The sequence below is a fragment of the Pseudomonas anatoliensis genome, assembly GCF_017976235.1.
Lineage (GTDB): Bacteria > Pseudomonadota > Gammaproteobacteria > Pseudomonadales > Pseudomonadaceae > Aquipseudomonas > Aquipseudomonas anatoliensis.
In genome coordinates this window covers 173,015-288,357 of the sequence record NZ_JACVHC010000001.1, presented here as the reverse complement: position 1 = coordinate 288,357, position 115,343 = coordinate 173,015, and the positions used below count along the sequence as shown (strand labels likewise).

At 59.0% G+C, this 115,343-nt stretch carries 94 protein-coding genes, 4 tRNA genes and 1 pseudogene (1 of these 99 cut by a window edge); 45 read left to right on the top strand and 54 right to left on the bottom strand.

Annotated elements, in window-relative coordinates; translation table 11 throughout:
• Positions 1-172: 172 nt before the first annotated feature.
• Together ICA16_RS01265 and ICA16_RS01260 are read left to right on the top strand one after the other, a co-directional pair.
• Positions 173-1,324, top strand: coding sequence for a M14 family metallopeptidase (locus ICA16_RS01265; RefSeq protein WP_150605350.1), 1,152 nt, complete (start codon positions 173-175; stop codon positions 1,322-1,324).
• A gap of 154 nt (positions 1,325-1,478) precedes the next feature.
• Complete coding sequence (locus ICA16_RS01260) at positions 1,479-2,678, top strand: MFS transporter (RefSeq protein ID WP_210699733.1); 1,200 nt, start codon at positions 1,479-1,481, stop codon at positions 2,676-2,678.
• On the opposite strand, the gene ICA16_RS01255 is transcribed toward ICA16_RS01260, so the two are convergent.
• The 5 genes from ICA16_RS01255 to ICA16_RS01235 form a co-directional block, all read right to left on the bottom strand.
• Positions 2,675-3,220, bottom strand: a complete 546-nt coding sequence (locus ICA16_RS01255) for a cytochrome b (protein ID WP_210699732.1) — start codon at positions 3,218-3,220, stop codon at positions 2,675-2,677. The two genes, ICA16_RS01260 and ICA16_RS01255, sit on opposite strands and share 4 nt — an antisense overlap.
• The gene (locus tag ICA16_RS01250) at positions 3,217-4,323 is read right to left on the bottom strand and encodes a catalase family peroxidase (RefSeq protein WP_210699731.1); all 1,107 of its coding nucleotides are present in this window, start codon (positions 4,321-4,323) and stop codon (positions 3,217-3,219) included. The genes ICA16_RS01255 and ICA16_RS01250 overlap by 4 nt, the downstream gene beginning before the upstream one ends.
• Before the next feature lie 120 nt (positions 4,324-4,443).
• Positions 4,444-4,629: a hypothetical protein gene (locus tag ICA16_RS01245; RefSeq protein ID WP_210699730.1), complete on the bottom strand. Its 186-nt coding sequence runs from the start codon at positions 4,627-4,629 to the stop codon at positions 4,444-4,446.
• Positions 4,630-4,681: 52 nt separating this feature from the next.
• Entirely contained in the window at positions 4,682-6,016 is a 1,335-nt protein-coding gene (locus ICA16_RS01240) for a ferredoxin reductase domain-containing protein (protein ID WP_210699729.1), read from the bottom strand.
• Positions 6,013-7,593: an amino acid adenylation domain-containing protein gene (locus tag ICA16_RS01235; protein WP_414704730.1), complete on the bottom strand. Its 1,581-nt coding sequence runs from the start codon at positions 7,591-7,593 to the stop codon at positions 6,013-6,015. Before ICA16_RS01235 ends, ICA16_RS01240 begins: the two co-directional genes overlap by 4 nt.
• A 268-nt stretch (positions 7,594-7,861) precedes the next feature.
• Between ICA16_RS01235 and ICA16_RS01230 the strand changes: the two genes are divergently transcribed.
• From ICA16_RS01230 to ICA16_RS01215, 4 genes are all read left to right on the top strand, one after another.
• Positions 7,862-8,368 carry a sigma-70 family RNA polymerase sigma factor gene (locus ICA16_RS01230; RefSeq protein ID WP_150618340.1) on the top strand — a complete coding sequence of 169 codons (507 nt, stop codon included), beginning with the start codon at positions 7,862-7,864 and terminating at the stop codon, positions 8,366-8,368.
• Complete coding sequence (locus tag ICA16_RS01225) at positions 8,365-9,120, top strand: anti-sigma factor family protein (RefSeq protein ID WP_210699727.1); 756 nt, start codon at positions 8,365-8,367, stop codon at positions 9,118-9,120. Before ICA16_RS01230 ends, ICA16_RS01225 begins: the two co-directional genes overlap by 4 nt.
• A 188-nt stretch (positions 9,121-9,308) precedes the next feature.
• Positions 9,309-10,475: a cell division protein ZapE gene (zapE, locus tag ICA16_RS01220; RefSeq protein WP_210699726.1), complete on the top strand. Its 1,167-nt coding sequence runs from the start codon at positions 9,309-9,311 to the stop codon at positions 10,473-10,475.
• A gap of 415 nt (positions 10,476-10,890) precedes the next feature.
• Entirely contained in the window at positions 10,891-12,204 is a 1,314-nt protein-coding gene (locus ICA16_RS01215) for a leucine-rich repeat-containing protein kinase family protein (protein WP_210699725.1), read from the top strand.
• Between the two features lie 126 nt (positions 12,205-12,330).
• On the opposite strand, the gene ICA16_RS01210 is transcribed toward ICA16_RS01215, so the two are convergent.
• The gene (locus tag ICA16_RS01210; protein WP_042559931.1) at positions 12,331-13,035 is read right to left on the bottom strand and encodes a YebC/PmpR family DNA-binding transcriptional regulator; all 705 of its coding nucleotides are present in this window, start codon (positions 13,033-13,035) and stop codon (positions 12,331-12,333) included.
• Positions 13,036-13,257: 222 nt separating this feature from the next.
• On the opposite strand from ICA16_RS01210, the gene ICA16_RS01205 reads away from it, so the two are divergent.
• Positions 13,258-14,661: a type VI secretion system Vgr family protein gene (locus ICA16_RS01205; protein WP_210699724.1), complete on the top strand. Its 1,404-nt coding sequence runs from the start codon at positions 13,258-13,260 to the stop codon at positions 14,659-14,661.
• A gap of 126 nt (positions 14,662-14,787) precedes the next feature.
• On the opposite strand, the gene ICA16_RS01200 is transcribed toward ICA16_RS01205, so the two are convergent.
• Both ICA16_RS01200 and ICA16_RS01195 read right to left on the bottom strand, forming a co-directional pair.
• Entirely contained in the window at positions 14,788-16,179 is a 1,392-nt protein-coding gene (locus ICA16_RS01200) for an FAD-dependent oxidoreductase (RefSeq protein WP_210699723.1), read from the bottom strand.
• A gap of 73 nt (positions 16,180-16,252) precedes the next feature.
• Positions 16,253-17,578: an MFS transporter gene (locus ICA16_RS01195; protein WP_210699722.1), complete on the bottom strand. Its 1,326-nt coding sequence runs from the start codon at positions 17,576-17,578 to the stop codon at positions 16,253-16,255.
• A 269-nt stretch (positions 17,579-17,847) separates the two neighbouring features.
• On the opposite strand from ICA16_RS01195, the gene ICA16_RS01190 reads away from it, so the two are divergent.
• On the top strand, positions 17,848-18,720 hold the full coding sequence (locus ICA16_RS01190) for a LysR family transcriptional regulator (protein WP_115147298.1): 873 nt from the start codon (positions 17,848-17,850) through the stop codon (positions 18,718-18,720).
• A gap of 122 nt (positions 18,721-18,842) precedes the next feature.
• Here the strand turns inward: ICA16_RS01190 and ICA16_RS01185 are convergent, their stop codons facing one another.
• Positions 18,843-19,703 (bottom strand): LysR substrate-binding domain-containing protein, encoded by an 861-nt coding sequence (locus ICA16_RS01185; protein WP_210699721.1) that lies wholly within the window; start codon positions 19,701-19,703, stop codon positions 18,843-18,845.
• Between the two features lie 112 nt (positions 19,704-19,815).
• On the opposite strand from ICA16_RS01185, the gene ICA16_RS01180 reads away from it, so the two are divergent.
• Positions 19,816-20,925: a 2-aminoethylphosphonate--pyruvate transaminase gene (locus tag ICA16_RS01180; RefSeq protein WP_210699720.1), complete on the top strand. Its 1,110-nt coding sequence runs from the start codon at positions 19,816-19,818 to the stop codon at positions 20,923-20,925.
• A 144-nt stretch (positions 20,926-21,069) separates the two neighbouring features.
• The gene (phnX, locus tag ICA16_RS01175; protein ID WP_210553102.1) at positions 21,070-21,897 is read left to right on the top strand and encodes a phosphonoacetaldehyde hydrolase; all 828 of its coding nucleotides are present in this window, start codon (positions 21,070-21,072) and stop codon (positions 21,895-21,897) included.
• Between the two features lie 109 nt (positions 21,898-22,006).
• On the opposite strand, the gene ICA16_RS01170 is transcribed toward phnX, so the two are convergent.
• Positions 22,007-22,678: an NHL repeat-containing protein gene (locus ICA16_RS01170; protein WP_210553103.1), complete on the bottom strand. Its 672-nt coding sequence runs from the start codon at positions 22,676-22,678 to the stop codon at positions 22,007-22,009.
• A gap of 325 nt (positions 22,679-23,003) precedes the next feature.
• Between ICA16_RS01170 and ICA16_RS01165 the strand changes: the two genes are divergently transcribed.
• A complete protein-coding gene (locus ICA16_RS01165) occupies positions 23,004-23,552 on the top strand; it encodes a cytochrome b (protein ID WP_150605476.1) in 549 nt (182 codons plus the stop codon).
• Positions 23,553-23,845: 293 nt separating this feature from the next.
• On the opposite strand, the gene ICA16_RS01160 is transcribed toward ICA16_RS01165, so the two are convergent.
• The 3 genes from ICA16_RS01160 to ICA16_RS01150 form a co-directional block, all read right to left on the bottom strand.
• Positions 23,846-24,760, bottom strand: a complete 915-nt coding sequence (locus tag ICA16_RS01160; RefSeq protein WP_210699719.1) for a 1-aminocyclopropane-1-carboxylate deaminase/D-cysteine desulfhydrase — start codon at positions 24,758-24,760, stop codon at positions 23,846-23,848.
• A 199-nt stretch (positions 24,761-24,959) separates the two neighbouring features.
• Entirely contained in the window at positions 24,960-25,328 is a 369-nt protein-coding gene (locus ICA16_RS01155; RefSeq protein ID WP_210699718.1) for a hypothetical protein, read from the bottom strand.
• Positions 25,329-25,918: 590 nt separating this feature from the next.
• Positions 25,919-27,958 (bottom strand): oxidoreductase, encoded by a 2,040-nt coding sequence (locus tag ICA16_RS01150; RefSeq protein ID WP_210553104.1) that lies wholly within the window; start codon positions 27,956-27,958, stop codon positions 25,919-25,921.
• A 208-nt stretch (positions 27,959-28,166) separates the two neighbouring features.
• On the opposite strand from ICA16_RS01150, the gene ICA16_RS01145 reads away from it, so the two are divergent.
• Together ICA16_RS01145 and ICA16_RS01140 are read left to right on the top strand one after the other, a co-directional pair.
• On the top strand, positions 28,167-29,294 hold the full coding sequence (locus ICA16_RS01145; RefSeq protein ID WP_210699717.1) for a carbon-nitrogen hydrolase family protein: 1,128 nt from the start codon (positions 28,167-28,169) through the stop codon (positions 29,292-29,294).
• 3 nt (positions 29,295-29,297) lie between these two features.
• Positions 29,298-30,338, top strand: coding sequence for an AraC family transcriptional regulator (locus ICA16_RS01140; protein ID WP_210699716.1), 1,041 nt, complete (start codon positions 29,298-29,300; stop codon positions 30,336-30,338).
• A gap of 360 nt (positions 30,339-30,698) precedes the next feature.
• On the opposite strand, the gene ICA16_RS01135 is transcribed toward ICA16_RS01140, so the two are convergent.
• The 7 genes from ICA16_RS01135 to tig form a co-directional block, all read right to left on the bottom strand.
• Positions 30,699-31,553, bottom strand: coding sequence for a DUF2242 domain-containing protein (locus ICA16_RS01135; RefSeq protein WP_210553107.1), 855 nt, complete (start codon positions 31,551-31,553; stop codon positions 30,699-30,701).
• Positions 31,554-32,244: 691 nt separating this feature from the next.
• Positions 32,245-34,116, bottom strand: a complete 1,872-nt coding sequence (locus ICA16_RS01130; protein ID WP_210699715.1) for a SurA N-terminal domain-containing protein — start codon at positions 34,114-34,116, stop codon at positions 32,245-32,247.
• A 229-nt stretch (positions 34,117-34,345) separates the two neighbouring features.
• The gene (locus ICA16_RS01125) at positions 34,346-34,618 is read right to left on the bottom strand and encodes an HU family DNA-binding protein (RefSeq protein ID WP_008077714.1); all 273 of its coding nucleotides are present in this window, start codon (positions 34,616-34,618) and stop codon (positions 34,346-34,348) included.
• A 148-nt stretch (positions 34,619-34,766) separates the two neighbouring features.
• Positions 34,767-37,163 (bottom strand): endopeptidase La, encoded by a 2,397-nt coding sequence (gene lon, locus ICA16_RS01120; RefSeq protein WP_150592364.1) that lies wholly within the window; start codon positions 37,161-37,163, stop codon positions 34,767-34,769.
• A gap of 163 nt (positions 37,164-37,326) precedes the next feature.
• Positions 37,327-38,610, bottom strand: a complete 1,284-nt coding sequence (gene clpX / locus ICA16_RS01115; protein WP_042559947.1) for an ATP-dependent Clp protease ATP-binding subunit ClpX — start codon at positions 38,608-38,610, stop codon at positions 37,327-37,329.
• Between the two features lie 113 nt (positions 38,611-38,723).
• A complete protein-coding gene (gene clpP / locus ICA16_RS01110; RefSeq protein WP_042559948.1) occupies positions 38,724-39,359 on the bottom strand; it encodes an ATP-dependent Clp endopeptidase proteolytic subunit ClpP in 636 nt (211 codons plus the stop codon).
• A 92-nt stretch (positions 39,360-39,451) separates the two neighbouring features.
• A complete protein-coding gene (tig, locus tag ICA16_RS01105; RefSeq protein ID WP_042559949.1) occupies positions 39,452-40,762 on the bottom strand; it encodes a trigger factor in 1,311 nt (436 codons plus the stop codon).
• A gap of 144 nt (positions 40,763-40,906) precedes the next feature.
• On the opposite strand from tig, the gene ICA16_RS01100 reads away from it, so the two are divergent.
• A complete protein-coding gene (locus ICA16_RS01100) occupies positions 40,907-41,119 on the top strand; it encodes a hypothetical protein (RefSeq protein WP_210699714.1) in 213 nt (70 codons plus the stop codon).
• Positions 41,120-41,164: 45 nt separating this feature from the next.
• On the opposite strand, the gene ICA16_RS01095 is transcribed toward ICA16_RS01100, so the two are convergent.
• The 4 genes from ICA16_RS01095 to ICA16_RS01080 all read right to left on the bottom strand — a co-directional run bounded on the left by ICA16_RS01095 (position 41,165) and on the right by ICA16_RS01080 (position 41,643).
• Positions 41,165-41,240: transfer RNA gene (locus ICA16_RS01095), tRNA-His, on the bottom strand.
• Between the two features lie 76 nt (positions 41,241-41,316).
• Positions 41,317-41,401, bottom strand: a tRNA-Leu gene (locus ICA16_RS01090).
• Positions 41,402-41,458: 57 nt separating this feature from the next.
• Positions 41,459-41,534 (bottom strand) — tRNA-His (locus ICA16_RS01085).
• A gap of 32 nt (positions 41,535-41,566) precedes the next feature.
• Positions 41,567-41,643, bottom strand: a tRNA-Arg gene (locus tag ICA16_RS01080).
• Positions 41,644-41,918: 275 nt separating this feature from the next.
• Between ICA16_RS01080 and folD the strand changes: the two genes are divergently transcribed.
• Together folD and pbpG are read left to right on the top strand one after the other, a co-directional pair.
• Complete coding sequence (gene folD / locus ICA16_RS01075) at positions 41,919-42,773, top strand: bifunctional methylenetetrahydrofolate dehydrogenase/methenyltetrahydrofolate cyclohydrolase FolD (protein ID WP_150605370.1); 855 nt, start codon at positions 41,919-41,921, stop codon at positions 42,771-42,773.
• 230 nt (positions 42,774-43,003) lie between these two features.
• Positions 43,004-43,942: a D-alanyl-D-alanine endopeptidase gene (gene pbpG / locus ICA16_RS01070; protein ID WP_210553109.1), complete on the top strand. Its 939-nt coding sequence runs from the start codon at positions 43,004-43,006 to the stop codon at positions 43,940-43,942.
• A gap of 54 nt (positions 43,943-43,996) precedes the next feature.
• Here pbpG and ICA16_RS01065 read toward each other — a convergent pair whose 3' ends face one another.
• The 3 genes from ICA16_RS01065 to ICA16_RS01055 all read right to left on the bottom strand — a co-directional run bounded on the left by ICA16_RS01065 (position 43,997) and on the right by ICA16_RS01055 (position 45,234).
• Complete coding sequence (locus ICA16_RS01065) at positions 43,997-44,200, bottom strand: hypothetical protein (protein WP_150605372.1); 204 nt, start codon at positions 44,198-44,200, stop codon at positions 43,997-43,999.
• A 12-nt stretch (positions 44,201-44,212) separates the two neighbouring features.
• Complete coding sequence (locus tag ICA16_RS01060) at positions 44,213-44,419, bottom strand: DUF6021 family protein (RefSeq protein WP_150605373.1); 207 nt, start codon at positions 44,417-44,419, stop codon at positions 44,213-44,215.
• A gap of 89 nt (positions 44,420-44,508) precedes the next feature.
• Entirely contained in the window at positions 44,509-45,234 is a 726-nt protein-coding gene (locus ICA16_RS01055) for a peptidase C39 family protein (RefSeq protein ID WP_150618318.1), read from the bottom strand.
• A 180-nt stretch (positions 45,235-45,414) separates the two neighbouring features.
• Between ICA16_RS01055 and ICA16_RS01050 the strand changes: the two genes are divergently transcribed.
• Positions 45,415-45,582, top strand: a complete 168-nt coding sequence (locus ICA16_RS01050; protein ID WP_210699713.1) for a hypothetical protein — start codon at positions 45,415-45,417, stop codon at positions 45,580-45,582.
• 144 nt (positions 45,583-45,726) lie between these two features.
• On the opposite strand, the gene ICA16_RS01045 is transcribed toward ICA16_RS01050, so the two are convergent.
• Positions 45,727-46,476, bottom strand: coding sequence for a TerC family protein (locus ICA16_RS01045; protein WP_150605375.1), 750 nt, complete (start codon positions 46,474-46,476; stop codon positions 45,727-45,729).
• Between the two features lie 29 nt (positions 46,477-46,505).
• Positions 46,506-46,748, bottom strand: a complete 243-nt coding sequence (locus ICA16_RS01040; RefSeq protein WP_150605376.1) for a hypothetical protein — start codon at positions 46,746-46,748, stop codon at positions 46,506-46,508.
• 235 nt (positions 46,749-46,983) lie between these two features.
• On the opposite strand from ICA16_RS01040, the gene nhaR reads away from it, so the two are divergent.
• Complete coding sequence (gene nhaR, locus ICA16_RS01035) at positions 46,984-47,883, top strand: transcriptional activator NhaR (RefSeq protein WP_150605377.1); 900 nt, start codon at positions 46,984-46,986, stop codon at positions 47,881-47,883.
• Here the strand turns inward: nhaR and ICA16_RS01030 are convergent.
• Positions 47,878-49,041, bottom strand: coding sequence for an MFS transporter (locus tag ICA16_RS01030; protein WP_150605378.1), 1,164 nt, complete (start codon positions 49,039-49,041; stop codon positions 47,878-47,880). The genes nhaR and ICA16_RS01030 overlap by 6 nt on opposite strands.
• Positions 49,042-49,376: 335 nt before the next feature.
• Between ICA16_RS01030 and sstT the strand changes: the two genes are divergently transcribed.
• Entirely contained in the window at positions 49,377-50,609 is a 1,233-nt protein-coding gene (gene sstT / locus ICA16_RS01025; protein WP_210553110.1) for a serine/threonine transporter SstT, read from the top strand.
• Positions 50,610-50,763: 154 nt separating this feature from the next.
• On the opposite strand, the gene ICA16_RS01020 is transcribed toward sstT, so the two are convergent.
• Positions 50,764-51,273 carry a DUF1993 domain-containing protein gene (locus ICA16_RS01020; RefSeq protein WP_150605380.1) on the bottom strand — a complete coding sequence of 170 codons (510 nt, stop codon included), beginning with the start codon at positions 51,271-51,273 and terminating at the stop codon, positions 50,764-50,766.
• 125 nt (positions 51,274-51,398) lie between these two features.
• On the opposite strand from ICA16_RS01020, the gene ICA16_RS01015 reads away from it, so the two are divergent.
• Complete coding sequence (locus ICA16_RS01015) at positions 51,399-52,046, top strand: YceH family protein (RefSeq protein WP_210699712.1); 648 nt, start codon at positions 51,399-51,401, stop codon at positions 52,044-52,046.
• A gap of 116 nt (positions 52,047-52,162) precedes the next feature.
• Here the strand turns inward: ICA16_RS01015 and ICA16_RS01010 are convergent, their stop codons facing one another.
• Positions 52,163-52,681: a cupin domain-containing protein gene (locus ICA16_RS01010; RefSeq protein WP_210699711.1), complete on the bottom strand. Its 519-nt coding sequence runs from the start codon at positions 52,679-52,681 to the stop codon at positions 52,163-52,165.
• A 212-nt stretch (positions 52,682-52,893) separates the two neighbouring features.
• On the bottom strand, positions 52,894-53,712 hold the full coding sequence (locus tag ICA16_RS01005; RefSeq protein ID WP_210699710.1) for a shikimate 5-dehydrogenase: 819 nt from the start codon (positions 53,710-53,712) through the stop codon (positions 52,894-52,896).
• Between the two features lie 255 nt (positions 53,713-53,967).
• Here ICA16_RS01005 and ICA16_RS01000 point away from each other — a divergent pair, with 255 nt between their 5' ends.
• From ICA16_RS01000 to ICA16_RS00990, 3 genes are all read left to right on the top strand, one after another.
• Positions 53,968-54,348 (top strand): hypothetical protein, encoded by a 381-nt coding sequence (locus ICA16_RS01000; RefSeq protein WP_150605384.1) that lies wholly within the window; start codon positions 53,968-53,970, stop codon positions 54,346-54,348.
• A gap of 230 nt (positions 54,349-54,578) precedes the next feature.
• Positions 54,579-54,773: a hypothetical protein gene (locus tag ICA16_RS00995; RefSeq protein ID WP_016984641.1), complete on the top strand. Its 195-nt coding sequence runs from the start codon at positions 54,579-54,581 to the stop codon at positions 54,771-54,773.
• 102 nt (positions 54,774-54,875) lie between these two features.
• Positions 54,876-55,058, top strand: a complete 183-nt coding sequence (locus ICA16_RS00990; RefSeq protein ID WP_150618313.1) for a hypothetical protein — start codon at positions 54,876-54,878, stop codon at positions 55,056-55,058.
• Here the strand turns inward: ICA16_RS00990 and ICA16_RS00985 are convergent.
• Positions 55,055-56,116: an AI-2E family transporter gene (locus ICA16_RS00985; RefSeq protein ID WP_150605386.1), complete on the bottom strand. Its 1,062-nt coding sequence runs from the start codon at positions 56,114-56,116 to the stop codon at positions 55,055-55,057. The genes ICA16_RS00990 and ICA16_RS00985 overlap by 4 nt on opposite strands.
• A gap of 156 nt (positions 56,117-56,272) precedes the next feature.
• Between ICA16_RS00985 and trhP the strand changes: the two genes are divergently transcribed.
• Positions 56,273-57,610: a prephenate-dependent tRNA uridine(34) hydroxylase TrhP gene (gene trhP, locus ICA16_RS00980; protein ID WP_210699709.1), complete on the top strand. Its 1,338-nt coding sequence runs from the start codon at positions 56,273-56,275 to the stop codon at positions 57,608-57,610.
• Positions 57,611-57,755: 145 nt separating this feature from the next.
• Here the strand turns inward: trhP and ICA16_RS00975 are convergent, their stop codons facing one another.
• The gene (locus ICA16_RS00975) at positions 57,756-58,619 is read right to left on the bottom strand and encodes a LysR family transcriptional regulator (protein WP_210699708.1); all 864 of its coding nucleotides are present in this window, start codon (positions 58,617-58,619) and stop codon (positions 57,756-57,758) included.
• Positions 58,620-58,719: 100 nt separating this feature from the next.
• On the opposite strand from ICA16_RS00975, the gene ICA16_RS00970 reads away from it, so the two are divergent.
• A complete protein-coding gene (locus ICA16_RS00970) occupies positions 58,720-59,616 on the top strand; it encodes a DMT family transporter (RefSeq protein ID WP_210699707.1) in 897 nt (298 codons plus the stop codon).
• Between the two features lie 158 nt (positions 59,617-59,774).
• Here ICA16_RS00970 and ICA16_RS00965 read toward each other — a convergent pair whose 3' ends face one another.
• Together ICA16_RS00965 and ICA16_RS00960 are read right to left on the bottom strand one after the other, a co-directional pair.
• Positions 59,775-60,005 (bottom strand): hypothetical protein, encoded by a 231-nt coding sequence (locus ICA16_RS00965; protein ID WP_210699706.1) that lies wholly within the window; start codon positions 60,003-60,005, stop codon positions 59,775-59,777.
• Positions 60,006-60,097: 92 nt separating this feature from the next.
• On the bottom strand, positions 60,098-60,811 hold the full coding sequence (locus tag ICA16_RS00960; RefSeq protein WP_150605391.1) for a FadR/GntR family transcriptional regulator: 714 nt from the start codon (positions 60,809-60,811) through the stop codon (positions 60,098-60,100).
• A 366-nt stretch (positions 60,812-61,177) separates the two neighbouring features.
• Between ICA16_RS00960 and ICA16_RS00955 the strand changes: the two genes are divergently transcribed.
• Together ICA16_RS00955 and gudD are read left to right on the top strand one after the other, a co-directional pair.
• Complete coding sequence (locus ICA16_RS00955) at positions 61,178-62,524, top strand: MFS transporter (RefSeq protein WP_210699705.1); 1,347 nt, start codon at positions 61,178-61,180, stop codon at positions 62,522-62,524.
• A gap of 29 nt (positions 62,525-62,553) precedes the next feature.
• Complete coding sequence (gudD, locus tag ICA16_RS00950) at positions 62,554-63,897, top strand: glucarate dehydratase (RefSeq protein ID WP_210699704.1); 1,344 nt, start codon at positions 62,554-62,556, stop codon at positions 63,895-63,897.
• 119 nt (positions 63,898-64,016) lie between these two features.
• Here the strand turns inward: gudD and ICA16_RS00945 are convergent, their stop codons facing one another.
• On the bottom strand, positions 64,017-64,883 hold the full coding sequence (locus ICA16_RS00945) for a LysR family transcriptional regulator (RefSeq protein WP_210699703.1): 867 nt from the start codon (positions 64,881-64,883) through the stop codon (positions 64,017-64,019).
• Positions 64,884-65,043: 160 nt separating this feature from the next.
• On the opposite strand from ICA16_RS00945, the gene ampC reads away from it, so the two are divergent.
• Positions 65,044-66,210 (top strand): class C beta-lactamase, encoded by a 1,167-nt coding sequence (ampC, locus tag ICA16_RS00940; protein ID WP_210699702.1) that lies wholly within the window; start codon positions 65,044-65,046, stop codon positions 66,208-66,210.
• Between the two features lie 321 nt (positions 66,211-66,531).
• Here ampC and ICA16_RS00935 read toward each other — a convergent pair whose 3' ends face one another.
• A complete protein-coding gene (locus ICA16_RS00935; RefSeq protein ID WP_210553118.1) occupies positions 66,532-67,101 on the bottom strand; it encodes a DUF4174 domain-containing protein in 570 nt (189 codons plus the stop codon).
• A gap of 206 nt (positions 67,102-67,307) precedes the next feature.
• Here ICA16_RS00935 and ICA16_RS00930 point away from each other — a divergent pair, with 206 nt between their 5' ends.
• On the top strand, positions 67,308-67,769 hold the full coding sequence (locus ICA16_RS00930; protein WP_150618304.1) for a GNAT family N-acetyltransferase: 462 nt from the start codon (positions 67,308-67,310) through the stop codon (positions 67,767-67,769).
• A 290-nt stretch (positions 67,770-68,059) separates the two neighbouring features.
• Here the strand turns inward: ICA16_RS00930 and ICA16_RS00925 are convergent, their stop codons facing one another.
• The 3 genes from ICA16_RS00925 to ICA16_RS00915 form a co-directional block, all read right to left on the bottom strand.
• Positions 68,060-68,845 carry a sulfite exporter TauE/SafE family protein gene (locus ICA16_RS00925; protein ID WP_042560052.1) on the bottom strand — a complete coding sequence of 262 codons (786 nt, stop codon included), beginning with the start codon at positions 68,843-68,845 and terminating at the stop codon, positions 68,060-68,062.
• A gap of 1,143 nt (positions 68,846-69,988) precedes the next feature.
• Complete coding sequence (locus ICA16_RS00920) at positions 69,989-71,203, bottom strand: MFS transporter (RefSeq protein ID WP_210699701.1); 1,215 nt, start codon at positions 71,201-71,203, stop codon at positions 69,989-69,991.
• Between the two features lie 205 nt (positions 71,204-71,408).
• A complete protein-coding gene (locus tag ICA16_RS00915) occupies positions 71,409-72,158 on the bottom strand; it encodes a hypothetical protein (protein WP_210699700.1) in 750 nt (249 codons plus the stop codon).
• Positions 72,159-72,494: 336 nt separating this feature from the next.
• Here ICA16_RS00915 and ICA16_RS00910 point away from each other — a divergent pair, with 336 nt between their 5' ends.
• The 3 genes from ICA16_RS00910 to ICA16_RS00900 all read left to right on the top strand — a co-directional run bounded on the left by ICA16_RS00910 (position 72,495) and on the right by ICA16_RS00900 (position 75,152).
• Complete coding sequence (locus ICA16_RS00910; RefSeq protein WP_210699699.1) at positions 72,495-73,643, top strand: aldose epimerase family protein; 1,149 nt, start codon at positions 72,495-72,497, stop codon at positions 73,641-73,643.
• 192 nt (positions 73,644-73,835) lie between these two features.
• Positions 73,836-74,657: an aldo/keto reductase gene (locus ICA16_RS00905; RefSeq protein ID WP_210699698.1), complete on the top strand. Its 822-nt coding sequence runs from the start codon at positions 73,836-73,838 to the stop codon at positions 74,655-74,657.
• Between the two features lie 24 nt (positions 74,658-74,681).
• The gene (locus ICA16_RS00900) at positions 74,682-75,152 is read left to right on the top strand and encodes a DUF1810 domain-containing protein (protein ID WP_210699697.1); all 471 of its coding nucleotides are present in this window, start codon (positions 74,682-74,684) and stop codon (positions 75,150-75,152) included.
• Here the strand turns inward: ICA16_RS00900 and ICA16_RS00895 are convergent.
• Positions 75,117-77,477, bottom strand: coding sequence for a DNA polymerase II (locus ICA16_RS00895; RefSeq protein WP_210699696.1), 2,361 nt, complete (start codon positions 77,475-77,477; stop codon positions 75,117-75,119). The two genes, ICA16_RS00900 and ICA16_RS00895, sit on opposite strands and share 36 nt — an antisense overlap.
• A gap of 182 nt (positions 77,478-77,659) precedes the next feature.
• Here ICA16_RS00895 and ICA16_RS00890 point away from each other — a divergent pair, with 182 nt between their 5' ends.
• Entirely contained in the window at positions 77,660-80,377 is a 2,718-nt protein-coding gene (locus ICA16_RS00890; RefSeq protein WP_210699695.1) for an RHS repeat-associated core domain-containing protein, read from the top strand.
• A gap of 48 nt (positions 80,378-80,425) precedes the next feature.
• On the opposite strand, the gene ICA16_RS00885 is transcribed toward ICA16_RS00890, so the two are convergent.
• On the bottom strand, positions 80,426-85,153 hold the full coding sequence (locus ICA16_RS00885) for an NEL-type E3 ubiquitin ligase domain-containing protein (protein ID WP_210699694.1): 4,728 nt from the start codon (positions 85,151-85,153) through the stop codon (positions 80,426-80,428).
• Positions 85,154-85,274: 121 nt separating this feature from the next.
• On the opposite strand from ICA16_RS00885, the gene ICA16_RS00880 reads away from it, so the two are divergent.
• On the top strand, positions 85,275-85,574 hold the full coding sequence (locus tag ICA16_RS00880; RefSeq protein ID WP_210699693.1) for a hypothetical protein: 300 nt from the start codon (positions 85,275-85,277) through the stop codon (positions 85,572-85,574).
• Positions 85,575-85,579: 5 nt separating this feature from the next.
• Entirely contained in the window at positions 85,580-86,020 is a 441-nt protein-coding gene (locus ICA16_RS00875; RefSeq protein ID WP_150605403.1) for a CBS domain-containing protein, read from the top strand.
• Between the two features lie 237 nt (positions 86,021-86,257).
• Here the strand turns inward: ICA16_RS00875 and ICA16_RS00870 are convergent, their stop codons facing one another.
• A complete protein-coding gene (locus ICA16_RS00870) occupies positions 86,258-86,881 on the bottom strand; it encodes a glutathione S-transferase (RefSeq protein WP_150618295.1) in 624 nt (207 codons plus the stop codon).
• 237 nt (positions 86,882-87,118) lie between these two features.
• Here ICA16_RS00870 and ICA16_RS00865 point away from each other — a divergent pair, with 237 nt between their 5' ends.
• The 4 genes from ICA16_RS00865 (at position 87,119) to ICA16_RS00850 (ending at position 89,954) form a co-directional block, all read left to right on the top strand.
• On the top strand, positions 87,119-87,640 hold the full coding sequence (locus ICA16_RS00865) for a DUF3455 domain-containing protein (protein ID WP_210699692.1): 522 nt from the start codon (positions 87,119-87,121) through the stop codon (positions 87,638-87,640).
• 235 nt (positions 87,641-87,875) lie between these two features.
• Positions 87,876-88,403 (top strand): sigma-70 family RNA polymerase sigma factor, encoded by a 528-nt coding sequence (locus ICA16_RS00860; protein WP_210699691.1) that lies wholly within the window; start codon positions 87,876-87,878, stop codon positions 88,401-88,403.
• The gene (locus ICA16_RS00855) at positions 88,400-89,092 is read left to right on the top strand and encodes an anti-sigma factor (RefSeq protein ID WP_210553127.1); all 693 of its coding nucleotides are present in this window, start codon (positions 88,400-88,402) and stop codon (positions 89,090-89,092) included. Before ICA16_RS00860 ends, ICA16_RS00855 begins: the two co-directional genes overlap by 4 nt.
• Positions 89,093-89,318: 226 nt before the next feature.
• Positions 89,319-89,954 (top strand): phage infection protein, encoded by a 636-nt coding sequence (locus ICA16_RS00850; RefSeq protein WP_210699690.1) that lies wholly within the window; start codon positions 89,319-89,321, stop codon positions 89,952-89,954.
• 86 nt (positions 89,955-90,040) lie between these two features.
• On the opposite strand, the gene ICA16_RS00845 is transcribed toward ICA16_RS00850, so the two are convergent.
• A complete protein-coding gene (locus ICA16_RS00845; RefSeq protein WP_150605517.1) occupies positions 90,041-91,132 on the bottom strand; it encodes a DUF1615 domain-containing protein in 1,092 nt (363 codons plus the stop codon).
• 356 nt (positions 91,133-91,488) lie between these two features.
• Here ICA16_RS00845 and ICA16_RS00840 point away from each other — a divergent pair.
• Both ICA16_RS00840 and ICA16_RS00835 read left to right on the top strand, forming a co-directional pair.
• Positions 91,489-93,693, top strand: a pseudogene (locus tag ICA16_RS00840) (TonB-dependent receptor).
• 116 nt (positions 93,694-93,809) lie between these two features.
• Complete coding sequence (locus tag ICA16_RS00835; protein WP_210699689.1) at positions 93,810-95,345, top strand: FAD-dependent oxidoreductase; 1,536 nt, start codon at positions 93,810-93,812, stop codon at positions 95,343-95,345.
• 123 nt (positions 95,346-95,468) lie between these two features.
• On the opposite strand, the gene hemB is transcribed toward ICA16_RS00835, so the two are convergent.
• Both hemB and ICA16_RS00825 read right to left on the bottom strand, forming a co-directional pair.
• On the bottom strand, positions 95,469-96,443 hold the full coding sequence (gene hemB / locus ICA16_RS00830) for a porphobilinogen synthase (RefSeq protein WP_047300672.1): 975 nt from the start codon (positions 96,441-96,443) through the stop codon (positions 95,469-95,471).
• 242 nt (positions 96,444-96,685) lie between these two features.
• On the bottom strand, positions 96,686-97,384 hold the full coding sequence (locus tag ICA16_RS00825) for a glutathione binding-like protein (RefSeq protein ID WP_210553131.1): 699 nt from the start codon (positions 97,382-97,384) through the stop codon (positions 96,686-96,688).
• A gap of 341 nt (positions 97,385-97,725) precedes the next feature.
• Between ICA16_RS00825 and ICA16_RS00820 the strand changes: the two genes are divergently transcribed.
• Entirely contained in the window at positions 97,726-98,400 is a 675-nt protein-coding gene (locus ICA16_RS00820) for a histidine phosphatase family protein (protein WP_150605307.1), read from the top strand.
• Between the two features lie 279 nt (positions 98,401-98,679).
• On the opposite strand, the gene mnmH is transcribed toward ICA16_RS00820, so the two are convergent.
• The 3 genes from mnmH to ICA16_RS00805 form a co-directional block, all read right to left on the bottom strand.
• Positions 98,680-99,783: a tRNA 2-selenouridine(34) synthase MnmH gene (gene mnmH, locus ICA16_RS00815; RefSeq protein WP_210553132.1), complete on the bottom strand. Its 1,104-nt coding sequence runs from the start codon at positions 99,781-99,783 to the stop codon at positions 98,680-98,682.
• Positions 99,783-100,817 (bottom strand): selenide, water dikinase SelD, encoded by a 1,035-nt coding sequence (gene selD / locus ICA16_RS00810; protein ID WP_150605309.1) that lies wholly within the window; start codon positions 100,815-100,817, stop codon positions 99,783-99,785. Before selD ends, mnmH begins: the two co-directional genes overlap by 1 nt.
• Positions 100,818-101,139: 322 nt before the next feature.
• Positions 101,140-111,675 (bottom strand): autotransporter-associated beta strand repeat-containing protein, encoded by a 10,536-nt coding sequence (locus tag ICA16_RS00805; RefSeq protein ID WP_210699688.1) that lies wholly within the window; start codon positions 111,673-111,675, stop codon positions 101,140-101,142.
• 428 nt (positions 111,676-112,103) lie between these two features.
• Here ICA16_RS00805 and ICA16_RS00800 point away from each other — a divergent pair, with 428 nt between their 5' ends.
• The 3 genes from ICA16_RS00800 to ICA16_RS00790 all read left to right on the top strand — a co-directional run bounded on the left by ICA16_RS00800 (position 112,104) and on the right by ICA16_RS00790 (position 113,735).
• Entirely contained in the window at positions 112,104-113,063 is a 960-nt protein-coding gene (locus ICA16_RS00800) for a nucleoside-specific channel-forming protein Tsx (protein WP_150605314.1), read from the top strand.
• Between the two features lie 132 nt (positions 113,064-113,195).
• Complete coding sequence (locus tag ICA16_RS00795; protein ID WP_034154602.1) at positions 113,196-113,423, top strand: DUF6555 family protein; 228 nt, start codon at positions 113,196-113,198, stop codon at positions 113,421-113,423.
• Positions 113,424-113,462: 39 nt separating this feature from the next.
• A complete protein-coding gene (locus ICA16_RS00790) occupies positions 113,463-113,735 on the top strand; it encodes a hypothetical protein (protein ID WP_150592415.1) in 273 nt (90 codons plus the stop codon).
• A gap of 23 nt (positions 113,736-113,758) precedes the next feature.
• Here ICA16_RS00790 and ICA16_RS00785 read toward each other — a convergent pair whose 3' ends face one another.
• From ICA16_RS00785 to ICA16_RS00775, 3 genes are all read right to left on the bottom strand, one after another.
• Positions 113,759-113,926 carry a metallothionein gene (locus ICA16_RS00785; protein ID WP_080896040.1) on the bottom strand — a complete coding sequence of 56 codons (168 nt, stop codon included), beginning with the start codon at positions 113,924-113,926 and terminating at the stop codon, positions 113,759-113,761.
• Positions 113,927-114,883: 957 nt separating this feature from the next.
• Positions 114,884-115,339 carry a DMT family transporter gene (locus tag ICA16_RS00780; RefSeq protein ID WP_150618284.1) on the bottom strand — a complete coding sequence of 152 codons (456 nt, stop codon included), beginning with the start codon at positions 115,337-115,339 and terminating at the stop codon, positions 114,884-114,886.
• A gap of 3 nt (positions 115,340-115,342) precedes the next feature.
• On the bottom strand, position 115,343 holds a 1-nt sliver of the coding sequence (locus tag ICA16_RS00775) for a DMT family transporter (protein ID WP_210699687.1). It continues 485 nt past the right edge of the window; just 1 of its 486 coding nucleotides falls inside the window; its start codon lies off the right edge, out of view — the gene reads right to left on this strand; only part of the stop codon is in view: it crosses the right edge, with 1 base visible at position 115,343.

Below are 115,343 nucleotides of genomic sequence, written 5' to 3'. Positions count from 1 at the left end.
GCTGCATTGGGGAAAACTAACAGCAGATAGCACTTGAGAATCAATCGCATACACTCTAAGCTGCATCCGCGTCATGGAGGACGCCCCCGCCTCCACCCCACAATTCCCCTCGGTTTCACGCCTGTCTTGTGTGTAAAGTAACGGCCATAAAAATCATATTCAGGAACCGATTATGACCGTGGCCAAATCTTCGTTCGACATCAGCGCCAACTTCGACAGCGGCAATATCCAAGTCATCGATATCAGTAATCCGCTCAACCCGGTTCTGGCCATCCGCCCGGACACCCGCAGCGCGCATTTCCAGTGGTTTCACTTCAAGGCCAGCGGCTTGCATGTCGGCCAGGAGCACTGGTTTCGCCTGAACAACGCCAGCCAATCCACTTACAGCAAAGGCTGGCCAGGCTATCAGGCAGTGGCCTCCTACGATCACGTCAACTGGTTCCGTGTGCCGACGATATTCGAAGGCGACTGCCTGCGCTTCTCCCTTGAAGCCACCCAGACCCACGCCTGGTTCGCCTACTTCGAACCCTACAGCCGTGGCCGTCACGACTGGCTGATCGAGCAGGCCCTGACCAAAGCCGGCACCGAACTGCTGGCTACCGGCAAGAGCGTCGAAGGCCGCGACATTCAATTGCTGCGCAAAGGCACAGGTGCCGAAGGCCAGCGCAAAGTCTGGATCATCGCCCAGCAACACCCGGGCGAACACATGGCCGAATGGTTCATGGAAGGCGTGATCGAGCGCCTGGAAAGACACGATGATCCGGTCATGAAAAAATTGCTCGCCAGCGCCGATCTTTATCTGGTTCCAAACATGAACCCGGACGGCGCTTTCCATGGTCACCTGCGCACCAATGCCATGGGCCAGGACTTGAACCGCGCCTGGCAGAACGCCACTCAGGAGGTCAGCCCTGAAGTGCTTTTCGTGCAGCAGCAAATGGAAAAATACGGTGTCGATCTGTTTCTCGACGCCCATGGCGATGAAACCATCCCGCACGTATTTACCGCCGGTTGTGAAGGCAATCCGGGCTACACACCGCGCATCGAGAAGCTCGAAGAGCATTTCCGCAACCACTTGAAGCACACCACCAAAGACTTCCAGACCAAGTACGGCTACACCCGCGACGAACCGGGCCAGGCCAACATGACCCTGGCGTGCAACAGCGTCGGCCAGAAGTACGATTGCCTGTCGCTGACCCTGGAAATGCCGTTCAAGGATCACGACGACCATCCAGATCCACACACCGGCTGGTCGGGCAAACGCTCCAGGCAATTGGGCAAAGACGTGCTGACCACTATTGCCGATATGGTCGACACCCTGCGTTGATCTCCAGCTCCCAGTAGTCCGCAAAAGATCGCAGCTTGTCTGCGATCTTTTGTTTTGTGCAATGCACAGCCCTGCTCGACAAGGTTGCAAAACGAAACCAGATTACCTACTGTGGATTCTGGTTTTAACTTGCAACCTAAAAGGGAATCCGGGCATGAAACCTCATTCACTCAACAACAGCGTGGTGCTGCTCTTTGCCGTTGCCTGTGGTCTGGCCGTGGGCAATGTGTATTACGCGCAACCGCTGCTCGACGCCATGGCCGAAGCCTTCGCCATGTCGCCGGCAACCATAGGCATCGTGATTACCCTGACTCAGGTCGGTTACGGCGTAGGTTTGATACTGCTAGTGCCGCTGGGCGATTTGCTCAACCGACGACGATTGATCGTCGCGCAGACGCTGCTGTCGGCCGCAGCGTTGCTAATGATCGCACTGGCACCCAGCAGCCTGTGGCTATTAATCGGCATGACTTTGACCGGCCTGCTCGCCGTGGTGACGCAAGTGTTAGTGGCTTATGCTGCGACGCTGGCGATCCCGGCACAGCGCGGGCGTGTGGTTGGCGTGGTCACCAGCGGCATCGTGGTCGGCATCTTGCTTGCGCGTACGGTCGCAGGCGCAATGGCCGATCTGGCTGGGTGGCGGGCAATTTATCTGCTGTCGGCGGGGCTGACGTTGTTGATGGCTTTGCTGCTGTTTCGTGTGCTGCCCAAAGATGAAAACCCACAACCGACGACAACCTATAGCGCCTTGATCGTCTCGGTATTCAATCTGTTCAGAGAAGAGCCGGTACTGCGTCAGCGCGCAATGCTGGCCATGCTGACCTTCGCCAGCGCCATGGTGCTGTGGACGCCGATGGTGCTGCCGCTAGCCGCCCCGCCGCTGTCGCTTTCCCACAGCGAAATCGGATTGTTCGGACTCGCCGGGGCCGCAGGCGCGCTGGCCGCCGCCCGTGCCGGGCATTTGGCTGATCGCGGTCTTGGCCAGTGGGTCAGCGGTTTATCGCTGTTGTTGATGCTCGGCTCGTGGCTGCCAATCGCCCTCACTCAATCCTCGCTGTGGGCGTTGCTGCTCGGTGTGATCACCCTGGATCTGGGCTTGCAAGCCGTGCACGTCACCAGCCAAAGCATGATTTACAGCGTGCGCCCGCAAGCACAAAGCCGCCTCACCGCCGGGTACATGTTGTTCTATTCGATCGGCAGCGCACTGGGCTCGATCGGCTCGACCGCCATGTATGCGTGGGCCGGATGGATCGGCGTGTGTTGGCTGGGCGCGGGCATCAATGCCATTGCGCTGGCGTACTGGTACCTGACTTTGAGAAGTGGCGCATCTTCACAATGCGCCACTCAGACCGGCTAACGACGATCACGCCCGCGCAACATGCTGTCGAGCACCTCGTCGCGGCGCACCCAGCCATGGAACAGCGCCGCCGCCAGGTGCAGCAGCACCGTCAGAAACAACAGATACGCCAGATACCCATGAGCCTTGCGCAGCAGCGAAAACAACTGCGCATCGGCCGGCACGATTGCCGGTAACTGCAGCGAACTGCTGAGCATCACCGGCTCGCCCGACGCACTGATCATCGCCCAACCCAGCAAAGGCAACACCAGCATCAGCGCATACAGCAATACATGCGAAGCCTTGGCCGCCATCACCTGCCAGTCCGGCAAGTCGGCCGGCAGCGGTGGTTGCCGGGTGGAAAATCGCACCAGCAGACGCACGATCACCAGCGCCAGAATCGCAATACCCAATGGCTTGTGTAGATGGATCAGCCATTCATGGCGCTCGGAAACCGAAGTGACCATGCCGGCGCCAATAAACAGCATGGCGATAATCATCAGCGCCATCAGCCAATGCAGCAGCCGCGCCAGCAGCGCGAAATGAGTCCGTTGAGCGCTCATGGACGAGTCTCCTGTTTGGCGGCGGGCAACTGGCTGACTTCGCTGGTGCGTCGCAGGTAGGAATCGGCGTAACCAGCGGAGCGAGCCGCGAGCAACGGATCGTCGGAACCTTGAATACCGGCCGGCAGCACCAACGGATCGTAGTTGATGTCACGGCACTCACCGCTCAGTTGCGGTTGGGTTCGCTCCAGCACCAAGGTGCCGGCGTTCAACACCTTGCGCCCCTCGGGCCAGGTTTTGCTGGCGTCGTTCACCGGGTCATCGGCATTGGCCAAGGTAATGTTCAACTGAAAACGCAAAGGCGCGGAGGCCAAACGTCGCACCAGGTCTTTCTCCAGAAAATCCCCACCCTCAGGCGCGGTGGCACCCGCAGCGTCCTGCGCCAGGGGTTTCATGCTCCAGCGCACAGCCTGTTTTTTGCCGCTGGCGTCCACCAGATAGAACGCGTTAACACTGTTATAGGTTTCAGTGGCGTAACTGGCGGACGGCTTGGCGGTCTTCACCCAAGTCAGAAACGGCACGGCTTCCGGGTGCGCTGCAAAAAATGCGGGCACCTTGGTCGGATCCGGTTTGCCGGTGGCCGGATCCGGCGACTGCGCCTGCTGCAACTGATAGAACGCCTCAGGCGTGCCAACCGGGAACACCGGCATGCTGTTCATCCCGGTGCGCCATTGCTGACCATTGGCCTGAGTGAATCGCAGCGCCAGGCTGCGGATCGGCACGCTGCTGTCCGGTGCATAAGGATTGCCCGCCGGCAGCGCGAAACGCCCGATCACTGGCGTGCGCGGGTCGTTGAACACCTGCGCGGTGGAAAACACTCGCGCTTCGCCACTGCTCTCGAAATGCCCGATCACGCACACGCCTTTGGCGTGATTACGGCGAAATCCGGGATGCACGCCGTTGTTCTTCTCCAGCACATCGACCAGCGCTTTGGGCGTCAGACGTTGTGGGTCAAAGGTGCCATGAACGTAGGCAAACGCCCCGGCCACGGCGGCGACTACCACGGCAATGGCGCCAAGGCGGAATATCAGGCTCGCGGCACTCAATGGCGGGCGCTGCGGCCCGCCGGGTGGTGCAGCGTTGGGAGAGCTGCGATCTACCATGAAAGACTCCAGGGCCATCGGCCATAGGGAAAGGTGCTATGAGACGCACGCCTCGTAGGATTATTCCCTTTGAACTGTAGTTTCTTTCAGGTCACTGCGTTTGCTGATGCGTTGAGCACGTTAAATCTGCTCAAAACGTGGTTTGCGCTTCTCCAAAAATGCCTGCATGCCTTCCGCATCATTGTCCAGGCCTCGCAGGGAATCGAGCAGTTCACCCATCATTTGGTGACTCAAGGCATTGCGGGCTCGTGAGCGATTGAGCCGGATCAGCACAAGTCGTCCGAGTCTTTCGATCGATATGTTCATGTTCGTTGCCTTCCCTGGATTAAGTAACACTAAGAAAAATATCGACGCGGTGTCAGGAATCCCAGATAGCGCCGTAGGCAGGGATACCCCTGGCCTCCATTTCCTCGACCACGCGTTCCGTCAATGTCTGATTGGATATGCAAATCACTGCCTCCGCGCCGAACGACTGCACCGCGCAATACGCCAACTTCACCAGGTCGGGTTTGCCTGAAACATCGGTGTCCCAGATCAATGCATCGGGCTGCGCCGCGAGAATTTCGTCCACCAGTGCATCGCCATAAGTGGCTCTGGGACTTCGGGTCGACCAGATCAAGCGTATGGGTATTTGTTTGGCCAACAAGTGCGGCAACACCGGGCCAATCCCGCTGCCGGTGGCGATATACACCACTGCTTTGAACAACGTTTCAATGTGCGCCACCCCTGCGGTGGTAATGCCTTTGACCCAGACGTGGGTCGGCGCCTGCTCAATGAAGTCGCCCGTCCAGTCACCCGCCCGGGAAATGATCAGTCGGAAACCTTCCTCCCCCGGAGTAGGAATATTGGCGAACGAATGCCATTCCCACAGTGGGTTGCGACTGATAGCGGTGGCTGAGCCGGCAAACGGTGTGTCGTGATCGAACTGGACTATCACCGCGTGTGAGGAAAGTGGCACCACACTGACAGGGACTTGGCGCAACCGCAGCCACGGCAAGGTAATGCTGAATGTCACCAGCAACAGCATCCAGAACGAGGCAGATTGCGAGAGGACATTCGTCAGCGCAGCCGTAGGATGTTGATCCCTGACAAACACCAGTGTCATCGCCCAGAACATCGCGAGAGCGGCCCAACCGGCGAAGCGGTGGGTGCGTTCGAACGCATTGTGAAAACGCGCGCGAATGATCGGTAGCGCCATGATCGCCACCAGTAAAAGCAGCCCGAGCAAGCCACCGCTCAGCCCGATCAGGGTCAACGAAACGCCGCCCGGCCCTTCGAATTGCAGCCAGATCATCGAGCCGAACAACAGCGCAAACCACACAATGGCTGCCATCGCGCCACCACTGTGCAGACCACCAAAATGGTAGACCTTGGCCAATGACCGGCGAATCGCCAGCGGCCAGGACGTCGGCGCCCGGGTCGCCAGCCAGAACAATCCATTGATGACGTACTGCTGACGAATCAGTATCGCCATCGACAAGTTCGCGACGACCAACCCAGACAGAGTTTGCAAAGCGACGCCTGAAGTCGTCCACCACTGCCCGGTTTTCAAACCGTAAACCAGCGCGGCAATGTTGCCGGCGAACACCAGCAACACCAGACGGTTGTAATGCGAGAACATCGGCAGCGTTCCCAAACGCCGCCACAATGCGCGCCGGGCCGGTAACACGAACGTTGAATCCGTGCCGTTCATGCCTGCACCTGCTGCTCGGCGCGAGCGTGTTGTGCCTGATGCGCCACGGCCCACTCAAGCAACAAACGCTTGTCGACCTTGCCTCGGGAGGTCAGCGGAATTTGATCCACAGCAAGAATCAACGATGGCACGCAATAATAAGCCAAGCGCTCTTCGCAACGTTTGCGCGCAACTTCAACGTCTGTGACGGCGGGATAGACGAAGGCCACCAGATGGCGACTGTCGAGCTTGAGGGTAACCGCGCGCTCACAGTTCGGCACGGACTCCAGTGCCGCTGACACCGAGTCAAGTTCCACCCGAAACCCCCTGACCTTGACCTGATCATCGACACGCCCCAGGTGTTCGAGCTCACCGTCCGCCGTCCAGCGTCCTAGGTCCCTGGTGCGGAACATCAAACGTCCCTGCCCCAGAAACGGATCGGGCCGATAGCGTTCGTTGGTCAGTTGCGGATTTCCCAGATAACCAGCGGTCACGCAGTCACCGCCCGCCCACATCTCACCCTGCTCGCCCGGAGCGCAGAGCTGTCCGGTGTCGTCGAGTACATAAACGGTGTTGTTGGGCGTTGGCTTGCCGATCGTCAACGCACCCGCGCCGCGATAGTGCTGCATGGTATTGACGATGGTGGTCTCGGTCGGCCCACAGGCATTATAAAAAGTGCAAAACGCCGCCCAGCGATCTGCCAGCGGTTGTGGGCAGGGCTCGCCAGCCAGAGCAACCACTTTTACCTGTCTGCAACGAGCAGGATCGAGCGTAGCGAGAATCGACGGCGTCGCAATCAGCACGTCACAGCGCTCGGCGGTTTGCGCGATGTCTTTGCCCCGGATCAACAGCGTCGCTCCGTTGGCCAGACAACCCAGTACTTCCCAGGCCGCCATACCAAAAGCGATGTTGAGGATCTGGCCAACCTTCAGGCCCGGTCGCATACCCAGATTGCCGGGCTCGGTCAGCAAAATATTGCACACATTACGCTGCGTCACGCGAACGCCATTGGGCAGTCCGGTGGTGCCCGAGGTGAACAGGATAAAGCACAGTGAGTCCGGCGATGACGTCGCGCCACACCTATTCAAGTCGTCGCTGGCAACGCTCGCCACCTGAATGAATTCATCCAGGTGGATGCACTGTTGATCCGTTGTCAGAGGAATCGCCCGCGCCAGTTCGGACAGTGTCAGTACGACCCGAACCTGAGCGACGGCCATGATATGACTCAGCTGCGCAGCGGGGGTGATGCCGATGTGCTGAGGAATATAGGCCGCCCCGGTTTTCAGCACGGCCAGCATGCCCACCAGCATCGGGATCGAACGCTCGACAAACAGCGCCACACGATCGCCCGGGCCCACACCCTGCTTGAGCAATGTCGAGGCGAGTCGATTGGCCTGGCGGTTCAACTCGCCGTAAGTGATGGACTGGTCCTGATATTCGGCCGCGATTGCTTCAGGCCGGCTGGCTGCTTGAAGTTCGATTGCACGATGGATCAATGTAGCGTCAGGCTTGACGCTCGGACCGCAGCCGAAGTGTTGCCATGGGTTGGGCTCAACAAACGGATTCGGCTTCGCGTTCGATGTCGACCGGTTATTCATCGCAAATGCTTGCATGGGACTTCCCTTTCCTTTTCTCAACGATTTATTTTTCACGTCCCGCTCCGCACCCGTGGGTTGCGCCGGTAGCCGACGTGATTGGCAAATGGGTTGAGCAGGGAAAGTGGAATCCATTACACGGCTTACAAATCGCAGCGAACTATCCTACGAAGAAGGGATAAAAATTTTCAAACCGGTGGATGGAATAACCATCCTTGAGGGACGTCTTTCTTCTCAACATCGCCTTTTCGGCAAAGAGCAGCCCCTCGCCATGAACGAGCTAGACGAACAACTGCGTGAACTGATCCCCCGGTTACGGCGCTTTGCCGTGTCGTTGACGCGCAACAGCAGCAGCGCCGACGATCTGGTGCAGGCTTGCCTTGAGCGGGCCCTGTCGAGTTGGGGCGGCAAGCGCGCTGACGGGGATCTGCGTGCCTGGCTGTTTTCGATCCTCTACCGGCAGTTTCTCGATGCCCATCGCCGCTCCCGCCGTTATGCGCGGATGCTCGAGTTTTTCACCGGTCGCGACGATGCCGAACCGTCGACCGAGCGCACCGTGATTGCCCAATCGACCCTGCAAGCGTTCGACCGACTGCCCAGCGAACAGCGTGCGCTGCTGCTGATGGTCTCGGTTGAGGGCCTTTCCTATAAAGAGGTCGCCGAGATTCTCGACGCCCCGATCGGCACCGTGATGTCGCGCCTGTCCCGCGCCCGCCAGGCCTTGCGCCAACTCAGCGACGGCGAAATCATCAGTCCTTCTTTGCGGATACTCAAATGATCAGCATGCCTCCCAGCGAGCGCGACCTGCACGCCTACGTCGACCACCAACTCAGCGACGCCGACCGGCGCGTGCTGGAAACCTGGCTCGGCAACCATCCAGACCAGGCCGCTCAGGTGCGCGCCTGGCAACAGGACGCCCAGCAACTACGTGCGGCACTGAGCGGCGCATTGCAGCAACCGGCCAATCCAGCGCTTGATCCGACGATGATTCGTCAGCGCCGCCAGCGTCAGTCACGCCGCCATCTGGCCAGCGCAGCGGTGTTGCTGATCGCGGTGAGCGTCGGTGGTTTCAGCGGTTGGCAGGCACGGGAAATGACCTTGGTGCGCGCCTCCGTGTTACCCATGACCGACGCGTTGCAAGCGTATCGGTTGATTGCCCAGCAAGGCATGCTGCCCGCGGATTACAAGGTCGAGGGTGCTGGCGACATGCAGCGCTGGCTCGACCGCTATTTCACTCGGGTCGGTCGCTTGCCAGATTTGGCGGCGGCGGGGTTTGAACCGGTCAGCGGACGCTTGCTGAGTACCGACGAAGGGCCGGCGGCGATGGTGATGTATGAAGATGCGAGTGGGCACAAGGTCAGTTTTTATGTGCGACCGCCTGGACCAAAAAACACCTTCTTGCCCAGGGGCAGTCGCAGTGATGGGGATTTGCAGGCGGACTACTGGTCAGGCGGTGGTTACAACTATGCGATGGTCAGTCCGGTCGATACACCGGCCGCGCCACTGCTCAAGCAATCGCTGCAATTCTGAAAATCAACGCGGATTCCAATCTGGAATCAGCCTGCCGGCGATTGGGTGCGCCGCTTATTATCAGCCTGTACACGCCGCACAATTGTTCACTGACCGCCCACTCTCGAGCGGCTGTGCTGGAAGGCTCGTTCCGCGACTGGTTACACTATGGCGCCGCGCCGGCTCGACGAAATACGGAGTGACCGCCAGTGCCCGCCCAACCACCGAAACGATCGCGACTGACCCAGCGCTGGCCGGTGCTGCGCCGTTTGTTCGGCAAAGGCAGGCCCGCCAACGCCGGGCACGACGCCAGCGCCCAGTTGATCCGCGATTACTTCCGCCACAAGGCCAACGGCCAGGGTTACACCCTCAGTCACAGTCAGCTGCGCGTGATCGACTGCATGGCGCAGCAGGCCAGTCTGCTGTTCGGCGCAACGGCGCAAACCCCACCGAGTCTGTATCTGTACGGCAGCGTGGGGCGCGGCAAGAGTTGGCTGCTGGACGGCTTCTTCCAGGCGCTGCCGATCACGCAGAAACGTCGCCTGCACTTCCATGAATTTTTTGCGCAACTGCATCAGGGCATGTTCGACCATCGCCATCAGGACGATGCCCTCGCCACCACGCTCGATGCACTGCTGCTGGACTGTCGGGTAGTGTGTTTCGACGAGTTTCATGTGCATGACATTGGCGACGCGATGCTCATCACCCGACTGTTCAAGGCGCTGTTCAAACGGCGGATTCTGCTGTTGGTGACCTCCAACTATCCGCCCGAAGGCTTGTTGCCCAATCCGCTGTACCACGCCCGGTTCAAACCAGTGATCGAGCTGATCAACTCGCGCATGCAGGTCATGGAAGTCGGCGGCCCTCACGACTACCGCAGTCAGATGCGCAACCATGCGCATCAGGTGTTCACTCAGGGCCTCTACGTGTGGCCAGCCACGCCCGCTCAGCGTGAGGCGCTGAAACTGCCGGCGGAAGATGCGCCAGCCATTTCATTAACCGTTGGCACCAGGGCGTTTCGCGCACGTTTTTGCGAGGACCGCCGCGTCGGCTTCACCTTCGCTGACCTGTGTGAACAGCCGACGGCCGTCATGGACTATCTGCAATTGTGCCGCCGCTTCGACCACTGGATCATCGATGGGCTGCCGGAACTGGACGAATGCTCGATTGCCGCGCAGCAACGGTTCATCAACTTGATCGACGTGCTCTACGACCAGGACAAACACCTGACGTTGCTCGGTCGATTGCCTCTGGGCGAAAGCCTGGCAGGTCAGGTTATCGATCTGGCCCGGACCCGCAGCCGGTTGGGGCAGTTGCAGGAAGAACACAGCACGGACAGCTCCCACGGGACTGAGTTTACTGAGCACCCCCTGTAGGCGCTGCCGCAGGCTGCGATCTCTTGATCTGTTTATTAACAACCAAAATCAAAAGATCGCAGCCTTCGGCAGCTCCTACAGTTGAAATGTGCGAACGCCCGGAGCGAAGGTACCCGAGCCACAGCGAGGGCCGAACGTCAGGGCGCAACCCCAAGAGGCCATTACCGCAGCACCGGATATGTACCCAATCAGCAAAAACACCATCAACAGAGCGGACGCCTTCGCGAGCAAGCTCGCTCCCACAATTGAACGGAGCAAACCTGCAAAACACTCGTCGGCTGAAAAATAGCTATCGCCAGCAGGCTGGCTCCCACAGGGTTTTGTAGCGTTTTCAAGATCCGAGAAAATTTCAAACAACAGCTTTGCCGCTATCATGTCGCCCATTCCCAGCGACCCCCTTATTGCGAATTCCCATATGCACACCCTTGCTCAATTGCGCGCCGGCGAATTGTCGGGCATCACGCGGCTGGACCTGTCCTGCGGCCTGACCGAGTTCCCGGCAGAAATCTTCGATCTGGCCGACACCCTGGAAGTCCTCAATCTCAGCGGCAACGCCTTGAGCTGCCTGCCGGATGACCTGCATCGCCTGACTCGATTGCGCGTGCTGTTCTGCTCCGACAACCAGTTCACCGCACTGCCCGCCTGCCTTGGCCAATGCGCGGCGCTGACGATGATCGGCTTCAAGGCCAACCGCATCGCCGACGTACCTGGCGCTGCCCTGCCACCGCTGCTGCGCTGGCTGATCCTGACGGACAACTGCATCGAAACACTGCCGAGCGAACTGGGTGAACGTCCACACCTGCAAAAACTCATGCTGGCGGGCAATCGCCTGCAATCGTTGCCGTCTTCGCTGAGTCATTGCCACCGGCTGGAACTGCTGCGCATCGCCGCCAACCAGTTGACCGAGTTGCCACACTGGCTACTGACGTTGCCGAGCCTGACGTGGCTGGCCTACGCCGGCAATCCGCTGGAAACCGAAGCCGACGCCGCGGCGCTTGAAGCCACGCCACAGATCGACTGGTCGGCGCTGCGTCTGGAGCAACAACTGGGCGAAGGCGCCTCCGGGGTGATTTCCCGGGCGATCTGGCAACGCGCCGATGGTGCGGTGACGCCGGTTGCAGTGAAGCTGTACAAAGGCGAAATGACCAGCGATGGCTCACCACTGCACGAAATGAACGCCTGCATCACGGCCGGGCTGCACCAGAATCTGATTCGAATTGAAGGTCGCATCCACGGCCATCCCGACGGCCAGCAAGGTTTGGTCATGCAACTGATCGATCCGAGCTTTGCCAACCTGGCTGGATTGCCGAGCCTGGCGTCCTGCTCGCGGGATGTCTACGCCGAGGATTGCCGCTTCAGCGCACAGGTTGCACTGCGCATTGCCATGGGCGTTGCGTCGGCGGCTGAGCATCTGCATCAGCAAGGCATCACCCATGGCGATCTCTATGGACACAACATTCTGTTGAACGATCAGGGTGACTGTTTACTCGGGGATTTCGGCGCAGCGTCGTTTCATGCCACCACTGACAGCATGGAAACGCGCGCGCTGCAGCGCATTGAAGTACGGGCGTTCGGGGTCTTGCTGGGGGAATTGCTGGCGCGGATCGACTCGGGACTGAGTGATGAGCGACGTCAGGTGCTTGAAGCGCTGGAGCGGCGGTGCTGTCAGCCCGATGTGCTGGCGCGGCCGGGGTTCAGTGAAGTGATTGAGGTATTGCAAAAGCCGTGACCGCGGCGCGATCAATCGCGGGCAAGCCCGCTCCCACAGGGTTTGCGGCGATCACGGAATTTGTGCACGACGCCATACCTGTGGGAGCGGGCTTGCCCGCGATGGCGGCTCTACTGAATAAACAGATCAGCCAGCCAGACCGACGAACATATCCTGCACGTCATCATGGTTGTCGAGGCCTTCGAGGAACGCTTCAACCTCAGCCATCTGCTCATCGCTCAAACCGCTGACCGGGTTTTTCGGCTGGTAGCCAAGCTTGGCCGACAGCACGGTGAAGCCTTGTTCCGGCAGGGCTTTCTGCACCGCGTCGAGGTCGGTCGGATCGGTGATGAACAGGGTCGCGCCCTCTTCACCCGGCTCGAAATCCTGGGCACCGGCTTCGATGGCGGCCATTTCCGGATCGGCGTCCGGAGTGTCTGCCGATGCTTCGATCATGCCGACGTGGTTGAAGTCCCAGGCCACCGAACCGGAAGCGCCCAATTGGCCCTTGCGGAATGCCACGCGGATTTCCGCCACGGTGCGGTTGATGTTGTCGGTGACGCACTCGACAATCAACGGCACCTGGTGCGGGGCGAAACCTTCGTAGGTCACGCGGTGGTATTGCACGGTTTCGCCCAGCAGGCCCGCGCCTTTCTTGATTGCGCGGTCGAGGGTTTCTTTCGGCATCGAGGCTTTCTTGGCCTGTTCGACCACCAGACGCAGGTGCGCGTTGGTCGCGGTATCGGCACCGTTGCGCGCAGCAATGGTGATTTCTTTCACCAGTTTGCCGAAGATCTTGCCCTTGGCATTGGATGCCGCTTCTTTGTGTTTAACCTTCCACTGTGCGCCCATTACTCACTCTCTTGATCTGTGGCGCCGAGACATCTATTGGCCGACGCGTGGCGCCAAGTTTATACGGCCTAAAGTCGGCAATCGACCAAAAAAAATCCAATGTGGAATCGACATCTTCACCAGAGCTTGTAGGGCGATTCTGAAAACACCCTTTGACATGACCATTCCGCGCCGCGGTTTCGTACCCTCTGAGGCCCGTATTGCCTGACAGAGCCTGTTCGAATGCTCAATGACAAGGAAAGTCCGTTTACCCTCACCCTGACCGACAGTGGGTTATGCCTGCCGGTGGTGCGTTTCAATGGCGAGGAAGCGCTCAACCAACCCTACCGTTTCGACATCGAACTGATCGGCCTGGCCCCCGCCGTGACGCCGGGCACGCTGGTGCAGCAACCGGTATTTCTGCGTCTGGACGACCATCACGGCATTCACGGCATGATCGACAGTGCCAGCTGCGAACATCGCGGGGCGCACCGCATCGGCTATCGACTGATCGTGGTGCCGGCGCTGCAACGGATGGCGCAGCAGTGTAAACGGAGGGTGTTCGTACAACTGAGCGTGCCGCAGATTCTTCAACAGTTGCTCGCTGAAAACGCCCTGCCGGCCGACAGCTACCGAATTGAAATGACCGTGGGTCAGTATCCGGCGCGGCCGTTCTGCGTGCAGTTCGAGGAAAGCGATCTGGCGCTGCTGCACAGGCTTTGCGAAGAAGAAGGCATTCACTATCACTTCGAGCACAGCACGGAGGGGCACGTCGTCGTGTTCGCCGATGACAGCCTGAGTCTGCCGCAAGAACCGGCATTGGTGCCGTTTATGGAGGATGAGCAAGCGTCCTCGCCCTGTGTCCGTTCGCTGTACCAGCACCACCACGCCGCGCCCATCCCCACTCTGCACGCCGTGCGCAATCGAGGGCTCCAGACGGCCGATGGGGATGCGGCCAATCAGCCACCGTCAAAACCGTCGCTGCCGGTGCCTTCGCCGCAGCAACGCCACAGTGAACAACGCAGTCGTCGCCATCTGGAACGACAACGTTGCCAACACCGCTCAATCAATGGCCGCAGTGACTGCGTCGGTTTGCTCAGCGGGCACTTGTTGCAAGTGACGGAACATCCCATCAGCCAGTTCAACGAACAATGGCGGATCACCACCCTGCGCCATCACGGGCAACACCCGTCGATTCTCGACCCGGCACCGACGGTGCACCGTTACTACAACGATTTCACTGCCCAACCGTGGTCAACCGACTTTCGCCCGCCACTGCAGCAACCGCGCCCGAGCATTGCGGGCTATCACCTGGCGCAAGTGCTGGGAACACCGGGGCAAGCTGCGCGGCTCGACGCGCAAGGGCGGATTGCCGTCAGGCTGTGGCCATCACAATCGCAATCGCCACCAGTCGCCGACACCGACGCCATCTGGCTACCCATCGCCATGACCCGGGCCAACGGCCGAATCGCACCTTATGATTTGCCCAGCGTCGGCAGTGAAGTGTGGGTGAGTTTTCTCGACAGCGATCCAGACCGGCCGATCCTGTGCCTGGGCACCACCCGCAACCCCACACCCCGCGAAACACCGTCCGCGACTGACAGCAGTCTGTTGCTCGACTGGTTGCTCAACGGTACCCACCTGTGACCTGAACCTCTGTAGGAGCTGCCGAAGGCTGCGATCTTTTGATCTTGCTTTTAAAAACCAAAATCAAAAGATCGCAGCCTTCGGCAGCTCCTACAGGGGTTGGAGTGTTTTGCAGTTATTCGGTTGTCAGCCCTTGTCAGCCTTGCCCGCCGCCGCGGCGAATTTCGCCAGGCGTACGTCCAGATGCCGGGGACGGTGACCATGGTCTTCGGCGCGTTCCTTGCGGCGGATGGCGTTACGCACCATCAACGATCCCAGGTAGCGGATTGGCTCCGGCGGAAAATACCCCAGCGGCCCGTTGACCAGCGGCGAGCGCGTCCATGGGTTATCCAGCCCCTGCACCAGCGACGCAAGTATCTGCCCGCCCATGTGACACGGGCCAACGCCGCTGCCGGAATAACCGAAACCGTAAAACACATTGCCGCTGCTGCTCATCTGACCGAAGAACGGCAAACCGGTGACCGAGCGATCCGACGGGCCGTTCCAGGTCGCGTCGACTTTCACATCAGCAAACGCCGGGAAAAAATCGTCAAGGCTGCGCTTGAGCAGGCCCGCGTAAGGCGACGGCTGATCGAACACCGGCAACATCCGCCCGCCAAAGGCGAAGGTGTTGCCGCCCTTGCCGAGCATGATCCGGCCGTCCGGGGTGTTGTGGTAGTAGTGCACGAAAATCCGCGAATCGAGCACGGTGACGCCGCTGGTCAAGCCGATTTCCTGCAACAGATCCGGACGCGGTTCGGTGATCAGCATGTCGCTGGAAACAATCGCCACACTGCGTTCGAATTGCGGGAAGGCGCGGGCCATCCACGCGTTCATCGCCAACACCACGCGGTCTGCCTGCACATTGCTGTTGGCCGTGCGAATGCGTGCTGGACGGCCCTCCTCCAAACCGGTCATTGCCGTGTTTTCGTGAATTTTCACGCCCAACTCCAGTGCTACACGGCGCAACCCGCGCACCAGTTTGCCGGGTTGCACACTGGCTGCTGCCGGAGAAAACCAGCCCTCCAGATGCTTGCTGGAACCGGCCATGCGCTGCACATCAGCCACCGGACGCTGAGTGAACGAGTTGATCCCGTTGCGCTCAAGCGCAGCGATTACCGCGTCAGTCGAACCGACCTGCGCACGGTTGGTCGCGGTATAGAGCGTGCCATCGAGCCGGTAGTCGGCATTGACGCCGTACTGCTCGCAGAACTCGCCGATCGCATGAATGCTGCGTTCGGATTCCTTGACCAGACGCACCGCTTCCTCGACGCCGAACAGGCGTTCCAGGGTGAAGTATTTGGCCGACCACGACAGCGCACACCCGCCGTTACGCCCACTGGCGCCAGCGCCGCAGATGTCGGCTTCGATCAGCAGCACATCGAGTTCGGGGTTTTGTTGCTTGAGCATGATCGCCGTCCACAACCCGGTGTAACCACCGCCGACGATGCACACGTCGGTGCGCACCTCGCCCTGCAGCGGCGGGCAGGTTTCGGAGGTGTCGGCCTGCAGGGCCTGCTCCAGCCAGAACGGTCTCATGGGGTTTCTCCAGTCAGTTGGCCACGGCACAGCCTGCCGCGAACACCGCAGCAGGCCGCGAGGCAAAGGGTTTTCAGTTACGTAGAGGTTTGATCGTCAAGGGGCAGTTGGGGATGGACGCGCGCGGTTCCATGAACCCGACCGGACGGCTGTTCCAGTGCGGAATCAACACCAGCGCCGAAAACAGTGCGCAACCGGCGAAGACGATGAACACTGTCACCGTGTCGAAGTAGCCCGGCAGCAAGCCGCCAAGCACGGCGCCGACCGAGCCGCAGCCGTTGACGAATCCGGCAGCGGTGGCCCCGGCCTTGGCTTTGCCGAAATCGATGGCGGCCGCGCCGCTGATCATCGAGTCGGGTCCGTACAGGGTCAGGCCCATGACAAACAGCAATGCGACCACGATCAAAACACTGCCCGTTTGCAAGGCAGCCATGAACAACGCCAGCGTCACGGTCAGCGCCAGCAGACTGATCACACAGGCTGGCATGCGCCGAGCGCCGAACAATTTGTCCGAAGCCAGCCCGATCAGGATCGGCCCGAGCAACCCGGCCAGCTCGAACGAAGTGGGGATGATCGCAGCACCGACCTTGCCGACGCTGGGCATCTGTTCAAAGACGATCACCGGGCCCCACAGCAGAATCGCGTAACGCGCCGGTTTCAACATGAAATACGCCAGGCCCAGTACCAGCACCGTGCGATTACGCAGAATTTCCTTCAACGGCTCCCAAACGCTGAGCTTGCTGTTGGCTTCGGTCTCTTCGGCGCTTAACACAGGCTCCGGTTCCACCGCCGGCAGGCCGACATCTTCCGGTTTGTCGCGCTGGAAGATAAAGAACAACACCGCCACCACCGCCACCACTGCGGCACTGGAAAAAAACGCCGCGTGCCAACTGCCGATCAGCGTGTAGGCCCACCAACCGGCGAACGGTGACGCCACCAGCCCACCAAATGCGTAGCACGAACTCCACAAACCGAGCACTCGCCCGCGCTGTTTGGACGGGAAGAAACTGCCGAGGTTTTTACACAATCCCGACCAGCCCGTGGACTGCGCCAATCCTTGAATCAACATACAAGTGGCGAAGATCGGCAGCGTGGCGAAACTGCCCATCACCAGCGCCGCCGCCGCAGAAATCAACAAGCCTCCGAACACCACAACCCTTGGGCCGAAGCGGTCAGCGAGCATGCCCCAGGTGAATTGGCCGATGGCGTAGGCCGCCAGATAGATGGCATCGAGGTTGGCCATGGTCATTTTGTCGAGCATGAAATTCGGGTCTTCGCCGATGCCCAGTTTGGCCACCGAAAACGCTTTGCGAGTGAAATAGAAAGCGGCGTACGCAAGCCAGGTAATCGCAAAAATCTGCATGCGCCAACGCGCAATGGTGCCGATGTGCTTGTTCATGTGGTTCTGACCTCAGGGTGTGAGTGTGCCGGCAGAATCGTTAAGTAAACGCCTGTGTTTTTTATTGTTGAGCACTGCGATATCACCCCATCCCTTATGGCGATACCGGTCAGATGAGTCCTGCTGTTGCACGCACAGGCTCATGGCCAGCGCCGCTGTTCGATCGAGCAGTCGGCGCTGGCGTGAGCCGATCAAAGCAATTACTGTTTAATAAATAAAATCGATTTATCGTATTTCACACATAAGCTCAGCTTTTAACTGGAGCCGCCATGTCAATTTCCCACGCCCAACTCAAAGCGTTCCACGCCGTGGCCGTGCATGGAAGCTTCACCAAAGCCGCTCAGCGCCTTTTCCTCACGCAACCGGCGATTTCCGACCAGGTGCGCAAACTCGAAGAACGCTTTGGCGTTTTGCTGTTTCATCGCAATAAACGTTCGGTCCGCCTGACCGATCTGGGCGAACGCTTGCTGGCGATCACCCAGCGCCTGTTCGTCATTGAAGCTGAGGCACAGGAGTTATTGCAGGAATCCCAGGCCTTGCAGACCGGCAGCCTGATTCTGGCGGTGGACGCGCCGGTGCATGTGCTGCCGCAGATCGCGCGGTTCTGCGAGCGCTTTCCAGGCATCAACGTGAAAATCGAGACGGGTAACACCGATGAGTCATTGTTTCGCCTGTTCAACTATCAGGCCGATCTGGCGTTGCTGGGCCGTGATGTCAGCGATGAACGCTTGCTGTGCGTGCCGCTGCGCAACGATCCGATGGTGGCGTTTGTTTCGCGCAATCACCCGTGGGCCGAGCGCGAGTCGATCTGCCTGGCGGACCTGGATGACACGCCGCTGGTATTGCGCGAACACGGTTCGGTGACCCGGCAAACGCTGGAGGAGGAAATGGCTCGGGCCGGGTTTCGCATTCGCCCGGCGATTCAGGTCGAAGGCCGGGAAGCGGCGCGCGAGGCAGTGGTGGTGGGGATTGGTGTGGGGGTGGTTTCGGCGGCTGAGTTTGGCGCCGACTCACGGGTTTGCGCCTTGCCAATCACTGACTGCACCCGACGCTTGACCGAGACCTTGGTGTGCTTGCGCGAACAGAGTTCGCGGCGGGTGGTGGCGACGTTTCTGGATATGGTTCGCGAAAGCCTGGTGTAACCAGTGCTGGCCCCATCGCTGGCAAGCCAGCTCCCACAGGGGTTTCAGCCGTTAACAAATTGTGTGTACACCAGAGAAACCTGTGGGAGCTGGCTTGCCAGCGATGAGGGCGCCACGGTTTATCAGGCCGGCGCCAATCCAAAAAACGCCTGAATCAAACGCAACTCCCGCCGCCGCTCCATGCAACCGATCATGTGCCGATTGACCAACCCCTCCCCGACAATCGGAATTGCCACCACCCGTGGGTCGTGGCTGACTTCCACCGATGACACCACGCCAACGCCCAACTGCGCGGCGACCGCCTCGGTCACCGCCTCACGACTGTCCAGCTCCAGCAACACGCGCGGATTAATCGACGCCTGCGTGCAGGCCAGATCAAATGTGCGCCGGGTAATCGAACTCGGCTCGCGCAGCACCATGATCACCTGATCAAGTTCCTTGAGTTTCACCTCGGCGGCACGCGCAGCCCACGGATGCCCCTCTGGCACCAACGCGCAAATCCGCGATTCGCTCAGTGCTTGCAGATGCAGCCCCTTGCGTGGCTCGACTTCGGTCAGCACCGCGACGTCGGCGTGTTCCGACAATAACGCCGCCAGCGTTTCCTGGGCATTGCCCAAACGCAGATTCACGGTGATCCCCGGATAGCGCGCACGCAAACTGGCCAGCATCGGCATCACCATGTGCGGGCCGTCCGCCGCCACTTCCAGCCGCCCGGTCAGCAACTGGCGGTTGGCCTCCAGCATGGTTTGCGCTTCTTCCGCCAAACCGAACATTGCGCGAGTGATCGCCGCCAGTTTGGTGCCTTCCTCAGTCAGTTCCACCCGTCGCGCAGTGCGTCGCAACAAAGTGATCTGGTAGTGCTCCTCCAGCGCTTTGATGTGCCCGGTCACTGCCGGCTGGCTGATGAATAACCGTGCGGCGGCTCGGGTAAAGCTGCCCTCGCGCGCCACGGCATCGAAAGCGCGCAGCTGAAACAGGTTCATGAATAACTCTCACTGATGGCTGGCATAACAACAAACAATTTGATTGATGCAACGGCAAATTGCAACTTAGGCCCCGTAGCTTCATCCCACAGCGCTATCCGAGGACACACGAATGAGTATCGCCGAACCCATCCTGCTCACTCCCGGCCCGTTGACCACTTCGGCCCGTACCCGCCAGGCGATGATGGTCGACTGGGGGTCATGGGATGACCGCTTCAATCAACTGACCGCCAGTCTCTGCGAGCAATTACTGGCGATTCTCAACGGCGCCGCGACCCACCACTGCGTGCCATTGCAAGGCAGCGGCACCTTCGCGGTCGAAGCGGCGATCGGCACGCTGGTGCCACGCGACGGCAAAATACTGGTGCTGATAAACGGCGCCTACGGCAAGCGACTGGCAAAAATCTGCGAAGTGCTCGGCCGCTCGTTCAGCACTTTCGAAACCGCTGAAGACGAACCGACCACCGCCGCCGACGTCGACCGTCTGTTGCGCGCCGACAGCGACATCACTCACGTCGCGCTGATCCACTGCGAAACCAGCACCGGCATTCTTAATCCGCTGGCGGAAATCGCTCACGTCGTCGAGCAACACGGCAAGCGCCTGATCATCGACGCCATGAGTTCCTTCGGCGCGCTGCCGGTGGATGCGCAGCAAGTGCCATTCGACGCGCTGATCGCCGCGTCCGGCAAGTGCCTGGAAGGCGTGCCGGGGATGGGTTTCGTCTTCGCACGCAAAGAGTCGCTGGCAGCCGCCGCCGGCAACTCGCACTCGCTGGCGATGGACCTGTTCGACCAGCACACCTACATGATGAAGACCGGGCAATGGCGCTTCACCCCGCCGACCCATGTGGTCGCGGCGCTGCACGAAGCCCTGCTGCAATACAACGAAGAAGGTGGCCTGACGGCGCGGCATGCGCGCTACGCCGCCAACTGCCAGGCGCTGATGGAAGAGATGGGCAAACTCGGTTTGCGCAGCTTTCTGCCAGCAGCGATTCAGGCACCGATCATCGCGACGTTCCACGCGCCGAATGACCCGCGTTATCAGTTCAAGGACTTCTACGAACGGGTCAAGGCCAAGGGCTACATCCTCTATCCCGGCAAACTGACTCAGGTCGAAACCTTCCGCGTCGGCTGCATCGGTCATGTCAGCCCGGACCAAATGCGCGAAGCGGTCGCAGCGGTGGGCGAAGTGCTGCGCGAGATGGAAGTCCTCGAAATCTGAACCCGCCACGAATCCCCTGTAGGAGTGAGCCTGCTCGCGATGAGGCCCTGCCAGCCAGCACAGATGCTGAATGAATAACCACCATCGCGAGCAGGCTCACTCCTACATTTTGAATTGCATTGCCAACACAGGATTTTCAACATCATGAACTACACCAACCCAACCAAGCTGCAAGCCGCCATCCTCGACTGGGCCGGCACCGTGGTCGACTTCGGTTCCTTCGCGCCGACGCAGATCTTCGTCGAAGCCTTCGCCGAATTCGACGTTCAGGTTTCCATCGAAGAAGCTCGCGGCCCGATGGGCATGGGCAAGTGGGATCACATCCGCACCCTGTGCGATCAGCCGCAGGTGGCCGAGCGTTACCGCAAAGCGTTCGGCCGCACGCCGACCGACGATGACGTTACCGCCATCTACGAGCGCTTCATGCCGCTGCAAATCGAGAAAATCGCTGAACACTCGGCGCTGATTCCCGGTGCCCTGGACACCATCGCCAACCTGCGCCAGCAAGGCATCAAGATCGGCTCCTGCTCCGGCTACCCGAAACAGGTGATGGATAAAGTCGTCGAACTGGCCGCCACCAACGGCTACATCGCCGACCACGTGGTCGCCACCGACGAAGTGCCGAACGGCCGCCCTTGGCCAGCACAGGCATTGGCCAACGTCATCGCACTGGGCATCGACGACGTCGGCGCCTGCGTGAAGATCGACGATACCGTGCCGGGCATCCTTGAAGGTCGCCGGGCCGGCATGTGGACCGTGGCGCTGATCTGCTCGGGCAACGCGCTGGGCCTGGACTACGAGGGTTTCCGTGCCTTGGGCAGCGATGAACTGGCCAGCGAACGCGAGCGCATCCACGCCCTGTTCGCAGGATCGCGCCCACACTACATGATCGACACCATCAGCGATCTACCGGAAGTTATTGCCGACATCAACAAGCGTCTGGCCAACGGTGAAATGCCGCAATCCTGCTAACTTTCAATAAAAAAACACCGCCGACTGGAAAGCCAGTCGGCGGTGTTTCTGTTTTTACTGATTGAGAGATGGACAAATATTCGCCCACACAAGTTAGACAACCGCAAACTTATCCGGCAATAAGATTACCTTGCGCATCGTAGGCGAGGCCGTCTGGATATCGGGTACTGCCGTCAGGAAGTTGCTCCGTTCCATCTTCCCAAACTATGCGCCCATCAGGGTATTGGATCGTATTATCCGACCAGATAATCCGGCCATCGGGAAACTCGACACGACCGTCCTGATGATGAATAACGCCATCCGGGCCCTTGAGAGAGTTTTTACCCGCATCGATCAGACTGCCATCCGGAAGGGACGTAGAGCCATCGGTATTGAGGATTCCACCCAGACTGATAATAAGTGTCGCCAGAGCAACCGGATCAATATTGAAGTTGATGGTCGGCCACGGCATGGGTGGCCTTTTCATTGCAACAGGTCGGCCAGTACCGTTGGGAGTTTTAGGTTTGGGTGGCGAAACGGGCCTGGCTGGTAAAACGGGCTTGACCGGTGGTTTAACTGGCAAAACAGACTTAACCGGTTTTACGATGGGTTTGACGGGAGGCTTGACTGGTAAAACAGGCTTGATGGGGGGCTTCACCGGCAATACAGGTTTGGACGACACCGGTCTGACGACTGGTTTTGGCTTGAGAACAGGTCGTTTGCCCATAGCCTTTTTAACAACATAAGCATTTTTATTTTTATTAGAGAACATAAATAATCCAATTAAAAAATTAAACAACATTAATACCCCCAAGCCACTAGTTGTGGCCGAGGACTTACCCACACACTAAACAGCACAACACAACCCGGCAACCCAAAGTCAAATACAGAATATAAACAACAAGCCGTTACACCAATATTAATTATTCAAAGCCACACTACAAAAACAATTAACACACCTTTAATACAGTCACTCCACGCAACGTCATTGAATACTTTCAGGTCGCGCCAACGCGTTAAAAAAAGTTCGACCATTCAGAGCAAAAACACGCCATCGGGTTTACAGTTAACGCATGCCGTCGTCCAAGAACGGCACGTCTTAACCCTGATCTGTGAGGAAACACCGGATGCCGTGGACAAGTTCCGAATCTCGCTACAGCACCGTGTCGGTCGTGCTGCATTGGCTGATGCTGGTGTTGTTGATATTGGTGTACGCCAGCATGGAATTGCGCGGCTTCTTCCCCAAAGGCAGCGGCGGACGCACGCTCATTCGTGAAGTGCATTACATGCTCGGTCTGACCGTGTTCGTGCTGGTGTGGTTTCGACTACTGGCCCGAAGCGTCGGCGCGGCACCGAAAATCTTCCCGGCCTCGCCCCAGTGGCAAACGCTGTTGGCGCGGCTGATGCACTGGGCCCTGTACCTGTTCATGATCAGCATGCCGATTCTCGGCTGGTTGATCACCAGTGCCGAGGGGCATCAGGTGATGTTCTATGGCTTCGATCTGCCGCTGTTGGTGGGTGAAGACAAAGCCTTCGCCAAGCAGGTGGAGTATTGGCATGTGTTGATCAGCACCGTCGGTTACTGGCTCATCGGGCTGCATGCGCTGGCGGGGCTTTATCACCACTATGTGGTGAAGGACAACACGCTGTTGCGGATGATGCCCAAGCGCGGGTGATCCCGTCTCAGGCACTGCAAGAACCCTGTGGCGAGGGGATTTATCCCCGTTGGGCTGCGAAGCAGACCCAAAACCTCAAGACGCGCTGAATCAGGTTTAACTCAGTTGCAGATATGGGGGGCTGCTTCGCAGCCCATCGGGGATAAATCCCCTCGCCACAAATAAGTCCCTTGGTCCCAGTAGATCTCCATTCCACATTAAATCCCCTGGCCACAGTAGATATCCATTCCGCACTTAATCTCCTGGCCACAGAAAAACTCCTTGGCCTCAGGTAGATCCCCTGCCACAAAAGCTCAGCTCCCTACAGAATGAGTGTTGAACCCCCGCCGCCCTTGCAATCCGCCTGTATGCACGAAAATCAAGCGCGTGCCGGCGGCGAATTTACCCGCCTCGACCTGCTGCTTGAGCGCCAGCAAGGCCTTGCCGGTGTACAGCGGCTCCAACGGTACGCCGCAGTCCAGCTCGGTCTGTGCAATGAACGCCAGCAATGCCGAATCAACCTTGGCAAAGCCGCCGCGACTGGCATCGATCAGCTCATAGTCAGCCCAGCCGGATCCCTGCAGGATCGACTCCACTTGCGCCGCCACGCCGTGATCCTCAGGCACCGCCAACGCGCCGTAAAGCGGATGTGCCCCCGCCTCGGCGAGTACCAGCCCGGCCAAGGTCGTCCCGGTCCCGCAGGCCAGCCACCAACCGTGATAATCGCGCCAACCCAAACGGCTCAATTGCGCATCGACCTGCGTTTTGATCGCGGCACAACCCAGCGCCCCGACTAATCCGCCACCGCCCTCCGGCACCGCATACAAATTTGGATACTGCGCTCGCCACGGCTCCCAGAACCCCGGTTCATGTCGCGCCCTATAACCGCCGTAACCCAGCCAATGCAGGTGCATGCCGTACGCTTGCAGATCGACGACGGTTGGCGTTTCCTGCGGATGACCGCGCAGCAGCCCGACCGTTTGAAACCCCAGACGCTTCCCCGCCGCCGCCAGCGCATGCAAATGATTGGAGTGCGCGCCGCCGAGACTGATGATGCCTTCGGCACCGTTGCGATCGGCGGCTTTCAGATGTTCAACGAGTTTGAACCACTTGTTGCCGCTGATCAGCGGGTCGATTTGATCGAGGCGTAAAATGGCGACCTCGACGCAGGCAGCGGTGAGCCAGTCGAGTTGCAGGAGTTCAAGAGGAGCTTGCGCAGGCAAAAACATAAGCACCGCATGACCTGAAAAAGATCACAGTCTACCAGCCACCGAAATCCCTGTAGGAGCTGCCGCAGGCTGCGATCTTTTGATCTTGTTCTTGAAAAACGAAGATCAAAAGATCGCAGCCTGCGGCAGCTCCTACAGGGGGTTTGTTCGTGTTCGTAACCGCAATCAGTTGATCAGAGTTCCGGTTGCGCGGCCATGATCAGGCGGAAACCAGATCACCCTGCACGTTGTAGCGCAGACCGTCCGAATACTTGATCGCCCCGTCTGCCAGTTGCTCGATACCATCAGCCCAGACAATACGTCCATCGGGATATTCGACTGTGTTATCCGGCCAGACGATGCGCCCATCCGGATGCCCCACCCTGCCGTCGACGTACTGAACAATGCCGTCCGGGCGCATCACCGCGGTCTGCTGCGCATTGACCAGACTGTTATCGATCAGCCAGACGGAGCCATCGGGATAGGTGTGGGAGGTAAAGTTTTCAAGCAGTTTCTTCAGCGCCAACGGGTCATCGTTGATGTTCAGCGGTGGCCAGTCTTTGGTTGCCCATGTACCCGGTGGACACACTATGAGTCCTGGCAATACCGGGCCATTGCCGCTCCCACCGGGAACTTTGATAAGCGGCTTGGGTGGCCGCGGTGAAATGATTCGGGCCTTGGGCTCACCCCTGACCGGAGGCTTGGTCCGTATCCCGGGAGCATTCGGGGCGGGAGGCTTGGCCCTAACCCCGGGAACATTCGGGGCGGGAACAGGTGACTTGGCCATGGCCTTGCGGACGACGTTGACGTTTTTGAGCGTATGGATAGCCATTTATAAATCCTTTTATTCAGGCATGTAATTGATTGGGCCACTGAGCATTGATAGACCTCCAGTACTCACGGCACACCCACCATAGCCATCGGCTCCATACCGCTCAATTGTTTAGCCAATACTGAATATGAACAATATCTGCTTACCATTCTGCTGATTCAGATCGCGGACAATCTGCTAGCGAATGGGACTTATCGACTTTTCATACATACCTGCCAGGCAAAAAAATCCCCTGTAGAAGCTGCCGAAGGCTGCGATCTTTTGATCTTGTTCTTGAAAAACGAAGATCAAAAGATCGCAGCCTTCGGCAGCTCCTACAGGGGTTATCCGTTACCGGTGGCCGTTGATCAGAGTTCAGCTGCCAGACGCGATCCCTGATTGATCGCACGCTTGGCATCCAGCTCCGCCGCCACATCAGCACCGCCGATCAGGTGCACGTTCTGCCCGGCCGCCACCAGGCCATCGTGCAGCTCACGCAGAGGGTCCTGCCCCGCGCAGATCACGATGTTGTCCACCGCCAGCAACTGCGGCTCGCCGGTTTCGCCGATGCGGATGTGCAGGCCTTCGTCGTCGATGCTCAGGTATTCAACACTGTTGAGCATTTGCACCTGCTTGTTCTTCAGCCCGGTACGGTGAATCCAGCCAGTGGTTTTGCCCAAGCCATCGCCAACCTTGGTTTTCTTGCGCTGCAACAGGAACACTTCGCGAGCCGGCGCGTGCGGCGCAGGTTTGATCCCGGCCACGCCGCCACGCGCTTCGAGGTGGGCGTCGATGCCCCACTCCTTCCAGAACGCCGCGCGATCCTGACTGGTGGCAATGCCTTCGTGAACGAGGAATTCCGAGACGTCGAAACCGATGCCACCCGCGCCAATCACCGCCACGCGTTTGCCGACCGGTTTGCGCTCGAGGATCACGTCGAGATAGCTCAGCACCTTGGCATTTTCAACGCCCGGAATCGCCGGAGTGCGCGGCGCAATACCCGTGGCGAGGATGATTTCGTCGTATCCGCCATCAACCAGTTTCGCGACGTCGACGCGAGTGTTCAGGCACACCTCGACGTTAGTCGTTTGCAGCTTGCGCTTGAAGTAGCGCAGGGTCTCGAAAAACTCTTCTTTGCCCGGCACACGCTTGGCGATGTTGAACTGGCCACCAATTTCGCTGGCGGAATCGAACAACGTTACCTGATGGCCACGCTCGGCAGCGACGGTTGCGGCGGACAACCCCGCAGGGCCGGCACCGACCACGGCGATTTTCTTGATCTGTTGCACCGGCAGATAGTTGAGCTCGGTTTCGTGGCAGGCACGCGGGTTGACCAGGCAACTGGTGAGTTTGCCGCCGAAGGTGTGGTCGAGGCAGGCCTGGTTGCAGCCGATGCAGGTGTTGATCTCGTCAGCACGACCTTCGGCAGCCTTGTTGACGAAGTCCGGATCGGCAAGAAACGGCCGCGCCATCGAGACCATGTCGGCATCGCCTTCGGCGAGAATCTGCTCGGCGATTTCCGGGGTGTTGATGCGGTTGGTGGTGATCAGCGGAATGCTCACCGAGCCGCGCAGCTTGGCCGTGACCTTGCTGAATGCCGCACGCGGCACCTTGGTGGCGATGGTCGGAATACGCGCTTCGTGCCAGCCGATGCCGGTGTTGATGATGGTCGCACCAGCCTGCTCGATGGCTTTAGCGAGGATGACGATCTCGTCCCAGGTGCTGCCGCCTTCGACCAGATCAAGCATCGACAGACGGAAGATGATGATGAAGTTCGGGCCGACCGCCTCACGGACGCGGCGTACGATTTCCACTGGCAGACGCATACGGTTTTCGTAGCTGCCGCCCCAACGGTCGGTGCGATGGTTAGTGTGCGCGGCGAGGAACTGGTTAATGAAATAACCTTCCGAACCCATGATTTCCACGCCGTCGTACTCGGCGGTTTGCGCCAGCACCGAACAGGTGACGAAATCGCTGATCTGCTTCTCGATGCCTTCCTCGTCCAGCTCTTTTGGCTTGAACGGGTTGATCGGCGCCTGAATCGCGCTCGGCGCGACCTGTTTAGGGCTGTAGGCATAGCGGCCGGCGTGGAGGATCTGCATGCAGATCTTGCCGCCCGCCTCGTGCACCGCGCGGGTGACGATACGGTGCTTGAGCGCTTCCTCTTCGGTGGTCAGTTTGGCTGCACCGGAATACACACCGCCCTCGTCGTTCGGGCCGATCCCGCCAGTCACCATCAGGCCGACACCGCCACGGGCGCGTTCGGCAAAGTACGCGGCCATGCGCTCAAAGCCACCCGGTTTTTCTTCAAGGCCGGTGTGCATCGAGCCCATCAGGGTGCGGTTGCGCAGCGTGGTGAATCCCAGGTCCAGCGGGGCCAACAGGTGCGGGTAATGAGCGGTGGTCATCGGTAACTCCACAACGAGCAATCACGGAAAAAGTGCGGGAGCTCTGCGTCCCCCGTCATTCATGTTCGACAGACTAAGAGTCGCATCGCTGTCACTCAATGACCGTAACTGACAAGTTAATGATCTAAATGCGCAGCGCCCCTTGGCAAGCCAGACCATGCGCCCTACCCTAGTCGCCATACCCTGTACCCGGTCGTTGTTGGTTTTCATGCGCAAACTTTTGTACCTGTTTTTTTCCATGGCCCTCGTTGCCGTCCTTACCACCTACGCCATGTGGGCGGCAGACCGGCCGGCGGGGCATTATCTGTCGGACCTGCGCATCAAACTGGCGGTCGATCAGGGCACGCCCGCCGACCGAGGCAATCTGCTGGGCATCCAGCCGGAACTGTTCCCCACCGACTACCAAAGCCCCGCGCGCCTGCGCCGCAAACTCGCGGCGTACTTGCAGCAAGCGCAGGATCAAGGCTTGTTGAATGACAAGACCGTGGTGGTGTTGCCGGAACATGTCGGCACCTGGTTGATGATCAGCGGCGAAAAAGACGAGCTGTATCAGGCGCCCACTCTCGCCGAGGCGATGAATTGGCTGGCGGCGAGCAATCCGTTGTTGTTCGCCCGCGCCTGGCTCAGCGCCAAGGGCACAGACCGTCTCGACGATGCCCACCTGCGCATGAAATCGCGCAGCATGGCCAACGATTACCAGGCACTGTTTGGCGGCTTGGCCAAGGAGTTCCACGTGACGCTGGTGGCCGGCTCAATCGTTTTGCCCGAGCCGAGCATCCGTGACGGCCAGCTCAAACCCGGCAGCGGTGCGCTGTACAACAGCAGCGTGGTCTTCGGTCGCGACGGTGCACCGCTCGGCCAGCCGCAGCGGCAGCTGCACCCGGTGTTCAGCCAGCGTGATGTCATCCAGGCCAATGAAAAAATCATCAACGTTGTCGACACACCGGCCGGGCGTCTGGGCGTACTGATCGGCAGCGACAGTTGGTATCCGGATAACTACCGCAAACTCGACGAGCAAAATGCCCAGCTGGTCGCCGTGCCGGCGCAGGTATTCGGTCATGGTGCATGGAATCAGCCGTGGCGTGGCTATAAGAGTTCGAGTACACCCGGCTCAGTCAGTCTCAAGCCGGGTGAAGTCAGCGAAGGCCAGGCCTGGCATCGCCTGACCTTGACCGCGCAACCGCCCAGCAGTCATGCAATTGCCGGAATGAGTGTGTTTCTGCGCGGGCAGTTCTGGGATAAATCAGGCGCAGGCCAAAGCTTCCTCAACAGCAACGGCCAGCAGTTTGCCGACGGTGACGCCCGTGGCGCACGTATGCTGAATATCTGGTTGTAAGCGATGAAGCCGCTGCCGATGCGCCTTGGGGATCTGTCGGTAGGTTTCGTCCATAGCCTCGCCGATGCGGTGCGCAGTCACGGCGCCGACCCACAGCCGTTGCTCGAACAATACGCACTGGATGCGGCTAGATTGGCCGAGGCCGGGGCACGACTGTCGATTCCGCGCTACATGCGCTTGGGGCATGGCGCGATTCAATTGACCGGGGACCCGGCACTCGGCCTGCGCATGGGTCAGCTCAGTCGTTTGAGCCAGGCGGGATTGGCTGGCGTCACCGCATCGCAGGCGCCTAACATACGTGAGGCCGCCCGTTGCCTGATCCGTTTCGAACCGTTGTACGGTTCCAATTACCGCGGTCAGTCGAGCTTCCACGAGGACGCCAACGGCGCATGGCTGCGCTTCTATTCGATCAGCCCGTACAACGCCTATAACCGTTTCGTGGTGGATTCGATCATCGCCGGCTGGCTGCATCAGCTATCCAGTGTCAGCCGCGAACCGCTGCGGGCTGAACGCATTGAAATCGAATTCGACGCACCCGACTATCGCGACGCTTACGCTGCATTAGGTGATTGCCCGATCCAGTTCGGCGCCGAGCGCAACCAGTTGCGCCTGAACCTGGCCAGCCTCGCCCTGCGCAACCCCGAGCATTGCCCAAGCACTTGGCGGCATCTGCTGCAACTGTGTGAAAGAGAGCTGGAGCAACTGACCCGCACACGCAGCCTGCGCGAACGCATCACGCAACTGCTTGGGCCGTTATTGAATGGTGGCCGGGAACCCGACCTGGAAGAAGTGGCGGCACGCCTGAAGCTGCCGACCTGGACTTTGCGGCGCAAACTGACTGAGGAAGGCACGCAGTTTCGCGCAATCCTCAATGACACTCGCCGTGATTTGGCAATGACCTACATCCGCGATACGGAACTGGCGTTCGGCGAAATCGCTTACCTGCTCGGCTTTGCCTCAGCCGAAGCATTCCAGCGAGCGTTCAAACGCTGGAGCGGCCAGACGCCCGGCGAATTCCGCCGCAGTCATCGCAAAACAGCCTGAGACGTTAAAGCTCGGTGGCGTCTTCTGCCGGCTCTGGCGAATCCAGTTCGTAGGCCTGGTATTCGAGCAGTTCTTCCTGATATTCATCCATCGCGTAATCCCCCTGCTGCTCTGTTGAATGGGCCTGAGCAAATGCCCAGTGCCTCGAGCATAACGTGCCCGTGTGAAGGAAAAGTGAAGCTTCGTCTTCATGAATAAAACGTAGCAGTCGGTCAGGAATTTATCGCGGAATTTTGTCTGGGGGAATGTAACGAGATGTTCCTCTGTGGGAATGCCGGAGGCTACGATCGTTGATCACTTTTAAGATCAAAAGATCGCGGCCTTCGGCAGCTCCTACAGGGGGCCGAACAGCGGCGTGGGTTATTGGCCGGATGCTGGCATTGCCGGAATCGGCTCGGACGGCGGCGGAATGTCCGTCGGATTGGCCGGTGGCGTGATGGTTTCGGTAGCCGGCGCAGGTTCTGCACTCGGCGTCGGAGCAATCGGGGTCGACTCCGCTGGCGGCGCTACCGGCTCGGAACTGACCGGTGCCGGTTCAGCGGGCGCAGGCGCGGTCACGGCCGGCTCAGGTGCTGGAACAGCCGCTGGAGCGGGCTCTGCGGCTGGTGTCAGGCTCGCGGGGGCCGCTTTCGGTTCAGGCACGCCCAGATCGGTCTTCGGCTTCTCCTCGATATGTGCAGCTTTCTTGGTTTCTGCCGGCAGAAACTGTTCGACCAGGGTAAAGAAGCGCTCATAGAACTTCTGCGCCGTCACCGTCTCGCTTGCGACCTTGACCATCGAATCGTCTGACGAGCCAATCGGCATCGAAACCGAGCCCAACACGCCGACACCGAGACTGGCCGAGTTGTTGGTCTTCTTCAGCGCATAACGATCCTGCAAGGCATTGGCGAACATCGTCGCGTGATGGCCAGCACTGCCGTCATCGGCGCAGACCACATTGAAGCTGATCTCCATGTGCGTATCGCCGGTTTGCTGAAAACTCTTGTGGCCACTGATCAGTTTCGAGTCGCTGCTGGTAATGATGTAGCCCTGACTCAGCAACGCACGACGCGCCGCTTCGCAACTGACGACGTCAGTCACCGGGTAATTACGCGAAAACGTACCGGAGTCATCGAAATTCTCGTGCTCATACATCGGCTTGTCTTTCGCACAGCCGGCAACAACGGTCAACAACAGCGCCAACCCGACAACACGCAGGGGAGTGGAAATCAACATTAAACATCCTGAGGGAAAACAGTCCGGGGCGTATTGTGCAACAGAACGCGCCCCCGCGGCGTATGGATTAGTGTCTTAAAACAGTTACAAGCCTATCGACCGCAGATTGCGGAAAAAGGTCGCGTCGATAATTCGGTGATGAAAACCTGCAAATGCATCGCCTGCCAACCCGCCATCGCTGGCAAGCCAGCTCCCACAAGGACCATGAGCCTTCAGTTAGAAATTGGTCTCTGTCAGGCTTGCTCCCACAGTTTTAAAGTGTGCACCACCAACGCGGCAAAGCCGCCCCACTCAACACAATGAGCGTTAGCTCGAGTGCAGCTCTTGATCTTGATCTGGAAGCCCGTCGGCAGGCTGAGCAGAGGGATTCATCCGGGGAGAACATCGAAAGGAGGTGCAGCGAAGCAAACCGGAATCGATGCCCCGGATGAACCCGGAGCGAAGGTACCCCGAGCCCCAGCGAGCGGGCCGAACGTCAGGGCACAGACCTTTTGGTTACTTTTGGGGCGTTTGCCAAAAGTGACCCGCCGTAAGGGCGGAACCCTAATCCGCTACCCCAAAAAAAACGGATATTCACCCAACACCCAAGAGCATGGCCGGCCCAAAGGCCGCCAAGACCAAAAAGCGAACACCCACAAAAAAGCCCCGGCTGATCAGGCCGGGGCTCCTTGTACTACAGCTCAACCCACCATCAGAACTTCTTGATGTCAGCCTGGCTTTCCAACTGCTTGCGATACGCCGCAAAGTCCTGCTGACCTTCACGCGACGCAAGGAAGCGACGGTACTGAACCTTCTCTTCCTCAGTCGGCGCAGCCGCTTCGTTCACGCCATTGAGGCGAACGATCATCAAACTGCCGTCCGGCAACGTCACACTGGTGAATGTCGGCTTGTCCTTGGCAGCCGGTTTCGGCATGCGGAACAGTGCTTGCAGCACCGCCGGTTCAACACCTTCCTGACCACGGGTGGCCGCTTCGGTGGTTTTCCAGCTCTGACCGTCAACCGCTTTGTCCAGAGGAGCCTTGCCATCGCGCAGATCAGCAATCAGCTTCTCGGCCTTGGTCTTGGCTGCAGCGCTGGCATGCTCTTTGGTCAACTGAGCGCGGATGGCCGCATTCACGCTTTCCAGAGGCAGTTGCGCAGGCTTCAAGTGTTCCTTGGCACGCAGCACGATCACAGTGTCCGGATCCAGTTCGATGGCGGTGCTGTTGGCACTCTCATCGAGCACTTCGGTACTGAATGCAGCAGTGACCACGGCACGGTTGGCCGCAATCCCTTCGCCACCTTCACGGCCGAATGGCTTGGAGGTGTGAACGGTCAGCTTCAGATCTGCTGCTGGCTGAGCCAGGTCAGAAGCTTCAAACGCGGAGTCTTCCAGTTGCTTGGTCGCCTCGACGAAACGCTGCTCGACTTGCGCCGCTTTCAAATCGCGGGTCAGCTTGTCTTTCAGGCTGGCCAGGGACGGCACTTCAGGTGCTTCAACACCCAGCAGCTTGATCAGGTGGAAACCGAAGTCGGTGCGAACCGGCTCGGAAACCTGATCTTTAGCCAGCGAGTACAGCGTTTTTTCGAAGGCTGGGTCATAGACGCCAGGACCCGCATAACCGAGGTCACCGCCATTGTTGGCCGAACCCGGATCCTGCGAGAACTCTTTGGCCAGCGCTTCGAATTTCTCGCCTTTGTCCAGACGCGCCTGGACTTCTTCGATTTTGGCTTTGGCTTGAGCTTCGGTGGTCTTGTCGTTTACTTCGATCAGGATGTGAGCCGCGCGACGCTGCTCCGACAGGTTGGCAATCTCTTTCTGATACGCCGCCTGCAGGTCTTCATCCTTGACAGTGACCTGATCGAAGAACGAGGCCTTCTTCAGCTCCAGATAATCGATGACCACTTGATCCGGAGTCATGAACTCCTTTACGTGTTCGTCGTAGTAAGCCTTGACCTCATCATCGGTCAGCTTGACCGCAGCCGGATCGGCCTTGACGTTCAGGGTCGCGAAGTCACGGGTCTGTTTTTCCAGACGGGCGAAAGCCAGCACTTCGGCGTCGGTCACAAAACCGCTGCCCGCCACACCGGCGCGCAGTTGGCCGATCAGCATTTCCTGAGCCAGCATCTGGCGGAACTGCATACGGCTGTAACCCAGTTGACGAATCACCTGGTCGAAACGCTCGGAGCTGAACTTGCCGTCAACCTGAAATTCAGGCGTCAGCAGGATCACCTGATCCAGGGCACCTTCGGAGAAAGCAAATTTCGCTTCGTCCGCACCTTGCAGCAGCAGCTTGCGGTCGATCAGACCCTTGAGAGCCGATTCGCGCAGCATTTTCTCATCGAGCAACGAAGCGTCGAAATCCTTGCCCAGCTGTTGCATCAGCTGACGGCGTTGCATGTCAACAGCCTGGCTGAGCTCGTTCTGGCTGATGTCTTCACCGTTGACCGTGGCTGCATTCTGGCTGTTGGTCGTAGCCTGGAAAATGGCCTCGATACCCGTGAACGCCATCAATACAACGATGATCCCGATAATAGTCTTGGCAATCCAGCCTTGTGAATTGTCCCTGATATTCTGCAGCATGCGTCCCCCAGAAACGGTTGAATTTCAATATTTAGGCAACCGTGGAGCGTGGGTAAAATCCGGATAGAAGAAAGGCGCATCCGAGGATGCGCCTTCTCGTAACTGGCGGAGCGGACAGGGCTCGAACCCTCGATCCCGGCGTTACAGGCGGCTGTTTCAGCGACCTGCTCTACCGCTCCGCTGCCAAGTCAGGCTTGACCCCGACCCGGATGGGTAAAAACTTGAAAACTTAGTTAACCGCTTCTTTCAGTGCTTTACCGGCTTTGAAACCTGGTTTTTTAGCAGCAGCGATTTGCAGCGTCTTGCCGGTCTGTGGGTTACGACCAACGCGAGCTGGACGATCAGTCACGGAGAAAGTGCCGAAACCAACCAGAACAACGGAGTCGCCAGCCTTGAGAGCGCCAGTGACGGATTCGATTACAGCGTCCAGCGCACGGCCAGCAGCAGCTTTCGGGATATCAGCGGATGCAGCGATAGCATCAATCAGTTCCGACTTGTTCACTCTAAGTCCCCTTATATCTATTTTGAGATGATTCTAAGTTTTTTTGGTGAAAGCAAAAACGAGTGCTGAATGGCCTACAAACACTTAAGAGCCGCTTTATAACAAGGGCTCTAAAAAGCTGTCAAGGAAGCCACCCAGTCAAAAACGATTAATGCGTGCTAATTCTTTCCTTAGAGTCAGACTCACGTTTTTCATCCTTGGCAACTATCTCCGGAGCCACATCCGGCAAGGGCTCCGGCGCGTATTGCAGCGCAATTTGCAGGACCTCGTCAATCCATTTAACGGGTTTAATCTGCAGATCCTGCTTGATATTGTCAGGAATCTCCTTCAGATCGCGCACGTTCTCTTCCGGAATAATCACAATCTTGATTCCGCCGCGGTGTGCCGCCAGCAGTTTTTCCTTCAGACCGCCGATTGCCAGTACCTGACCACGCAATGTGATTTCGCCAGTCATGGCGACATCAGCGCGCACCGGAATGCCGGTCAGTGCAGACACCAATGCCGTGCACATGCCCACACCAGCGCTAGGGCCATCCTTCGGGGTCGCCCCTTCCGGCATGTGAATGTGCGTATCGCGCTTCTCGTGGAAGTCCAGAGGAATGCCCAGGCTCTTGGCACGGCTGCGCACAACGGTCAGGGCAGCAGTGATCGATTCGACCATTACATCGCCCAGCGAACCCGTCTTGATCAATTGACCTTTGCCCGGCACGACAGCGGCTTCGATGGTCAGCAATTCACCACCAACCTGAGTCCAGGCAAGGCCGGTGACTTGACCAATCTGATCCTGTTGCTCGGCCAGACCATAGCGGAATTTACGCACGCCGAGGAAGTGCTCCAGCAGCTCAGCTGTCACTTTCACCGAGAAGCGTTTTTCCATCGCATGCTCTTTCACCGCCTTGCGGCAGACCTTGGCGATCTGACGTTCAAGGCCACGCACACCGGCTTCACGGGTGTAGTAACGAATGATGTCGCGGATTGCTTCGGCGTCGAATTCCAGTTCGCCTTTCTTCAGACCGTTAGCGGTGATCTGCTTAGGCGAAAGGTATTTGACCGCGATGTTGATCTTCTCGTCTTCGGTGTAGCCCGGCAGACGGATGACTTCCATCCGGTCGAGCAGCGCCGGCGGGATGTTCATCGAGTTCGAGGTGCACAGGAACATCACGTCCGAGAGGTCGTAATCGACTTCCAGATAGTGATCGTTGAAGTTGTGGTTTTGCTCAGGATCGAGCACTTCCAGCAACGCCGACGCCGGATCGCCACGCATGTCGCTGCCCATTTTGTCGATTTCATCGAGCAGGAACAGCGGGTTACGGACGCCCACTTTTGTCATCTTTTGAATCAATCTTCCCGGCATCGAACCGATGTAAGTCCGGCGGTGACCGCGAATTTCGGCTTCATCACGCACGCCACCCAAGGCCATGCGCACGAATTTGCGGTTGGTGGCGTGAGCAATCGACTCCGCCAGCGAAGTTTTACCCACGCCCGGAGGACCGACCAGGCACAACACCGGGCCACGGATTTTCTTCACGCGTTTTTGCACGGCGAGGTATTCAAGGATACGTTCCTTGACCTCTTCGAGGCCGTAGTGATCGGCATCGAGGATATCTTCTGCGCGAGCCAGGTCCAGACGCACCTTGCTCTGCGCCTTCCACGGCACCTGCACCAGCCAGTCGATGTACGAGCGCACCACGGTGGCCTCAGCGGACATCGGCGACATTTGCTTGAGCTTGTTCAGCTCGGCAGTGGCTTTGGCCAACGCGTCCTTCGGCAGGCCTGCAGCGTCGATACGCTTTTTCAGGTCTTCGATTTCGTTGTGGCCTTCATCGCTGTCACCAAGTTCTTTCTGAATGGCCTTCATCTGCTCGTTCAGGTAGTACTCGCGCTGACTGCGCTCCATCTGCTTTTTAACGCGACCACGAATGCGTTTTTCAACTTGCAGCAGATCAATCTCGGCGTCCAGCAACGCAAGAACGTGCTCGACCCGCGCCGACAAATCGACGATTTCGAGAATTTCCTGCTTCTGCTCGATCTTCAGCGCCATATGTGCAGCCATGGTGTCGACCAGGCGACCCGGCTCATCGATGCTGTTGAGCGAAGACAGGACTTCAGCAGGGACTTTTTTGCCCAGCTGTACATATTGTTCGAACTGCGACAGCAGCGTGCGCACGAACACTTCGGATTCGCGCTCGACAGCTTCGACTTCTTCGATCAGCGAGACTTCGGCACGGCAGTGCCCGTCGACTTCACTGAAGCGTTCAACGGTACCGCGCTGCTCACCTTCGACCAGCACCTTGACGGTGCCGTCAGGCAGCTTGAGCAGTTGCAGAACGGTAGCGATGGTACCTACGCGATAGAGAGCGTCTTCACCGGGATCATCATCAGCCGGGTTTCTCTGGGCCAGCAACAGAATCTGCTTGTCGCCCGTCATCGCAGCTTCGAGGGCTTCGATGGATTTCTCGCGCCCCACGAACAGCGGGATAACCATGTGCGGATAAACCACGACATCACGCAATGGCAGGAGAGGCAATTCGATGGTTGTCTTCATGATTTCGCCTCTACGGCGGCCATATGGCCGTAATCAGATGGAATTAAGCTTGAAACCAAGATGGGGGCTGCCTTGAAAAAAAACAAGCGCAAAGCGGATGTAAAAAACGACATAAAAAAAAAGAGGCCCGAAGGCCCCTCCTTTATTCCGGCAGAGAGGACGCTTATGCGTCCGGCGCTGCCTTGGCAGTCGGCTCACTGTTCTCATAGATATACAGTGGCTTGGACTTGCCTTCGATCACACTTTCATCGATCACGACTTTGCTCACCTCGGACTGCGAGGGGATTTCATACATCGTGTCGAGCAGCACACCTTCGAGAATCGAACGCAGGCCACGGGCACCGGTTTTACGTTCCAGGGCACGTTTAGCGACCGATTTCAGTGCGTCGGCACGGAATTCCAGATCGACGCCTTCCATCTCGAACAGCTTGGCATACTGTTTGGTCAGAGCATTTTTCGGCTCGGTGAGGATCTGCATCAGCGCAGCCTCATCCAGCTCGTCCAGCGTCGCGAGGACCGGCAGACGACCGACGAACTCCGGGATCAGACCGAACTTGACCAGATCGTCAGGCTCGACTTCACGCAGGGATTCACCGACTTTCTTGCCTTCTTCCTTGCTGCGCACTTCTGCGTTGAAACCGATGCCACCCTTGGTGGAACGGTTCTGGATGACCTTCTCGAGACCCGAGAACGCACCACCGCAGATGAACAGGATGTTACGGGTGTCAACCTGCAGGAATTCCTGCTGTGGATGCTTGCGGCCACCTTGCGGCGGTACGGAAGCGACCGTGCCTTCGATCAACTTGAGCAAGGCCTGCTGCACGCCTTCACCGGAAACGTCCCGGGTGATCGACGGGTTGTCGGACTTGCGGGAAATCTTGTCGATTTCGTCGATATAGACAATACCCATCTGGGCTTTCTCTACGTCGTAATCGCACTTCTGCAGCAGTTTCTGAATGATGTTCTCGACGTCTTCACCCACGTAACCGGCCTCGGTGAGGGTGGTGGCGTCGGCGATGGTGAACGGAACGTTCAGCAAGCGGGCCAGTGTTTCGGCCAGCAGGGTTTTACCGGAGCCTGTCGGGCCGATCAGCAGGATGTTGCTCTTGCCGAGTTCGACGTCGTCAGCCTTTTTGTCACGCTGGTTAAGGCGCTTGTAGTGGTTGTACACCGCTACGGCCAGAACCTTCTTCGCACGCTCCTGACCAATTACATATTGGTCAAGGATGCCGCTGATTTCTTTAGGCGAAGGCAATTTATGCGCGCTGCTTTCGGCCTGGGCTTCCTGCACCTCCTCACGGATGATGTCATTGCACAGGTCGACGCACTCGTCGCAGATAAAGACCGAGGGGCCGGCAATCAATTTGCGCACTTCATGCTGGCTTTTGCCACAGAAGGAGCAATAGAGCAGCTTGCCGTTGTCCTCGCCGTTGCGGGTGTCAGTCATTCGTTCGATCCAAATCCGATAGGCTTGCAACACAAGATGAAGGCTATTGCGGGCTTTTTCAAGCCCGCCGCTGATCAGACCAGCCGACCAAGCCTATTTTGAGCTGCTTATTTTTACGCTGGGCGCTGGTTGATCACTTCGTCGATCAAGCCATATGCCTTCGCAGCTTCTGCACTCATGAAGTTATCGCGGTTGGTATCGCGCTCGATTTCTTCCAGAGTGTGACCGCTGTGCTTGGCCATCAACGTGTTCAGACGTTCGCGAATGAAGAGGATTTCCTTGGCATGAATTTCGATATCCGATGCCTGACCCTGGAAACCGCCCAGTGGCTGGTGAATCATCACACGCGAGTTCGGCAGGCAGAAACGCTTGCCTGGAGCACCTGCGGTCAGCAGGAACGCGCCCATGCTGCACGCCTGGCCGATGCAAGTGGTCGATACGTTGGGTTTGATGAACTGCATGGTGTCGTAGATCGACATGCCCGCTGTCACCGAACCGCCCGGGGAGTTGATATAGAGATGGATGTCCTTGTCCGGGTTTTCCGCTTCAAGGAACAGCAGTTGCGCGCAAATCAGGTTGGCCATGTAGTCCTCTACCGGACCAACCAGAAAGATCACTCGCTCCTTGAGCAGGCGCGAGTAGATGTCATAGGCGCGTTCGCCACGAGCAGACTGCTCGACAACCATCGGAACCAGGCCGCCTGCGGCCTGGATATCAGAGTTCTGCTGAATATACGAATTACGGAACATGCTCTGCAGTCACTCCCAAATAGTTATGTCTTGAATACGCATAAGCCAGCTCGAGAGCTGGCTTATGTGAGCACTTCTTAACGCAAAAACAATCAGTCGGCTGTTGGAGCTTCTACCGGCTTGACCGCTTCTTCGTAAGAGACCGATTTGTCGGTCACGCTAGCTTTCTGCAGAACAGTATCCACAACTTGCTCTTCCAGCACAACCGAACGAACTTCGTTCAGTTGCTGGTCGTTCTTGTAGTACCAGGACACAACCTGCTCAGGCTCTTGGTAGGCCGAAGCCATTTCCTGAATCATTTCACGTACGCGGGCTTCGTCAGGCTTGAGGTCGAACTGCTTGACCACTTCAGCCACGATCAGACCCAGCACGACGCGGCGCTTGGCTTGCTCTTCGAACAGCTCGGCCGGCAGTTGGTCAGGCTTGATGTTGCCACCGAACTGCTGAACAGCCTGCACGCGCAGACGGTCAACTTCGTTGGACAGCAGAGCCTTTGGCACTTCGATCGGGTTGGTGGCCAGCAGACCGTCCATTACCTGATTCTTGACCTTGGATTTGATCGCCTGACGCAGTTCACGCTCCATGTTCTTGCGAACTTCGGTGCGGAAACCGTCGATGCCGCTTTCCTTGATACCGAATTGAGCGAAGAATTCTTCGTTCAGCTCAGGCAGCTTTGGCTCGGAAACAGTGTTTACAGTAACGGTGAACTCGGCGGTTTTGCCGGCCAGGTCCAGGTTCTGATAGTCCTCAGGGAAGGTCAGGTTCAGAACGCGCTCTTCGCCCGCTTTAGCACCAACCAGGCCATCTTCGAAGCCCGGGATCATGCGGCCGGAACCCAGTACCAGCTGAGTGCCCTTGGCGGAACCGCCAGCAAACACTTCGCCGTCAACCTTGCCAACGAAATCGATGTTCAGCTGGTCTTCGTTCTGGGCAGCACGATCGGCCACTTCAAAACGGGTGTTCTGCTTGCGCAGGATGTCGAGCATTTTGTCCAGGTCAGCGTCAGCCACGTCAGCGCTCAGGCGCTCGACAGTGATGCCTTCGAAACCGGCAACGGTGAACTCAGGGAACACTTCGAATACGGCAACGTATTCCAGATCCTTGCCAGCTTCAAGCGACTTAGGCTCGATTGCAGGCGAACCAGCCGGGTTCAGCTTCTGCTCAACCACAGCTTCGTAGAAGGAGGATTGGATGACGTCACCAACAGCTTCCTGACGAGCATCAGCACCGAAACGGCGCTTGATTTCGCTCATTGGCACTTTGCCTGGACGGAAGCCAGCAATCTTGGCCTTTTGGGCAGTCTGCTGCAGACGCTTGTTGACCTGGCTCTCAATACGCTCAGCCGGCACGGTGACGCTCATGCGGCGCTCAAGAGCAGTAGTATTTTCAACAGAAACTTGCATGGATATTCCTCGTTGCACAGACGTTAGCCGGCCGTTTCCGACCCCAGAATCAAGGGCATGCATTCTAGTGGGTCAAACTCAAGAAGTCACCCTACTGAAAACGGGTAAAAAAACAGCAGGCAATTTATAGGAGCCGATGCACGGATGCGTCGCGCCCCCGAGGCGAATACAACCAATCACGCCAGGGCTCTGCGCCGACCTCTTCTATATATAGAAGCGGTGAACAATCATTCCCTGACGGCCGACCTTGCAAGCAAGCTCGACGAGCAACACAGAATCATCGAGCAATATAAATTCGACGAAGCGCCCTGCCCTTGCGACTCGAAACCGGCAATCGCCGACTTTTCAAATCGCTAAAACAAAAAAGGCGCCAGACTGTTAAATCTGGCGCCTTTCGAAATATGGGGTGGACGATGGGGATCGAACCCACGACAACGGGAGTCACAATCCCGTGCTCTACCAACTGAGCTACGCCCACCATATTGCGTAACAAAAAAGCCAAACAACTTCTTTGTTGAACCTCACCAGCCCAAAGGCATGAATGAAGCTTTAATTGGTGCGGATGAAGAGACTCGAACTCTTACGCCTTGCGGCGCTGGAACCTAAATCCAGTGTGTCTACCAATTCCACCACATCCGCGGATGAAGCTTTTGAAACAAAAACGCCAGACCGTTAAATCTGGCGCTTTTCGAAATATGGGGTGGACGATGGGGATCGAACCCACGACAACGGGAGTCACAATCCCGTGCTCTACCAACTGAGCTACGCCCACCATATCGCGTTACTTGTGCCAAAGCTGCCTAATGGCGCACCCGGCAGGACTCGAACCTGCGACCATCCGCTTAGAAGGCGGATGCTCTATCCAGCTGAGCTACGGGCGCCTTATTAATCTGTACTCTTAAAGGACTACAAACTAAGTGCTTTCCAGTGCCACGGAACGTTGATCCCGCTTTACCTTCTTAACCAGTGCTAGGCTGTGCCCGACAAGTGCGACGAATAGTATAGAGCGCTCCAAAGGTCGTCAAATCCTTTTTGAAAAAAATTCATTTAATTAAAGGAGTTAGGGGAATTTGCTGACCAAGCGCCTTTGCCCTCACCGCCCGACATGCGAGAATGCGTTCTCATTTTTTCCCCTCTCGATGGTTAATCACGCGCAATGACTGCACAACTAATCGACGGCAAATCGATCGCCGCCAGCCTGCGCCAGCAGATCGCCAAACGAGTTGCCGAGCGTCGCCAGCAAGGCCTGCGCACTCCCGGCCTCGCGGTGATCCTGGTCGGCAGCGATCCTGCCTCTCAGGTTTATGTCTCGCACAAGCGTAAAGACTGTGAAGAGGTCGGCTTCCTCTCGCAAGCCTACGACCTGCCCTCTGACACCACTCAGCAAGCGCTGACCGATCTGGTCGACCGTCTTAACGACGATCCGGCCATCGACGGCATTCTGCTTCAGCTGCCGCTGCCCGAGCATCTGGACGCTTCCAAACTGCTGGAGCGTATCCGCCCGGACAAAGACGTAGACGGTTTCCACCCTTATAACGTCGGTCGTCTGGCACAGCGCATCCCGCTGCTGCGCCCATGCACGCCAAAAGGCATCATTACCTTGCTGGAAAGCACCGGTGCTGATCTTTATGGCATGGATGCGGTGGTTGTCGGCGCCTCCAATATTGTGGGTCGCCCGATGGCGATGGAACTGCTGCTGGCCGGTTGCACCGTGACCGTGACACACCGCTTCACCAAGGATCTGGCCGGCCATGTTGGCCGTGCCGATCTGGTGGTCGTGGCGGCCGGCAAGCCGGGCCTGGTCAAGGGCGAGTGGATCAAGGAAGGCGCGATCGTGATCGACGTCGGCATCAACCGTCAGGACGACGGCAAACTGGTCGGTGACGTTGTCTACGAAACCGCCCTGCCCCGCGCCGGCTGGATCACTCCAGTGCCGGGTGGCGTCGGCCCGATGACTCGCGCCTGCCTGCTGGAAAACACCCTCTACGCGGCAGAAACCCTGCACGCGTAAGTCGGTTTTTTCGCAGTATTCAAACCCCGCCTCGTGCGGGGTTTTTCATGCGTGAGAAAAAACACTAACCGTTCGCCGGAAACCCCTCTTTTTACAGGTCTTTTCACGAGATTTTCAGGTCATCCAAACAACCATCGACAGATCTTCAGCCATACTCCTAGAATGCGACGCTTTGAAGAAATAACCCGTTACAAACTAACGGAATATCCAACTTTTATGAGTTCGCCCGCGTGAAAATTCGTCTTTCGATTCTGAGCCTGTTTTTTGCATTTACAGGCACATTCATCACGCCAACGATCAACGCTGCGGAAACCACCGCTGCCCCACGTGACGCTTCGACACTGAAGATCGCTTCCGGCAGCGCACTGCTCATGGATATGCAGACCAACAAGGTCATCTACTCCAGCAATCCTGACGTGATCGTGCCGATCGCTTCCGTCAGTAAGCTGATGACTGGACTGGTAGTGGTTGAAGCCCGACAGAACATGGACGAATGGATCAATGTCGATATCAGCAGCACGCCGGAAATGCGCGGCGTGTTCTCCCGAGTCAAACTGAAGAGTGAACTGCCGCGCCGCGAGATGCTGCTGATTGCCCTGATGTCTTCGGAAAACCGCGCTGCTGCAAGCCTGGCGCATCATTACCCGGGTGGTTACGCAGCGTTTATCGCGGCGATGAATGCCAAGGCAAAAGCACTGGGCATGACCAGCACTCACTTTGTCGAGCCGACCGGTCTGTCGCCGCGCAACGTATCCACCGCGCGTGACTTGAGCAAATTGCTGATAGCGGCGCACAAGCAACCGCTGCTTGTTCAGTTGACCACCACCAAGGAAAAAACCGTAGCGTTCCGCAAACCCAACTACACCCTGGGTTTTCGTAACACCGACCATTTGGTGAACAAGGACAACTGGAACATCAAGATTACCAAGACCGGCTTCACCAATCAGGCCGGGCATTGTCTGGTGCTGGTGACAAGCATGGGCAATCGCCAGGTGGCGCTGGTGATTCTTGATGCATTCGGCAAATACACGCATTTTGCCGATGCCAGCCGCATCCGCAGCTGGGTCGAGACGGGCAAGAGCGCCAGCGTTCCAGCGGTGGCTCAACAATACAAGGCCGATAAAAACCTCAAGAGCCGCCAGAGTGGCGTGGTCGAAGCCTCCAAGTAAAATGTATAAAAACAAAAAGCCCCGAATCTTCGGGGCTTTTTTCATCTGGGCGCGTCAGTCGTTAGGCAGCGGCATCTTGTCATCGTCAGGAATGCCATCTCCCCTGCTCGGATCCGGTGCCAGCCCAGGCGCCACCAAGGGCCGGGCCATTGGATCGCGCATCGGACTGTCCGGATCGAGCACCGGATCAACGCCCTCCTCAGGCGTCGTCGGCACGCTGTCGGGCTTTTGGTCATCGAAGCTTGAATCGGTACTCATACGCACCTCACATCAAGGTTTCAGATCGGCTAAGGGATCGTAGGGTTTGGCCGGTTTCTTTTCTTCTTCACCGGGCTCCACATCCAGCGGTGCCTTGGCGGGACCTACAGGATCAACTTGTGGATCGGCGACATCCGGCGAATCCGGATCAAACCCCAGGTCATCGCCTGAGGAATGCTCGGAAGAATGCGGGCCTTGCGGGGATCGAGAATCTGTCATGTCGCCTCCTTGTTCACCCGTGAACAACGGGTTGTCATCTTCAGAGGCCTGCCGGGCGCAGTCGTGCCCGGCAGATGACGAACGGAGACTCAGTGCGCGACCAGAGCCTTACGCGCTTGCGCCGCTTCGGGTTCCTGACCGGCCTGGGACAACTCGTCGGCAGCCTTGAGCCAGCGCTGGCGATCCACGTCCGCAGGAATCTGCGCGGGTTTCTGGATCAGGATCGCCCAGCCGCCTGACTTCTCGAAAGCAGCCTCAAAGGCGCTGAAGCTCATCAACTCGCGACGGTTCATGCCCGCGCGCAGCAGCACCTTCTGTTTATTGCGGTCGTAGCCGGAAAGGATGGCGTAACGCGGCTCAGCCCAGAATGCCGAACCTTCGCTGAACCGCACCATTACCGGAAAACCTGCAGCAACCTGAGTCAACAAGGCGGGCAAGCTCTTGTCCAGCGGATAGACAACCATGCCGTATTCCCGGGCCAGGTTCTGGATGTTCTGTTGCAGCTTGTCCTCGGCACCCGGCAGGTGCAGCGGTTTTTCCAACAACCCCGGCGTGATCACGATGCCTTGCTGCGACAACAGACTGGCCAACACCTGCGGGCCGCTTTGATTGGCCTCGCCCCGATAGAAGGTGCCGCTAAGCTCGACCCGCTCCGGCAGTCGCTTGACCTGCGGCGCGACACTGCCCGCGCACCCGACCATCACGGCCGCGCAACCGGCGACCAGCAGCGCCGCACGAATTCGAGAAAATACCTGCACCTTTGTCACTCTCTGTTCAGACGCCGGTCGTCGTGTTCCGGCAAGGTCAAGGATCATAGGACGCCGCAAGGCTGCGGTATAGCCTTAAAGCGCAGACACGTCGATTGCATAGAGCGAACTGATTGGTCATCACCGACCTTTGGTCAATAGCTTGAAACACCCCAGTGACTAGACTGTCACTGAGACAGAGCGAACTGAAAAAGTGGGCGCCCGATGCAGGGCAAAGAGGAGGCACTTATGAGCCTGACCATGACCATCGTAATGTTGATTGCCGGCTGGCTGGCTGTGGCCACCGCCATGCTTTGGGGAGTGCTGCGAATTGCGCGGCGTCATCATCATCCTGTCCAAACCACGCTGGTGGAAAAGGCAGAAGAGCAACGCGTACGCCACGCGACAGTGCATTAAAAGCTAAAAGCCCCCTCACCCTAGCCCTCTCCCTGGGGGAGAGAGCTAGGGTGAGGGGCCTGCTCGAATAGACACCACAAGTCTTCAGTCGAAAAAAAACCGCCTGAACTCCCAGAGTTCAAGCGGCCTTTTGTCTTTCAGCTATTACGCCTGCACAGCCAGCTTCTTCTGCCTGGCACGACGCGACAACATGTTTAGCACTTCAATCCCGGCCGAGAACGCCATGGCCGCATACACATAACCTTTCGGTACATGGGCGCCGAAGCCTTCGGCGATCAGCGTCATACCGATCATGATCAAGAAGCCCAGGGCCAGCATCACCACCGTCGGGTTGTCGTTGATGAACTTGGCCAGTGGATCAGCCGCTAGCAACATCACCAGCACCGACACAACAACCGCGATGATCATGATCGGCAAGTGTTCGGTCATGCCGACCGCGGTGATGATGCTGTCGATCGAGAACACCATATCGAGCAACAGGATCTGGCCGATAGCCGCAGCAAAGCCCAGCGTGACAGTCGAGGTGGCCGACTTCGGGTCTTCCGGCGCCGGGTCCATGCTGTGATGGATCTCGGTCGTAGCTTTCCAGACCAGGAACAGACCACCGGCAATCAGGATCATGTCCTTCCAGGAGAAGGCCTGGCCGAGGATTTCAATCACCGGCTCAGTCAACTGCACGATGAACGCGATGGTGCTCAACAGCGCCAGACGCAGAATCAACGCCATGCCGATACCGATGCGCCGCGCTTTCTGGCGATGCTGCTCAGGCAACTTGTTGGTCAGGATCGAAATGAAGATCAGGTTATCGATGCCGAGCACGATTTCCATCACGACCAGTGTGGCCAAGGCAACCCAGGCGGTGGGGCTGGCGGCGAGTTCTAACAGATATTCCATGGGTCAGTCCTGACTCTGTGTAAGACGATTTAGATGGTCTTGGAGGAAGATTCGGAAGTTTCCGAGTCTTTTTCCGATGGTTCTTTTTTCTCGATCAGCCCGCCAGTGGCGTCGCTGAGTGCTTGCTCGGCAGCTTTGTGGGTGTCGTCGATGGCTTGCTTGGCGCTTTCGGCCGCTTTGCCCATCAACTGCTGAGCGCTTTTCTCGGCCTGATCGCAGCCGGTCAAAACCAGTAAAGACGTAAACATCAACACAGGGAATGTGTATTTCATGAGGCTTCCTTCGAATAAACAGTCAGGGTCACAGACCGACCCTCGATGGCTGGGCATTCTAGGGAGCCAAACACTTCAGGAAAATTCGTATTTTTAGCGGCTATACTTCGGTTTTTACGAACCCAAACATCACTAATGCAGGAGCTGCCGAAGGCTGCGATCTTTTGATCTTGTTTTTACACAGCAACATCAAAAGATCGCAGCCTTCGGCAGCTCCTACTGGGGAAGCGAGTCGATGCTCAATTACCGTCAACTGCATTATTTCTGGGTGGTCGCCAAGACCGGCAGCATCGTGCGAGCCTGCGAGCAACTGAACCTGACGCCACAAACCATCAGCGGGCAGATTTCGCTGCTCGAGCAAACGTATGGCATTGAATTGTTCAGACGGGTTGGCCGGCAACTGGAGCTCACCGAAGCCGGACGTCAGGCCCTGCCTTTCGCCGAGCAGATGTTTCAACTGGGCGGCGAACTGGAACTGATGCTGCGCGCCCAGCCCAATGAGCAGCAGATCCTGTTCCGCGTTGGCGTCGCCGATGTGGTGCCCAAGTCCATCGTCTATCGCCTGATCGCGCCGACCATGGAGCTGAACGAACCGCTGCGCATTACCTGCCGCGAAGACAAACTCGAGCGATTACTGGCGGATCTGGCGATTCAGCGCCTGGACCTGGTGATTTCCGACAGCCCGATGCCGTCGCACCTCGACATCAAGGGCTACAGCCAGAAACTCGGTGAATGCGGGATCAGTTTCTTCGCGACCGCCGAACTGGCTGCGCGTTACGGTCAGGATTTTCCGCGCAGTCTGCACGGCGCACCGCTGTTGATTCCTGGACCGGAAACCGTGGTGCGCAGTCGATTGCAGCGCTGGTTTGCCGAGCAGCAGATCCAGCCGCAAATCGTCGGAGAGTTCGATGACAGTGCCTTGATGCAGGCATTCGGCCAATCCGGCAGCGGGATTTTTATCGGCCCCAGCGTGATTGCCGAGGAAGTGAAGCGCCAGTACGGCGTTCAGTTGATCGGCCAGACCGACGCGGTGACCGAGTCGTTCTATGCCATATCCGTGGAGCGCAAGGTCAAGCACCCCGGCATCGTTGCGATTACCGAAGGTGCCCGACGCGAGCTGTTTACCGCGTTATGAAGCCTCGGCGCAGACGTCGCGCGGCTTGAGCGTCATGAGCACCATGGCGAGGAACACCGACAGCAGAATGAACCCTGCGGCAGCAAACCCGAGGAAGCCCAGGCCCGCGCTGTCGATGACCCGGCCGCCAACCATCGCACCCAGACCGATCCCCAGGTTGGCCCCGGCGATGTTCAGCGATGCGGCGAAGGCCGGCGCTTCCGGCGCGGCTTTCATCAGGCGCACATGGCTGACCAGGAACAATGCCGCCTGGGTCACGCCCCAGATCCCCATAGCCACCGTTAAACCCAGCGGTGAATGAATGTTCGGCACCAGCGACACCATGCCGGCAATCATGAACGCACAGAACAACACCGACGCCCCCAGCGGATGGCGGTCCACTGCACGACCACCCAACGAGTTGCCGATCAAGCCGACCGCGCCGAAGCCCATCAGGCACCAGCCGACCACTGTGCCGTTGAAACCGGCGAGGCGCTCAAGGATGTCGGCCAGATAGGTGTAAACGGTGAACATGCCGCTGAACACCAGAATCGACAGCACGACGTGGCCGATCATCAGCGGACTGCGCAAGATCTTGAACTGCGAGCTGAAGCTGACCTGATGCTGGTGCAGATCGGTTTTCGGCAGATACACAAACAGCAGCAATGCCTTGGCAAAGGCGATCACCGCCAGAATGCCAAACGCGCTGCGCCAGCCGAACGCATCGGATATCAAGGTGCCGACCGGAATGCCGAACACCGTGGCGCAGACAATGCCGAAGCCGATCTTGGCGATGGCTCGACCGGCAAAGTCCGGGCCGACGATGTCCACCGCCGTTTCACTGGCCAGCGCCCAGAACACCGGCAGCCCCAGCGCCGGAATCAACCGGGCAATTGCCATCACCCAGATGTTCGGCGCAAATGCCGCCACCGTATTGGCCAGACCAAACATGATCAGGATGCTGATAAACAGCTTGCGCCGTTCGAACCGGGCGAAATACGCGGTCAAGAATGGGCCGAACATCGCCACGGTAAAAGCGAATAGAGTCACCAGCAGACCGGCCTGCGGGATGGTGACTTCGAGGTCTCGGGCAATCGCCGGCAGCAGGCCGACAATAACGAATTCTGTGGTCAGCACCGTGAAACCGGCGGCGGACAACAGAAGGATGGGCAACAGCATGGGAAACTCCAACGAAACGACGACACCAGCGATGACCGAAAGGCCCGCTGGCAGAACTTGAAAATGAGGATGCGCGATCTTAACAGAGTGTGCCCGGGCTGACTTGCACAAACCTGTCTATCTTGCTGACAGATCGGGTGGCAGATCGTCACATGCCTGAAGGATAAGGCCTACGCTGTGATAAAGTCCGCGCCCTGAAAAACGTACACCTGTTCAGCGGCCTGTTTAAGGACGTTGAATTTGCGTCAACACTTTCGCTGCGTGGTGATGGTCTGCCCTGGTTTTGCCACCGCCTCACGCAACCTTGTACCCAATAAAAAAACAGAGATGCCGTCATGACCGCTTCATCCCCTTCTCTAATGCAACGCTTGAAAAACCTGAGCCTGGTCACGCAGATCGTGATCGGCCTGATTGCCGGTATCGCCTTGGCGATGTTCGCGCCGGAAGCGGCGAAGTCGACGGCCTTTATCGGCAAGGTTTTCGTTTCGGCATTGAAAGCCGTGGCGCCGATTCTGGTGTTCGTGCTGGTCATGGCGTCGATCGCCAACCACAAGCACGGCCAGGAAACCCACATCCGTCCAATTCTGTTCCTTTACCTGCTGGGCACGTTCGCAGCGGCGGTGGTTGCAGTGGTCGCGAGTATGGCGTTCCCGTCGAATCTGGTACTGGCCACTGAAAACGTTGCGGTAACGGCGCCGGGCGGTATCGGTGAAGTACTGCAAAGCCTGCTGCTGAGCGTGGTGGATAACCCGGTCAGCGCGCTGATGAACGCCAACTTCATCGGCATTCTGGCCTGGGCGATCGGCATGGGCATCGCGATTCGTCATGCCGGCGATACTACCCGCGAAGTGCTGGGTGATCTGTCCAACGGCGTCACCGTTATCGTGCGCGTGGTAATTCGCTTCGCCCCGCTGGGGATCTTCGGCCTGGTAGCTTCTACGCTGGCCACGTCCGGTTTCGGCGCGCTGATCGGTTATGCGCACCTGCTGGCGGTGCTGCTGGGCTGCATGCTGTTCGTGGCACTGGTGATGAATCCGCTGATCGTGTTCTGGAAACTGCGTCGCAACCCGTATCCGCTGACCCTCAAGTGCCTGCGCGAAAGCGGCATCACTGCATTCTTCACTCGCAGTTCGGCGGCGAACATTCCGGTCAACCTGGAGTTGAGCAAGCGTCTGGGCCTGCACGAAGACACGTACTCGGTATCGATCCCACTGGGTGCGACGATCAACATGGCCGGCGCGGCAATCACCATCACCGTGCTGACTTTGGCCGCGGTGCACACGCTGGGCATTGCCGTGGATATTCCGACGGCGATCCTGCTCAGTGTCGTCGCCGCAATCTGCGCCTGCGGCGCCTCGGGCGTGGCCGGTGGCTCGTTGTTGCTGATCCCGCTGGCGTGCAGCCTGTTCGGTATTCCAAGCGAGATCGCCATGCAGGTGGTTGCAGTCGGTTTCATTATTGGCGTGCTGCAGGATTCCGCCGAGACCGCGCTGAACTCCTCCACCGACGTGCTGTTTACCGCAGCGGCGTGCCTGGGTGAGGAAGAGAAAGCTCGCCGCACCGCGTAACCCCTGTAGGAGTGAGCCTGCTCGCGATTGCGGTGTGTCCTCCAAAGATAATGTGGCTGACACGACCCTATCGCGAGCAGGCTCACTCCTACAAAAAGCATTAAAAAGCCCGCCAAGGCGCAAACCTTGGCGGGCTTTTTTGTTGCCGAGTGTTTTAGAACGCGCCCATGTAATCGCGTTTGCCCACTTCAACACCGTTATGACGCAGCAAGGCGTAAGTGGTGGTGACGTGGAAGAAGAACTGCGGCAGACCGTAGGTCAGCAGGTAAGACTGGCCACTGAAGCGCTTCTCTTTCGGCGTGCCCGGACGGGTGACGATTTCGATACCTTCCTTGCCATCGATCTGCTCAGGCTTGATCTCGCCGATGAAGGCCAGCACCTTGGCGATCAAGGCTTGCAGTTCGGCGAAGGTGGTTTCGCTATCGTCGTATTTCGGGATTTCGACTTCAGCCAGACGCGCCGAAACACCTTTGGCGAAGTCCACGGCAATCTGCACCTGACGGGTCAGCGGGAACATGTCCGGGAACAGGCGCGCTTGCAGGAAGGCGTTCGGGTCGATGTTTTTCTCGGTGGCGTGGGCTTCAGCCTTTTTCAGGACATCGCTCAGGGCGTTGAGCATTTGTTGAAAAACCGGGACGGATGCGGCGTACAGGGAAATGGTCATGGCAGTCTCATGTAGTGGCTGGGTGGAACATGGGGGCGATTATAGCCATGCTTGATGACCACACGGCTTGCCTTTTGTTTGGCAAGGATTACGCTAGGCGCCTTCGACTGCTGAGGGAACGCGCGATGACCACCGAACCAGAATCCACCTTCGACGAACCACGGCTTAACGCCACGGAAATCCGTATCCTCGGTTCGTTGATCGAGAAACAGGCGACCAGCCCGGAAACCTACCCGTTGACCCTCAACGCACTGGTCACCGCCTGCAATCAGAAAACCAGCCGTGAACCGGTGATGAACCTGACCCAGGGCCAGGTTGGCCAGAGCCTGCGCGCCCTCGAGGGTCGCGGTTTCGCCAAGCTGGTCATGGGCAGTCGTGCCGACCGCTGGGAGCACAAGGTCGACAAGGCGCTGGAACTGGTGCCGGCGCAGGTGATTCTGACGGGGCTGCTGTTTCTGCGCGGCCCGCAAACCATCAACGAACTGCTGACCCGCAGCGGGCGCATGCATGATTTCGAAGATGCCGAGCAGGTGCTGCATCAACTGGAGCGCCTGATTGCTCGCGGGCTGGCGGTATTGATTCCACGTCAGTCCGGGCAGCGCGAAGATCGTTACACCCATGCGCTGGGTGATCCGGCGGATATCGAGGTCATTCTGGCGGCGCGGCAGAATCCTCAGGAACGCGTCGCGGGTGGCGGTGTTTCGGTGGAGCGGATCGAAGAGCTGGAGGCGCGGATTGCGGCGCTGGAGGAGCGCCTGGCGCGCCTCGAGTAAATACCACCGAACCCTTGTAGGAGTGAGCCTGCTCGCGATAGCGATTTGTCCGGAAAACAGCTTTCGAATGTGCCACCGCTATCGCGAGCAGGCTCACTCCTACAAGGATCTATGCACTACTCGCCATCCCAGTAATCCACCCCATCCGACTGTCGCGCCACGGCGACAAAGCCTGACGCATTGCCCTCAGCATCCACCGCGAAGTTGTCCATCACCGCATATTTGTTCGAATCCGGGTATTCGCAAATATCCGGCTGCTGCTGAGTGCTGACTGCCAGATAACGCAACTCACCCGTACTGGAATTGATGATCTGATGCGCCATCTCCGGGCCGCCCGCTGGGCAGGCAATCACATCACCTTCCCGGATCGGGAATCGCTCGGCGCCAAGACGCACCTCGCCCTCCCCGGCCACCACGTAGAACATTTCCTCATTGACCCGATGGCTGTGAAACGGGCTGCCGCGCATGCCCGGTGGCAGTGCATACAGGCGATAGCCGAGTTTCTGTGCACCGAGTTGCAGGCCTATCCGCGCTGAGCGTTGCTGGTAACGTGCGGCGGTTTCGCCCTCGGGAGACAGGGCTTCGGGCAGCGGTTCGAGTTCGACCTGATGCAGATTGAGAATGCGCGGGGGCATGCTGACCTCGGTTTTTGTGGGTGGGCAAGTCTGTGCTTGCTGGGGGAGCAGTATAGATAAGGTTGCTTGATCGGAAACCGTGTCGCCAGGATCGCGAGCAGGCTCACTCCTACACTGGATCTCCGGTGATCACACAATAGGGGTGAACCACGCAGATCAACTGTAGGAGTGAGCCTGCTCGCGATGAGGCCAGACCTGCCAGCGCCTATCAATCAGCTACGCGCAAACTCCACCGCCGCCTGAAACTGCTCTTCAGTCGGCCGGACGCCCGTATAAAGCACAAACTGCTCCAGCGCCTGGATCGCAATCACCTCCAGCCCGGTAATCACTCGTTTGCCTTCAGCCCGTCCGCGCACGATCAGCGGCGTTTCCGATGGAATCGCCACCACATCAAACACAGTCTCCGCCGCTTTGATCACCTCAGGCTCAAACGCCAGTTGCCCTGCTTCCGGGCCACCGTCCATCCCGACCGGAGTGACGTTGATCAGCATCTGCGGCCGTTCATCACCCAGCTCTGCCTGCCAGCGATAGCCCAGCGAGTCTGCGAGTGCACGCCCCGCGCGCTCGTTACGGGCGACGATCAAGCCGTTTTTGTAACCGCCATCGCGCAGGGCACTGGCCACAGCCTTGGCCATGCCGCCGCTGCCGCGCAGGACGAAGGTCGATGCCTTGGGCACCGCGTGGGTTTCCAGCAATTGTGCGATGGCGATGTAGTCGGTGTTGTAAGCCTTGAGATGGCCATTGGTGTTGACGATGGTATTGATCGACTGAATCGCCGCTGCCGACGCATCCAGTTCATCGACCAGCGCAATACTGGCCTCCTTGAACGGCATCGACACGCCGCAGCCGCGAATGCTCAGCGCACGAATCCCGCTGACCGCGCCGGTCAGATCCTTGCTGGCGAAGGCTTTGTAATAGAAATTCAGGCCCAACTGCTCATATAAATGGTTATGAAAACGCAGACCGAAATTACCAGGCCGTGCGGACAGGGACATGCACAACTGGGTGTCTTTGTTCGGGTTCATCTGCATGAAACTTCTCCTTCAAACGCACTTTCGGATGGACGGGATTAGCCAGCCCATCGGGTTCTGTTCGATCATATTGGCGGGTCTGTACGCGATGGCGTTACCGCTGAACGCCCGGTAAAGAAAACGGTACAGACCTTACACAAAATTTACCCGGCGGCTGTGCTGAATTTCAAAAAAACGCTGTCTTAGAAGTATCCCCGCGACGACTGCGGGCCTGGTTCAGGCCCTGCCGCCGGGTCGAAGAACCGAGGAATTATCATGATTCGTAAACTCCCCATTATGGCCCTGTTGATTGGCGCACTCGCGGTCACAGGACAGGCAGAAGCCGGTGGTGGCCACGGCTGGCAAGGCCCTGCGGTGTTTGGCGCGATCGTCGGCTCGGCCATCATCGGCTCGGCGCTGATCAATCAGGATCGGCCGGTGTATGTCCAGCAACAGCCGGTTTACGTTCAGCCCCAACCGGTTTACGTGCAACAGCCGCCACCACCGGTTTATTACCAACCGGCGCCGGTGTATGTGCAGCAACCGGTGTATATCCAACAGGCGCCCGTCTATTACGGCCCGCCTCGCGGTTATTACGGTCGGCCACAGGGTTATTACGACCGGCCACACGGTTACTACGGTGGCCCACGCTGGTAACCGAAATACAGAGCCCCGCTTTAATAGCGGGGATTTTTTGTGACCGTCGGTCGGCCAGCGTCTGAAAAAATCTCGCCAAGGTCGCTGTGAGGACAGTTTCAACAGCTAAAGTCGGCATGATGGATTTGACCGTTGGGGGTAAAACATACAACGGTCATTTATTTGTCATGACGGAACCGCAAGCTGAATCCGTCCGTAAACAACAGGTTGATAACAACAAGGACGACTCCATGCCAACACAAAATCCGCACCGCATCGTCGGCTTGTGCACCTCCAGCAAGGTGTACAGCGCGCTGACCGAGCTCAAGCACCTGGAAGGCCACCGCTGCGCCAAGTTTCTTTCGCTGCTGGCCGAGAACCTTGTGCACAAAGGCCTGCTCAATGAGCGCGAAGTGATGCACATGCTTGATCAAGTGGTCGATTGAAACAGCCCTCACTGTTATCAATGACCACTATCGAAAGCGTTGATTGTCCCTGAGAACGCCGAGTCCCTAAGGTAGCGCCATCGATTGATGGAGGTCCTTGTCATGGCTCAGGTTCAAATCATGTCCGTTGTTGGCAGCGCCGTTCCCGCCTCACTCAGAGAGCTGGGATTGCTCGCCTGTTGGTATCTGATGCGTGACGGCGAGCCGATCAGCGGCCCGCTCACGTCCTTGCCGGCAGCGCAGGCACTGTCGCAACAGGTCGCCGGCGCGCGGTTTCATGTTTAAGGCAACTGCACCTTGGGTTTGGTTTCGATAAACAGCGCCCAGCTGGACATGAACAGCGCGGCAATCAAAGGTCCGATCACAAACCCGTTCAAGCCGAACACTGCCAGGCCACCGAGGGTCGAGATCAGAATCATGTAGTCGGGCATCCGCGTGTCCTTGCCCACCAGAATCGGGCGCAGCACGTTATCCACCAGACCGATCACAAAGATGCCGAACAACCCCAGCACGACGCCCTGCCAGATCATCCCGCTGAGCAGGAAGTAGAGCGCCACCGGCGCCCAGACAATCCCCGCCCCCACCGCTGGCAACAGCGACAGAAACGCCATCAATACCGCCCACAGCAACGCGCTGGGGATATCGAGAAACCAGAAAATCGCCCCGCCCAAAGCCCCTTGAGTGATCGCGACCACCAGGTTGCCCTTGACCGTCGCCCGCACCACGCGGTTGAACTTCAGCTGCAATCGACGCTTGTGGCTCTCCTCCAGCGGCACGGCGGTACGCACCTTGCGCGCCAGTTCGGCGCCGTCGCGCAAAAAGAAGAACAACAGATAGAGCATGATGAAAAAACTCACCACGAATTCGAATGTGCCCTGACCAAAACTGAAGGCCTGACTCGCCAGCACCTGGCTGCCCTGCATCGCCGACTTGACGATTTTCTCGCGCAACCCATTCAGCTCACCCATGCCGAAACGGTCCAGCAGGTTCTGGAAATACGGCGGCAAGCTCTGTTTGAACTGCGCCAGATACGCCGCGATGTCCAGCTCGCCGCTTTCGATATTCTTGTAGACCGACGCGCCTTCCTGCACCAGCAATAGGCTGATGATGATCACCGGCAGAATCGCGATCACCAGACAGATGCTCAATGTACACAGCGACGTCAGGTTGCGCTCCCAGCCGAATTTCATCTGCAATTTGCGCTGCATCGGTGCGAACAGAATGCCGAGGATCACCGCCCAGAACACCGCGCCATAGAACGGCAACAGAATCCAGATGAAGGCCACCGTCACCAGTAACAGCAACACCGTCAGCGATTTGAATTGAATACTTTTTTGGTTCATGTCCAGTCCATGTCAGTCAGGCGCCATGCACGCCAGCCCAACTTAGTCAGCCGCCGCCCGCGCGAGTGCCATCTTTATTCAAAGAGCATAGATCCAGATCAATAAGCCCAGCGGACAACCGCACTACCCTGCCGCGCTTTTGCGAGCGCTGCCGCCATGACTCCCACCTCCACTCCCGCCGCCCCCGAACTGCTCGCCCCCGCCGGCACCCTGAAAAACATGCGTTACGCCTTCGCCTATGGTGCCGATGCGGTTTACGCCGGCCAGCCGCGCTACAGCCTGCGAGTGCGCAACAATGAGTTCGATCACGCCAATCTGGCCCTGGGCATTCGTGAAGCGCAGGCGCAGGGCAAGCGCTTCTACGTGGTGGTCAACATCGCGCCGCACAACGCCAAGTTGAAAACGTTTCTCAAGGATCTGGCACCGGTCATCAAGATGGCGCCGGACGCACTGATCATGTCCGACCCGGGGCTGATCATGCTGGTGCGCCGGCATTTCCCGCAGATGCCGATCCACCTTTCCGTGCAGGCCAACACGGTGAATTGGGCGAGCGTCGAGTTCTGGCAGCAACAGGGTTTGAGCCGGATCATCCTGTCCCGCGAACTGTCGCTGGAAGAAATCGACGAAATCCGCGAGCAGGTGCCGGGCATGGAGCTGGAGGTGTTCGTTCACGGCGCGCTGTGCATGGCTTATTCCGGACGTTGCCTGCTCTCCGGTTACATGAACAAACGTGACGCCAATCAGGGCACCTGCACCAACGCCTGCCGCTGGAAATACTCGGCGCAGGAGGCCACCGAGAATCAGCTTGGCGAGATCGTCCAGACGTTCCAGCCCCAGCCAACCTTGGGCCTCGGCGCGCCGACCGATCAGGTGTTTCTGCTGCAGGAAGCCAATCGCCCTGACGAATTGATGCCCGCCTTCGAGGACGAGCACGGCACCTACATCATGAACGCCAAGGATCTGCGCGCGGTCCAGCATGTCGAGCGCCTGACCCGCATGGGCGTGCATTCACTGAAAATCGAGGGCCGGACCAAATCGCACTTTTACTGCGCGCGCACCACACAGGTGTATCGCCGGGCGATTGATGATGCGGTGGCCGGGCGCGAGTTCGATCGCAGCCTGATGAACGATCTGGAGTCACTGGCCCAGCGCGGCTACACCGAGGGTTTCCTGCGTCGTCATGTACACGACGAGTATCAGAATTATCTGCATGGCAGCTCGGTGTCGGAGCGACAGCAGTTTGTCGGGGAGTTGACCGGTGAACGGCGTGACGGGTTGGCCGAGGTCAAGGTGAAGAATCGGTTTGCGCTGGGTGATCATCTGGAATTGATGACGCCCGGCGGCAACTTTCATTTCGATCTGCATGAATTGAAGAATCTGAAGGGTGAAGCGATCGAAGTGGCGCCTGGTGATGGGCATACGGTGTATGTACCGATTCCGGACGGGGTGGATTTGCGCTTTGGGTTGTTGATGCGCGACCTCAAGCCAAACTAACCAGCTCCATCATCCACACGAACCCGTGTAGGAGCTGCCGAAGGCTGCGATCTTTTGATTTTGCTTTTTTAAATCCAAGTCAAAAGATCGCAGCCTTCGGCAGCTCCTACAGGGTGATGTGTTCGGAGCATAAAGGACGGCTGGGTCAGGTGAATTCTTCACGCAACATCGCCACAAACGCCTCGCGCGCCGGGTGCACCCCGGCGTTTTCATGCCAATAAAACAGATTGTCGATGGCCGTCAGTTCGGGGAACTCATGGCCCACACACCCCGCGCCTTTGGCGTATTGCTCGAACACCCCTTTGGGCACCAAAGCCACGCCCGCTCCCGCACTGACGCACCCGACAATGGCCCCGTAACTGGCCAGGCTGACAATCGGCAACGCCTGCCCCTGACGCAATAACCAATGCTCCAGCGCCGCCCGATACGGACAGCCTTGCGGCCACATGAACACGGTTTTGTCCTGCAGATCATCGATGCCGCGCACCGGCCCGAACGACGTCGAGGCAATCAGCAGCAACTCTTCGCGATACATCGGTGTGCGTTTCAGATGCGAGCGCTCAACATCCACCGCGACAATCGCGCCGTCGAGGCGATGGCTCAGCGTGTCGTCGAGCAACTGGCCCCAGGTGCCAGTGGTGAGTTCCAGCGCGACCTGCGGAAAACGCTTGTGAAACTTTGCCAGCAGCCGTGGCAAACGCCCGGTGGCCGACGATTCGATGGCGCCGATGCGCAACGGCCCGGATGGCTCGGCCGAAGGATCAACTGCGCGTTTGGCCTCCGCCGTCAGCGCCAGAATTTTCTGCGCATAGGCAAGAAACGTCTGCCCTGCCGGGCTGATCCGCAACCCACGCCCCTCACGCAGAAACAGTGCAACGCCCAACTCCGCCTCCAGCGCCTTGATCCGCGCGGTGATGTTCGACGGCACGCAGAACAGTTTTTCCGCCGCCCGGGCGATGCTGCCCTCCTCGGCCACGGTCTTGAACATACGGATTTGTGCCAGCTCCATATTCATCACTCTGAGTGAACATTCAGCGCAGTATAAGTCAGTTGTGGCGAATGATTGGACCCCCGGATACTTGGCGCATCATGCCTACTGGTGCTCGATCATGCCGCCCCCTTCTTCGCTGAAAATCTTACTGGCCATGGCGTTTGTCGTCGGCTGCTGGGCGTATTCGCCAACCGGAATACACATCGGCCTGCAAGCCTACGATCCCGGGCACCTGGCGTTGCTGCGGTTTCTGTTGGCGTCGTTGTTCATGGCGGTGATTGCCGCGTTCAAAGGTATTCAGCTTCCCCGCGTGAGGGATGTACCGCTGCTGTTCGCCTTGGGTTTCTTTGCGGTCAGCCTGCACCACGTCGCGCTGAACATCGGCCAGCAAAGCGTCAGCGCCGGGGCGTCGAGCGTGCTGGCGCAATCAAGTCCGCTGTTCAGCACGCTGCTGGCGCGTTTTGTCTTCAGGGATCAGGTCAGTGTCTGGCGTTGGGGCTGCGTGTTGCTGGGTTTGGTCGGCGTGGCGATTGTGGTCAGCGGTGATCGTGGAGTGGGCGAGATCGACGCGCATGGCTTGCTGATCTTGCTGGCGGCGGTTTCATGGAGCATTTATTTCGCCCTGCAAAAGCATCACGCCCGACGCTATGACGGCTTGAGTCTGACGTGCTACGCGGTGTGGTCGGGGACGTTGCTATTGCTGATTTACCTGCCGGGGTTGAGCGACGCGGTAATGAAAGCGCCGCTGCGGGTGCAATGGGCGGTGTTGGCGCTGGGTGTGTTTCCGAGTGCCCTGGCCTATCTGGCGTGGGGGTTTGTGCTCAGGCATATGGATTTGAGTCGGGCGACCATGACCCTGTACCTGATTCCGCCGACGGCGATGGGGATTGCGTCGGTGGGGCTGGGCGAGCGGCCGACCCTGTTGATGCTTGTGGGCTCGGCGGTGGTGTTGGTGAGTGTGCTGGCGTTGAATCTGGAGCGGCGGTTTTGGGTGGGGCGGACTGCCGGGGTTTGATCGTTGATATCTACTGATGCTGCCGCCGCCATCGCTGGCAAGCCAGCTCCCACATTGAATGCATTCTCCGGGGAGATCCTTTGTGGCTGCCGCCGCCATCGCTGGCAAGCCAGCGATGGGGCAAGCACAGACATCACATCAATCAGAGCCAGATCCACTCAGCGCCGATCATCCGACAACGGCGTCGGCTCATCCGCCGGCGGCATGTCTTCATCTGCTGGCGGATCCTTCCAGTCTTCCGGCCGATCGGCGTCACTCAACGGATCGCGCCCCGGAGTCATCCCTGGCGGTGCATCGTGATCGCCCAGTGACGGCTCATCGGTGCCGGGTATTGGAAGGGTTGGGTCGGTGGGAAGAACTCCCCCCTGAAACAGCAAGTCGTTAGCCATGACGCACCTCACCAAGGAGGTCCGGAAAACCCGGGCCGTGCAATTTGGAAGCGGCCCCGTGAGCGACGTGCCATCGAACAGACCAACGGCGCTCAACCCTGTGCGAGGAACCGGTCGCGACTGTTGGTCAGATGCAGCCACATGGCTGCCCGCGCTGCATCCGGATCCTGGCGCTTGATCGCATTCAAGATCGCCTCGTGCTCCAGATTGGCCAGTTGCCCCAGCTTGCTCAAATCCGCCGCCCCGCGCTCGACTGCATTGACCCGCGCGCGCGGAATCATCGCATTGCCCAAGTGCTGCATGATCTCGCTGAAGCAGACGTTGCCGGTGGCCTCGGCGATCAGCAGATGAAAGCGCCGGTCAGCCTCGACGCAACTGTCGTTGTTGGCCAACAGACGTTGATAGTCATCCAGCGCTTGGCGCATCTGCAGCACTTGCTGCTCGCTACGGCGTTGCGCTGCCAAAGCGGCGGCTTGCGTCTCCAGGCCCATGCGCAATTCAAGGATGCTGCGCACCCCGAGCGCGGTGTCGACGTTCAGCCGCAACCCCTGCTCCGGCGCCCGCTCGATCACGAACGTGCCGATGCCATGCCGCGTCTCGACCAGCCCCGACGCCTGCAATTTGGAAATCGCCTCGCGCACCACCGTGCGGCTGACCCCGTGTTCCTGAACGATGGAATTCTCCGACGGCAATTTGTCGCCGGGCGACATCTGCCCGAGCAGGATGCTCTGGGTGAGCTTCTCCACCAGGTCATGGGCCAGGTTGTGCGCACGTTTGCGCGCGGGGGCGTCGAGGTCTTCTTGCATGGTTGGTTCCGGTGAACGGGGCTTGCGGATCGTAGCACTGCGGGGATGGCTGACAAGGTCCATTTTACTCCTCCGACTTCGACCAACTTGTATGACAACACTCGATATCGGCGCAAAATCTAGTTCGCGACTTAGCACTTCCTCAGAAAAAACACGCCATGAAGCTCAAAAATACATGTCCGCAGAACAGAAGAAACCCAACAAACACTGAGAAAAAAACCGAAAAAGTATAAAAAACCTGCATCACCAAAGAATTTAGTCGGTCCTTCCCACTTGTAGGACAAAAAAACCTAGTTGTATGATGTCTATCAACAACGCAGTACCCAGCCCTACCCCGCATAAAAATAATCAGTGGGAGAAAACCTAGTGAAAACCTCCGTCTCCGGGATGAACGAGGGCGTTGATGCAACGCTGGCGTCCGCCATCTCGAAAGTGAAACGCCACGTCCTGCCGCTCTTCGTGATCATGTTCATCGTCAATTACATTGACCGGGTGAACATCGGTTTCGTCCGTACCCACATGGAACATGACCTGGGCATTGGCGCCGCCGCTTACGGCTTCGGCGCCGGTCTGTTCTTCATCGGTTATGCCCTGTTCGAAGTCCCCTCCAACATGCTCTTGCAGAAAGTCGGCGCGCGCATCTGGCTGACCCGAATCATGTTCACCTGGGGCGTGGTAGCTACCTGCATGGCGTTCATCCAGAACGAAACCCACTTCTACATTCTGCGTTTCCTGCTTGGCGTCGCCGAAGCCGGGTTCTTTCCCGGGGTGATCTACTACTTCACCCGCTGGCTGCCCGGCGCCGAACGCGGCAAGGCCATTGCGATCTTCCTCAGCGGCTCAGCTATTGCGTCCCTGATCTCCGGCCCGCTGTCCGGCCTGCTCCTGCAAATCAACGGGCTGGGCATGCACGGCTGGCAATGGATGTACTTTATTGAAGGGATGTTTTCGGTGTGCCTCTGCGTGTTCGTCTGGTTCTGGCTCGACGCCAAACCTCACGATGCGAAATGGCTGAGCCGCGCCGAACAGGACGCACTCGTCACGGCCATCGACGACGAACAGAAGGCCCGCGAAGCCGCCACACCGATCCGGCCATCAATGGGCAAACTGCTCAAGGATCGGCAGATCCTCCTGTTCTGCCTGATCTACTTTTTCATCCAGTTGACGATCTACGCCGCGACCTTCTGGCTACCTAGCATCATCAAGAAAATGGGCGACCTCAGCGACGTGCAGGTCGGGTTGTTCAATTCGATTCCATGGTTGCTGTCGATTGTTGGCATGTATGCCTTCGCCTCCCTCTCCACCAAATGGAAACACCAACAGGCATGGGTCGCCACCGCCCTGTTGATCGCCGCAGCGGGGATGTTCATGTCCACCACGGGTGGGCCGATCTTCGCCTTTGTCGCGATCTGCTTTGCGGCGCTGGGTTTCAAGTCGGCTTCGTCGCTGTTCTGGCCGATACCACAGGCGTATCTGGATGCGCGAATTGCCGCCGCCGTGATCGCGCTGATCAACTCGGTGGGCAACCTTGGCGGTTTCGTTGCGCCGACCACTTTCGGTCTGCTCGAAGAACACACCGGCTCGATTCAGGGTGGCCTTTACGGCTTGGCCGCTACCTCGATCATTGCCGCGATCATCGTCTTCTTCGCCCGCACCAAGCCGAAGCCGGCTGCGGATATTGCTATAGCTGAAACTGTGCCGAAACACGCCTGATTCTGAAAGATACGAAAAGGATAAAAACAATGAACGCACACGACATCGCCAAAGCCCCGATCATCACTGACATGCAGGTCATTCCGGTGGCCGGCCACGACGGCATGCTGCTTAATCTGAGCGGCGCCCACGGGCCATTTTTCACCCGCAACATCGTCATTCTCAAGGACAACGCCGGCCACACCGGTGTCGGTGAAGTACCCGGTGGCGAGCGCATTCGCCAGACGCTGGAAGACGCTCGCAGCCTGGTCATCGGCAGCCCGATCGGCACGTATCAAAAGATGCTCAATCAAGTCCGCCAAACCTTTGCCGACCGCGATGCCGGCGGCCGCGGCCTGCAAACCTTCGACCTGCGCATCACTATTCACGCGGTCACCGGCCTCGAAGCCGCGCTGCTCGACTTGCTCGGTCAACACCTCGACGTGCCGGTCGCGGCGCTGCTCGGCGAAGGCCAGCAACGCGATGAAGTGAAGATGCTTGGCTACCTGTTTTACGTCGGCGATCAGCGCGAAACCGACCTCGCCTACCGCAGCGAACCGGACGCCGACAACGACTGGTTCCGCGTGCGTCACGAGAAGGCCATGACCGCCGAAGCCGTGGTCCGCCTCGCCGAAGCGGCCCACGCGAAATACGGCTTCAAGGATTTCAAGCTCAAGGGCGGCGTGCTCAGTGGCGACGCTGAAATCGAAGCGGTGACGGCGCTGGCCGAACGCTTCCCGCAGGCGCGCATCACCCTCGACCCGAACGGCGCCTGGTCACTCAAGGAAGCGATCCGCTTGTGCCGCGACCAGCATCAGGTTCTGGCGTATGCGGAAGATCCGTGCGGTGCGGAAAACGGTTATTCCGGCCGCGAAGTCATGGCTGAATTTCGCCGCGCCACCGGCCTGAAAACCGCCACCAACATGATCGCCACCGACTGGCGCGAAATGGGCCATGCGATCCAGTTGCAATCGGTGGACATCCCGCTGGCCGACCCGCACTTCTGGACCATGCAAGGTTCCGTGCGCGTGGCGCAGATGTGCCATGAGTGGGGACTGACCTGGGGCTCGCACTCCAACAACCACTTCGATATTTCGCTGGCCATGTTCACCCACGTTGCGGCGGCGGCACCGGGTGAAATCACCGCCATCGACACCCACTGGATCTGGCAGGACGGCCAGCGCCTGACCAAGGCACCGCTGCAAATCGTCGACGGTTGCGTGCAGGTGCCGAAGACCTCGGGGCTGGGTGTGGAGCTGGATATGGATCAAGTCGCCAAGGCTCACGAACTGTACAAAGGCATGGGCCTGGGCGCACGGGATGACAGCGTGGCGATGCAGTTTCTGATTCCGGGCTGGAAGTTCGATAACAAGCGGCCGTGTCTGGTGCGCTGATTTCCGAAAACAACACTGATCCCCTGTAGGAGCTGCCGAAGGCTGCGATCTTTTGATCTTGTCTTTTAAGATCAAAAGATCGCAGCCTTCGGCAGCTCCTACAGGAGGTTGTGCCAGCTTCAGAGCTGTAGCAACCAGTTTTTAAACGCATTCATCGCCGTCGTCTCCGGCCGCGACTGCAACCGCGTCAGCCAGTAACTCCCGGTCGTGATCTCGACCGCGAACGGCTGGCGAATCGCATCCGCCGCCAGTTGCCGGGCAAACATCAGCGGCGGGGCCAGCGCCACGCCACTGCCCTGTAACGCCGCTTCCATCATCGCCAGCGACGAGTCGAACATGATGCTTTGCGGTGGCGCTGCCTGTGTCGCCAGACCCGCCGCCTGAAACCACGCCGGCCATTCATCGGTGCGATAGGACCGCAGCAACGTCTGCTGCAACAGATCGCCCGGCGTGTGCAATTGCCGGGCGATCTCCGGCACGCACAGCACTGATAGCGGCGCATCGAGCACGCGCATCGCCTCGATACCGTGCCAGGCCCCGGCACCAAAACGGATCGCGTAATCCAGCCCTTCGGCGGCAACGTCCACGCGATTGTTGTTTGTCGACAGCCGTAAATCTATGAGCGGATGTTTCGTCCGGAAGTCCGCAAGCCTCGGCAACAGCCAACCCACGGCGAACGTGCCAACCGCGCCGACGGTCAACATCTCGCGATACTGTCCACCGGCAAGGCGTTCGAGGATCTGCGCGATGTGGTCAAACGAAGTGCTCAACACCGGCAGCAACGTTTCGCCTTCACTGGTCAGCATCAGCCCGCGGGGCAGGCGTTTGAACAGTGTTACGTTGAGCTGCGCTTCGAGGCTTTTGACCTGATGACTGACGGCGGCCTGGGTCACGCACAGCTCCACGGCAGCTCGAGTGAAACTCAAGTGACGCGCCGATGCTTCGAAAGCGCGCAGTGCGTTGAGCGGCAATTGTGGTCGAATCATGCCCAGTCCCAAATTTTTCTAATGGCTAATCCGAGATTTCGTCGTTTGTCGATTCACGTCGGACTGCCTAAATTGTCGGCGCTGATCAGCCGTCCATTACAAAAATCGCCCGCAGTATAGCGGGACACCATCATCAACACTCATGGAGAGTGGTTCATATATGTCATCCATCAACCCGACCAAAGCCTTTTCCTACGGTGCATTTAGCCTGATCTTTGGTGCCGCCACTTGCCTGGGCGCTCCGCAAACCGATGAGCAACTGCAAGCGCTGGTCAAGGCCGCCGTCACGCCGGTGATGCAGCAACAGAACATTTCTGGCCTGGCCGTTGCGCTGACCATCAACGGCCAGCCGCATTACTTTAACTACGGCGTCGCCAACAAGGACTCCGGGCAGAAGGTCAGCGAAAACACCCTGTTCGAAGTCGGCTCGGTGAGCAAAACCTTCACCGCCACATTGGCCGGTTACGCGCAGGCCACGGGCAAACTGGACCTGTCGACCAAGGCCAGCACGCTCTGGCCGGAGTTAAAAGGCAGCGCCTTCGACAACATCAGCGTGCTGCAACTGGGCACCTACAGCGGGGGGGGACTGCCGCTGCAATTTCCCGCTGACGCGGATTCGGCGGACAAGATGCTCGGCTATTACCAGCAGTGGAAACCCGCGTATCCGCCGGGCAGCCATCGCCTATATTCCAACCCCAGCCTCGGTTTGTTCGGCTATCTGACGGCCAAAAGCCTCGGCCAACCCTTTGCTCAGGCGATGACTGAAACCCTGTTGCCGAAGCTGGGCCTCAAGCACACCTTCATTGAAGTGCCCGCCTCCGAAGCGAAGCTCTACGCGCAGGGGTACGACAAGAATGACAAACCGGTTCGCGTCAGCCCCGGCGCACTGGACGCCGAAGCCTACGGCATCAAGACCAGTGCGGCGGATCTGCTGCGTTACGTCGAGGCCAACCTCAAGCCTGCGAACCTTGAACAGCCAATGCAAAAAGCCATCGCCGCGACCCACACCGGTTACTACACCGTCGGCGATATGACTCAGGGTCTGGGATGGGAGCGCTACTCCTACCCGATCAGCCTGGACAAGCTGCAAGCCGGCAACTCGACGCCGATGGCGATGGAGCCGCACAAGGTCAAATGGCTGAACCCGCCACAGCCTGAACCGGCCAATGTGCTTTACAACAAAACCGGCGCAACCGGCGGTTTCGGTGCGTACGTGGCGTTCGTGCCATCGAAGGATATTGGCATCGTGATTCTGGCGAATAAGAATTATCCGAATGCGGAACGGGTGAAGATTGCGCATGAGATTTTTGGTGGGTTGACCGATTAAAGATCAAAAGATCGCAGCCTTCGGCAGCTCCTACATTGACCGAGTGAAAACCCGATCCTGTAGGCGCTGCCGCAGGCTGCGATCTTTTTTCGTGAAGAGACTGTCTGTGGTCAGGGAATGATCTGTGGCGAGGGGATTTATCCCCGTTGGGCTGCGAAGCGGCCCCAGTCCAGACAGCCAAGGTTTGTCTGAAACAGACAAATCCCCCAAACACCGGCATGCCCTCTCAACACAGCTAAATCCCTGACCACAGGGTTTTAAACGGGCAAAAAAATGGGCGACTTGCAAAGGTCGCCCATTTTTTGGATTCAGATCCCGCCATCAATCATTCGGCATTTCTGGCGGCTTGGTCGGTTTGGCGGGTTTGCTCGGCTTGGCGCCTTTCGCACCTTTGGCCGGTTCAGGTTCGGCAGCGGCAGGGGTCTGGGCTGCTGCGGCGGCGGCCGCTTCTTTCTCGGCCATAGGCATGGCGTCGATGGTGTCGAAGATTTTCTTCAGGTCGACGGCCTTCGCGTCATCCCCCGAGGCGGAGAGTTTGGTCTCGCCGTCCTTGCCCACCAGGAACACTTTCGGATAAGCCCCGGCGCCCAGTTTCAGCGAGCGCAGAAGAGCCATGGTGTCTTGCTGGCCCATGTCCTTGCCGTCGAGCTGACCCGACATATTGAGGATGGTGTAAACCTTGATGTTGCGATCGGCGACGCCTTTTTTGTTGGCGGGGTCCTCCAGCGACTTTTTCAGGCTTACCCACACCGGGTCGACAGTGCTTTGCGCGATCACGATCAGCGGTCGGGCGCGGCCTCTGTCCCCGGCAATCGGCGAATCGTTGTCAGCGGCGAACAGGGGGCCGGCAACTGCCAGCAAGAGTGTCAGGGTCAGTGACCTGATGAGCATGCGCATCTCCTTTTGATATCCACGCTCTAATGATTGCGCATCACGGCGATTGTTCCGGGGTATCCGGCAAATATCTGTCGCCCTGCCAGAAGCTTAGGTCAGGCCCGACATTGCGCAACTGCACAAACGCGATTGCCAGGCCAATTTGATTACCGTTCAAGAGCGCATTAGGGTGGCTGTTCTGCTCACGAAATGGAGGTCACCGCGTGCACATTGATTACCTGTGCGATCACCCTGAATTGATCGAAGAACTGGCCGAACTCAACTTCAAGGAGTGGGGTAGCTTTCGTCCCGGCGACACCCTTGCTGCCCGCACCGAACGCATGCGTGCGGCGTGCGGCAAAGGTGCGATCCCCAGTGTCGTGGTTGCGATTGAAGACGGCAGGTTGCTGGGCGGCGCACTGCTGATCGACAGCGACATGAAAGTCCGCCCCGAACTCACGCCCTGGCTGGCCGGGGTTTATGTGAAGGCTGAAGAACGTGGCCGCGGGATTGCTTCGCAACTGGTCAAGCGCATTGTTGAAGAGGCTGAGGCGTTGGGCGTGCCGGAACTTTACCTGTACACCGACGCAGCGCAGTCGCTGTATGCGCGGCTGGGTTGGGAGGTGGTCGAGGAGATGGTTTACGAAAATTTGCCGGTGACCGTCATGAAATACACCCTGCGGTAGCCGACGTAACAGATCTCTGTGGTGAGGCGCATTTATTTGTAGCTGATGGGATTATCTGTGGCTGAGGGCGTGCGCCTGTGGATGAGGAGACTTATCTGTGGCGAGGGGATTTATCCCCGATGGGGCGCGAAGCGCCCCCATTCAGGCAGCCAATTTTCCCTGACACACCGATTCAAATGGCCTTGGGGCCGCTTCGCAGCCCATCGGGGATAAATCCCCTCGCCACAGATAAATCCCCTCGCCACAGGAAATTCCATCACCAAAGTTACAGCCAGGAAATTGGGTTTGTACTAAAAAGCCAGTTTATAGCCGATCAACACCAGCATCGTCGCCAGGCATGGTCGCAGCACTTCGTCGGAGATGCGGCCGGTCAGGTGGCTGCCGAGCCAGATGCCTGGCAACGAACCGATCAGCAAAAAGCCCAGCACGCTCCAGTCCATGTTGCCCATGCTCGCATGGCCGAGGCCGGCGACGAGGGTCAGCGGTACGGCGTGGGCGATTTCGGTGCCGACCAGGCGACGGGTCGGCAGCAGCGGATAGAGGATGAACAGCGCCACGGTGCCGAGGGCGCCGGCGCCGATCGAGGTCAGGGCGACCATGGTGCCAAGGATCAGGCCGGTGATCACCGTCATCACGTTCAGCCGCGAACCGCTCGGGTTGTAGTTGCCGCCAGCGCGTTTGTGGGCGAATTCCAGCAAGCGTTTCTTGAAGAAGATCGCCAACGCCGTGGCAAACAACACAAAGCCCAAGGCTTGTTTGATGATGGCGTTCATCGCGTCTGGCGCGGTGTGCAGCGTGCTGAGAAACCACAAGGTCATGACCACCGCCGGCACGCTGCCGAGGGTCAGCCAACCGGTGATGGCCCAGTCGATGTTCTTGTTCTTCTTGTGAACGATGACGCCACTGGATTTGGTAATGGCCGCGTACAGCAGGTCGGTGCCGACCGCCGTTGCAGGGTTAATGCCGAACCACAGCAGGATCGGCGTCATCAACGAACCACCGCCGACACCGGTCATACCGACAATAAAACCCACCACCAGCCCGGCAATCACCAGGCCGAAATTTGCCAATTCCATTAAGACGTCCAGAAAAACGACAGGAAAAATCTGGCCCGCAGCATAGCGATTTTTCTTATAACCACATATATCGATGCGGTCTATCGTTATGCCCAATCACCACTTCCCCCTGTAGGGGCTGCCGAGGGCTGCGATCCTTTGAAGGTCACGTTTTCTGGTTTTGGGGGATTTTGGTTGCGCTTTTTTTGTGTCTTGGCGGCCTGTGGGCCGACCAGGTCGTTGGGGGGTTCTGTGTGAATATCCGTTTTTTGGGTGATGGCTGAGTAGGGTTCCGCCCTTACGGCGGGTCACCTTTTCCAAGCGCCGAAAAGGTAACCCAAAAGGCTTTGCCCTGACGTCCGGCCCGCTCGCTAAAGCTCGGGGTTCCTTCGCTCCGGAATCCATCCGGGGCATCGATTCCGGTTTGCTTCGCTGCACCTCCTTTCGATGTCCTCCCCGGATGAATCCCTCCACTCAGCCTTCCGACGGGCTCTGAGATCAAGAGCTGCACTCGAGCTAACGCTCATTGTGTTGAGTGGTGGAAGAGCGATGCGGTCGGCTTTGGTTTTGGGTTGGGTTCGCCCCTCATCGGAACGCCGCCCGCCCAGCCCTCTCCCGAGGGAGAGGGAGCCGGCTTGTGGGCTTTTCAGAACTTGAGTTCGACTCGGTATCTCACGTCGGCGCAACTCGCCCAAACAACGCGGTCAGTCCCCTCTCCCTCTGGGAGAGGGCTAGGGTGATGGGCTCTTGATCTGGCTTTTGCTCTTGATCTGGCTTTTGATTTGTTGCCCCTTCGGCAGGCCGAGCGAAGGTGTTCATCCGGGGGTTAGGCGCGCAGCGCCGTGCGGCGAAGCCGCATTCATCGAGAGGAGGTGCAGCGAAGCAAACCGTAGGCGATGCCCCCGGATGGACACCGTAGCGAGGGAACACTGAGCCTAGGCGAAGTGCCGTACGCCGGGGCAAAGCCTTTTGGGTTACCTTTTCGGCGTTTGGAAAAGGTGACTCGCCGTAAGGGCGAAACCGCCAGCGGCAACACCCGCAGCAACGGATATACCCCCAATCCCAATCCCAATCCCAATCCCAATCCGGCGTTCAGGTGCTTCACGACGAACGCAACAAGAAAGATCAAAAGATCGCAGCCTTCGGCAGCTCCTACAGAGGGGATCAGTGTTGGCGTCGTCCGGGTTTGAAGCTGTGTGTGCTGTTGATCCACACCGTGGCCAGCGCAATCAGCGACAGAATCAGCAGCGCCCACGGAAACGACATCGCCCCCGCTCGATCCAGCAACAACCCACCAAACAGCCCGCCCCCGGCAATCGCCACGTTCCAGGAAGTAGTCAGCATTGCCTGCACCACATCGACATGATCACCGGCAGAATCCGCCGCGGCCGTCAGCAACAACGTCGCCGAACCACCGAAGGACAAACCCCACACCGCCATGCAGCCGTAGATCAGCCATGGCGACGGATTCGCCAGGGCCAACACCAGCGCCGTCACGGCAAACACTGCGAGGCTGATCAGAGTCAGCCAGCGCAGCCAGCGATCCACCAGCATGCCGATGATCCAGATCCCCACCAGCGAACACACGCCAAACACCAGCAGCACCAGATCGACACGCTCGGCGAGTCCGGCCTGCATCAAAAACGGTGAAATATAGGTGTAGAGAATGTTGTGCCCGAGCATCCACGTCAGCACCACCAACAACACCGGGCGCACACCCGGCAGGCGCAGGGACTGCATCAATGGCAGACGCTCGGCACTGGCCTGCCCCGGACGATCCGGCACCGCCACGACAATCCACGCCGCCAACACCAGCGCCAATGCCGACATTATTCCGAACGAAGCGCGCCAACCGATCAGATTGCCCAACCACGTTCCCGCCGGTGTGCCCAACGACAGCGCCACCGGCGTGCCGAGCATGGCAATCGCCAGCGCTCGCCCCTGCTGATGCACTGGCACAATCCCGCGGGCGTAACCGGCCATGATCCCCCACGACAGCCCCGCCGCCATCCCGGCGAGAAAGCGCGAGGCCAAGGTCAGGCCGTAATGACTGGAAAACGTGGTGATGGTGTTGAACAGCAGAAACCCGCCAACCGTCATCAGCAGCACCCGGCGCCGTGGCCAGCCACGGGTGGCCACGGTCAGCGGAATCGCCGCGACAATCGAACCCAGCGCATACAGCGTTACCAGCTGCCCGGCGAGCACTTCGCTGACGTTCAGCCCGGCACTGATTTGCGGCAGCAACCCGGCGGGCAGGGTTTCAGTGAGGATGGCGATGAAACCGGTCATGGCGAAGGCCAGCAACGCGGCATAGGGCAGTTTGTCGGCGCGGGTGGCGTGGTCGACACGGCTGAAATCGGCGCTTGCGGGGTCGGTCATGACGAGTGCAGCTCCATTTGGATCGAAATTATCGACTGATTGTATACAAGTTATCCAACCACCATTCAACCCGATACAACTGACATCCCCCTGTAGGAGCTGCCGAAGGCTGCGATCTTTTGATCTTGATCTAAAAAACCAAAATCAAAAGATCGCAGCCTGCGGCAGCTCCTACATTTATTGCGCCAGCAGCGTATCCACAGATTTATTGCACCGGGAGGAAGTTGAGGAACAGCAGACTCTGCGCGTAATTCAGCCCGATCCGCCGGTAGCGCTCATCAAGCATTTGCGTCAGCAGATCCAGGCGCGCAACGATTTTGCCGAACTCCACGGCAAAACTGAGGTTGCTGCCCTCCTCCGAGATTTCATTGGAAAACAACAGCGGCTGGCCTTCCTTGTTCTGGCGTTGCGACAGAATCCACGTGGCTTTTTCGATGTTGCGCGCCGCGTTATGCACGAACGTCGGGTTGATCGCGTCCGTCATGTAGAACTCGGTTCGATTGCCATGGGCCGTCACCAGCATGCTGCCGATGGCATAAACGAACGCACCGACGCGGTCACCACGAAACTCCGGGCTCATCGCATAGCTGAGCGCCGCAAGGTCCTTTCTGCCACCCAGCACCGGCAATGGTTGTTGCTGCTCGATAGCCAGTCGTACCTGCTTGACGGCGGCGTGAATGTTGAGGAAACCCGACTTGCGCAACTCGTCCGGGTTGCGCAGGTACAGCTTGCCCATCAACCGATAAAGACTGCCGAGGTTGTCGCGCATCGCCAAAGTGGCCATACGGTCGACGCTGGTCTGCAGAAATTCCTGCGGCTGCCCTTCCCGGATCTGGTTGATGAAACCGTTACCGTCCTGATGGCTGCAACCGCTGAACAATAGCGACGACAAACACACCAACAACAGGCACGGGCGACGGACAAATCGGGTGATCAGCTTAAACACTCTCGGCATGAATTCTCGAACAGGCACATTCCTGTGCGGCGGGAGTCACCGCATCCTGGCCATGGATAGAGCCGCCGATTGCGGAAAAGTGCAGTGCTGGCGGTATTTCCCGACCTTCGGCGCGAACCATCAATCTATTTAGTCCGACTTTATTTTTGCAATAAACGTTTAATCCGCTATAAATTCTCACTCGAACACTAAATAGCATGACTATTACTCAACCTCTGTAGGAGCTGCCGAAGGCTGCGATCTTTTGACCTTAAAAAACAAAGCCAAAAGATCGCAGCCTTCGGCAGCTCCTACAGGGGGGGTTACTGAAAACAACAACAAAAAGGAAGGTCAACCATGCTTCAATCCCGTCACCTGCTCTCCGGCCTCGGACTGTCCCTGATGATCGCCACTCTCTCTGCCAACGCCGCCGGCCTGAGCGCCGAACACAAGGCCTTCGGCAAAACCAACGACGGCACGCCCGTCGAGCAATACATCCTGCGCAACAGCCATGGCATGCAAGCCACGGTCATCACGTACGGCGCAACCCTGCAATCGCTGCAAGTGGCGGACAAGCACGGCAAGTTCGAGGACGTCGTGCTCGGCTTCGACGATGTGCAGGGCTATCAGAAAGGCACCGCGTACTTCGGCGCGACCATTGGCCGCTTCGGCAATCGTCTGGCAGAAGGCGCTTTCGAACTCGACGGCAAACGCTATCAAGTGCCGCAGAATGACAAGTCCAACGCCTTGCACGGCGGCACTCAGGGCTTCGATAAAAAGGTCTGGAAAGCCCAGGAAACCAAAGACAAGGATTCGGTCGGCGTGACCCTGACCTATCTGTCGGTGGACGGTGAAATGGGGTTCCCCGGCAACCTCACCACCGAGGTGACTTATCGCCTCACCGACGACAACGAATTGCGCATCGACTACAAGGCCAGCACCGATAAGCCGACGGTGCTGAACCTGACCAACCACAGCTACTTCAACCTCGCCGGCGCCGGTAATGGCGACATCCTCAAGCAGGTCGCGACCTTGCATGCCAGCCATTACACCCCGGTCACCGGCAAACTGATCCCGACCGGAGAGCTGGCGCCAGTGGCCGGCACACCGATGGACTTCAGCAAACCGACCGCCATCGGCACGCACATCAAGGCTGATCATCCGCAGTTGAAATTCGCCGAGCCGAAACAGGGTGGTTTCGATTTCAACTGGGCGCTGGATGCCAAGGGTGATGCGAGCAAACTGGCCGTCGAAGTCAGCGACCCGCAGTCCGGCCGGCATCTACAGCTGTTCACCAGCGAACCGGGCGTGCAGTTCTACACCAGCAACTTCCTCGACGGCACGGTCAAGGGCAAGGCTGGCAAGGTCTACCCGCACTGGGGCGCGTTTACCCTCGAGACCCAGCACTATCCTGACTCACCGAATCAGCCGAACTTCCCCAGCACACGACTGGATCCGGGGCAGGCTTATGCGCATAGCGTGGTGTTGAAGTTTTCTGCGAAGTAACAGCTGAAGATCAACAGATCGCAGCCTGCGGCAGCTCCTACAGTTTTTTGGGTACACCGTTTGAACGGCGGTGAATCTACCCCCCTGTAGGAGCTGCCGCAGGCTGCGATCTTTTGCTTTTTGAAGCTCATGGAACCCCTGCGCTATCCTGCTGCCCACTAAGGTATCGACCCTTTCAGATAGGAGGTTTGAATGCGTACCCTTGAATTGGCTGGCGTGCAGGTTCCGGTGATTGGCCAGGGCACCTGGCGCATGGGGGAAGACCGTTCCGCCCACAAGCGCGAAGTCGCCGCACTGCGCAGCGGCATCGAACTGGGCATGACCCTGATCGACAGCGCCGAAATGTACGCCGAGGGCGGCGCCGAAAGTGTTGTCGGCGAAGCCATCGCCGGTCTGCGTGATCAGGTGTTTCTGGTCAGCAAGGTCTACCCGCACAACGCCAGCCGCAAAGGCATCCCGCAAGCTTGCGAACGCAGTCTGCGTCGGCTGGATACCGATTACATCGACCTCTATCTGCTGCATTGGCGCGGCCAGTATCCGCTGGATGAAACCGTCGAGGCTTTCGAACGCCTGCGCGAAGAGGGCAAGATCGGTCGCTGGGGTGTGTCGAATTTCGACGTCGATGATGTCGAAGAACTGGCGTCTCCCGCCTGCGCGACCAATCAGGTGCTCTACAACCTTGAAGAGCGTGGCGTCGAATTCGATCTGCTGCCGTGGTGCCAGCAACAACGCATGCCGCTGATGGCCTACTGTCCGATTGGCCAGGGCGGCGCGATGCTGGCCAACCCGGCACTGAAACAAATTGCCGCTCGTCACGGCGTCACCCCGGCACAGGTTTCGCTGGCGTGGATTCTGCGTCAGGATGGTGTCATTGCGATTCCCAAGGCTGTGCGGCCGGAACACGTGCAACTCAATGCACAAGCCGCGCAGCTGCAACTGGAGGCCGGGGATCTGGCGGCGCTGGACCAGGCGTTTCAAGCGCCACAACGCAAGCAGCGGCTGGCCATGGTCTGAGCTGACGACTGGCCGAGGTTCCGTATGAGAAGCACTGATCATAACGACCCGTTTGACCTGCAACGATTCGTCCAGGCTCAGGACCCGGTATTAGACCGGGTCCAGCGCGAACTCGAAGAAGGTCGCAAACGCAGCCACTGGATGTGGTTTGTCTTCCCACAGTTCGCAGGTCTTGGCGGCAGTGAAATGTCCCGACGCTTCGCCATCGGGTCAGCCGCAGAAACCCAGGCCTACCTCGATCACCCATTGCTCGGCGCGCGGCTGCGCACCTGCACGCAGCTTGTGCTGAATACCAATCAGCGTTCGATTGCAGATATTTTTGGTCATCCCGATGACTTGAAATTTCACTCCTCGATGACGCTGTTCAGCCAGTTCGCCGCTGGCGACAGCCTGTTCAATCAGGCCCTCGAGCGCTACTTCCACGGCATCCTCGACGAATGGACGCTGCAACTGCTGGACTCAAAAGAGGCCCAGTTGCCCCCCGATCAGGGTTGAGAAATCATCGTCGACGAATGGCAGGATGGCGTCCGCCACCGGTTGCAGCTGCCGGGTGATGTAGTGGTCGTAATCAATGGTGGAGCGACGCACTTCCAGCGGTTCCGGGCCGGCCAAAGTGATGACATAGCTGATCCAGCCGCCATTCTGGTATTGCCGTGGACGGCCGTGCTGCGTGTTGTATTCGTCGGCCAGCCGCGCGGCGCGCACATGGGGCGGCACGTTGCGTTCGTAATCGTCGAGGGTGCGGCGCAGGCGCTTGCGATAGACCAGCCGATCATCGAATTCCCCGGCCAGGGTTTTGCGCACGTAATCGCGCACGTAATCCTGATACGGCTTGCGCTGGAAGATTCGTTCATACAATTCCTGCTGGAATTGTCGGGCCAGCAGCGACCAATCGGTACGCACGGTTTCCAGGCCTTTGTAGACCATCTCATCTGTGCCGTCAGCGCGAGTTACCAGACCGGCATAGCGTTTTTTGCTGCCCTCCTCTGCGCCGCGAATGGTCGGCATCAGGAAGCGTTTGTAGTGAATTTCGTACTGCAATTCGAGGGCACTTTCCAGCCCGTATTCTTCGCGCACATGCTCGCGCCACCAGTCATTGACGTGCTTGACCAGCGCGTTACCGATCGCCGCCGCCTCCTCCTGACCGTGGGCGCGACGCAGCCAGACAAAGGTCGAGTCGGTGTCGCCGTAGATCACCGCATGGCCCTGTTCTTCGATCAGCTTGCGCGTGCGCAGCATGATTTCGTGTCCGCGCAGGGTGATCGACGACGCCAGCCGCGTATCGAAGAAGCGGCAACCGCTGGAGCCGAGCACGCCGTAGAAGGCATTCATGATGATTTTCAAGGCTTGCGACAGCGGCGCGTTGTGCTCGCGTTTGGCGGTCTCGCGGCCCTCGGCGACTCGCGACACAATCGACGGCAGGCAATGCCGCGTGCGCGAGAACCATGCGCCACGAAAACCCGGCACCGAGTCCGCATCGTCCGGGTGTTGCAAGCCTTCGATCAGCCCCACCGGATCAATCAGGAACGTGCGGATGATCGACGGATAAAGACTCTTGTAGTCGAGGACCAGCACCGATTCATAGAGCCCCGGTTGCGAGTCCATGACAAACCCGCCGGGGCTGGCCTGCGGCGGATTGGTACCGAGGTTCGGCGCGACGAAACCCTGACGGTGCATCAGCGGCATATACAGGTGGGTGAACGCCGCCACCGAGCCGCCGCTGCGATCCGCCGGCAGGCCGGTGACGCTGGCGCGCTCAAGCAAAAATGTCAGCAGTTCAGTCTTGGCGAAGATCCGCGTGACCAGTTCGCAGTCCTTCAGGTTGTACTTGGCCAGCGCCGGTTTGTCCTCGGCGAACATGCGGTTGATCTCGTCCATGCGCTGATACGGATTGTCGATGGCCTTGCCTTCACCGAGCAGGGTCTGGGCGACGTTTTCCAGGCTGAACGAGGGAAAGCTCCACGTCGCCGAGCGCAGGGATTCGATGCCATCGATGATCAACCGCCCCGCCGCCGAGGCGAAGTAATGATTGCGGCTGCCGTGCTCACGCCACTGCATCTCTTCACCGCCACGACCGATTTTCAGCGGCACACCGAGGCGCCGCGCGTGTTCGTGGAGGATGCGCAGATCGAATTGCACAACGTTCCAGCCGATGATCGCATCAGGGTCGTGCAGCGCGAACCAGTCGTTGAGCTTCTTCAGGATGACCGTGCGTGAATCGCAATATTCAAGGTCGAAGTCGACGATGCTGTCATCGCCATTCGCCGTGCCGAGCATATAGACCTGACGCTCGCCGCAGCCTTCCAGAGCGATGGAATACAACTCGCCGGTCTCGGTGGTTTCGATGTCCAGCGAGACCAGCCGCAGCTTCGGTCGATACTTGGGGTCGGGTTTCAGTTGCGCGTTGAGCATTACGCCGTTGGCATCGACTGTACCGCTGAACAATACCGGGGCGGTGATGAAACGCTCCATCAGGTAGCGCTCGGGCGGGCGCACATCTGCCTCGAAGACGTCGACGCCGGCGCGGGTGAGCGCGGTTTCCAGGCGCATCAATTGGCCGTGTTGCTGGCAATACAGGCCCAGCACCGGACGATGTTCGAAATCCAGCAGGGCCAATGGTCGCAGTTCGACGTTTTTTTCGTCGTGCAGCAGGCGTTCGGCCGCTTCACGCTGCTCGGCAGGAATAAACGCCACCGACGGCTGATGCGGCAAACGCACACGGCGCGGCCCGGCGTCGGTCGCCAGCCAGAACTCGACTTCGGTGCCGGCGGGGGTATCGCGCCAATGCCGGGTCAAGACGAAGCCCTGCTGTAAATCCACCACTGCGACCTCAGGAATTGAAACAGACGGGCATTCTACGCGGCATTCGACCATTGGGTGGCGCGCAAAACATGGTCGGCAAAGGTGCGGCACCTGTCAGAGTTGACAGGTTACACACCTTGCCAGAGTTGCTAGATTTGCCTTTGCCTCCATGCGATGCATTGCGTCGAAGGAAATGAGAAATGGATCTCTCCGTTCATCGCCGAACCCCGTCAGTCAGCGTGAACGACGGCCGGGGTCTTCCTGTTCGTCAGATCGCCTATTGGCGAAACGTGCCAGGGGCGGCCGTACAGTCGTTGATCACCCGGACACGTCACGACGACGCAGGCAGAGCGATAGAGCATTGGGATCCACGACTGTTCGCAACAGCGCCAAAAGCCAATTTGATGACCATTCATGACATGGCAGGCCAAGCGCTGCTGCTGGACAGCGTCGATTCTGGCTGGCGGCTGAGTTTGCATGGTTTGGCAGGGGAAGTTGTCCGGCGTTGGGATGCCCGCGGGAATCGGTGGAGCAACCGCTTCGACAATCGTTTGCGCTTGCTGGGCATCAAAGTGAACGACGGGGCTGAACTGGAGGCCTTGACCTTTGGTTTGGCCGATGCAGATGCCGGAAAGAACCTGCGTGACCAATTACTGCGAAAGGTCGATGCCTCGGGTTCACTGGACTACGGTTCGTTCAGCCTCAACGCCTTGCCTCTGGAAGAAACCCGCACGCTGTTCGATGCCGGTGCCTACACCACGCGTTGGCGCTACGGGGCCAACGGCGCAGCACTGAGCCAGACGGATGCACGTGGCCATCAGCAATTCTCACGCTATGACATCGGCGGGCAACTCCAGCAGGTTACTCTCAAGATCAGCGGCGACGATGCTGTAAAAGACATCCTCAAACACGCCCGATACAACGCCGAAGGCGAGAAAATCGAACAAACCCTGGGCAACGGCGTGGTGTGCAATTGGGAATACGATGGCGCCAACGGTCGCTTGAATGGCATCAAGGCAGGTCTGCCCGGCGAGGCGTTGCGGCAAAATCTCGAATACAAATACGACAAGGTCGGCAATGTTGTCAGTCTTCTGGATCGCACTGTTGACCCAGTGTTCTTTGCCAACCAGCTTATCGACGGCCAGCGCGACTTTGGCTATGACTCGCTCTATCGCCTGATCCGCGCCACCGGATATGACGCCCTACCCCCGACCGGGATACCCGGCCGTCCATTACCGAGCGATCCCAAAAACCGCCTCAATTACAACCAGACCTACGAATACGACGCCGGTGGTAACCTGGTCAAACTGGTTCACGCACGAGCAATCGGTGGATACACCCAGCGCATGTTCATTGACCCGAACAGCAATCGTGGCGTGCGCTGGAAAGAAGGTGACTCACCGCCCGACTTCTCGACGCAGTTCGACGCTCATGGCAACCTGCAAGCCTTGCAACCCGGCCAGGGTTTGCACTGGAATGTTCTGGATGAACTGGCATCGGTCACGTTGATCGAACGCGAATCCGCGCTGCCCGACAAGGAAACCTATCGCTACAGCGGCGGCGCCCGAGTCTTCAAACACCACGAGACTCAAGGCTCAACCAAGACGCATTTTCGTCAGGTGCGCTACCTGCCGGGCATCGAGATCCGCACTCGCGAAACGGGTGAAGAGTTGCACGTCATTACGTTGCCGACGATGATCGGCAATGTCCGCTGCCTGCATTGGCTCAGTGGCCGCCCGGGCGAAATCGTCAACGATCAACTGCGTTATTGCCTTGAAGACAGTCAGAGTTCCAGCCTGATCGAGCTCGACCAGAACGCACGCCTGATCAGTCATGAACATTATTACCCGTTCGGCGGCACCGCCTCACTGGTAGCGCACTCGGAACTGGAAGTCAGCTACAAGACCATTCGTTACTCGGGCAAGGAACTGGATGACACAGGGCTCTATTATTACGGACGACGCTATTACGCACCGTGGTCGCAACGCTGGATCAGCGCCGATCCGGCGGGGGCAGTGGATGGCTGGAATTTGTATGTGATGGTGGGGAATAACCCGATGAGTTTTGTTGATGAGTTCGGGTTAAATGAAAAGTTTAACGAGAGAGTCAGTAGTCGAACCACGAGTATGATAATTGCAGGAAAAGAACCTGTTGATCCCAGCCCAGCCAAGCAAAAGAGGCGATTAATTGAAAATCCTGATAGGCGGTTCACCAAAAAATACAGGAATACTCAAGCCGTAGCCCATGCGGGAGCTCTGATACCTGGCACAAGTTCAGACCAGGACATTATCGTCACTGACTTTTATAATATTTCGCTGGAAAGGGCGGACTTCACAAAAAAGGAACACGGCTTCCATATCACAAGACAGATTGACAACAATCTGGACTCAAGCGAACTCGCTTCACTTGGGGTTTTCCAGATTGACGACTTGAACGAATTTAAAAGCTACATGGCAAAGCTCTATAGCAACCGGCTGGCCGACAAGGATCTGGCTGTAAAAATCTACAACGGGGAATCGTCAGAGCCTCAAAGCCTCAAAGGAATGGAATATGAGGTACCTCTCCTCCATGATGTAACACTTGATCGCATGAAGCGTCACATAGAAGCCAGCAATAACCGAATACCCATGAGTCGCGGGCTTCCAGGAGCTCACGCGGAAGTGCAGGCAGCCAACGCAGCTCTTTATATCCAACAACATTTTACGGGCTCGACCAACCCGGCAGAGATCTCGATAGAGACCCAGAAGTTGCAGCAAGCTGACTACGCACAGGCATTTGAAGCGTGCTACAACTGCACCGGCCAGTTGGTCGCGACTTACGGAAACGCTGTTACTCCCTTCAACGTACTATCCGGAGCCACAAATCAGGACCACGAACTTTGGACAAACCAACAGAAGAAGCTTTCCGGGTGGCTATAAGTTTCAGGAACTAAAAAATGGCCTGTTTCGGAAAACAGGCCGTTTTTTTCATACAGCTATCGACTGCTTTGATAATAGGCCATGCGTCAATGCTTTCAGCAAAGCCTTACGTTCCTTGTGTAATCCGACAAGTTCGCGCTCATAAACTTGCTGTGAAACGGTGCCTGCCGAATACCGATCAAGCAACTCCTCCGCCTTCGAGTCGTACACCTGCGCATTCTGCTTAAACGCCTGCGTATGCCTCCCTTTCAGATATTTACACCAGAAACGTTGTTCGATCATCCGGTTTACCAATCCGTCCCCCGCCTCAAGTGACAACACAGTTTGATAAGCCTCGTCGATCTGCGTCTCACTGACTTCAGCGATGCTGCGAAACAACATTCCCCGTGACTGCCACGGCAACTCGAGTCGATCAGCCAGACCGGTCTGAAATGCCAGATAGACTTCCACTTCATCAATGCTGCCCGTGAGTTCACCGTCCTCATCAAGTGCAATAAAAGCTTCACCAGCCTCCAGGCGGGTCTGGATGTTGGCGCGGGCAACGTCGTTAACTATGTCCAGGCGAGACTTGCCCTTCGCCAATTGCACCAGACTGAACTCGACCTGCTCGGGGCTGCCGGCCAGCCAGGCTTCATGGATCAGAACCTTGATCCCCATCTCATTGAAAATCTGTGCCCCGGCGTCCGCGCAAGAGTCAGGATTACTGGCCATGCGGAACAACTCTTCACGCAGTTGCGTGTTCTGTGTCGCGGCATCCAGCATTCGCCACACCCGCTCGGTCAGCGCCGGACGCGCCTCCTCGGCGATGTAGTCTGCTGACTCCGCGACTTTTTCCAGCACTTCAAAAAAACCCTGGGAATCAGGCTCGTGCTCCAACTCATCCCACAATGTTTGCTTGCGCTGACGCGGCTCGCCCGTCACGCCCTCCAGCCAATGCGCACTGGTCTGCTCGCCCTTCGGCGGATAACTGCGGGCGGGGTCATAGCCCACTGAGCGCATATAGGCATGAAATTGTTCGCTGCCCTGATCGGACAGACGGTCACGACTCAAACGGGTGCGCGCTATCAGTCGTGCCTGATCCGAACCGGGTGCTACCTGGGGAACCTGTTCGATTGGATTGCCTTGCAGATCCAGATCGAACGCCCGTGGACGCGGTGCCGTGAACAGGCCTGTCGGCCATTCGGTAATACCGGTGCCATGCAGATCGAGGGTTTGCAGGTCTGCCATCGCACTGACATCCGGTGCGCGCGCCAGCATCGGATTCGCGCCCAGTCTCAATGTCTGCAAGCGGGTCAGACGGCTGAGCTCAGTGACGTTTCCGGCCGTCAGCGTCAGTTGATTGTTGCCCAGATCCAGCGTTTCCAACGCGTGCAAATTGCCTTCCAGACGAGGCAATGCGGTGAGGGAGTTTTCGCTTAGATCCAGGACCTTCAATTTGGGGAAGTAGCTGAGGAACTGGCTGATATCAATGCGCAACTCCGCATGACGAAATTGCAGCGCGCTGACGTGCGCAAACTCAAGGTCAAGCTTCGGCAGGTACTCAAGAAAATCACTGGTCCAGTGAAAATCCAGATCCAGCGTATAGCCCCCCGCTCCCACCGTTTCAGCGGCCTGCCAGCATTGGCTGAGTGCCTTGGCGAAGCGCCGTTTGTGAAAACGCTGATCCATCGGCAGCAGTTCGCCGCGCTCGATTGCCACCCAATCATCAAGGGTCTTCTGCAGATTCTTGAACGCTAATTCCCGCTCCCGGATGAGCCGTAAAGCGCCGGCAGGTGTTCCGGATGCTCGCACAAACTCATTGAAGTTATCCGTGGTGGCCCGCGGATAGAGGCTTTTGAACCGGTCCTCCGGACTCGACTCACCGCCCGTGCCTAATAGCCGTTCATTGATCAAGGTGTAACCTGGATTCTGGTGTTTTTCGACGGCGATTCGAAGCGGTGAGTCGTCGAGCAGATCGCGCAGCTCTGCACGGGTTATTGATGATTGCTGAAGTGTGCTGCGCAGGCGCTGACCTTCACCGATGCCAAGACCCAGATTGCCGCGTTCGGCATCCGGTAATGCCTGCAACACAGCGTCATAAAAATCACCCGCGCCTTGCAGGCTCTTGCCCTGAGCGTCGTAGGGCTGAAACTGGTTCTGCACCGTGCGCAGCAGTACTTTGCGAATGGGTGCCGGGGTCGGTCCGACGCTGTCGATCAGGGGGCCGTCGAACGATTGGTTGCGCATTTCGATCAATACTTCAGGCGACCAGCCCGGTAACCTTTCCAGACTGTGCAACGCCAATCGGTAGCTGTCGAGATTGGCATTGGCCGGCAAGTACAGCCCTTCCCAGGCCCGGGTCGTGCGCCATTCGCGCACCGCTTCACGGGCAGTCTGTTTCAAGCGCAAGGACAATTGTCCCTGTTCGCTGGCCAGCTGCTTTTCTGCTGGCAAGACATCAACCAGTACATTGCTCACAAGCTCATTCGGCAGCTGGGGAAACTCGTTGTGCAGCAACACGCTTTCGGCAGAAGGCACGGCAGTCGGCACCTCCTGCCATTTGACGTGGCTATCCACCAACGCTGTTCTTTGCGCCCTTGCCGCCTCGGCGATCAAGGCGCGCAGCTTCGCAGCACGTACGTTCGCAGCGATGACGCCACGACCAAACTCTTCTTCCAGCAATACTTTGATGTCCTGCTCGCTCAGCAGGGACAGCAGCGTGGCGGCCACGTCTGCGACTATGCCGTGGTCGAGCTGCAAATTGATTGGCGTTTTACCTGCCAGTGATGACGATTGCCACAGCGCGTTGCCTTGATCATCGAGCCATCGCAGCGAGAGCTTTTCAGGCCATTGTTTGTGCCCCGTCAGCAACTGCAGTTGCATACGCACATCGGCCTTGCCGTGGATCTGGACATCGTCACTAGCGAGCTGCGCAAGGAACGTTTCAATGGCTTGATCGGCCGTAAAACGCTTTATGGTTGCCGCCAGCATGGCAGGCGGCTGTTCCTGTTCAACGTGCAATTTGCGCAACGCAGATTCATCCACGCCGCTTACGATGCGGATCTGTTCCAGCGACTGTTCGGAAAAACCGTCGACCTGATGACCGAGACGCCGCATCAACTGACTTCCCTGCCAGGCCTGAGGCTGTTCGGCTTCATGCACCCAGGCGCCAGCACCGTTGTGGCTGAGTCGGGGGGCATAGGCATCGCTGCGCCGCGGATGCTGGATGCGGTAGTCATCCGATCCGGGCTCCGGGCGAATAACAAACGTTTCGCCTTCCAGCGGTAACACCTGCTGATCGGCCTGACGATAAATGCCCATGGCGTCAGGCCGGGCCGATTCACTCAAGTCCACCGATTGTGAATAGCGCCGCAGATCCGAATCCCATAAACGCGAGCGACCATCCGCCATATCGACAATTTTCATGCGGCCGATCAACGGTGTCGCCTTGGGCGTGATCACCGCCGCCACCAGTTGACCGCCAACCAGAAACGTACCCAACTGAATCAGGCTCTCCACCACTCCGAGGAAATGTTCGAACGCCTCAGTACGCAGACCTTGAGCCCACTCGACAATCCCTTCGAACGTCTCATCCAACAGTTGGTAGGCGGTATACGCAAGCATCAATTCACCCAGACCAGGTACAAACGGCGCGGCGACAAATGCCCCCACTTCCAGCACAGTCAGCGCGACTTTGAGGAAGCTGTCCCAGCGTGCCCAACGAGACTTGGCGTCCTCATCGCCGGTGGGTACTGCACGCGTTCGAGCGTCGGCGAACAACGTGTTCAACTGCTGCTGAAACTGCTGAACCCAGAAATCCACTTTTATTCGCGCATACCCGATTTGCAGATCAGGTTTCAGAACGGGCACAGGGCGCCAGGCCGGCAGTTGCTGAAAAGGAACCGGTGCATGCCATTGCAGTTTTGATAGCCGATTATTGAGCTGAAAAAAGAACTGGCCTCGGTGCTGATGCGGCACGAACCGGCTGAAGAATCGCTGGTACTCAGGTGAGCGCAGCTGTCGTGTCAGCTCGACGACGAACTGGGTCGAAGACGCATACTGCTTGAGCGGATGCTCGGGATCATGGGGGACATAGGCAATGACCGGAACAGTCGTTGAACTGTGCTCAAGATCGGCGCAGACCAGCACAATCCCTGGCAACTCGACGCCCATCATCGTCAATGCATGGCAGTGGACTGCCCGCCCGTTCCAGATCAACCGTCGATCTCCCGCAGCCCACCTCTCTACCAAACGATGAGCGTCGTGATCAATATCGCCTTTGAGCAACGCCAGCCCATTGCACAGGCGCAGGGTGCTCTTCTCGTTAGCCTCGACCTTTATTTTCAGTACGGCGCTGGCAACGGGATTGGCCGGATCGAAAAAGTCTTCGAGATATCTCTGATAAGCAGCACCTGCGTCCAGCTCCCGGCACAACGCGGTAAAAGCCGCGACGGACATTCTGGCCTTGATCGGCACGACGTCGAATGCTCCGGAGGCCGAAGGTCGAGTAATAAAGTCGCTCGCCTGGTCGTAATATTCTGGTCGAGTCTCTTTCAATTCGAAATTGTGCAGACAGCACTCGAGCAGGGTCAGGGTGCGCACTTCGAAGCCCCCCGTCATCCCGGTCGAACGGTAAAGCCTTAAACACGTCGAGCTGACGTCTACGGTGATGTCATAGCGGTCTTTCAGCGCAGCGGTCAGTAACTCATGGGCAAACGCTTCGACTTCGGTCAGCCGCGCGAAGACCTTGTCCACTGCCTGCCGGGCAGTCCAACTCGCTGCAAGGGCGCTTTTCATCTCGTCGCGTTGCGCTGACGAGGCTGAATGAAACCAAGGCTGGTCTGGCACTGTGGCCTGCTTTAACGCGTCCCTGTGCAATGCGGTGCTGTTCAATAGCCAGTCTGGAACATTCCCGGCAATGAAGCTGAACGTGGCATTGCCAGCCAGAGAATCCGGCAGCGATGGCACGATATTTTTGTTGCTCAAATTCAAGCTGGGCATCGAAATTTTCATCCATGAAATTCAGATGCCCGAGTCTATCCAAGACGCAGAAACGCCATCGCGCCCTTCTGTATCAAGACGTGCACAGGCAAAGAAGCGGCCATGCGTGGAAAAAAACGGCCAAATGACGTTTTTTGCGTGCTATCTGCCGCTTTGCCACCTTGCCCTGCGCGCCAGCGTCTACGATGCTTGCATTACAACGACAACACCTGAGTAACCGCCATGAAGACCGTCGCCCAACTGCTCAAGCTCAAAGATCAGAAAAACCAGGAAGTGCACCAGATCAAGCCTGATCACATGGTGCTTGAAGCGCTGATGAAGATGGCCGAAAAAAACGTCGGCGCCTTGCTGGTGGTGGAAGACGACACCGTGGTCGGCATCATCAGCGAACGCGATTACGCGCGCAAACTGGTGCTGCATGGCCGCTCCTCCGTGGGCACGCCGGTTCGCGACATCATGGTGGCGAACGTGATTACCGTTGATACCCACCAGACCGTCGACACGTGCTTGGGCATCATGTCGGACAAGCGCCTGCGCCACCTGCCGGTGGTGGAGAACGGCAAGTTGATTGGCTTGCTGTCGATTGGTGACCTGGTGAAAGAGGCGATTGCCGAACAGGCCGAGCTGATCAAGCAACTGGAGCAGTACATCCGCGGGGAGTGATCACCCCGAAAACACCACAATCCCCTGTAGAGATGAATCCTGCGGTGATGGGTGATGGGTCATGAGGATCATGTGGCGAGGGGATTTATCCCCGTTGGGTGGCGAAGCCGCCCCAAAACCTGCAATCGCGGCTAGTCAGACACACCGCGCGGGATGGTCTCAGGACTGCTACGCAGCCCAACGGGGATAAATCCCCTCGCCACAGAGATCACATTCACAAGTGGATTTACGGTGTGTTCACACTGGCCAATGCCGGGCAAACACCGGCGCCAGCACCGGATGCCGGTCGATCCGCTGCAACCACGCATAAAACCCCGGCCGGGTCTGACGCAGATGCTCGCGGCTGCCTGCCCAGCGCGTCACCACCGCGGCCAGCACGTCCAGCGCACCCGGTGTTTCGTCGTCCAGGTACAGCTCGGCGGAAAACTGGTCGGCAAACACTTCCCAACTCCAGTGCAATCGCTCGCGAGCGCCGGCGATCAGGTTCTGCCGCGACGCTTCGTCGGGCATCACCAGCCAGCGCTCGGGGTAGTCGACGACGCCGATGGCCGCGTAGCAATTGCTGACGATGTAGACCAGACCGCGAATCGCCTGATCGCGCTCGTCCGCCTTGGCCGGCAGCAAACCCGATTTGGGAAATGTCAGGCCCAGATGAATCAGAATCGCCGCGCTCTCGGTGAGCACGCTGCCATCGGGCAATTGCAGGGTCGGGATCTGCTTCAGGGGATTGAGCTTCGCCAGGTCCTCGGCGGCTTCGGTGCTGGCTTCGATATCAATGAAGCGATAAGCGATCTGGCACAACTCCAGCGCCGCTTCGATGGCGGCTGCGCCTGAGTTGCGATGTCCGTAGAGCTGATACATATCCCCTCCTCAATCCCCGACAGGCATTTGATGTAGCACTATTTATAGCTGCTGTATGCGATTTGGCACGTTTTTCCCATGCACTCGCCACTTGCGAATTCAAACGTCGAAAGACAGCGCTGGCGGTGATTGAAAAATATTTTCCATGCACTGCATCCAAACCCCTCCGCCACGGGTAGTCCCTGTAACAGCCCTCCTCGGCTGTCAGCGGTTTACCCTTTTCGGAGAAAGACACTGATGAACACCACACAGCTGATCTGCTTCACCGGTTTGCTCGCCGTCACCACGACGACCTTCGCCCAGAGCAACTATCCGGACGCCATCAAAGTTCCGGAAGGCCACAAGATCGCGATGGAAACCACCGGGGTGGGCGAGATCACTTACGAATGCCGCGACAAGCCCAATGCTGCCGGACAGACCGAGTGGACCTTCGTCGGCCCGAAAGCGGTGCTCAATGATCGCAGCGGCAAGCAGGTCGGCACCTATTTCGGCCCGCCCGCCACCTGGCAGGCCAAGGACGGTTCGAAAGTCACCGGTACGCAATTGGCCGTGGCGCCGTCGACTCCGGGCAACCTGCCCTATCAACTGGTCAAGGCCAACCCTGCTGAAGGTGAAGGCGCAATGAGCGGTGTCAGCTACATCCAGCGCGTTGCGCTAAAGGGCGGCGTGGCACCGGGCACAGTCTGCACGACCGCGAACAAGGGCAAACAGGAAGTGGTGAAATATCAGGCGGATTACATTTTCTGGGCTGCGAACTGATTTTCCTGCCTACATAAATTCCCTGTGGGAACGAACTGTGGTGAGGGGCTTTATCCCCGACGGGGAGCGAAGCTTCCCCAAAACCGGAAAATGCGCAGTGTCAGATTCATCGCATCCAACGGTTTTACGACTGTCATGCAGCCGATCGGGGATAAATCCCCTCGCCACAGGGCTCACTCCTACAAAGGATTTATGCACTCTGGATGTTTGAGGAATGTCAGCTAGATTGCACAGCATGACCTTGCCCGAACCCGAATTCGATTATGAAGCCCGCCTCGCTGCCTGTGCCCGCGGCGAGCGTTCGGCCCTGCGCGATCTTTACGTGCAGGAAGGCCCGCGCCTGCTCGGTGTGGCCAAACGGCTGGTGCGCGACACGGCGCTGGCGGAGGACATTGTCCATGACGCATTTATCAAGATCTGGAACGGTGCGGCGGGGTTTGACGTTTCACGGGGTTCGGCGCGCGGCTGGATGTACAGCGTGACGCGGCATCTGGCGTTGAATCAACTGCGTGATCATCGGCGGGAAATGCCGTTCGACGAAGACCACGAAGTGCTCGACGAGACCTTCAACGCCCAGGACCACTCGGCGCGCATCCATCGCTGCCTGGAACAACTCGACCCACAGCGCCGGCGCTGCATTCTCCACGCTTACGTCGACGGCTATACCCACGCGCAGATTTCCACGCGCCTCGACACGCCGCTCGGCACGGTCAAGGCCTGGATCAAACGCAGCCTCAACGCCTTGCGGGAGTGCATGGGATGACCACTGAATCGGCGCAGGAACGCGATGAACTGGCGGGCGAATACGTGCTCGGCACACTCTCTGCCGAACAGCGGATCGAGGTGCAGAAACGTCTGCCGCATGAGCCTGATCTGCGTGCGGCGGTGGATGCCTGGGAGCGGCGGTTGCTGGAGCTGACGGATTTCGCCTCGCCGCAACAACCGTCAGCGCTGCTGTGGCCGCGGATCAATCGCAGCATTGATCGACTCCCGCAACAAACACCCGCGACCTCATGGTGGAACCTGCTGCCGCTGTGGCGCGGCCTGAGCGCTGCCGGCTTGGCCGCCACATTGGTGTTGGGCTCAATGCTGCTGACCCAGACCACTGCGAAACCGAGTTATCTGGTGGTGCTGGTCGCGCCACAGGACAAGGCTCCGGGCTGGGTGATCCAGGCGAGCAATTCGCGGGAGATTCAGCTGATTCCACTGGGTGTGATGGAAGTGCCGGCGGATAAGGCGTTGGAGTTCTGGACCAAGGCTGACGGCTGGCAGGGCCCGGTATCGCTGGGGTTGGTCAAACCGGGGCAGGCGCTGTCGGTGCCGCTGGATAAATTGCCGCCGCTGGAAGCGAATCAGCTATTCGAGTTGACGCTGGAGGGTACTAACGGCTCGCCAATCGGCAAGCCGACCGGGCCGATTCAGGCGATTGGCCGGGCAGTCAAAGTCCTCTGAAACTGCCTTTGCAGGAGCTTCGGCAGGCTGCGATCTTTTGATCTTCCCCTTAAAAACAAGATCAAAAGATCGCAGCCTCGTTTCACTCGAATGCTCCTACAGGGGGCCAGTTCCCCAATCATCATTGCCGTCGATGTTCACAATCACGGCAATGAAGTTCTCATAAAAAATCTCCGGCGTAACATCTGCTCCATACCAACCAATAACACCCCTGGAGCACACCATCATGAAACGCCAAACTCTTCTCAGCATCGCTTTCTCGGTTTTCGCAGTTAACGCTTTTGCCGCTACCCCGATTCACACGATGATCGCGGCCGATGGCTCGGATCGTCTGTACCAGAACGCCGTTGCCGCTGATGGCTCGGATCGCCTGCAAGGCAACACCGTCGCCGCTGATGGCTCGGATCGCTTGCAAGGCAACACCATCGCAGCTGATGGCTCGGATCGTCTGCAAGGCAACACCGTCGCCGCTGATGGCTCGGATCGCCTGCAAGGCAACACCGTCGCCGCTGATGGTTCGGATCGTCTGCAAGGCAACACCATCGCCGCTGATGGCTCGGATCGCCTGCAAGGCAACACCGTCGCCGCTGATGGTTCGGATCGTCTGCAAGGCAACACCATCGCCGCTGATGGCTCGGATCGTCTGCAAGGCAACACCATCGCCGCTGATGGTTCGGATCGCCTGCAAGGCAACACCGTTGCCGCTGATGGCTCGGATCGCCTGCAAGGCAACACCGTTGCCGCTGATGGCTCGGATCGTCTGCAAGGCAACACCATCGCCGCTGATGGTTCGGATCGCCTGCAAGGCAACACCATCGCCGAAGGTGGTGCGGATCGTCTGAACGAACTTCGCAACGCTTGAATGAATGGCGTTAATCGCAACAACCCAGAGAAACCCGGCTCCCGCAGCCGGGTTTTTTATGTCTGGTTCTTTTATGTCTGGGAACGTTATCCGGCCTTGGCCATGCAGCGTTTGTAGCGCTCATCCACGCGCTTGGCGAACCATGCGGTAGTCAGTTTGCGGGTGATTTTCGGGCTCTGCAGGACGATCCCCGGTAGCACCGCGCGTGGCAGTGATTTGCCCTCGGCCTTTTCGGCCAATGCAAAAACCTCTCGGTACAGCTTGGTCTCTTCGAACTCCAGGGTTTTGCCCTTCTCCAATTGATCGCGAATGGTCGGATTGCGCATGCCCAATGACTTGCCGAGGGTGCGCACCGCCAGTTCAGTGCCGCCGGGCATGATCGAGTCATAGCGGATCAGGTCACCATCCAGCGCCAGCGGGATACCCGATGCGCGGCTGACGGCATTCTGGAACGCCGCATTGCGACTGGCGTACCAACCAGCATTGAAGTCAGCGAAGCGATAGAGCGGCTCGCGGTAGCTCACCGGGTAGCCGAGCAAATGCGCGATGCCGAAATACATGCCGCCGCGGCGGCTGAACACTTCGCGGCGGATCGTGCCGTCCACCGGGTACGGATAGTCCTTGGCGTGCTGCTCGGCAAATTCGATGCTGACCTGCATCGGCCCGCCGGTGTGCACCGGGTTGAAGCCACCGAACAGCGTGCGGCCCATCGGCACCATGCCGATGAACTCATCAAAAATGGCACTCAATTCCTTTTCACTGCGCGCCGCCTTCAAGCGTTCGCTGTAGGTTTTGCCATTGGAGGAGCGTACCTGCAAAGCACCGCTGACCAGCAGGCTGGGGATGTGGACTTTGCCGGCACGACGGTCGATTTCGTCGCGGGCGATCTTGCCCAGGCCCGGCACTGTCGGATCGGCTTGAAAGGTTGATTCCTGCTCGGCAACGGCCAGCACCGAACACAGGTTTTGCGTGGTCGGGCTGATGTCCTGTGTGGCAAATGCTACGTAAATATCAGTGGCCCAGCCTTGGCGGTCAGCGATTTTCGCCGGCATCAGGCGCACGATCTCAGCCTTCACTTCGGCCGGAGGACGCGGGGCGGGCTCGCCATTGCGCTGGCTGGCGCAACCGGCCAGCACCAGCATTGCCGCGAGGGTGATCAGTAATCGAGGGGTGTGCATGTTGCTCCATCCAGTCCGTTGAGGCGGGTTCACCATACGTTCAATGGTATGGCGCAGGCTAGGACTGCGATGATCCGGGCCTGTTCCCTGACTGAACACATTCCCCTGTAGGAGCTGCCGAAGGCTCGGGCCGCGTTCGGACGATCTTTTGATTTGGGTTTTTAGAAACAAGATCAAAAGATCGCAGCCTTCGGCAGCTCCTACAGGGGCGGTGCGGGGTGATGCAGCGATGATGACAAACTGATTGCAAAACGCTACTGAGAAAAACTATCATTCGCGCCTGGAGTCGCATTTGCGCAAGGAGTTCACGCGCCGCCTCACTTTTCTGACTGGCCGTGCGCCTCCAGGTATGAAACATGTCCGCTCCTGCCCGACTCCGCGTTCCTTTTCGTCCGACGCTTCTTGCCCTGCTCTGCTCCCTGACCGTTACCGCCCACGCTGCTGAAGAAGACGGCAAAGAGCTAGTGCTGGACAACGTCAATATCAACGCTTAAGCGCCAGCGCCAAACGCCCTGCCCCCGGTCTATTCCGGTGGTCAGGTCGCACGCGGTGGCCAGCTCGGCGTGTTGGGCAATCAGGACATGATGGACGTGCCGTTCAGCGCCGCGTCCTACACCGAACAACTGATTCAGGATCAGCAGGCCGAAAACGTCGCCGACGTGCTGCTCAACGATTCGTCAGTGCGCCAGGCTTCGGGGTTTTCCAACCAGTCGCAGGTGTTCATGATCCGTGGCCTGCCGCTGAACGGCGACGACATTTCCTATAACGGCCTGTATGGCGTGTTGCCGCGGCAGATCATTTCCACCGACGCCCTGGAGCGCGTGGAAGTGTTCAAGGGCCCGAACGCCTTTATCAACGGCGTGACCCCGACCGGCTCCGGCATCGGCGGCGGCGTCAACCTGCAGCCAAAACGCGCCGGCGATGTGCCGCTGCGCCGCTACACCACGGACATCAACAGCGAAGGTCGCATCGGTCATCACTTCGACATTGGCCAACGCTTCGGTGAAGACAACCGCTTCGGCGCGCGCATCAACCTGTCCCAGCGTGAGGGCGACACTGGCATCGATCACGAAAACCAGCGCTCGAAACTGTTCGCCATCGGCCTCGACTATCGCGGCGATGCGCTGCGGGTTTCCGGCGATTTCGCCTATCAGAAGGAGCGCGTCAACGGTGGCCGCAGTTCGGTCAACCTCGGCACCGCCACGCACATCCCGGACGCACCATCGGCCGACACCAACTACGCGCCGAAGTGGGGCTACACCGACATCGAAGACACCTTCGGCATGCTCCGCGCCGAGTACGATCTCAACGACAACTGGACCGCCTACGCTGCCGGCGGCGCCAAGCACACCCGTGAAGTCGGGCGCTACAACTCGACGACGCTGGTGGGCAACACTGGCGCATCGTTCACCACCGGCTCTTTCGTTCCTCACGATGAAGACAACACCAGCGTCATGGCTGGCCTTAACGGCAAATTCAACACCGGCCCGGTCAGCCACAAGCTCAACTTCGGCCTGACCGGCATCTGGGCCGAACAGCGCAGCGCCTACGATTTTGACCTGACCCAATACGCCAACAACATCTACCACCCGGTGCAGACGCCAGCGCCGGTCGGCAACTTCTCCGGCGGCGACCTGAACGATCCGGGTATCGTCGGCAAAACCTTCAACCGCAGCCTGGCAATTTCCGACACCCTCGGTTTCTTCGATGATCGCCTGCTGGTGACTGCCGGCCTGCGTCGTCAGCAACTCGTAGTGCAAGGTTACGGATACGCCAGTTACGGCAGCGGCCCGCGTTCGTCGAGCTACGACGAATCGATCACCACGCCGGTCTATGGCATCGTGTTCAAACCGTGGGACCACGTGTCGTTCTACGCCAACCACATCGAAGGCCTGGCTCAAGGCCCGACTTCGCCGACCAGCGCCGGCGGATTCCGCGTGACCAACGGCAACGAAGTCTATGCACCGGCGCGCTCCAAGCAGACCGAGGCCGGAGTGAAGATCGACATGGGCACCTACGGCGCGAGCCTCGGGGTTTATCGCATCGAGCAGCCGAGCGACGGTTACTGTGAAATTGACAGCGCCACCACATGCACCTACGTGCGTGAAGGCGAGCAGGTCAACAAAGGCGTGGAAATGAACGTGTTCGGTGAGCCGATCCAAGGCCTGCGCCTGATCAGCGGCCTGACCCTGATGGACACCGAACTGAAGAACACCCTCAACGGCGCCAATGACGGCAACCGTGCTATCGGTGTGCCGACCTTCCAGTTCAACGCCGGCGCCGATTGGGACGTACCCGGCCTGCAAGGCGTAGCGCTGAACGCGCGGATGTTGCGCACCGGCGGCCAATACGCCGACGCGGCCAATAACCTCAGCCTGCCGACCTGGAACCGCTTTGACGCCGGCGCACGTTATGCCTTCAAGGTGTCGGAGAAAGACGTGACGGTGCGCCTGGGTGTAGAGAACCTGGCCAACAAGAAGTATTGGGAATCGGCGCAGGGTGGTTACCTGACTCAGGGTGAGCCGCGGGTGGCGAAGTTGTCGGGTACGATTGATTTCTAAGGCCTGAAAAGGCCCCGCAACTTCAACGCTGCGGGGCCTTTTTCCGTCTGGCCGACAAACTGGCCACCCTCTCCTTCTGATCCATACTTGCTCCACAGCAAAAGGAGCACACACCCATGAACCGCAGCGACGTCCTGATCATCGGCGCCGGCCCCACCGGGCTGGTGCTGGCCCTGTGGCTGAGCAAACTGGGCGTGCAGGTGCGCATCATCGACAAGACCGCCGCCCCTGGCACCACTTCCCGGGCGCTGGCGGTGCAGGCGCGAACGCTGGAGCTGTATCGGCAACTGGATCTGGCCGAGACCATCGTGCGCAACGGTCATCAGGTCGCGGCGGCAAACTTCTGGGTCAATGGCAAACCGGTTGCGCAGTTGCCGCTGAACCGTATCGGCGAAGGTCTGACGCCCTACTCGTTCGTCGAAATATTCCCGCAGGACCAACATGAACAGCTGTTGATCGAGCGTCTCGAAGACTATGGCGTCAGCGTCGAGCGCAACATCACACTGGAGCATTTCGATGAGACTGGCGATGGCGTAACGGTCCATTTACGTCTGCCCGATGGCGAGCAGGAAGCCTGCCAGGCCTGCTATCTGGCAGGTGCAGACGGGGCGCGGTCGGTGGTGCGCAAAAACCTCGACGCCGGGTTCCCCGGTGGCACTTATCAGCAGATTTTCTATGTGGCGGATGTCCAGGCCAGCGGCCCGGCGATGAATGGTGAGTTGCATCTTGATCTGGACGAAGCGGACTTTCTCGCGGTGTTTCCACTGGCCGGCGAAGGCCGCGCGCGATTGATCGGCACGGTGCGCGACGAACGTGCGGAGCGCGCCGAAACTCTGGAGTTTTCTGATGTCAGCAGCCGCGCCATCGAACACCTGAAAGTGCACATCGAGGACGTCCACTGGTTTTCCACCTACCGCGTGCACCACCGCGTGGCTGAACATTTTCGCGGCGGGCGGGCGTTTCTGCTCGGCGACGCGGCCCATGTGCACAGCCCGGCGGGCGGTCAGGGCATGAACACCGGCATCGGCGATGCGATCAATCTGGCGTGGAAACTCGCTGCAGTCCTCAACGGCGGTGCCGAGGCCAAACTGCTCGACAGCTATGAAACCGAACGCATCGCCTTCGCCCGGCGGCTGGTCTCAACCACTGACAAAGTGTTCAGCTTCGTCACGGCCGAGGGACGCATGGCCGATCTGTTGCGCACGCGGCTGGCACCGTTTCTGATTCCGAAAATGGCGTCGTTCGAGGCGAGTCGCGAATTCCTCTTTCGCACCGTTTCCCAAGTCACCCTCAACTATCGTGGCATGCCGCTGAGTCAAGGCACGGCCGGCCATGTCCACGGCGGCGATCGCTTGCCGTGGGCGCATGACGGTGAGGGAGATAATTACGAACCGCTGCGCCAGCCATGTTGGCAGGTGCATGTGTATGGCGACACCAGCGACGAAATGCTCGTCTGGTGCCTTGAGCATCACTTGCCGCTGCACGTGTTCGACTGGCGACCGGCGTTTGAAACGGCAGGATTGGCGCGCAACGGCTTTTACCTGCTGCGCCCGGACACCTATGTGGCGATTGCCGATAGCAGCGCCGATCCGAAAGTGATCGAACGCTACTTCCGCGACCAAGGGATCCGGCCATTTTTCGCCTGCCCTTGACCCACCACGAAACCCTGTAGGAGTGAGCCTGCTCGCGATGGCGGTGGATCAGTCGACATCAATATTGACTGATCCACCGCCATCGCGAGCAGCCTCACTCCTACAGTTGATTTGCGGTGTGGATTAGATCCCGGCCAGCGCCAGATCCATCGCGAAATACGTGAAGATCAGATCCGCGCCCGCACGCTTGATCGCGCCCAGGCTCTCACGCACCACGCGATCCTCATCAATCGCTCCGGCCTGCGCGCCGAACTTGATCATCGCGTACTCGCCGCTGACCTGATACGCCGCCAGCGGCAGGTTCGAAGCTTCACGGATGTCGCGGATGATGTCCAGGTACGCACCGGCTGGTTTGACCATCAGCGCATCCGCGCCTTCCTGCTCGTCGAGCAACGATTCGCGCAGGGCTTCGCGGCGGTTCATCGGGTTCATCTGATAGCTTTTGCGGTCGCCCTTCAACGCGCTGCCACCGGCCTCGCGGAACGGGCCGTACAGCGCCGAGGCGAATTTGGTCGAATACGCCATGATCGGAATCTGCGTGAACCCGGCCGCATCCAGCGCCTGGCGAATCGCCCGCACCTGACCGTCCATCGCCGCCGACGGAGCAATCACATCCGCACCCGCACGGGCAGCAGCAACGGCCTGTTTGCCGAGGTTGATCAGGGTCTGATCGTTGTCGACTTCATGGTTGTGCATCACGCCGCAGTGGCCGTGATCGGTGTATTCGCAGAAACAGGTGTCGGACATCACGATCATTTCCGGCACAGCGTCCTTGGCGATGCGCGACATGCGCGAGACCAGGCCCTCTTCGCGCCAGGTGTCGCTGCCGTTGCTGTCCAGATGATGGGACACACCGAAGGTCATTACCGACTTGATGCCAGCGCGGGCATAGCGCTCGATTTCGCTGGCCAGTTTGCGCTCGGGAATACGCATCACACCGGGCATGCTTTTGATCGGCACGAAATCATCGATCTCTTCCTCGACGAAAATCGGCAGCACCAGATCATTCAGGCTGAACTCGGTTTCCTGGAACAGACTGCGCAGGCTCGCATTGCGGCGCAGACGGCGGGGACGTGCTTCGGGGAACTGACTGGACATGGGGCTTTCCTGAAAACGGAAGATGAGACGAAAGTCGTAGGGGGCGAAGCTTATGCCTTGCGGGGGCTGGCGTACAAACCTGGATCAATCAAGACAGCATTACCGAGTGCGTAATAATCCTTGAAAAATCAAATATATCCCCTGTAGGAGCTGCCGAAGGCTGCGATCTTTTGACTTTGATTCTAAAAAACAAGATCAAAAGATCGCAGCCTTCGGCAGCTCCTACAGGGGATTTGCATTGGTCAGGAAGGGATCGTTAAACCACGGATTACTGCAGGCCGTGCCAGAAAGCGCTCCAGCACCCGGGTGACATTCGGGAAGTTGCTGATGCCCACCAAGTCCCCTGCCTCATAAAACCCGATCAAATTGCGCACCCACGGAAATGTCGCGATATCGGCAATGGTGTAACGCTCGCCCATGATCCAGTCGCGACCTTCCAGCCGACCGTCGAGCACCTTGAGCAGGCGTTTGCTTTCATCGACGTAACGATCACGCGGACGCTTGTCCTCGTAATCCTTGCCAGCGAATTTGTTGAAAAAACCAAGCTGACCGAACATCGGGCCGATACCGCCCATCTGGAACATCAACCACTGCAGGGTTTCGTAGCGCAAGGTGCCCTCCTGCGCGAGCAACTGGCCGCTTTTGTCGGCAAGGTAAATCAGAATCGCGCCGGACTCGAACAACGGCAGCGGCTGATCTTCGGGGCCGTGGGGATCAAGAATTGCCGGGATCTTGTTGTTCGGGTTCAGCGAGAGGAACTCCGGGGACAACTGATCATTGGTATCGAAACCCACGCGATGCGGCTCGTACGGCAGACCGATCTCTTCGAGCATGATCGAAACCTTGACGCCGTTGGGTGTCGGCAAGGAATAGAGCTGAATCCAGTCAGGGTACTGCGCCGGCCATTTATGGGTGATCGGGAACGCGGACAGATCGGTCATGGGAAGCATCCAGTCACAAATTAAAGCCCGATCATAATGTAGGCGCTGCCGAAGGCTGCGATCTTTTGATCTTGAGCGTTTCAACAGGATCAAAAGATCGCAGCCTTCGGCAGCTCCTACAGAACCGTAACATTCAGTGATTAATCTCTGCCGCATGCCCTGGGTGCTTGCCATTAGAGTGCCGCGCACGCTTGTGATCGAACCAAAAGGGCCTCGGGCACTCAGAGCTATGCCCTTGTTGCAGAGGAAACGCTTCATGACATGGAAAACACCCGGTGCTGGGAGCCTGCGGTGTAAAGGTTTGTCAGCCTTAACCGAACACGCTGAAGAATTTTTATTTCATGACGAATCTGATGAGTTTCGCCAAACGCTTCAAACATCGCGCCTATGTGGCCCTGCCCTCCCTGTTGGCGGTCAGCGCGTTGTTCCTGTCGCTGGAATCCAGCGAGAGTCGTGCGCAACCGGCGGACGGCACCCAGACCCTGGTGTTCCTGCGCCATGCGGAGAAGCCCGAGGGTGGTCTCGGCCAGCTCAATTGCCAGGGTTTGAACCGCGCCATCGACCTGTCGACGCTGCTGCCGGAGAAATTCGGCAAGGCCGACTACGTGTTCGCCGCCAACCCGACGCGCAATGTCGAGGAAGGCGAGCTCGACAACTCCTACAGCTACATTCGCCCGCTGATGACCATCAGCCCCGCCGCCATCAAGCTGGGCCTGCCGGTGAATATCGAGTTTTCGGCCAATGACACCAGCGATCTGGCCCGCGAACTGCTGGATGACAAGTATCACAACTCCACCATCTACACCGCGTGGTCCCACGGTTATCTGCCGGAACTGATCAACAAGGTGGCCGGTAATGCCGTCGGCGAAAAACAGTCCATCACCGAGGACTGGGCGGGCAGCGACTTCGATTCGCTGTACGTGCTGACCCTGACGTGGCACAACGGCAAGGCCAGTTTGCAGAGCCACAGCTACAAGCAAGGGCTGGATAACGGCAAGGCCACCTGCCCGACTTGAGTTTTCGGGTGCCTATTCGGCCCTCATCGCTGGCAAGCCAGCTCCCACAGGGTTTGAATGCACGATGAATGCCGTGGAAGGCTGGATTATGGCTGGGAACACTTGCCTGACTTGAGTCTTCTACTGTCAGTGATGGCCTCATCGCTGGCAAGCCGGACTCCCACAGGTTTTAAATGCACGATGAATGCTGTGGAAGGCTGGATGATGGCTAGGACACTTGCCTGACTTGAGTCTTCTACGGGAGCTGGCTTGCCAGCGATCAGGCCGGCAAACACGCCATCAATCTTTCTGATTCACCCGCTCGCGCAGATATTCGATAACCGCGCCCTGCTCCCCGGCAAACTCGATACGCCCGCCCTTCTTCTCGCGCTGAAACACATACATCGGGTCGTAATATTCACGCAGCAACCCCTCGATCCAGCCGCGATGCAAATCCACCGCGCCACTGCGGGCCTGCTCTGCCAGCGCCGCTTCCATCAAATCGAACAGCCGCCGATGGCGCTCGCCACCCAGACGTTTCTGCACGTTGTTCAGGCTCTCCAGCAGCCGCTCTGCGAACAGCGCAAAACCTTCCTCGCCATGCACCGATGCAAACTCGGCAGACAGATCGACCACGTAATCACGCAGAATCCGCTCCACGCGATCTTCAAAACTGTCTTCCAGCCAGACCATCGGGTACTGCTGCATGCCCTGATACATCGCCAGCGGCAAGGCGCAACTGCCGACCACCCGACTCTCGTCCTCCAGCACAAACTGTTCGATACCGGCATTACGCTTCTTGAGAATGTCGATGGCCAAACGGTTCTCGAAATCGATGTTCGACGGCTGCCCGGTGGCGCGTTTACCGAAACTGGAACCGCGGTGATTGGCGTGTCCTTCCAGATCCAGCCCGTTGCGCAATTGCACCAGCACTTCGGTCTTGCCGGTGCCGGTCATCCCGCCCAGCAGTACGAAATCACACTGCGCGATGGCTTGTTCAGTGGTGTCGATAAGGAAGCTGCGCATCGCCTTGTAACCGCCGCCGACGCGCGGATAGTCAATGCCGGCTTCGTCACGCAGCCATTGTTGGGTGATCTGCGAACGCAGCCCGCCACGGAAGCAATAGAGGTAACCGTCGGGATGGGCCCGGGCGAAGTCCGCCCAGGCCTGAATACGCTCGGCCTTCACCGCACCGGACACCATTTGATGACCCAACTCAATGGCGGCCTGCTGGCCGTGCTGCTTGTAGCAGGTGCCGATTTTCTGCCGCTCGATGTCATTCATCAGCGGCAGATTGATCACGCCAGGGAACGCACCTTTGTGAAACTCGACCGGCGCGCGGGCGTCCATCAGCGGCCGATCGTTGAGGAAAATATCGCGGTAATCGGTGCAGTCGCGGAGCATCAAATCACCTCGACTGCGTTCGTCTGTCGCTCGACCAGTTCACCAATTGGCGCCAGATTCAGGCCCAATTCGGCGGCGACGGCGAGGAACTCGTCATTGCCTTCAGGCGTTACCGCGATCAACAGACCGCCGCTGGTTTGCGGGTCGCAGAGCACACGCTTGTGCAGTTCCTGCACACGGCCAACCTTGCTCGAATAACTGTCGAAGTTGCGCAACGTGCCGCCGGGAACACAGCCCTGTTCGAGGTAATACTCGACGCTGTCCAGACGCGGCACACGGTCGTAGGCGATGCGCGCCGTGAGCTGGCTGCCGTCGGCCATTTCCACCAGATGCCCGAGCAGACCGAAACCGGTAACGTCGGTCATCGCCGTCACGCCAGCGAGTTTGCCGAAACGGCTGCCGGGCTTGTTCAGCGTGCACATCCAGTCGCGAGCGACGCCGACGTCGGCCGGACGCAACTTGCCTTTCTTTTCGGCCGTGGTGAGGATGCCGATGCCCAGCGGTTTGGTCAGATACAGCAGGCAACCGGCGGTGGCGGTGTCGTTGCGCTTCATGTGGCGTTTTTCCACCAGACCGGTCACAGCGAGACCGAAAATCGGCTCTGGCGCATCAATCGAATGCCCGCCCGCCAACGCAATGCCGGCGGCGTCGCACACCGCTCGGCCGCCCCGAATCACTTCCCGCGCCACTTCCGGCGCCAGCACATTCACCGGCCAGCCGAGAATCGCAATCGCCATCAACGGATCACCGCCCATCGCATAGATATCGCTGATAGCGTTGGTCGCGGCAATACGGCCGAAGTCGAACGGATCATCAACGATCGGCATGAAGAAGTCCGTGGTCGACACCACACCGCGCTCGGCATCAATTTCATAGACCGCCGCATCATCGCGCGAGGCATTGCCGACCCACAGTTTCGGGTCAAGGTTCTGCGCGCCGCTGCCGGCCAGAATCACCTCCAGCACCTGCGGGGAAATCTTGCAGCCGCAACCGGCGCCGTGGCTGTATTGGGTGAGGCGAATCGGCTCGCTCATGGCAAAGGGTCTCTGGCAGGGAATGGGGCGCATTCTAGCAGAGCGCGGGGTGGCTGATTTTTGTGATGAATGACAGGGCCCCAATCGCCAGCAGGCTGGCTCCCACAATTGAACTCTGTCTGCCACAAATCCTGTATCCACAGCAGGTGAACTGTGGGCCCAACAATGCTTAATGACACATGGAGCAGATCAAAAGATCGCAGCCTGCGGCAGCTCCTACACATGCATTCGCGTTTCCCTGTAGGAGTTGCCGCAGGCTGCGATCTTTTGACCCTGCAAAAAAACCGCCCTTTCGGGCGGTTAAAAGTGCTTCGACCCTAAATCAGAAGCCAAGGCTGAAGCTGACGGTCATCGCATGGTCGTTGTTGTCGTTCGACAGTTGCCCCGAGTAGCCGATACCCAGTTTGCCGGTCGGGCTGATCTGGAAGTCCACCCCCGCTTCGACAATCGCGCTGTCCTTGGCAATCGGTACGCCTTGGGTGCTGAACGAGGCGCCGCCGTCGATGAAGCTCAGATCCGCGTCGGGTTTGGTGTCGCCGAACGCATGTCGCCAGCCGATGGCAGCGCGCGGGGTGAATTGCCCGCCGTTGGCCAGGGTGATGACTTTGCCGGCGCGCAGGCCGAGGGTCGAGAAGGTGATGTCCTGATCGGCATCAGCCTTCAGGCGCCCCACGCCGCCCTTTTCCTTGGCCTTGTCGGTGTCGTAGTTGACGTAGGCCAGACCGGCGAACGGCTCCAGAGCAATGCCGGCGGCTTCCATTGTGTAACCGACTTCACCGAACACCTGAGCGCTGCGGGCGTCGTAATTGGCCTCCAGACGGTCGTTGTAGGTACCGACGCTGACGTCGCGTTTGGTCTCGATGTCGTGCCAGCTGTAAGCCGCGCCGAGGCGCACTGCCAAAGCATCGAACTGCGAGTTGAGATATGCAGCCAGGTGGTAGCTCTCAACCGTGGCATCCGAGCGACGATCATGCGCATCAAGGTCGCTGCGGGTGTAACCGGCGGCCATGCCCACGCGCCACTGGTCATCGAGTTGCTTATCGGTGCCGAGCATGAAGCCGCTGAGGTTGCGGTCGAGGCTGGCGCTGTTGCTGTCGCCATCCGACTCACCCCACGCGCCAAGTGCGCGAGCCCAGCCGACCATTTCGCCATGGCAACCGTTGCTGCTCAGTTGGTTGTCACTTGGCGCCAGGGCTCGGCGTGGATCATCCGGCGCACTGCACGAAGGCTGGCGCATGCGGTCGTTGACGGCTTCGCGCACGTAACGCGAATCCTCGAGGATCGCACTGGCGGTGCTGGCATGAATCTCCCCGGACAGACTGTCGAAGGCATTACGCGCCCCCGCCGCACTGAGGTTGACGATTTCGTTCTGCAACGCAGCGCCGGCCGCACCGTTGCGCGACAACGCCGAAGCGGTGTTGCGCTGGTTACCCGTGGCGGCGACGTCGGCGAACGAGTTGTCGTTGCGGCTCACCACCAGGTTGACCGCGTTGGCGTCGTACACCAGGGCCGAATCGAGGAACGCGTATTGCGGTAGATCCGCAGCGCTGAAGGTACCGATCACCCCGCCGCCCGCCGTGATCAGCGAATACGTGGTGTTGCCGGTGAACGGCGCCAGAGCGTTGACTTGTAACCCGCCACCCAGCGTCGCAGTGCCGCCGACAGCCAAAGGCGTCGCGGTCGGCGAGCTGACTGTCAGGGCGAGCACGCCGTTGGCAGCATTGGTCAGGTTGCCGGCAACACTCAAAGTGCCCGCCTCGGCTCCGGATTGCACCAGACCATTGTTGACCAGCGAACCGACGCTGCCATTACCGCTGAGCGCGGCGCCGTTGGCGACAGTGACTTGCCCGCCGAACGAGGCCCGCGCAGCGCGGCTGCCGACTTGCAGCACGCCTTGATCGACCGCTACGGTGCCGCTGAACGGGTTGTCACCGGTCAATAGCAAGGTGCCGGTGCCGCGTTTGGCCATGTCGCCGAGGCCACTGAGCACACCATTGAACCGACCGTCGGTATTCTGCTGGAACACCAACGAAGCGTTGTTGAGAATGTTGCCTTGCAGACTGGTGCTATTACCGACCAGCGTACCGCCGCTGACTGTGGTGCCCCCGCTGTAAGTGTTAGCGCCGCTCAATACCAAGGTGCCGGAATCAAGCTTCTCAATACCGCCCGTGCCCACCAGCGGCACGGAGATTTCCGTGCTCGCCCCGGCATTCACCCGCACCGGTGCGAGGCTGCCGTCCGCACCATTGACCGGAGTCAGTGTGCCGCCAGCGTCAGGCACCAGGCTGTAACCGCCCGAGAGGAATTGCAGGCCGGTGAAGTTCTGATTGCCCTGCACCGTGACAGTGCCAGCCTGCCCGCCGAACACGGCGAATTGGCCGTTGGCACCGAGTGCCTGAGTACCGCTCGGATCAGTCCAGTTGGTACCCGGCCCCCACACACCACTGCCGCCACCGATGCTGCCATCAGGATTGGTGGTGCCGCCGTTCCAGAACTGCACTTCACCCGGCGAGCCTTGCACCAGCAAATTGATCTGATTGGCAATGGCGGTTTGCAGCGTCAGGTTGGCCGCCGATACCGGCAGGCTGCCGTAGACCAGACCGTTGTCGGTCAGGCTGCCGCCGTAGCTGAACAGCTGATAGACCCCGGTGCCGAAACCGCCGGCGTTGTTGATATTCAGCGTGCCGTCGAGGGTCAGGTTGCCGGCAACATTGACCACCGTGGTCGAGCTGGCGGCAGAGCCGAGGCTGAAGTCCAGATCAGTCCCCGAAGACAGCGCCAACGCACCGACCGACAGCGGCGTCGCCGTGCCGCCACCGGCCAGCGTCGCGCCGTCGGCCAGTTGCAGCGAACCGCCCAACTGACCGCCACCGCCAATCTGCGCGCCGCTGGCGACGTTAACGTTGGCGCTGTTGAGCACACCGTTGACGGTCAAGGTGCCGGCCTGGACTGAGGTGTTGCCAGTGAAGCTGTTGTTGCCGGTCAGCAGCAATTCGCCGCTGCCGGTTTTGTTCAGCGTGCCGGTACCGGTGAGGTTGCCGGTGTAGCTGCCGTCGGCGTTTTGCTCGAAAGTCAGCGCCGCGTTGTTGACGATTGCACCTTGCAGGCTGCTGGTGTCGCCAAGGGTGCTGCCGCCGTTCAGCGTGGTGCCACCGCTGTAGGTGTTGGCGCCGCTGAGCACGAGTTCGCCCGTACCGTTTTTCACCAGACTGCCGGTGCCCGTTACCGCGCCGATCAGCGTGGTGTTCTGATTGCCGGCCAGCGTCAGCTCGGCGCCAAGGTTGATGGCGTTGGCCAGTTGCAGCGCCGAGGTGCTGTCCAGAGTGCCGTTGCCAGTAACGTTGAGCGCACCGCTACTGATCGCGCTGTTGTTGCCGAGGATCAGCGACCCGCCGGCGAGCTGAGTGCCACCGCCGTAGGTATTGCTGCCGTTGAGGGTCAGGCTCGATGCGCCAGTCTTGATCAGACTGCCGCTGCCGGTGACGACTCCACCCAAGGTCAAGGCGTTGGAGCCGGCGACGTTCAATCCTCCATTGAGCACCACATCATTGCCGAGGCTGACAGCGGCGTTGCTGCCCAGCGCAGTGCCATCCGCTGCAGTCAACACGCCAGTGCCGAGCGCCGCGTTATTACCGACCACGATCGTGCCACCATTGAGCGCGGTGCCGCCGGTGTAGCCGTTGGCAGCGTTGAGCACCAGTGTGCCGGTGTCGTATTTGCCGAGGGTGCCTGCGCCGTTGAGCGCTACACCGACGGTTGCCGTGGCGTTCGGATCGACGCGCACCGAGGCGTTGCCGAGCGAACCGTTGACCAGATTGAGCGATCCCGCTGTGCCGTTTTGCAGGCTGTAGCCATCGGTGACGAACTGCATGCCAGTGATGGTTTGCGCGCCGTTGACCGTAACCGTGCCCGCCGCGCCCTGGAACACGGCGAAGTTGCTGGTCCAGCCCTGATTGGTAGTGCCGTTGACGTCGGTCCAGTTGGTGGTGCCGGTGCCCCATGTACCGCTGCCGCCTTCTACCGCGCCGTTGGCGATCAGTTGGTTACCGTCCCAGAACTGCACGGTGGCGGCGGGCGCGGTGACCAGCAGGTTGAGCTGGTTGGCCACCGCGGTTTGCAGAGTCAGATCGCCCGGGATGACGCTGCCCGGCACGGTGCCGATGAGCATGCCGTTGTCGGTCAGGCCGCCGGTGTAGTTGATCAGGCGATATACACCGCTGCCGAAGCCGCCGATGTCGCTGACGTTGAGGGTACCGTCGAGGGTCAGGTTGCCGCCGACGTTGACCAGCGCGTTACCGCCACCAGACACCGGGGTGCCGAGACCAACATCGAAGTTGGAATTGCCGTTGAACACCAGGGAATCCACCGACAAGGTGCTGCCGGTGACGCCCGCCAGATGTCCGCCATCGGCCACGGTTACCGCACTGGTCAACGTGCCGCTGCCGCCGAGTGTGCCACCGTTGTTGACCAGCACATTGGCGCTGGCCAGCGAACCGTTGACCTGCAAGGTGCCGGCGTTGACGTTGGTGTCGCCCGTGAGGGTGTTGTTGCCGGTCAGGGTCAATGTACCGCTGCCCAGCTTGGTCAACCCCCCCGGATCGATGCCGTCCATGAGGACGCCAGCGAATGTGCTGCTCTGGTTGTTGCCTCCGATGCTCAGGGTGTCAAAGTCACCGATGCCAACCGTACCGTCACCGGTCAGGCTGCCGATGCTGGTCGAATCGCCGATGTTGAGCGTGGTACCGACGGCAAGATTGACGGCAGCGTTATCACCCAGCGCGGTGCTGCCGACAGTGTTCAGGCTGCCGGCCAGTACATCGATCAGACCGTTGAAGGTGTTGTTGCCACTGAGCGTCAATACCGCCAGACCGTTCTTGGTCAACGTGCCAGCGCCGGCGATCACACCGCCCAGCGTCAGGCCGCTGTTACCAGTGAAGCTCAAATTGGCATTGACGTTGATGTTGTTGGCCAGCACCAGCGGTGCGGCGTTGTCGAGGGTCGATGCACCTGCAACGGTCAGCGCGCCGGAACCCAGCGAGGAGCCAGTGCCGATGGTCAGCGTACCGGCGTTCAGCGTAGTGCCGCCGGTGAAGGTATTGACGCCGTTGAGGGTCAGATTCGACGCGCCGTCCTTGATCAGTCCGCCAGCGCCGCTGACCACACCCGCGAGGGTCAGGTTATTACTGCCGGTGTTGCTCAGGTTGGCGTTGAGCACGATGTTGTTGCCCAGGCTCAGCGCACTGTTGCTGTCCAGCGCTGAGGCGCCGGCCACGGTGAGGTTGCCCAGCCCTAGCGCCGAGTTACTGCCCGCGGTCAGGGTGCCGGCGCTCAGGTTGATGCCGCCGAGAAAGTTGTTATTGCCGCTCAGGGTCAGGTTGGCCGCGCCGTTTTTAGTCAGGCTGCCAGCGCCGTTGATCGTACCGGCAAGCGTCAGATCCGCCGTGCCGCCAACGCCGAGGTTACCCGCTAGGTTGACCGCGTTATTCACCGCCACCGCCGTGCTCGCATCCAGCGTGGTGCCGCCCGCCGCGTTCAGCGTGCCTGAACCCAGTGCCGAGTTCGACGCCAGAATCAGTCCGCCGGCGTTCAACGCGACTGGGCCGAGGAAGGCATTGTTGCCGCCGAGGGTCAGGTTGGCTGCGCCGGTTTTGATCAGGCCGCCAGTGCCGCCGATCACACCGTTGAGGGTCAGCGCATTGCTGCCGACCACGGTGAGGTTGCCATTAAGGGTCGCTGCGTTGCCGAGTGTCACTGCTGCGTTGCTGTCCAGTTGCGTACCGGCGTTGGCGGTCAGCGTGCCGCTGCCCAGCGCGGTGTTGCTGCCAACGATGATCTTGCCGCCGTCGAGTTGCGTGCCGCCGCTGTAGGTGTTGGCACCGTTGAGCACCAGGGTGCCGGTATCGAGTTTGTTGAGGATGCCGCTGCCATCGATATTGGCGCCGATGGTCGCGGTCACGCCCGGATCAACACGCAACGCTGCGGTGCCGCCGGTGCCGTTGACGGCGGTCAGTTGCCCCGCCGTGCCATTCACTACGTTGTAGCCATCGGTGAGGAACTGCATGCCGGTGAACGCTTGCGTGCCGTTGACCGTCACCGTACCCGCCGTGCCCTGGAATACCGCGAAGTCGCCGGCCCACGGTTGATTGACCAGACCGTTGGCATCGGTCCAGTTGGTGCCGACCGCATTCCAGGTACCGCTGCCGCCATCGACGACGCCGTTGGCAATGGTCTGGCTGCCATCCCAATAACGGATGTTCACGTTCGGTGCCGACACTTGAATGTTGATCTGATTGGCCACACCGGTTTGCACGATCAAGTCGCCGAGGCCGTAGCCGACCGGCACACCTGCGACATCGAGCCCCAGATCGGTCAGGGCACCGGTGTAGTTGAACAGGCGATACACGCCAACGCCGAAACCGCCGGCGTCGGTGACGTTGAGATTGCCTTCGAGGGTGAGGTTGCCGCCGACATTCATCAACGACGCGGTCGACGGTGTCCCCAGTGCCACATCAACATTGCTGCCGGCCGCGAGGGTCAGCGCACCGGCGGACAGTTGATTGCCCGACGACAACGCCAGATGGCCGCCGCTGTTGACGTTCACCGCACCGAGCGCCGAACCGGTACCGGTCAGGGTACCGCCGGTATTGACGTTAATCAGCGCGCTGGCCAGCGAACCGCTGAGGTTCACGATGCCGCTGTTGATCGCGGTATCGCCGGTGATGCCGTTGATCCCGGTGAGGTTCAACGTGCCGGTGCCGACTTTGACCAGGCCGCCGCTGCCGCTGAGGTCGCCGTCGAACGTGCTGGTGACGTTGCCACTGCCGACGGTCAGCGTGTTGCTGCCGGTGAGCTGCACACTGCCGCTACCGGTCAGCGCGCCGAGGTTGGCGTCGCTGCCCAGATTCAGCCCGGCGCCGGCGCTGATGTTGACGCCGGAGGTATTGCCCAGCGCATTGGTGTTCAACGTCGTGACGCTGCCGGACACAATGTTCAGCGCGCCGGTAAAGGTGTTGTTGCCGGCCAGGGTCAGGTCTGACAGACCGTTTTTGGTCAGGCTGCCGGCACCGTCGATAATGCCGTTGAGGCTCAAGTCATTGTTACCCGCGACGGTCAACCCGGCGTTCAACGTGATCGCATTGCCGATCCCGAAGGAAGCGCTGTTATCCAGCGTCGCTGCGCCACCGACGATCAACCCACCGCTGCCCAAACCGTTGGCATTGCCCAGCGTCAGGGTGCCGGCATTGAGCGCGGTGCCGCCGCTGAAGGTGTTGTTGCCGTTGAGCGTCAGGTTGGCCGCGCCGTTCTTGATCAATTGGCCGGTGCCGCTAGCGATGCCGCCGAGGGTCAGGTTCTGCGTACCGCCGACGGTCAGTGCAGCATTGAGGGCGACAGCGTTGTTGAGACTGACCAGCGGCGAATTGCTGTCCAATGTCGCCGCGCCCGCAACCGTCAGTGCGCCGGAACCCAGTGCCGAGCTGTTGCCGACGGTCAGCGTACCGGCGTTCAGGGTGGTGCCGCCGATGAAGTTGTTGGCAGCGTTGAGAATCAGATTGGCGGCGCCGTCTTTCACCAGACTGCCAGCGCCGCTGACCAAACCGGTCAGGGTCAGATTCGCCGTGCCGCCGACGTTCAAGGCACCGGCCAATGCCACCGCGTTGTTCAGGCTGACGGCGGTGTTGGCGTCCAGCGTGGTGCCTGCCGCCGCGTTCAATGTGCCAGAGCCCAGCGCGGTGTTGCTGCCGACGATCAGTTTGCCGGTGTTCAGGGCGGTGTTGCCAAAATAGGTGTTGGCGCCGTTGAGGGTCAGGTCGGCGGCGCCGTTCTTGACCAGCCCACCGATACCGGCGACCACGCCGTCGAGGGTCAGCGCATTGGTGCCGCCCAGGGTCAGCGTGCCGCCGAGGTTGAGGTTGTTGGCCAGGGTCGCCGCAGCGTTGGCATCCAGTGTTGTGCCATTCGCCGCGTTTACGCTGCCCGTGCCCAATGCGGTGCTGGAACCGACGATCAGCGAACCGGCGTTCAGCGCCGTGGTACCGGTGTAGGTGTTGGCGCCGTTGAGGGTCAGGCTCGACGCGCCCGTCTTGATCAAACCGTTGGCGCCACTGATCACGCCGTCGAGGGTGAGCGCGTTGGCGCCGCCGGCGGTGAGGTTGGCGTTGAGGGTAATCGCGTTGTTCAGGGTCAGCGCCGAGCTGCTGTTGAGGGTGCCCGCCCCGGCCACGGTCAGTGCGCCAGTGCCGAGTGCTGCGCCATTGCCGACAGTCAGACTGCCGGCGTTCAACGTGGTGCCGCCAGTGAACGTGTTGGCGCCGCTCAGGGTCAGGTTGGCCGCGCCATTCTTGAGCAACTGACCGGCGCCGTTGATCACACCGGAGAGGGTCAGGCCGCTGCTGCCGCCGATGGTCAGGGCACTGCTGTTGAGGTTGACGTTATTGCTCAGGTTGACGGCGGTGTTGCTGTCCAGTGCTGAAACATCGATGACGTTCAGCGCACCGCTGCCCAACGCAGTAGCATTGCCCACGGTGAGGGTGCCGGCGGCCAGCGTGGTATCGCCGAGATAGGTGTTGGCGCCGTTGAGAATCAGGTTAGTGAAGCCGCGTTTGGTCAGCCCGCCACTGCCACTGATAACGCCGCCGAGGGTCAGGTCAGCGCTGCCACGGACTTCCAGATCGCCACCCAGGGAAACGGCGTTGGTCAATGCAACCGCGCTGCTGGCATCAAGCTTGGTGCCCGCCGCGGTCGTCAAGGCACCCGTACCCAGCGCAGTGTTGGAGCCGACAATCAGCGTACCGGCGTTGAGCGCAGTGCCGCCGGAGAACGTATTGTTGCCGCTGAGGGTCAGGTCGGCGGTACCGTTCTTGATCAGGTTGCCGGCACCACTGATGACGCCGCTCAGACCCAACGCCTGCGTGCCGCCGATGGTCAGATCCGCCGCCAGCGCGACGGCGTTGGCCAGGGTCACGGCAGCGGTCGCATCCAGCGTGGTGCCGGCCGCCGCATTCAGTGCGCCCGTGCCGAGCGCAGTGTTGCTGCCGACGAACAGGCTGCCAGCGTTGAGCAAGGTGGTGCCTGCGTTGGTGTTGTTGCCGGTCAGGGTCAGGCTGGCGGTGCCGCTTTTGGTGATGGCGCCGGTACCAGAGAGGATACCGCCGAGAGTCAGGGCATTGCTTCCCAGCACGTTGAGCGCGCCGGTCATTGCGATGTTGTTGGCTAGGCTGACGTTGGCGGTGCTGTCGAGATTGGTGCCGGCAGCAGTGGTGAGCGCTCCGCTGCCCAGCGAATTGTTGTTGGTCACCAGCAAACTGCCGGCACTCAGGGTAGTGATGCCGGTGTAACCGCTGTTGGCGCCGCTGAGGGTCAGGCTGCCGGTGCCGGTTTTGGTCAGCCCGCTTGCGCCGCTGATCAGGCCGCCAAGGGTCAGCGCTCCCGTGCCGCCAGCCGTCAATGTGCCGCCGAGGTTGATGGCGTTGTTCAGGCTGATCGTGCCGGGGGCGCTCACGGTAGTTGCGCCGGTCACATTGAGGGTGCCGGTACTAAAGGCCTGATTGTTGCTGACCTGTACCGTGCCACCGTTGAGCGCGGTGTTGCCCAGATAGGTATTGGCCGCGCTGAGGTTCAACTGGCCGGCACCGACCTTGGTCAGGCCACCGCTGCCGGAAATCACCCCGCTCAGGGTTGTTGCATTGGTGCCTTGCACCGTGACACCGCCAGCACCCAACGAGATCAGATTGCTGACGTTCAACCCGGCGTTGCTCGCCTGCAAAATCCCGCCGTTGGAGGTGATCACCCCGCTGCCAAACGTGGCGTTGTTGTTGAACTGGGCGACGCCGCCATTGAGCGTAGTCGCGCCACTGACCAATGGTCCCTGCAAGGTCCAGGTGCCGCTGTTGATGGTCAGGTTATTGAAGTTGACGTAGGTGGCGCTCGACGCCGTGCCGACCCCGGTGGTGCCGCCGCCGACGCCGATCGGGTTCTGCAGGATCAGACTGTTGGTGCCGCCTGCGCCGCCATCGACGGTGCCGGTCGGGGCGAAGGTCAGGTTGATGCCGATCAGGCCACCGAGCCCCACCGAAACCTGAATACCGTCACCGACCTGAACCGAAGAACCGGTAATCGCCGTGAACGTGTTGGTGCTGCTTGCGCCCATCGACACGCCGCCGGTAATCGCGCCGGCGTTGGTAAACGTATTGCCCGCCGCCGATGTTTCGAACGCGATCCGGCCGTTGATGACGCCGGTGCTGCTGTTGGTCATGTTGACTTGCGAGCCACCGTAGACCCCCACCACCGGGGTATCGGCCAGGGTGATGCCCCCAATTGATAATCCCGTGGAGGTGATGGTGCCGTTGTTGGTGATGCTGGTGGTACCGGCCGCCGCGTTGTTAACAGCAATGCCCAGGCCGTCGATGCTGGTCAGGTTGAGCCCGAGCAACATGCCGGTGCCGCGAATGATGCCGCTGGCGTTGTTGAGCACGCTGACCGTACTCGTCGCGCCGGTCCCAATGAATGCACCGCCGCTCAGTACCGAAACCAGACCCAGTAATGCCGGGTCAAGCGTGCCGGAGTTGTTGAGGGTGATGTTCACCCCGGTCAGGTCCATCACGTGGCCACCGAGGGTCGCGTTCATCTGCGCGCCACTGTTGACGTTGACCGTGAGGCCGTTGGTAGCGCTGTTGAAGTTGTTAAGAAACAGCGGAAGGCTCGGCACGCCGGTACAGGTCACCGTAGAACCTGCGGTGGAACAGGTGGCCAGCGCCGGCGTGCTCACCGCGCCGAACAACAGTCCGGCGACGCTCAAGTGCACAGCAAGGGAAAGAGGGGAAAAACGCGAAACGAGGGCGACACCGGACTTTACTTCCACGGGCTACTCCTTGTCGTGGCCAATTCTTCCTTGAAGCGTGTGAGTCGTGCTTATTCCACACGCGCATCAAGACTGCGACGGTCATCACAAACCGCGTAATTGTTCACAACGCTAGTAGAGCCGCGCAGATGGGAGCGGATTAAATGGTGTTAATACTTTAATACTAGGCCCTCTAAATCAGCGCTTTCAGGCCTTTGAACACGGGGACCGGGCCGTAACACATCCCTCTGTAGGAGCTGCGGCACGCTGCGATCTTTTGATGTTGCTTTTAAGCATCAAGATCAAAAGATCGCAGCTCCTACAGGGCCGCTAGAAGAAAACTGGTACGCCTTGTGCAAACGTTTGCGAACCGTCAATCACGGCATTTTCGCCACACATCCGCCAGGCCCAAAGAATTCGGGCCTTGATCCGCAAAAAAAGGACTTTGCATGCACGTCGCTTCCCTTCTTCGCGCGCCCCTATCGCGCACGTTTGCTGTTTCCTTGCTACTGACTGGCGTTACCGGAGTTCTCAGTCAAAGCGCATTTGCGCAACCGGCTCTGCCCGACGACTCCGCCCAAGGCGAAACCCTCAGCCCTGAAGCCAGCCCGCCGAAAAAAGGCGCTTACCTGTCGGACTGGTACAACCAGGACCTGACCCTGATCGGCAGCAAAGACATCAGCTTCGGCCCGCAACCGGCTGACGACATCTACCTGGAATATGAATACTTCGGGCGCAAGGGCCCGTTCGAGCTATACGGCTATATCGACGTGCCGAAGATCTTCAACATCGGCAACAGCCACGACAAAGGCGTATGGGACCACGGCTCGCCGGTGTTCATGGAGCACGAACCGCGGATCTCCATCGACTACCTCGCCGGCCGCAGCCTGGCTATCGGCCCGTTCAAGGAATGGTATGTCGCCTTCGACTGGATCTACGACCACGGCAGCCGCAAAGAAAATCGTGCCAACACCCTCTACAGCGGTTTCGGCACCGACATCGACACTCATTCGCGGGTCAACCTGTCGGCCAACCTGTACGGGCGTTACCAGTGGGAAAACTACGGCGCGAGCAACGAATATTCATGGGACGGCTACCGCGCGCAGCTCAAGTACATCATCCCCATCGACAAATTCAGCAACGGTGCCTCGCTGACCTACATCGGCTTCACCAACTTCGATTTCGGCTCCGACATCCACAAGGACAACCCGGCACGCACCGCCAACGCGACGGTGGCGACCAACGTGTTGCTCTACTCCTTCACCCATTTGCGCTTCACCCTGGTCGGGCGTTATTTCCACAACGGCGGCAACTGGGAGGACGGCAGCGAGCTGAATTTCGGCGACGGTAATTTCCGCGCGCGTTCGAATGGTTGGGGGTATTACGCGGGGATCGGGTATCAGTTCTGACCGGTAAGTGATCACTGGATCGCAGCCATCGGTAGCTCCCGTCAGATCGGGGTAGATACCGTCGGACAATCCGAGTGAATTTTCCCGGTGCGCCGCGATCCTTCTATTACCACAGGGAGGAATACGGGCTTTATGAACAACGCAAAACTTTATGTCATCGACTACACCCTTCACGGCACGCCCAAGTCCTTCATTATCCGCTCGGACAAGATGGACAACGCCGAGGCTTGGCATTGGGCGAGTTGCGACGCCGGCGTAGGCCGGATCCCGCGTTTCGGTCGGGAAAAGGTGCAGAAGACCAGTAAACCGATGGCGGAAAAATTCGGCGTGGAAAACGTCGTCTGGCGACCGACCAGCTAAGCTGCGCACAGTAATCGACATCATTCGGGGGAATGCACAATGACCCACCTCATGAGCCCGGCACATCTGGATTACGGCCTGGACAGTTTGTTCGGGCGTATCACCAAAAGTGTCGACTGCCCGGTAGGACTTGAAGCCGTCGAAGATGATCCGTTTCGCTTCGCGCTGAGGGTGCCGGCACCGTTACCTGAAGATCTTGATCAGGCGAAAACCGTCGTGGTCAGGGTTGACGGTCGATTGCTACAAGGTACGGTGCGCCATACCGAGCGGCTGGAAGATGACAGCCTGAAACTGGAAGTGGAGCCTGATTAGGCTCCACTTTTTTATGGGTACGTTTACTTGGGATGCGCGCACTGGCAGCCCTTGCTTGAGCATTCCTCGCCCCCCTTGTGGTGGTGGGCGCAGGCCTCGCAGCAGTAGTGCTTGCCGTGCACCGCGTACGCATGCTCGCCGTCTTTGATGGTGCATTTACATCCGGGACAATCGCATTTTCTATCAGGCATGGGACAGACTCCTTGGGTGGTGGTTGTCTGAGGCTTGAATGCAAGCCGTAAACAACAGTGTAGGAGCTGCCGCAGGCTGCGATCTTTTGATTTTGTTTGTGTTTGGTTTTTGGTTTTTGGGAGTTGTGAGCATATCCGTTGCTACGGGTGTTGCGGCTGGCGGTTTCGCTCTTACAGCGAGTCCCTTTTTCAAACGCCAAAAAGGAACCAAAAGGCTTTGCCCCCGGCGTACGGCACTTCGCTGAGGCTCAGTGTTCCCTCGCTACGGTGTCCATCCGGGGGCATCGCCTACGGTTTGCTTCGCTGCACCTCCTCTCGATGAATGCGGCTTCGCCGCACGGCGCTGCGCGCCTGCCCCCCGGATGAACACCTCCGCTCGGCCTGCCGATGGGGGCTAAGAGCAAGAGCAACATCAAGAGCCAGATCAAGAGCCAGATCAAGAGCCCCTCACCCTAGCCCTCTCCCGGAGGGAGAGGGCTAGGGTGAGGTGTTTGGCAGAGCTATGCCGACCTGGGATACCGAGTCGAACTCAGATTCTGAAAGCCTCACAAATCGGCTCCCTCTCCTCGGGGAGAGGGCTGGGGTGAGGGGTGAATCCAACACCGAACAAAAGCCGACCGCATGCTCTCCCACCACTCAACACAATGAGCGTTAGCTCGAGTGCAGCTCTTGATCTCAGAGCCCGTCGGCAGGCTGAGTGGAGGGATTGATCCGGGGGTGGGAGCGCAGCGACCGTTTGGCGCAGCCAAACACATCGAGAGGAGGTGCAGCGAAGCAAACCGGAGGCGATGCCCCCGGATCAATTCCGCAGCGAAGGAACCCGAGCCACAGCGAGGGCCGTACGTCAGGGTAAAGCCTTTTTGGTTACCTTTTCGGCGTCTGGAAAAGGTGACTCGCCGTAAGGGCGAAACCCTAAGCAGCCATCACCGCAGCAACGGATATGTACACCAAAAACAATCAGTCAGAAGACCGAACACTACTGCGATACATAAAAACCAAAGCCAACCCCAAACAACCCATCGCCAAAACCCGACTCGAAGAAAGCTCAATCGCCGGATTCCCCAACCAGCCAAAATTATCAATCAACATCCCCATCCCAAGCTGCCCGACAATGACAGCCACAGTCGCCACAGCCGTCCCCACCACAGGCACCGCGCCCACCATCACCATCATATAAACCACCCCAAACAGAGCCCCCATCAACTGCCACTTGGGCACATCCAGCAGACTCACCGCCTGCGCCGGCTCAAAAAACAAAATCAACAACCCGGTCACCACCGCACCCACCACAAACGTCAGCAAACTGCTGCGCAATACACCAACGGTTTCACCCAAACGCCCATTGATCGCCGCCTGCACACTCAACACCGCGCCGGCCAATACCACCACTGCCAACAAAATAATCAAACTCATCACT

Excerpts from the sequence above, each read along its gene's own strand:
- ICA16_RS00800 (WP_150605314.1), top strand. The coding sequence starts at position 112,104 with ATGCACGTCGCTTCCCTTCTTCGCGCGCCCCTATCGCGCACGTTTGCT.
- ICA16_RS00885 (WP_210699694.1), bottom strand. The coding sequence starts at position 85,153 with ATGAAAAGCGCCCTTGCAGCGAGTTGGACTGCCCGGCAGGCAGTGGAC.
- ICA16_RS01060 (WP_150605373.1), bottom strand. The coding sequence starts at position 44,419 with ATGACAGATTCTCGATCCCCGCAAGGCCCGCATTCTTCCGAGCATTCC.
- ICA16_RS00935 (WP_210553118.1), bottom strand. The coding sequence starts at position 67,101 with ATGCTCATCAGGTCACTGACCCTGACACTCTTGCTGGCAGTTGCCGGC.
- ICA16_RS00985 (WP_150605386.1), bottom strand. The coding sequence starts at position 56,116 with ATGAACCAAAAAAGTATTCAATTCAAATCGCTGACGGTGTTGCTGTTA.
- sstT (WP_210553110.1), top strand. The coding sequence starts at position 49,377 with ATGACCGCTTCATCCCCTTCTCTAATGCAACGCTTGAAAAACCTGAGC.
- ICA16_RS01000 (WP_150605384.1), top strand. The coding sequence starts at position 53,968 with ATGATTCGTAAACTCCCCATTATGGCCCTGTTGATTGGCGCACTCGCG.
- ICA16_RS01055 (WP_150618318.1), bottom strand. The coding sequence starts at position 45,234 with ATGATCCTTGACCTTGCCGGAACACGACGACCGGCGTCTGAACAGAGA.
- ICA16_RS00990 (WP_150618313.1), top strand. The coding sequence starts at position 54,876 with ATGGCTCAGGTTCAAATCATGTCCGTTGTTGGCAGCGCCGTTCCCGCC.
- ICA16_RS01015 (WP_210699712.1), top strand. The coding sequence starts at position 51,399 with ATGACCACCGAACCAGAATCCACCTTCGACGAACCACGGCTTAACGCC.
- ICA16_RS00995 (WP_016984641.1), top strand. The coding sequence starts at position 54,579 with ATGCCAACACAAAATCCGCACCGCATCGTCGGCTTGTGCACCTCCAGC.
- trhP (WP_210699709.1), top strand. The coding sequence starts at position 56,273 with ATGACTCCCACCTCCACTCCCGCCGCCCCCGAACTGCTCGCCCCCGCC.
- ICA16_RS01165 (WP_150605476.1), top strand. The coding sequence starts at position 23,004 with ATGCCGTGGACAAGTTCCGAATCTCGCTACAGCACCGTGTCGGTCGTG.
- ICA16_RS00855 (WP_210553127.1), top strand. The coding sequence starts at position 88,400 with ATGACCACTGAATCGGCGCAGGAACGCGATGAACTGGCGGGCGAATAC.
- selD (WP_150605309.1), bottom strand. The coding sequence starts at position 100,817 with ATGAGCGAGCCGATTCGCCTCACCCAATACAGCCACGGCGCCGGTTGC.
- ICA16_RS01065 (WP_150605372.1), bottom strand. The coding sequence starts at position 44,200 with ATGAGTACCGATTCAAGCTTCGATGACCAAAAGCCCGACAGCGTGCCG.
- ICA16_RS01205 (WP_210699724.1), top strand. The coding sequence starts at position 13,258 with ATGCTCAATGACAAGGAAAGTCCGTTTACCCTCACCCTGACCGACAGT.
- phnX (WP_210553102.1), top strand. The coding sequence starts at position 21,070 with ATGAACTACACCAACCCAACCAAGCTGCAAGCCGCCATCCTCGACTGG.
- ICA16_RS00945 (WP_210699703.1), bottom strand. The coding sequence starts at position 64,883 with ATGATTCGACCACAATTGCCGCTCAACGCACTGCGCGCTTTCGAAGCA.
- ICA16_RS00960 (WP_150605391.1), bottom strand. The coding sequence starts at position 60,811 with ATGCAAGAAGACCTCGACGCCCCCGCGCGCAAACGTGCGCACAACCTG.
- ICA16_RS01135 (WP_210553107.1), bottom strand. The coding sequence starts at position 31,553 with ATGTTGATTTCCACTCCCCTGCGTGTTGTCGGGTTGGCGCTGTTGTTG.
- ICA16_RS01210 (WP_042559931.1), bottom strand. The coding sequence starts at position 13,035 with ATGGGCGCACAGTGGAAGGTTAAACACAAAGAAGCGGCATCCAATGCC.
- ICA16_RS00890 (WP_210699695.1), top strand. The coding sequence starts at position 77,660 with ATGGATCTCTCCGTTCATCGCCGAACCCCGTCAGTCAGCGTGAACGAC.
- ICA16_RS01145 (WP_210699717.1), top strand. The coding sequence starts at position 28,167 with ATGCGCAAACTTTTGTACCTGTTTTTTTCCATGGCCCTCGTTGCCGTC.
- ICA16_RS01185 (WP_210699721.1), bottom strand. The coding sequence starts at position 19,703 with ATGAACCTGTTTCAGCTGCGCGCTTTCGATGCCGTGGCGCGCGAGGGC.
- ICA16_RS01100 (WP_210699714.1), top strand. The coding sequence starts at position 40,907 with ATGCGTCGCGCCCCCGAGGCGAATACAACCAATCACGCCAGGGCTCTG.
- ICA16_RS00915 (WP_210699700.1), bottom strand. The coding sequence starts at position 72,158 with ATGCCGAGAGTGTTTAAGCTGATCACCCGATTTGTCCGTCGCCCGTGC.
- mnmH (WP_210553132.1), bottom strand. The coding sequence starts at position 99,783 with ATGCTCCGCGACTGCACCGATTACCGCGATATTTTCCTCAACGATCGG.
- ICA16_RS01140 (WP_210699716.1), top strand. The coding sequence starts at position 29,298 with ATGAAGCCGCTGCCGATGCGCCTTGGGGATCTGTCGGTAGGTTTCGTC.
- ICA16_RS01040 (WP_150605376.1), bottom strand. The coding sequence starts at position 46,748 with ATGAAATACACATTCCCTGTGTTGATGTTTACGTCTTTACTGGTTTTG.
- ICA16_RS01160 (WP_210699719.1), bottom strand. The coding sequence starts at position 24,760 with ATGTTTTTGCCTGCGCAAGCTCCTCTTGAACTCCTGCAACTCGACTGG.
- ICA16_RS01265 (WP_150605350.1), top strand. The coding sequence starts at position 173 with ATGACCGTGGCCAAATCTTCGTTCGACATCAGCGCCAACTTCGACAGC.
- gudD (WP_210699704.1), top strand. The coding sequence starts at position 62,554 with ATGAACGCACACGACATCGCCAAAGCCCCGATCATCACTGACATGCAG.
- ICA16_RS00925 (WP_042560052.1), bottom strand. The coding sequence starts at position 68,845 with ATGGAATTGGCAAATTTCGGCCTGGTGATTGCCGGGCTGGTGGTGGGT.
- ICA16_RS01045 (WP_150605375.1), bottom strand. The coding sequence starts at position 46,476 with ATGGAATATCTGTTAGAACTCGCCGCCAGCCCCACCGCCTGGGTTGCC.
- ICA16_RS01240 (WP_210699729.1), bottom strand. The coding sequence starts at position 6,016 with ATGAACGGCACGGATTCAACGTTCGTGTTACCGGCCCGGCGCGCATTG.
- lon (WP_150592364.1), bottom strand. The coding sequence starts at position 37,163 with ATGAAGACAACCATCGAATTGCCTCTCCTGCCATTGCGTGATGTCGTG.
- ICA16_RS01215 (WP_210699725.1), top strand. The coding sequence starts at position 10,891 with ATGCACACCCTTGCTCAATTGCGCGCCGGCGAATTGTCGGGCATCACG.
- folD (WP_150605370.1), top strand. The coding sequence starts at position 41,919 with ATGACTGCACAACTAATCGACGGCAAATCGATCGCCGCCAGCCTGCGC.
- ICA16_RS01190 (WP_115147298.1), top strand. The coding sequence starts at position 17,848 with ATGTCAATTTCCCACGCCCAACTCAAAGCGTTCCACGCCGTGGCCGTG.
- ICA16_RS01225 (WP_210699727.1), top strand. The coding sequence starts at position 8,365 with ATGATCAGCATGCCTCCCAGCGAGCGCGACCTGCACGCCTACGTCGAC.
- ICA16_RS00835 (WP_210699689.1), top strand. The coding sequence starts at position 93,810 with ATGAACCGCAGCGACGTCCTGATCATCGGCGCCGGCCCCACCGGGCTG.
- ICA16_RS00870 (WP_150618295.1), bottom strand. The coding sequence starts at position 86,881 with ATGTATCAGCTCTACGGACATCGCAACTCAGGCGCAGCCGCCATCGAA.
- ICA16_RS01150 (WP_210553104.1), bottom strand. The coding sequence starts at position 27,958 with ATGACCACCGCTCATTACCCGCACCTGTTGGCCCCGCTGGACCTGGGA.
- ICA16_RS01230 (WP_150618340.1), top strand. The coding sequence starts at position 7,862 with ATGAACGAGCTAGACGAACAACTGCGTGAACTGATCCCCCGGTTACGG.
- ICA16_RS00880 (WP_210699693.1), top strand. The coding sequence starts at position 85,275 with ATGAAGCTGAACGTGGCATTGCCAGCCAGAGAATCCGGCAGCGATGGC.
- ICA16_RS00865 (WP_210699692.1), top strand. The coding sequence starts at position 87,119 with ATGAACACCACACAGCTGATCTGCTTCACCGGTTTGCTCGCCGTCACC.
- ICA16_RS01250 (WP_210699731.1), bottom strand. The coding sequence starts at position 4,323 with ATGGTAGATCGCAGCTCTCCCAACGCTGCACCACCCGGCGGGCCGCAG.
- ICA16_RS01005 (WP_210699710.1), bottom strand. The coding sequence starts at position 53,712 with ATGCAGATGAACCCGAACAAAGACACCCAGTTGTGCATGTCCCTGTCC.
- ICA16_RS00845 (WP_150605517.1), bottom strand. The coding sequence starts at position 91,132 with ATGCACACCCCTCGATTACTGATCACCCTCGCGGCAATGCTGGTGCTG.
- ICA16_RS00975 (WP_210699708.1), bottom strand. The coding sequence starts at position 58,619 with ATGGAGCTGGCACAAATCCGTATGTTCAAGACCGTGGCCGAGGAGGGC.
- ICA16_RS00965 (WP_210699706.1), bottom strand. The coding sequence starts at position 60,005 with ATGGCTAACGACTTGCTGTTTCAGGGGGGAGTTCTTCCCACCGACCCA.
- ICA16_RS01195 (WP_210699722.1), bottom strand. The coding sequence starts at position 17,578 with ATGAACAAGCACATCGGCACCATTGCGCGTTGGCGCATGCAGATTTTT.
- ICA16_RS01245 (WP_210699730.1), bottom strand. The coding sequence starts at position 4,629 with ATGAACATATCGATCGAAAGACTCGGACGACTTGTGCTGATCCGGCTC.
- tig (WP_042559949.1), bottom strand. The coding sequence starts at position 40,762 with ATGCAAGTTTCTGTTGAAAATACTACTGCTCTTGAGCGCCGCATGAGC.
- ICA16_RS01030 (WP_150605378.1), bottom strand. The coding sequence starts at position 49,041 with ATGCTGTTGCCCATCCTTCTGTTGTCCGCCGCCGGTTTCACGGTGCTG.
- hemB (WP_047300672.1), bottom strand. The coding sequence starts at position 96,443 with ATGTCCAGTCAGTTCCCCGAAGCACGTCCCCGCCGTCTGCGCCGCAAT.
- ICA16_RS00900 (WP_210699697.1), top strand. The coding sequence starts at position 74,682 with ATGAGAAGCACTGATCATAACGACCCGTTTGACCTGCAACGATTCGTC.
- ICA16_RS01130 (WP_210699715.1), bottom strand. The coding sequence starts at position 34,116 with ATGCTGCAGAATATCAGGGACAATTCACAAGGCTGGATTGCCAAGACT.
- ICA16_RS00905 (WP_210699698.1), top strand. The coding sequence starts at position 73,836 with ATGCGTACCCTTGAATTGGCTGGCGTGCAGGTTCCGGTGATTGGCCAG.
- ICA16_RS00860 (WP_210699691.1), top strand. The coding sequence starts at position 87,876 with ATGACCTTGCCCGAACCCGAATTCGATTATGAAGCCCGCCTCGCTGCC.
- ICA16_RS00875 (WP_150605403.1), top strand. The coding sequence starts at position 85,580 with ATGAAGACCGTCGCCCAACTGCTCAAGCTCAAAGATCAGAAAAACCAG.
- clpP (WP_042559948.1), bottom strand. The coding sequence starts at position 39,359 with ATGTTCCGTAATTCGTATATTCAGCAGAACTCTGATATCCAGGCCGCA.
- ICA16_RS00780 (WP_150618284.1), bottom strand. The coding sequence starts at position 115,339 with ATGAGTTTGATTATTTTGTTGGCAGTGGTGGTATTGGCCGGCGCGGTG.
- ICA16_RS01200 (WP_210699723.1), bottom strand. The coding sequence starts at position 16,179 with ATGAGACCGTTCTGGCTGGAGCAGGCCCTGCAGGCCGACACCTCCGAA.
- ICA16_RS00920 (WP_210699701.1), bottom strand. The coding sequence starts at position 71,203 with ATGACCGACCCCGCAAGCGCCGATTTCAGCCGTGTCGACCACGCCACC.
- ampC (WP_210699702.1), top strand. The coding sequence starts at position 65,044 with ATGTCATCCATCAACCCGACCAAAGCCTTTTCCTACGGTGCATTTAGC.
- nhaR (WP_150605377.1), top strand. The coding sequence starts at position 46,984 with ATGCTCAATTACCGTCAACTGCATTATTTCTGGGTGGTCGCCAAGACC.
- ICA16_RS00825 (WP_210553131.1), bottom strand. The coding sequence starts at position 97,384 with ATGACCGATCTGTCCGCGTTCCCGATCACCCATAAATGGCCGGCGCAG.
- ICA16_RS01180 (WP_210699720.1), top strand. The coding sequence starts at position 19,816 with ATGAGTATCGCCGAACCCATCCTGCTCACTCCCGGCCCGTTGACCACT.
- clpX (WP_042559947.1), bottom strand. The coding sequence starts at position 38,610 with ATGACTGACACCCGCAACGGCGAGGACAACGGCAAGCTGCTCTATTGC.
- ICA16_RS01170 (WP_210553103.1), bottom strand. The coding sequence starts at position 22,678 with ATGTTGTTTAATTTTTTAATTGGATTATTTATGTTCTCTAATAAAAAT.
- ICA16_RS01010 (WP_210699711.1), bottom strand. The coding sequence starts at position 52,681 with ATGCCCCCGCGCATTCTCAATCTGCATCAGGTCGAACTCGAACCGCTG.
- ICA16_RS01020 (WP_150605380.1), bottom strand. The coding sequence starts at position 51,273 with ATGACCATTTCCCTGTACGCCGCATCCGTCCCGGTTTTTCAACAAATG.
- ICA16_RS01260 (WP_210699733.1), top strand. The coding sequence starts at position 1,479 with ATGAAACCTCATTCACTCAACAACAGCGTGGTGCTGCTCTTTGCCGTT.
- ICA16_RS01235 (WP_414704730.1), bottom strand. The coding sequence starts at position 7,593 with ATGAATAACCGGTCGACATCGAACGCGAAGCCGAATCCGTTTGTTGAG.
- ICA16_RS00970 (WP_210699707.1), top strand. The coding sequence starts at position 58,720 with ATGCCGCCCCCTTCTTCGCTGAAAATCTTACTGGCCATGGCGTTTGTC.
- ICA16_RS00790 (WP_150592415.1), top strand. The coding sequence starts at position 113,463 with ATGACCCACCTCATGAGCCCGGCACATCTGGATTACGGCCTGGACAGT.
- ICA16_RS01050 (WP_210699713.1), top strand. The coding sequence starts at position 45,415 with ATGAGCCTGACCATGACCATCGTAATGTTGATTGCCGGCTGGCTGGCT.
- ICA16_RS01255 (WP_210699732.1), bottom strand. The coding sequence starts at position 3,220 with ATGAGCGCTCAACGGACTCATTTCGCGCTGCTGGCGCGGCTGCTGCAT.
- ICA16_RS00785 (WP_080896040.1), bottom strand. The coding sequence starts at position 113,926 with ATGCCTGATAGAAAATGCGATTGTCCCGGATGTAAATGCACCATCAAA.
- ICA16_RS00820 (WP_150605307.1), top strand. The coding sequence starts at position 97,726 with ATGACGAATCTGATGAGTTTCGCCAAACGCTTCAAACATCGCGCCTAT.
- ICA16_RS00910 (WP_210699699.1), top strand. The coding sequence starts at position 72,495 with ATGCTTCAATCCCGTCACCTGCTCTCCGGCCTCGGACTGTCCCTGATG.
- ICA16_RS00850 (WP_210699690.1), top strand. The coding sequence starts at position 89,319 with ATGAAACGCCAAACTCTTCTCAGCATCGCTTTCTCGGTTTTCGCAGTT.
- ICA16_RS00795 (WP_034154602.1), top strand. The coding sequence starts at position 113,196 with ATGAACAACGCAAAACTTTATGTCATCGACTACACCCTTCACGGCACG.